Below are 115,343 nucleotides of genomic sequence, written 5' to 3' on the forward strand. Positions count from 1 at the left end.
CGCTGAAACACCGGGCCGAGCAGCGTGTTGTCGCAGGCGATGATCGGCGTGTGTCCCTGGGCCTTTCCGATGGAATCGGCAATGCGGCGGATCATGGCGACATCGACCAGGCCGTTGGTCGGATTGGCCGGGGTTTCGATCAGGATCATCGAAACGCGGCCCTTGCCCATGGCCTCCTCCGAGGCCTGCTTGACCGCGGCTTCGTCGATGCCATCGGCGAAGCCGACGGCGCCGATCGACAGGCGGGCCAGCGTGTTCGTCAGCAGCGTTTCCGTCCCGCCATAGAGCGGCTGGGAGTGCAGGATGACGTCGCCCGGGCGAACGAAAGCCAGGATCGTGGTGGCGATCGCCGCCATGCCGGACGAGAACAGCGCGCAGCTCTCGGTGCGCTCGTAGATCGAGAGCCTGTCCTCGACGATCTCGCTGTTGGGATGATTGAAGCGCGAATAGACCAAGCCCGCGCCCATGCCTTCCGGCGGCTCGCGCCGGCCGGCGACGAAATCGAAAAAGTCCTGCCCGTCATCGGCGGTCCTGAACACGAAGGTGGAGGTCAGGAAGACCGGCGGCTTGATGGCGCCTTCCGACAATTGCGGATCATAGCCATAGGTCAGCATCAAGGTTTCGGGATGCAGCATATGGTTGCCGATGTGGGTCTTCGACGGAAACGGTTTTGCCATGGCCTGTCTCGCTGTTCTGCTTGAAGCCGCGCCATGGAACTCCTGATGAGGCCGTCGGGAGCGAGATGCGCCAATTTCCAACAGCTCACGTCAATTCCGCGGCGACTGCAGCCAAGATAGCTGCTCTCACAGCGATCCGTCAGGCCTTGCGGACATAAATTCCTGCCGCGCTTCGCGCCGGCGCAAAAAAGCGGCTGCTTTCGCAACCGCCTTTTCGATTCCTTATCGGCGCCGTAGCCCGGATGGAGCGAGAATTGCGCCTCGCTACTTCAGCTTGACCCGATACGTCTCGTGGCAATCGCTGCAGCGGTCATTGATTGCGGTATAGGCCGCCTTCAGGCTGGCGACATCCTTGATCTTGCCCTTGACATCGGCGATCGCCTTCTGCACCGGCGGGATCTTGGAGTCGAAATCGGCCTTGTTCTGCCAGACCTTTTGCGAGGCGCCATAGGTCGCGTCGACGACATCCTGCTTGGGATTGACCTCGAAGGTCTTGGCGATCTTGGCAACATCGGCCTCGATGCTGGCGATGGCCTGATCGGCAGCTTTCTTGTCGAAGGGGATGTCGCCCTTGGTCATCTTCTGGATCACGCCATACTGGTTCTTGGCGATCGCGCGCATCAGATTGTCCTGCTGAACGGCGATCTCCTGCTGCGCCATCACGGCGCCCGCACCCAGCAGGATGGTCCCCGCGACAATCATCGTTCGTTTCATTGAAAATGTCTCCGGCTCGCAGAGGTGAGGATGGGCCCATTCAAGGATAGAAACCCCGCAGCGAGCGTTTATTCCCGCCGCGGAAGAATCGCCGCCTAGAGGCTGTGACGGCGATGGTGCTCGTTGATGGCGATCCAAACCCGCTCAGGCGTTGCCGGCATGTCGATATGGTCGATCTTGTATTCGCGCCAGAGCGCATCGACGATGGCATTAACGACGGCCGGACAGGAGCCGATCGCGCCGGCCTCGCCCGCGCCCTTCACCCCCAGCGGATTGGTCTTGCAGGGAACGTTGGCAGTCTCGAACACGAAGGCCGGCCCGTCCGCTGCGCGCGGCAGCGCGTAGTCCATGAAGGTCGCGGTAATGAGCTGGCCGTCGCCCGCGCCATAGACCACCTGCTCCATCAGCGCCTGGCCGATGCCCTGCATGGCGCCGCCATGCACCTGGCCGGCCAAAAGCAGCGGATTGAGCGTCTTGCCGAAATCATCGACGATCACGTAGTTGACGATCTTGATGATGCCGGTGGCCGGATCGATCTCGACCTCCGCCAGATGCGTGCCGTTGGGATAGGTGCCGTCGGCACTGGCGAAGGTCGCGCTGCCGTTCAGCTTCGACGGGTCGGCGCCGGGTCGCTTGGCGAGGTCGGCAAAGGAGATCGAGCGGTCGGTGCCGGCGATCCGGATCATGCCGTCGGTGATCTCGAGGTCGCCCGCGCTCGCTTCCAGCGCTTGCGCGGCGAACTCCTTCAGCTTCTTGCCGAGATCGCCCGCAGCACGCTGCACGCAGACGCCGCCGGTGGGAATCGAGGCCGAGCCGCCGGTGCCGAGGCCGGTCGCGATCTCCTCGGTGTCGCCCTGGCGGATATGCACGCGCTCCGGCGGCAGGCCGAATTGCTCGGCGACGATCTGCGCGTAGGCGGTCTGATGGCCCTGCCCGCTCGATTGCGTGCCGATCAGCACGGTGACGTCGCCACTCGGATCGAGGCGGACATTGGCCGTCTCCTCACCCATCACGCCGCAAATCTCGACATAGCTCGCAAGGCCGATGCCGCGGATCAGGCCCTCCTTCTTGGCCGCCTTGGCGCGCTTTGCAAACTCCTTCCATTCCCCGATCTCCATCGCGCGCTTGAGATGCGCGGCGAAATCGCCGGAATCATAGACCTTGCCCGTGGCCGTCTTGTACGGCAGCGCCTTCGGCGGGATGAAGTTCTTGCGGCGGATCGCGTCCGGCGTCGTGTCGAGTTTTCGTGCGCAGGCGTCCACGAGGCGCTCGATGACATAGGCAGCTTCAGGCCGCCCGGCGCCGCGATAGGCATCGACCGGCACGCTGTGCGTGAAGATGGTGCGCACCCGGCAGTGGAAGGCCTGGATGTCGTAGAGGCCCGGCAGCATGCCGGCGCCGCCATGCGGGATGTAGGGGCCGAAGGTCGACAGATACGCGCCCATGTCACCCATCAGGTCGCAGTCCATCGCGAGGAATTTGCCGTCCTCGGCCAGCGCCATCTTCGCGGTGGTGACGTTGTCGCGGCCCTGCGCATCGCCCAGGAAATGCTCGGAGCGGTCGGCCGCCCACTTCACCGCCTTCTTCAGCTTGCGCGCGGCAACCGCCATCAGGGCGTATTCCCGGTACGGAAACAGCTTCGTGCCGAAGCCGCCGCCGACGTCGGGGCAGATCACCCGCATCTTGTCAGTCGGGATGTTGAGCACGTTCTGGCACAGGATGTCGCGCAGGCGGTGGCTGCCCTGGCTGCCGACCGTCAGCGTCAGATGGTCGCGCTTGGAATCGTACTCGCAGACCGCCGCACGCGTCTCCAGGAAGCTCGCGACCACACGCGGGTTGACGATCGAGATTTCGGCGACTGCATGCGCCTTGGCAAAGGCAGCTTCCGTCGCGGCCTTGTCGCCGATCGAGACGTCGAACAGCACGTTGCCGGCCTTGTCGGGCCAGACCTGCGGCGCGCCCTTCTTCACGGCATTGACGACGCCGGTCACCGCCGGCAGGGGCGACCATTTGACGTCGATCGCCTCGATCGCGTCGCGCGCCTGGTCGATGGTCTCGGCGACGACGAAGGCGACGGCATCGCCGACATGGCGTACCTCGTCCTTGGCCAGGATCGGGTATGGCGGGCCGGTGAACGGATCGGTCTCGAGGTTGAACAGGCAGGGCAGATTGCCGAGATCCTTGACGTCGTCGGCGGTCAGGATCAGCGCGACGCCGGGCAGCCCGCGGGCGCGGCTCACATCGATGGTGTATTTGGCATGCGCGTGCGGCGAGCGCAGCATCAGGCAGCGCAGCGCAGCCTGCGGCGCGTAATCGTCGGTATAGCGGCCCTTGCCGCGGATGAGCGCGTCATCCTCCTTGCGCAGCACGCTTTGGCCAACGCCGAACTTGATGGGAGCCGCCATTTTATCTTCCCGTTCTCATGGTTGTTTTGCCGGCATATTGCCGTGGAAAAACTGGCAAGGCAAACGGGTTTAGGCGGGCCGTTCCCCCATTGAGGCCGATGATTCGAAGCCACCCCCGACGGTTCTGGCGCGACCAGGCCGGACAGCCATGCGGGACGACCTTAGCGGCTGAATTTCCTGACCATAAAGTACTTGTCGTAGGTGGCCTCTCCTATGCGGACGGCAGCGGGATCGGTACCGTAGATTTCAAAGCCGTTACGCTTGTAGGTGTTGATTTTGATTGCAGCGGTCGATTCGAGCAGGACGGCGAGATGCACCTGCTCGACGCGTGCCTCGGCATGGGCAAGAAGCTCCTTGATGAGCCGATCTCCGACCCCTTTACCTCGGCCCTCCTCCCTCACGTAAACCGTGAAGATGTTGCCCCTGTGCTGCGATCGCCGATCTGGCGATACATAGAAGCCCGCGACGCCCATCAAGCTCCCGCATCGAAATGCGCCGAGGATCATTCCATCCAGCCAACGGCGATAAGCCGCCATCATCGGCTCCCCGCCCTCGTCCTCTTCAGGAGACCCAAACGTTTGAGGGTGCATCTGAAGCGCCTCCGCGCGAATGTCGCGAAAAAGATCGAGATCATCGACATTCAATCGCCGGATTTCCACGTCCGCCTGAGCACCCGCAGCATGCGATATCATGTTCGCCTCCTCTCCTTGTCGCAGTGAAGAACGGCAGGAATTGTGTCCGTCACATCCCACCGCGGCCCCACAGAGTCATCGTGCTGTCTCTCAATCTCTCGATGGCGCGTTCAGGCGCAATGCAATCGATATCGCCGCGCGTCAGACCGATGTCCATCAGCTCCCTGTCACTGAGGTCCTGCAAGGTGACCCCTGCGCGCGGCCGCCACTCCTGAAACGCACGCCAGTAGCGCCTGAGCAGGCTCAGGACGATGGAAAGGTCGAGGCCACGCCTTGCGGCATCGACCTCAATTTCGGGTGAGATGTTCGTCTGTTGGGGTGGCATCGCACGCTCCTGCTGTTGAGCCGGCAGGGAGCGTGGCCAAACAAAAGGCCCCGTCCGATGCCGGCGGGGCCTGGTGGAAAAGATGTCGTCGTCGAATTCCTAGCGCACGACTCCTTCCACGGCCCAGCCGAAGCGGGTCATGTGGTTGCGGTTGACGGTGCGCGAGCATTTAATCATGCAGCGCGTGTAGCACGCCAATCGCGCAAAATCAAGAGATGTGCCGATGTCCGTTGCACCCTGGGGGCGAGCACCTGCTTGCCTAGCCGCGCACGAGCGAGACAAGCCAGCTGCGGCCGAACAGGATGAGATCGCGAGAGCATGGACAATCGTGCCGCGGACGGCGAGCAGGACGAGCGTCAACTCGTCATGGAAATGCATCGAGGCGAAAGCTGAACCGCCGAAGCGCGCGATAGCCAGAACGCTGCGGCTATGATCACGGTCAGCAGGAATTTGCCGAGCGACATCAGCCAGGCACGGTCCAGCACGAGAAAGCCGCGCCGCGCGGCAAAGAAGAGCACCAGCAGCAAAATGGTCCAGCTTCCCGGCGTACACTCAGACGCCGTGCTGAGGCGATTGTCATGGCGAGCTACGGTTCTTCCGAGTGTTTCAGCATGTTGCCACTTTTAGGAGGACTTGTCGCGTGGGTTCAGATCGGCAACACTGCTCGGATTTCCAGTAATCGCTTTCATGGGTGTCCTCATGCCCGAAACATTGGAAACCTTGTTGTGGTGTGCCGCGCTCGCGACGTGGCTGATGCTTTCCTTCAGGATAATAAGCGAGCGCCTGAAGCCGCTCTCGAATCTCGTCAGCCATCTGCTCGAGGTTGCTTTCAGGCACAAGGCGAAGTGACGCAGTAAACGGCCGCAAAGGCACGGCTTGGCAGCTGCCGAGCTGGCAGAGCTGCGCGTCGCGTTGATGGCGTCAGACGAACGGACCAAACGGCACATCGTGCGGCTGCAACCTGTCGCAACTCTGCCGGGGCCGACGATGCTCACTCGAATCAAGTTATCGGCTATCAGGCCGAAGAAGCGGCTGAAACGAACAACGCTGCTAGCCTGCCAGCCTCCGATCGAGGGAGAACCGGCCCCCTCCGGTGACCAGGATCAACAGAGCGCCTCCTGATATCGAGATGTTCTTCAGGAAATTGTTGTACTGCCCGAACTGTTGCGGACCGGCGGGATATTCCCAGTAACGATGTGCGATTGCAGTAGCCGACAATACAAATAGAAACATCAAAATTGCGCAGTAGCGCGTACCAACGCCGAGTATCAAACCAACCGATATCAGTATTTCCAGGATGACGGTGGTCGTCGTGAACAGCTGCGGCACTGGAAGGTTGAGCGACCGAAAATAGCCCACTGAGCCACTGAAGTTGCCAAGTGCTCCATACGCGCTTCCAACAAACACCCATGCAAGCAGGATGCGGCCGATCAGGATCAGCAGGTCGGCATTGCCGGTGGCGAACTGGTCGATCCGAGATGTGGACCAGGAAGAGCGAAATGACATGGTCACTGCCTCATCGCGTTGCTGCCTGAGGACGGCACCTGAATGTCGAGATCGTATCACGATTGGCGAACCGCATGAAGGCCGCCCGGCGGGCATGACGCGCTGTAGACCCCTGGTGCCTCCGAGGCCCAACAAACGGTCCATCCGCTCACGGCGTTGTCCGCGTTCAAAGCGATTCTTCGGCGCGGTGAAGGCGGGGTAGGCGTGTTGGCTTTCGGCACGCGCCTAGCCGCGCACCAGCGAAACCAGCCAGCTGCGGCCGAACAGGATGAGGATCGCAAGCGCGTAGACGATTGTACCCCCGATCGCGAGCAGAACCAGCGTCAACTCGTCGTGGAAGCGCATCGAGGCGAGAGCTGAAGCGCTGAAGTGCGCGATCAGCCAGAACGCTGCGGCGAGGATCAAGCCGGTCAGCAGGAATTTGGCCAGCGACATCAGCCAGGCGCGGTCCAGCACGAGAAAGCCGCGCCGCACGGCGAAGAACAGCACCAGCAACAGATTGGTCCAGACACCGACGGCGGTTGCGAGCGCAAGGCCGACCTGGGCCAGCGATCCCATCAAGGCGACCTTCAGCGCGACATTGACCGCAATGCCGGTCAGCGACGCGCGAACCGGCGTTGCGGTGTCCTTGCGCGCATAGAAGGTCGCAACCGCGCTGCGGATCAGCACGAAGGGGATCAGGCCGATGGCGTAGGCCGCGAGCGTGCCGCCCGCGGCGACAGCGTCGGCCTTGGAGAACGCGCCGCGCGCGAACAGCGCGCGCATGATCTCGTCCGGCACGGTGAGGAAGGCCGCGACGAACGGGATTGAGAACAGCAGCGTGAAGTCGAAGGCGCGGCGCTGCGCCTTCATCGCGCCGTCATGGTCGTTGGCCGTGATCCGGCGCGACATCTCCGGCAGCAGCACGGTGCCGATGGCGATGCCGATCACGCCGATCGGGAGCTGGTTGAGCCGGTCGGCATAATAAAGCGCCGACAGCGCGCCGGCAGGCAGGAAGGTCGCGATGATGGTATCGGCGAACAGCGCCACCTGCGTGCCCATCGATCCCAGCGTCGCAGGCCCGAGTGCCTTGAAGAAACCGCGGACGTCTTCGTCGAGCTTCAGCGGCGCAAAGCGCGGCAGGCCGCCATGGCGGGCGAGATCGCCGGCCAGCAGGAAATATTGCAGGAAACCGGAGATCAGGACGCCCCAGGCAGCCGCATGGCCCGCGCTCGGAAACCAGACGGCGACCGCCAGCGTCATCATCATCGAAACGTTCAGGAAGATCGAGGCGGCCGCGGCGCTGGCAAAGCGCTGCATCACGTTGAGCATGCCGCCATAGAGCGTCACCAGCGTGATCAGCAGCAGATAGGGAAAGGTGATCCGGGTCAGCTCGATCGCGAGCTTGCGCTGCTCGGCATCGTCACTGAAGCCCGGCGCCAGGATGCGCATGGCCTGCGGCATGAACAGCCAGGCGACGATGAGCAACACCACCTGCGAGGCCAACAGCAGCGTGAAGATGCGGTCGGCGAACAGCTTTGCCGCCCCCTCCCCCTTCTCGCCATGGACATGCGCATAGGCCGGCACCCAGGCGGCGTTGAAGGCGCCCTCGGCGAAGATCGCGCGGAAATGATTGGGCAGCCGCAGCGCCACGAAAAAGGCATCGGCCACGGGGCCGGCACCGAGGATCGCCGCGAGCATGATGTCGCGGGCAAACCCCGTCAGCCGCGAGAGCAGCGTGTAACCACCGACCGTGAAGATGCGTCCGAGCATGTGGACTGTTCTAGAGACTAATCAGTCTAACGATAAGGCTTTGAAGTTTGACGTGATGAAAAAAGACGGCCGCTCGGCCTGCGATGCGCATTGCTGTGCCCTCTCCCCTTGTGGGAGAGGGCAGCGCCGCAAGTAGATATAAACTCAATCGGGTGAGGGGTTTCTCTCCTTGCATTCAGTGCGGAGAGAGACCCCTCACCCGTCTCGCCGCTTCGCGACGAGCCACCCTCTCCCACAAGGGGAGAGGGAAGAAAAGCGCAAGATCACCCCCCCAGCGCGCCGCGGACGGCGGCGATGATCCGCTCCTGGTCGGCTTCGGTCAAATAGGCGTGCATCGGCAGGCTGATGACATCCTGCGACAGGCTTTCGCAACCGGGCAGGCCGCCCCCGGCCACCGGATATTGCTTGTAGGCGGTCTGCTGATGCATCGACTTGCCGTAATAGATCGCGGTCGGCACGCCCTGGGCTTTTAGCGCGGCAGCGAAGCCGTCGCGGTCGGTGCCCTCAGGCAGGCGGATGGTGTATTGCGCCCAGACCGAGGTATTGCCCGGGCTGAGACGCGGCACGGTGACCACGTTGGACAGCCCACGCGCGTAGCGCTCCGCGACCTTGTTGCGGGCTGCGATCTCGTCGTCGAAGATCTTCAGCTTCTCGATCAGGATCGCAGCCTGCATGGTGTCGAGCCGGCCGGTCAGGCCGAGGCGGACGTTGTCGTATTTGTCGACGCCCTGCCCGTGCACGCGGATGCTGCGCAAGGTGGCCGCGAGCTCGTCGTCATCGGTGAAGATCGCGCCGCCGTCGCCGAAGCAGCCGAGCGGCTTTGCCGGGAAGAAGCTGGTCGTGGTGGCGAGCCCGAAGGTGCCGAGCTTGCGGCCCTTATAGCTTGCACCGAACCCTTGCGCGGCGTCGTCGATCACGAACAGGCCTTCGGCCCTGGCGATCTCGGCGATCGCATCGTGATCGGCGGGCTGACCGAACAGATCGACCGGAATGACCGCAACCGGCCTCAGGCCCGCCTTGCGAGCGGTCGCGATGCCGCGCTTCAGGGACTCAGGGCTCATGTTGAAGGTCGTCTCGTCGACATCGACGTAGACAGGGGTCGCGCCCATCCGTGCGGCCGGCGACGCGGTCGCGATGAAGGTGAAGGACGGACACAGCACGGCATCGCCGGGCCCGACGTTCTTTGCCATCAGCACCATCAGAAGCGCGTCGGTGCCGCTGGCGCAGCCGATGACATGCTTGGCACCACTGTAGGCCGCGAGCTGCTTCTCGAGCTCGGCGACTTCAGGGCCATTGACGAACTGGCAATGGTCGAGAACGCGCTTGACCGCGGCATCCAGCGAAGCGCCGAGCCGGCGGCGCTGCGAGCCGACGTCGATGAAGGGAATGGGTTCGGAACGCAGATGCTGGTTCATGACCTGGCTCTTGGCGCCTTCTTGAATGGTCGACATGGATGACGGGTTTAGCCGGCGACGCGGCGCGGGCCCTTGAGGGCGGGCGATTTGGCCGCGGGCCGCGACGGCGTCTCCAGGCACTGCGTCGCGATCTCGAGGCTGGCGACACCTTCGTCGCCGGTGACCGCCGGCGTCTCGCCGTTGCGCACCGCCTTGAGGAACGCGATCAGCTCGGCGCGGAGCGGCTCGTCATGTCCGACCGGCAGATGCCGCATCGAATAGCTGCCGTCGGGCTTGAAGCCGAAGCACTCGGTGACCTGGCGCGTGAGCAGATCGCCCATCACGTATTTGCCGCGGGTCGCGACCGTGACGCTGCGCGCCTTGAACGGCGTCAGCCAGTTGGTGTTGATGTGCGCGAGCACGCCGTTGGCGGTGCGGAACTGCAGCAGCGCGATGTCCTCGCGCTCGGCGACGGCGCTCGACAATTGCGGCTGCACCTCGACGATGTCGGATTCGGTAAACCAGCGGATCAGGTCAATGTCGTGCACGGCGAGGTCGATGACGACGCCGACATTGGACATGCGCGGCGGGAACGGGCCGACGCGCGTGATCGCGATGGAAAGAATGTCTTCGCCCGCGATCGCCTGCTTGACGGCGGCAACCGCCGGATTGAAGCGCTCGACATGGCCGACCATCAGCGTGACGCCGGCCTTTTGCGCGGCAGCGACGATCTCGCGGCCCTCCTCCACCGTGGATGCGATCGGCTTCTCGACCAGAACATGAATGTTCTTGGCGATGCAGGCGAGCGCGACCTCGTGATGCAGGTGGGTGGGAGCTGCGATGGTGACGGCGTCGATGCCTTCGGCGAAGAGCTGGTCGAGCGTCTCGAAACTCGCGCAATTGGCAAGTTCCGTCGCGCGTGTGCGATGTGCCGGCGAAGGATCGACGACGCCGACGAGGCTGACGCCGGGAAGACCCGCAAGCACGCGCGCATGGTTGCTGCCCATCACGCCGGCGCCAATGACGCCAACGCGCAAGCCGGCCTTTGCCGGTGCAGATCCTTTGGAACTCATTTGAGCAAACCCCGATTCAACGCAAATCCCCGGCGCGCTTCTAGCACGGACGCCACATTTGTGGCGAATGCCGCCTTGGCGGCCCGGACACGATTTGATTCAAAAAGTTACACGTTCCCCGGGCCTTAAGCCGAAAAATATCGCCTCTTTGGCCCGGGTCGCGTGATTCGGAGTTTGCTGGTTACGACCTTTGATAGTCGTCTTCAATCCGGATGATGTCGTCTTCCCCGAGATAGCTTCCAGTCTGGACCTCGATCAGTTCCAGCATGATTTTACCGGGGTTCTCCATCCGGTGCACGGCGCCCATCGGGATGTAGATCGACTCGTTCTCGTGCACCGTCTTCACGGCCTCGTTGACGGTGACGCGGGCGGCGCCGCGGACCACGATCCAGTGCTCGGCGCGATGATGGTGCTTCTGCAGCGATAGTCGCCCGCCCGGCTTCACCACGATGCGCTTGACCTGGTGGCGCTCGCCATTGTCGACCGACTGATAGCTGCCCCAGGGCCGGTGCACCTTGAGATGCTCCTCGGTGACCTTCGGCGCGACCGACTTCAGCTTCGTGACGAGACGTTTCAGGCCGTTGGCATCCTTCTGGCGCGAGACCAGAACCGCATCAGCAGTCGCGACCACGACGAGATCGTCGACGCCTTCGAGCGCGACCAGCGCGGAATCGGTGGTGACGTTGCAGTTGCGGGAATCCTCGAACACCGCAGCGCCGTGCGACGCATTGCCTTGTGCGTCCTTGTCGGAGAGCTCCCACACCGCGTGCCAGGAGCCGACGTCGGACCAGCCGCACGACACCGGCACGACCGCGGCGCGCGAAGTCTTCTCCATCACGGCATAGTCGATCGAGATCGCCTTGGCCGCGCCGAACGCCTCGGGCTCCAGCGTGACGAAGCCGAGATCGCGGCCGGCATTGTTGACCGCGTTGGTGACGGCCTCGACGCTTCCTGCATCGACCCTGCGATATTCGTCGAGCAGCACGCTCGCCGGGAACATGAAATTGCCGCTGTTCCAGAGATAGCCCGAATTGACGTAGTCGGATGCCTTCACCGCGTCCGGCTTCTCGACGAAGCGCGCGACCGCATGCACCTCACCGGAGATCACCTCGCCCGGGTTGATGTAGCCGTATTCGGTCGCCGGCCGCTCCGGCTTGACGCCGAAGGTGACGATGCGCCCGGTGCTCGCGGCGTTACGGCCCTCGCGGCAGGCGGCAACGAAAGCGGAATTGTCCTGCACGACGTGGTCGGCGGCGAGCGCAAGCACGATGGCTTCACTGGCGCGGTTCTGCGCGAACACCGCGCCGGCCGCGATCGCAGGTCCGGAATCGCGACGCATCGGCTCGAGGATCACGTCGGCCTCGATGCCGATCTCGGCGAGCTGCTCCAGCACCATGAAGCGATAGGACGCATTGGTGATGACGATCGGCCGGTCGAACAGGGAGGGATCGGAAACGCGCAGCAGCGTGTCCTGGAAGGTCGAGCGGGTGCCGAACAGCGGCAGGAACTGTTTTGGCCGCACCTCGCGCGAAGCCGGCCACAGCCGCGTGCCGGCGCCGCCGCACATGATCAGGGGGATAATGCGTTTGTCCATCGTCATCTCAAACCTTGAAGTAGTCCCGATACCAGGTGACAAAATTATGGACCCCATGCTCGATCGGCGTTGACGGTGCAAAGCCGGTGTCGCGCATCAGGTCCTCGACATCCGCGAACGTTTCCAGCACATCTCCCGGCTGCATCGGCAGCAATTCTTTGATCGCCGTCCGGCCCAGCTCCCGCTCCAGAAGCCCGACGACGTGCATCAGTTCCTCCGGATGGTGATTGCCGACATTGTAGAGCTTAAACGGCGCATTTGCGGCAGCCGGATCGTCCGCAGGCACAAGATTGATCAGCTTGGATACTACACGTGTGACATCATCAACATAGGTGAAGTCGCGACGCATTCGGCCATGGTTAAACAGCCGGATCGGCTTGCCCGCCATGATGGCGTTTACGAACAGAAACATGGCCATGTCGGGCCGTCCCCATGGCCCGTAAATGGTAAAGAAGCGCAGTCCCGTGACCGGCAGGCGATAGAGATGGCTGTAGGACTGCGCCATCACCTCGTTCGCCTTCTTGGTCGCGGCGTAGAAGCTCACGGGATGGTCGGTGCGGTCCGCAACCGCAAATGGCAATTTTGTGTTGGCGCCGTAAACGGAGGATGACGAGGCGTAGACGAGATGACGACAACCGCTGTTGCGGCAACCCTCGAGGACGTTGAGAAAGCCCACCAGATTGGAATCGGCGTAGGCGTGCGGCTGCTCGATCGAGTAGCGCACGCCGGCCTGCGCCGCGAGATGCACGACCTCCGTAAAACGATGTTGCGCAAACAGCGCCGCCATCGTCTCGCGGTCGGCAAGATCGGCCTCGACGAAGGAGAAGCGGCGGTGGCTCTGCAACAGCGCCAGGCGCGCCCGCTTCAGCGCCGGATCGTAATAGCTGTTGAAATTGTCGAGCCCGACGACGGTGCGGCCTTCGCCCAGGAGCTGCCGGGCGACGTGAAAGCCGATAAAGCCGGCGGCCCCGGTGACCAAAATCGCCTGATCCGTCATCCTGTTCCCCGGGGATCCCTAGCCCGATCCTGTTTAGCCGTCACCTCAAGGTGATCGCAATAGGCCCGCCGCGGCTCATGCGCTCCATAATGCCCCTCCACGAGAGCCCACGAGAGCTATTGCAAGATCGGCGCCAAAACCATACCAAAGCGGCCGAATTCGGCGCTCGCGTCGGGTTGCCTCAAATCTTCGCAAACCCTGTTCATGCGGGCGAGATGCGCCGAATCCTGCTGTCGACGGCCAAAATCCTGATTTCCGCGGCGCTGCTCTATCTGGCGCTGCGCAAGGTCGATCTGTCCGAATTGTTTTCGCGCTTCACCGTGACCAGCCTGTTCTGGATCGGCGCCGCGATCACGGTCACCTTCCTGCAGATCTTCGTCGGCGTGCTGCGCTGGCGCGAGATCAGCGCCGTCTGCGGCGCGCCGCTCGAGCTCGGCCGCGCCATGCGCTACAACGTGATCGGCTCCTTCTTCAACCAGACCCTGCCGTCGGCGATCGGCGGCGACGCGGTCCGGCTCTGGCTGGTCGCGCGCGCCGGTGCCGGCTGGCGTGCGGCGACCTACTCGATCTTCGTCGACCGCGCGATCGGCTTGATCGCGCTCGCGATTCTGATCGTCGCGAGCCTGCCCTGGAGCTACACCCTCATCACCGATCCGCACGGGCGCTCGGCGCTGCTGCTCATCGATTTCCTGGCGCTCGCCGGCGGCCTCGGCTTCCTGGTTTTCGGCGCGCTGAAATGGCGCTGGCTGAAGACCTGGTGGGCAACGCATCACATTCACGCCTGTGCGGTGATCGCGAACCGCGTGATCTTCAGCCGCAGCCGCGGACCGATCATCGCAATCCTGTCGGTGCTCGTTCACGTGCTCGCCGTCGTCATCGCCTGGTGCGTCGTGCAGTCGATTGCGGCCCCGGTTCGCTTCAGCGACGTGTTCCTGCTGGTGCCACCCGTGATGCTGATCACGATGATGCCGATCTCGATCGCCGGCTGGGGCGTGCGTGAAGCCACGATGAGCCTGGCGTTCGGCTTCGCCGGCCTGGCCGCCAACGAGGGCGTCAACGTCTCCCTGCTGTTCGGCGCCGTGTCCTTCATCGTCGGCGCGTTCGGCGGCCTGGTCTGGATCCTCAGCGCGGAGAAAGCCGCGCAGGGGTCGGCGCCGATCGGAGTGCCGGAGTGACAACCCTCGTCGCGGGTCCGGACCATGCGGCCGGGCTGGTGCTGTTTGCGCTTGCGCCGGCCGTGCTGGCTGCACTGATCTCCGCCTGCATCATCTGGTGCAGCATGCCGCTGCTGCAGCGTTATGCACTGGCGCGTCCGAACGCACGCTCGTCGCACAAGATACCGACCCCGCAAGGTGCGGGCATCGCGGTTGTCGCGGCCACGCTGCTGGTGGCTGCGTCCTGGGCGGCCTGGACGTACGGCGCGATTCCCTTGCCTCTGATCGGCTCCGCCGTCGTGATCGCGATGGTCGGACTTGTCGATGACATCAGGCCCCTGCCCGTGCTGCTCCGCCTCGTGCTTCAGGCTGGAGCCGTGGCCGCCGTCGTATTCACGACACCGGAGACCGCGCGCATCGTGCCGGCGCTGCCGCTCGCGCTCGAGCGCGGCCTCATCCTGCTCGCCGGCATCTGGTTCGTGAACCTCGTCAATTTCATGGACGGGCTCGACCTCATGACCGTGGCGGAGGTGGTGCCTGTCACGGCCGCGCTCGGATTGCTCGGATGGTATGGCGACCTCTCGCCGTCCGCGGCGCTGCTCGCCACGGCGCTGTGCGGGGCCATGCTTGGCTTTGCGCCGTTCAACCGCCCAGCCGCAAAGGTCTTCCTGGGCGATGTCGGCAGCCTGCCGATCGGCCTCTTGCTCGGCTGGTGCCTGCTGGAGCTCGCCTGGCACGGACAGCCCGCTGCGGCACTGCTGCTGCCTGCCTATTATCTTGCGGATTCCACCATCACGCTGTTTCGCCGCATCATCAGGCGCGAACCATTCTGGTCGGCACACCGCACGCACTTCTATCAGCGCGCCACCGACAACGGCTTTAAGGTCAAGCAGGTGATCGGCGAGCTGTTCGCGCTCAATCTCGTGCTGGCACTGCTTGCCATCGTCAGCGTTCGCGCCGGCTCGATGCCGGTCGCGATCGTCACCCTGTTCGCGGGCGCGGTCGCGGTCGCCTTCGTGCTGCGGCGCTTCTCCCGCCCTCAGGCATCCTGAGCCGACAGCGCCAGCCGCAACCCCTCGTCGAGGGACACCTGCGGCTGCCAGCCGGTCGCGAGCGCCTTGGAGATGTTGAGCTCGAGCGAGCCGATCAGGCTGTCATGCGTATCCTGCCGGCCCATGACGCTGAGCAGCGTGCTGAGCAGGCCCGGCGGCATGCCGAACAGCCGCAGGCTCTTGCCGGACGCTTCGGCCAGACGGGTGATGAATTCGGGTGTCGAGACCTGCTCCCTATCGGCGACGAGGAATATCTCGAAATTGCTGGCGGGATCGGGATGGCCGAGCCGGCGCAGGATGAACGACGACAGGTTCTGCACGGCAAGGAAGGCGCGCTGGTTGCGGATCGCGGCAACGGGCAGCGGCAACCCGAGCTGGACCGCGCGCGTCAGCAGCGCAAAATTGCCCTTGGCGCCCGCGCCATAGACCAGCGGCGGCCGGATCACCGAGATCTTCATGTCGTTGTCGCGCGCCAGCGTCCTCAAGCCCGCTTCGGCCGCAGCCTTGGACATGCCGTAGAGGCCGCGCGGCGTCAGGATATCGCTCTCGCTGAATGGGGCGCGGCCCTCGTTACTGCGGCCGTGCACCAGCACGGTACTGATGAAGACGAACTGGCGCACGCCGGCCGTCGCCGCGCAGCGCGCCAGATGCAGCGTGCCGGCGATGTTGACGTTCCGGTAGAGCTGGACCGCATGCTCCTCGTGCTTGTGATGCACGCGCGCGGCGAGATGGACGACGGCGTCGACGCCTTCCAGCGCGGCTTGCCAATCGGTCTCGGGACCAATCGTCTCGATCACCACCTCGTCGTCGGCACCTTCCGCGCGACGGACCGCGCGGCGGACCGACCATCCCTCGCGCTGGAGCGCCGGCACGACATGACGGCCGACGAAGCCGCTCGCTCCCGTCACCAGCACGACTGGTTTCTTCTCGCTCATCGTTGCTCCGAAAGGTTCGCGGTGTGCAACAATTCGTCGATCACACGGGCATAGGCGTTCATCGCCGTCGTCCGGTCGAATCGCAATGCCGTCCTCACCGCGCGCTCCGTCATCGCATCGTCGTTGGAACGGGACGCCGCGCGGATCGCCGCGGCGAGCCGGTCCGGGCGGCCCGGCGTCACGACCCAGCCGAGCCCGTTCTCCACCACCGTCAAGGCAGCCTCGGACTCCGGCTCGGACACCAGCACCACGGGACGGCCGACCGCCAGCAGATTGTAGAACCGGCTCGGCACCGACACCCCCGCAACGTCCTTCCGGTACGGAATGATCCAGAGATCGGCGGACGCCAGGAATGCCTCGAGCTCGGCATCCTCGACCCGCCCGACAAAGGAGACATTGCGCAGGTTCGCCGCCGCCTGCAACTGCTTCAGCCGTTCGAAGCCAATGCCCCAGCCGGACAGCAGGAAGTGAATGTCGGCCTCGTCCTTCAGAAGCCGCGCCGCCTCGAACACGATCTCCGGATCGTGGGTGAAACCGAGATTGCCCGACAGGCCGACGATGAAGCGCGCGGAAAGCACCTTACGGAACGGGTTGTCCGAATCGACCGGCCGCGGCGCGGGCACGAGCGTTGCCCAGTTCGGGATGAAGCGGATCTTGTTCCGCGTCATTCCGGCATAGCTCAGCAGCGGCCGCTCCGCGTCGCGGCCGATGGTGATGACGGCATTGAGCGCGCGGAACATCAGGCCGTTGGCGGCGCGCATCGTCCGCGTCACGAACGAGCCCGGCTTCAGCAGGCCCGCCATCACCAGCACGTCGGGAAAGAGGTCGTGCATGATCAGCGCCGAGCGTGCGCCCTTGAGCCTGGCTGCCGCCGCCACCGCGTAAGGCAGCATGAACGGGGCGGTGACCGTGAGCACGACGTCGCCTGCCTTGAGCTCGTGCAGCAAGGCGAAGAACGTGCGCGCCGCGAACAGCAGCTCCGAGACCCCGCGCCGCACCAGCGCCGCCTTGCCCGCCATGCGGTTCTTGATTGCGATGACGCGCGGCTCGCCCGGACCGGTCTGCAAGTCCGGCAACGCGCCCGGCCAGCCCGAGAGCACGACCACCTCGTGCTCGGCGGCGAGACGGCATGCGATCTCGGCCATGATCGCCGCCGTCGTGCTCGTATCCGGCGGATAATGCTGGCTCGCGACGACGATCTTGCCCCGAGGCTGCATGGTCAGGCCGCGGTCGACCCGAATTCGGGCACCGCATCCTTCAGGATGGTCCTGATGGTGGCGCGATCGTCGCGCGCGATCGCCTGCTCCAGCGCCGCAATCCATTTGCGCAACGTCTGCATCGGCGGCTCGTTCGGCTGCGCGGCCATGATGCCGGCAACGCCGATCTCGCGGGTCGGCTCCTCGGTGGCGAACAGGATCTCGTGCAGACGCTCGCCCGGCCGCATACCCGTGAACACGATCTCGATATCGTAGCCCGGCTGCAGCCCGGAAAGGCGGATCATGCGCTCGGCGAGATCGACGATCTTCACCGGCTGGCCCATGTTGAGCACGTAGACCGAGACGTCGGGACGGTGCGTTCCGAGCGCATGCGTGGCCGCGGTGATGACGAGATCGCAGGCCTCGCGGATGGTCATGAAGTAGCGGACCATGTCGGGATGCGTCACCGTCACCGGGCCGCCGGCCTCGATCTGGGCCTTGAATTTCGGAACCACCGAGCCGTTCGAAGCCAGCACGTTGCCGAACCGGACCGAGATCAGCCGCATCGGCGGCTTGGCGCCGTGCGCCCCGGCTGCGAGGTCGTGATCCAGCGCCTGGCAGTACATCTCCGCAAAGCGCTTGGTCAGGCCGAGCATCGACACCGGCTCGATCGCCTTGTCGGTCGAGATCATCACCATGGCTTCGGCGCCGGCGGCAACGGCGGCATCCGCAACGTTGATCGAGCCGAAGATGTTGGTCTTGACGCCCTCGCTCCAGTCGCGTTCGAGGATGGGCACGTGCTTGAGCGCGGCGGCGTGGAACACGATGTCCGGCTTGAACCCCGCCATCAAGCGCACGATGCGCTCGCGGTCGCGGATGTCGGCGATCCGCCCTTCGATCTCGGCGGCCGCGCCTCGCGCGGCGAGCGCTTCCGTGATGGCATAAAGCGCGGGTTCGGAGTTTTCCACGATCAGGAGCCGCGCGGCGCCGAAGGCCACGACACGCTCGCAGATCTCCGACCCGATCGAGCCGCCGCCGCCGGTGACGATCACCGCCTTGCCGTTGATCAGCGCCTCCAGGCGCGCATAGTCGATCGTCTCGCTCGGCCGCAGCAGAAGGTCCTCGACCGCGACGGCCGTGAGCCGCGGCGTATCGCCGCTCTCGAGCGAAGGCATCCGGTTGACGATCACACCCAGCTTGCGCGCCCGCATCAGGATCGATTCCGGACGCGCTTCCGGCTCGAATGCCGAGGGCGTCATGACGAGGCGCGCGATCGGCTTGTTGCGCTTGGCGAAATCGGCGACGACGTCCTCGACGTCGTCGATGCCGCCCAGCACCGGCACGTTGCGGATGAACTGGCCCCGATCCGAGCTCGACGGCGACAGCACGCCGACCGGCCAGATGCGCTTGATCGCCCCGCTCTCGATGCCGCGCAGGAGCACCTCGGCATCCGCGGCGCGGCCGATCAGCAGCGTCGGCGCAGCCTCCTCGCCCCTGGCATGACGCCGTACCCGCGTATAGCGGAAGTAGCGGTAGGTCATGCGCAGCGCGCTGAGGAAGGAGATCTCGAGGAACCAGTAGAGGACGATCGTCACCTTGCCGAGGAAGAAGGCGCCGCGGACGTTGGGGGCGACGAAGATGTAGTCGAGCACGAGCAGGGCGACCGTCAGCACGGTCGCGACGCGGATGATGTTCAACGCGTCAGGCAGTGAGATGAAGCGCCATTTCGTCGTAGTCAGGTTGAAGATGAAGAACACGACCACGCTGAAGGCGAGGAAGTAGGGCAGGATCTGGAACAGCAGCGGCAGGCGGTCGAAGAAGCCGTCGCCACCCTCGAATCGCAGATAGAAGGCGGCAAAAAGCGCCGCCGCGGTCGCCAGCAGGTCGTGGAGCGCGATCAGGAAATTGCGCAAGGTGAGATGCGAAAGACGCGTCATCCGCCGACCGATGAAAACCCAGTTAGATGCAACCTGACCGCGCTGATAGCCCATCTGGACCAGACTTGCCAGCCGCGCGGGCTTTCAGGAACCGGCTTCCCCCGTCTTCGCCTCGGCCTGTTGCCCCCGGATCACCATGCCGCCGGCAACGCCGACGCCGATGACGTACATCCAGCCCTCGTGGAAGTCGAACAGATGGGAGTTGAACAGCGAGGTGAAGACGTTCTGCACCACCACCAGGAGCCCGATCCAGTTGGCAAGGCCGTCGCCGCGAAACAAGCGCAGATGCAATATCCAGATCGCATAGAGAACGGCGATGCCGATCACGCCCCATTGCACGGCAACGTTCAGCGTCTGGTTATGCGGGTTGCCGATCACCTCGGCGGACGCCTGGTACTGACCGGCGGGCGTCGCGACGCGTTCGAACAATCCGCGCGTCGAGCCGGTGCCGTGCCCCTTGATCGGCGCCTCGGCGAAGAAGCCGAGCGACTTCCGCCAGAATTCGAGCCGCAGACCCGCCGAGGTCGGCTCGCCCTTTTCCATGTAACGCGTGTAGTCGTCGGAAAACCTCTCGGCGGTATGGCGCAAATATGGCGAGGCCTGCCAGGCGAGAATAGCGGCGACGAGCAACGTGGCGGAGATGAGCGCGATGCTGCGCCATTTGAGGTGAAGCAGCGCGAACACGCCGAACATGATTGGAACGGTGACGAGCGCGGTGCGCGACACCACGACGAAGGTCATGTTGACGAAGAAGCTCAGTGCCAGCGCCGTCAGCAGCCCGGCGAACCAGTATCGCTTCTCACGCAGCAGCATCACGATCGGATAGGCGAGCGCGACCGCGCAAAGCGCGAATTCCTGGCTCTGGTCGATGTAATTCTTGACGAAGATGCCGCGCTCGGCCGGATCGGTCTTGAGCGCGAGGTTCGGGTAGAAGGCGACCAGCCAGGACATCACCGACAATAGGGCGCAGGACACCAGGAAGGCGATGAAGATCCAGCGGCCGCGCGGCGAGCGCTCGAAATGATAGAGCAGGACCGGCAGCACCAGCAGCTTGATGGTCGGATTGACCGCATAGAAGCGGGCGCCCCAGCTCGCGTCCGACCACAGTGTCCCCACCAGCGCGAGCAGGACCAGCGCGATCGGGGCCGCGCAGATCGGACGCTTCAAGGATTGCAGGAACGCGCGGACGTCGAGAAACGGCACCATGCAGAGCAGCATCAGCGCGTTGAAGATCCCCGCCAGCGAGGTCGACCACGGCAGCGAGGCCGCGGTCAGGACCGCAAATATATCGACGGTCTCGCGCCAGGCCGCCGGGCTGCGCAGGCGGCGAAGCAACATCCCGCCGGTCGTCTCGCGTGCCAGTGCCGTCACTTGCCCCCTCCCCGGGCGCGATGGACCAGCGCCGTCGTGCTGAAGCCCTGGAGGATGTCGACCAGCACGACGGTGCCGCCCGCTTCCTCGACGACCTCGTGGCCGATTACCTGCTCGCGGGTGTAGTCGCCGCCCTTCACCAGCACGCCGGGCTTGATCCGGGTGATCAGGTCGATCGGCGTGTCCTCATCGAAGATGACGACGAGATCGACGGCTTCGAGCGCCGCGAGCACCTCGGCACGCGCGCGCTCGTCCTGGACCGGCCGCTCGGCGCCCTTGAGCCGCCGCACCGAGGCGTCGCTGTTGAGCCCCACGATCAGGCGGTCGCAGGCGGCGCGCGCCGCGGTCAGCACCTTGACGTGGCCGGGATGCAGGATGTCGAAGCAGCCATTGGTGAAGCCGACGCGCTGGCCTTGCGTTCTCCATTCGGCGAGCTGCGCATCGAGTGCGGCCGGCTCGAGCACGATCTTCTCCTCGGCCGCCAGAGTGGCATGCGGCAGGATCTTTCGGCGCAGCTCGGCCGCGCTCACACTGGCGGTGCCTTGCTTGCCGACGGCGACGGCGGCAGCGGCATTGGCCATGCGCAGCGCCGTGTCCCAGTCCGCGCCTGTAGCAAGCGACACCGCGAGCGCGGCGGCGACGGTGTCACCGGCGCCCGAGACGTCGCGCACCTTCACCGGAAAAGCCGGAACGTGAACCGCCGCGCCATTGCGCGGCACCAGCGTCATGCCGTGCTCGCCCTGGGTGACCAGGATCGCCTCGCAATCGGCGAGCCGCATCACGTCCTCGCTGGCCTCGACGATGCTCTGCACCGTCTCGGCGCGGCTTCGGGTCGCTTCAGAGAACTCCTTGCGATTGGGCGTCAGCAGCGTGGCGCCGCGATAGATCGCCCAGTTCAGGCTCTTGGGATCGACGATCACGGGCTTGCCGAGCTTTCGCGCGGCGTCGATGGTGTGGCGGATGACGCGCGCCGTCAGCACGCCCTTGGCGTAGTCCGAGAGCAGCACGATGTCGGCGCGCGCGATCTGCGGCAGGATCGCCTCGATCAGCTTCGTCTCGATGTCATCGGAAGCAGGCGCCGCCTGCTCCCAGTCCGCGCGCAGCATGTGCGTGGAAAAATGCTCGGAGACGAAGCGGACTTTTCGCGTGGTCGGGCGCGAGGGATCGCACACCAGCACGCTTTCGATGCCGGCGTGCTCGTCCAGCGCCGCCTTGAGCCGTGCACCGGCATCGTCCTCGCCGACGAGGCCGACGAAGATGCAGCGCGCGCCCAGCGAGGCGACATTGCGCGCGACATTGCCGGCGCCGCCGATATGGATCTCGCTGCGCTGGGCCGCGATGACAGGCGCCGGCGCTTCCGGCGAGATCCGCGACACCTCACCATAGACGAACTCGTCCAACATGATATCGCCGATGCACAGCACCGTGCGGCCTGAGATGGCCTTCGCGAGGGCGTCGAAATCGAGAATGGGCGTCGGCATGCTCAAATGGCCTCAGCGGAAGCGGTCGGGCCGGTCGAGGTAATCCCCGACATAGGCCTTCACCGCATCCTCGAGCGTCGTGAAGCCGCCGTTATAGCCGGCGCGGTGCAGGCGATCGACCTCGCTCTGGGTGAAATACTGGTAAGCCCCGCGGATCTGCTCGGGCATGTCGATATATTCGATGTTGGGCCTGGTGCCGAGCGCCGCATAGGCCGCCAACATCAGATCCCTGAAGCTGCGCGCCTTGCCGGTTCCGACGTTGAAGAGGCCGGACACCGACGGCGTCGCCAGCAGCCACATCACGACGCGCACGACGTCGTCGACATAGATGAAATCGCGGCGCTGATCGCCGTCGGCGATGCCCTCGCGATGCGACTTGAACAGCTGCACCACGCGGCCGGCCTTGACGTCGTCGAAACGGCGCGCCAGCACGCTCATCATCGAGCCCTTGTGATATTCGTTAGGGCCGAACACGTTGAAGAATTTCAGGCCCGCCCATTGCGGCGGGAGCGGATCGCCGTTCGCGACCCGCCCGGCGACCGCGAGATCGAACATGTGCTTGCTCCAGCCGTAGAGATTCATCGGCCGCAGTTTCTTCAGTGCCGGCAGCGAGGCGTCGTCGTCAAATCCCGTCTCACCGTCGCCATAGGTCGCCGCCGAGGAGGCGTAGATGAACGGCACCGCGCCCGCCGTGCACCAGTCGAGCAGGCGCGTCGACAGGCGGAAATTGGTCTCGAACACGAGGTCGCCGTCGGTCGCAGTGGTCGCGGAAATCGCCCCGAGATGGATCACGGCATCGAGCTTGCGACCCTTCAGCCAGTCCATCAGTTCGGCCGGCGGGACGATATCCACAAGCTGGCGCTTGGCGAGGTTCCGCCACTTGCCCTCGTTACCCAGGAAATCGCAGACCACGACGTCGCTGCGGCCCGCGTCATTGAGCGCGGCCACGACATTCGACCCGATAAAACCGGCCCCGCCGGTCACCAGCAACATTTCCGAAATCCCTGCCCGATCTTTGCGGCCCGGTCCTGCCGTAGCGCATGAGCCGCCAAAGTGTAAGCGGTTTTGGGATTGAGCGGTCTGCCGGCTTTACCTGCCGGCCTGGAGCGGCTACCGAACCGCCACATTCAGATCGCCTCGGCCCCATTAACGAATGAACCAAGATTCGACACTTAGCGGAGATGCAGATCGGAGCGACACCCGCCCGATTCTGATCATTCCCTACATGTGGATCGGCGATTTCGTTCGGAATCACACCGTCGTCCGGGTTCTGAAGGAGCGCTGGCCCAACCGGCCGGTCGATCTCCTCACCACATCCCTGTGCGCCCCGCTGGTCGATTACATGCCCGGCGTGCGCCAGGGGATCGTCTGGGACCTGCCGCGCAGCCGCCTCGCCGTCGCCCGCCAGTTCGCCCTGGGGAAGCTCCTGCGCGAGCGGAACTACGGCACGGCCCTGGTGCTGCCCCGGACCTGGAAGGCGGCCATCGCGCCCGCCCTGGCCGGTATTCCTGAACGGGTCGGCTTCGTCGGCGAGTTCCGGTTCGGCCTGCTCAACCGCTGGCGCTGGGGCGAGAAGAAGCTGCCGCGCTTCATCGACAAGAATGCCGCCCTGGCCCAGCCCGACGGAGCCCCGCTGCCGGCAGAATGGCCGGTGCCGCAATTGCGGGTCCCGGCTGAGGACATCGTCCGCTGGCGGCAGGCCAACGGCCTCAGCGCGGGCGCCGCAGTGGCGCTCGCCCCTGGCTCGGTCGGCGTCTCAAAGCGCTGGACCTACTATCCGGAGGCCGCCCGGCTGCTGGTCGAGCGCGGCCTCGAGGTCTGGGTGGTCGGCGGCCCCGCGGAAAAGGGGCTGGCTCAGGAGATCGTCGCGGCCGGCGGCCCGGGGGTCAGGGACCTCACCGGCAACGATCTGCGCAACGGCGTGCTGGCCATGGCCGCGGCCGGCGTCGCCATCTCCAACGATTCCGGCCTGATGCACATCGCAGCCGCGCTGGGCACGCCCACCATGGGCATCTTCGGCCCGACCAGCCCCTATCTCTGGGCCCCCCTCAACGGCCTTGCGGCGACCGTGGTGCAGGACAAGGAAGATCTGTCCTGCCAGCCCTGCCAGAGCACGGTCTGCAAAATGAACGACCACCGTTGCATGCGCGATATCGCAGCGCGCGAGGTGGTGGCGATCGCGCAGCGGGTGCTGGGTGAGGCCGGGGCGCGGACGGAGACGTGAGCGTCGGCAACGCCTGCGCCGCCGATGATAAGCGCCGGTGTTTTGCCCGACGCGTCAAACGCGCTTCGTGAAATCCGCAACGTATCGCGTCAGCCGCCAAGCCGTTGATTTTGCTGGCCGCGGCTACTGTGCATGGGGTTGTTTTCGCGGTTTTTGTTTGCCGGCGCGACACCGGCCGCTCAAAGCAGTGGCCGATAGACCTCGCCGATCCGCGCCGCTTCCGCATCGAGGCTGAACTTTGCGAGCACCCGCGTTCGGCCCCTCTCACCCATCGCCGTCGCGACATCGACATCGCGCATCAGCGGCTCCAGTGCCGCAGCCAACGCATCGGCATCGCCGGTCGGGACCAGCACGCCGCTCACGCCGTCCTCGACCACCAGCTCGGCCGCGCCGGCGCGTGCCGCGACGAGCGCGCTGCCGGCCGCCATCGCCTCGATCAGCGTCAGCCCAAAACCCTCATTGCGCGAGGTGAAGGCGTAGATCGTCAGCCGCTGATACCAGCGCTGCACCGCTTCGATCGGCAGCTCGCCGGTGATGACGATGCGCGATTGCAGGCCGGCCGCTTCGATCTGCTTTTTCAGCTCGTTCGCAAAGGGCGTCTGCTCGGCCGTGACCTGTCCGACAATCACGGCGGTGAAATCGGGATAGCGCGGCAACAGGCGGCACATCGCGTCGACGAACAAATCGGTGCCCTTCTGCGCGCGCACACGGCCGAAGCAGCCGATGGCGTAACGGCCGGGCAGCGCGGCCTCCGCGAACGCCGCAGCTCGGTCCTGCGGCGGCGCATAGATGTCGGTGTCGACGCCGTGCGGGATCACGGTCGCCTGCACTTTCAGGAACGAGGCCGAGAGATCTGACGTCGCGATGATCGCGTCCATGCGCCGGATCAGCCAGCGCGTGATCCAACTATGGTGCCGCTGCGCCGCCGAGGTGAACACGAGTTTCAACGGCCAGCCGAACGCGCGTAGCGCGACGCCCGCGATCATCTCGTTGTTGCGCCGCGCGTGCCAGATCAGCGGTGCCTTGCGGCGCCATAGCTTCAGAAAATCGGCAACGCTCAGCCGCGCAATCCCAGCCGGCGCGTGCGAGCCGAACCAGGCGGAGCGGTACAGTTTCGCCAGCCGCGGCGCCACCATCCGGTTGGTCGCAGTGACCCCGGAATAGCGCCTGTGCAGATTTGGCACGATCACTTCGAGATCGCCGGGGGAATTGACCACGTCATGCTCCGTTTCGCAAAGTCCCTATACGCAACATTAAGCATAGTGACCAGTTCAGCCGCGCCGAAACCCCCTCTTCACCGCGCAAACGTTAACTTGGCGCGTTGATCGAAGACGGGTGAGATCATGACTGTGCTAGTCACCGGCGGCGCCGGCTATATCGGAAGTCACACGGTCCTCGCGCTGGCGGAAGCCGGCGAGGACGTCGTCGTGATCGACGATCTCTCGACCGGTTTCTCCGCCTATCTGCCTGAGGGCGTGCCGCTGTTCATCGGCGATGCCGGCGACGAGAACCTGCTCGAAGGCGTGATCGCGCAGCACAACATCGAGAGCATCATCCATTTCGCGGGCTCCGTCGTCGTGCCGGATTCGATGCGCGATCCGCTCGGCTACTACCGCAACAATTTCACGACCGCGCGCAACCTGCTCAATGTCGCCGTCAAGCGCGGCATCGGCCGCTTCATCTTTTCCTCGACCGCCGCCGTCTACGGCAATCCGGACCAGGTGCCGGTGCCCGAGCATGCACCGACGCGGCCGCTATCGCCCTATGGCTCGTCCAAGCTGATGACCGAGATCATGCTGCACGACGTCGCCGCCGCCTACGGCATGCAGTACGTCACCCTGCGCTATTTCAACGTCGCCGGCGCCGATCCGCAGGCGCGCATCGGGCTTGCCACCGTCGGCGCCACGCATCTGCTCAAGATCGCGGTCGAGGCCGCGACCGGCCAGCGCGCCAAGATCGACGTGTTCGGCACCGACTATCCGACCCCCGACGGCAGCTGCATTCGCGACTTCATCCACGTCACGGACCTCTCGCAGGCGCATCGCTCGGCGCTCGCGTACCTGCGCAATGGCGGCGCCTCGACGACGCTCAATTGCGGCTATGGCCGCGGCTATTCGGTGCTGGAGACGATCGACGCGGTGCGCCGGGTCTCGGGCCGCAGCTTCGCCGTGCAGTACGCCCCGCGCCGGCCGGGCGACATCATGACCATGGTCGCCGACACCAGCCGGATCCGCGGCCTGCTCGACTGGAAGCCGCAATACGACGACCTCGAGACCATCGCGGCCCACGCTTTGGCGTGGGAGGACAAGCTGTTCCACGAGCGCCATGGCGAGCTTCGCCACGCCGCCTCGGCCTAGATTCCATCTGAGCGCAAGCCCTTAATTGGGCTTGAAAAACCCCGCTTGAGCGGGCACAGAGGCCCCTCGATCCCTGACGTGCGGGCAGGCGTTGTCCTGCGCCGTCAATGGACACCGGATGGCCCAGTTTCCAAAGAAAATCACCGACGATCCCTATGCGGCAGCGGTCCTGATTCGCCGCCTGGTCACGGAACAGGGCGTCGTCTATTGGCGGCGCTACCTCGTCGCCTTCGCGCTGATGGCGGTTGCCGCAGGCGCGACGGCAGGCGCGACCTATGTTCTCGGCCAGGTCATCAACCAGGCCTATGTCGACAAGAACATCCCGGGCATCGCGATGTTTTCCGGGATCACGGTGATCCTGCTGTTCATCAAGGGCGTGGCGACCTACGGCCACATGGTGATCCTGACCAAGATCAGTAACGCCATCCTCGCCACCAACCAGCGCCAGCTGTTCGCAAAACTGATGCGCGAAAGCGTCGGCTTCTTCTCCGAGCGGCATTCGTCAGAATTCCTGGCGCGGCTGACGGCCGGCGCCAAGTCGATCACCGACGTGCTCAACATGCTGGTCAACGCCGTCGGGCGCGACCTGTTGATGCTGCTCGCCATGATCGGCGTGATGGTGTGGCAGGACCCCGTGATGTCGTTCATCGGCCTCGTCGTGGTGCCGCCCGCGATGCTGGTGCTGCGCAAGCTGGTCAAGCGTATCAAGGGCCTCGCCTACAACCAGTTCACCGGCACCGCCGACATCATGGAGACCATGCAGGAATCGCTGCAAGGCATCCGCACGGTGAAGGCGTTCACGCTCGAAGACACGATGCAGAGCCGCATCGACCAGAACATCGCCATCGTCGAGCGCAACGCCAACAAGATGGCGCGCGTCGCCAACCGCTCCAACCCGCTGATGGAAATGCTCGGCGGCTTCGCGGTCGCCGGCTGCCTGCTCTATGGCGGCTACAGCGTGGTCGCGCTCAACGCCACGCCCGGCGCGTTCTTCTCCTTCATGACTGCGTTCCTGATGGCGACCGAACCGGCCAAGCGGCTGGCGCGGCTCAACATCGACTTGAACAGCCAGCTCGTCGGCGCGCGCATGCTGCTCGAAGTGGTCGACAGCCCGGCGAGCGAGCACTCCGACGACGACAAGCCGGCGCTGAAGCTCTCCGACGCCCGGATCGAGCTGCGCGATGTCAGCTTCTCCTATCGCGCCAATGAGACCGTGCTCAACCGCATGAGCTTCGTGGCCGAGCCCGGCAAGGTCACGGCGCTGGTCGGGCCCTCCGGCGGCGGCAAGTCGACCGTGCTGGCGCTGCTGCTGCGCTTCTATGAGGTGACACAAGGCGACATCGTGATCGACGGCCAGTCGATCGGCGCAATCTCTCGCAAATCGCTGCGGGCGCAGACTGCCTATGTCGGGCAGGACGTCTATCTGTTCCGCGACACCATCCGCAACAACATCGCTTTCGGCCGGCCCGGCGCGAGCGAGGACGAGATCACCGAGGCAGCGAAAGCGGCTTGCGCGCATGATTTCATCATGGGCTTCCCGCTTGGCTACGACACACCGGTCGGCGAGCACGGCACGCAGCTTTCGGGCGGCCAGCGTCAGCGCATCGCCGTGGCGCGCGCGCTGATCAAGAACGCATCGATCATCCTGCTGGACGAAGCCACCGCCGCGCTCGATTCCGAATCCGAGCGGCAGGTGCAGGAGGCGATCGAGCATCTCTGCCAGAACCGCACCACCATCGTGATCGCGCATCGCCTGCACACCATCATGCATGCCGACGCGATCCTGGTGATCGAGGGCGGCGAGATCGTCGAGCAGGGGCGGCATGACGAGTTGCTCCGCCGCGGCGGCCGCTATGCCTCGTTCTTCCGCCTGCAACACTACGATGCCGGCGCTCTGGCGCCGATCAGCGCAACCGCATAGAGTTCCACTTTACCTCAAGAGCAGCGAGACCCGCATGAACGCCGCCTCCTACGTCATCCCGCTTCCGCCCCAGGCTTCGCTTCCCGTCGTCGGCGAAAGCGGCCGTTATCCGGTGCGCCGCATCTGGTGCGTCGGCCGCAACTATCTCGAGCACATCCGCGAGATGGGCAATGACGAGCGCGCCCCGCCGTTCTTCTTCGCCAAGCACGCCGACATGCTGGTGCCCGACGGCGCCACCATTCCTTATCCGCCGCTGACCAAGGATTTGCATCACGAGGTCGAGCTGATCGTCGCGATGAAGAGCGGCGGCCTGAACATTCCCGCCGACAAGGCGCTGGATCACGTCTATGGTTACGCCGTCGGCATCGATCTCACCCGCCGCGACCTCCAGATCGCCTCGCGCAAGAAGGAGCGCCCCTGGGAGATCGGCAAGTCGTTCGACGGCTCCGCGCCGTGCTCCGCCATTCAGCCGGCCTCCAAGATCGGCCATCCCGCCAAGGGCAAGATCTGGCTGACGGTCAACGGCAAGGAGGCTCAGAAGGGCGACCTGACCGAGCTGATCTGGAACGTGCCCGAGATCATCTGGCAGCTCTCGCAGCAGGTGAAGCTCGCCGCCGGCGACATCATCATGACGGGCACCCCCGCCGGCGTGTCGCAGCTCCAGCCCGGCGACAAGCTCGAATGCGGCGTCGACGGCGTCGGCACGCTGAAGGTGAGCATCGGCCAGCCGGAATAGGCCCGATGCGTAGGACGGATTAGCGAAAGCGTAATCCGTCACCTTCGCGCGGCCATCACCAGTTGATTGCTGTTATTGCTGAACGGCGGATTACGCTTCGCTAATGCGCCCTAGGTATCCAAAATCAAGGCCCCGGTCGCATCCGGGGCCTTTCGCGTTTTCTACCAGGCCTTCACCGGCCGATTGGCGTGGCTCACCTGCGGGACACCGCGATTGAGCGACATGTGCGAATGCACGCACAGCCACCCGTCACCGTTCCACGTGAACACCATCGTCGCCCGGCCGGGGCGCGCAAACGCGCTGCCGTCGGGATGATATCCCGTGCTCGTCCACGGCGCGATCACCGTCGCCATCGTGCCGTCGCGGGATGCCAGGACCGAGGTCTGATCGAGCACGAAACGAAAGTCGGTCGTCTTCGGCCAGACGTTGTCCCATTGCGTCGTGACCCACTGATCGAGGCCGGGGATGACGTCGTTATGCGTGCCGAAGGCAAGCACATCTGGATGGAAGAGCGGCCGCGCCGCGGCGTAGTCGACCTCGCGGACGTAGCCCGCGAAGGTGTCCAGCCACGCCAGGAAGAACTGCTTCGTCGCGCTGTCGGCGGTCGGCAAGAGGGCCATCACCTGCTCCATCTTCGGCTACCTCGATCACGGCAAGCTTTGTTGCCATGGGACAGACCTTCCAGCAAGATATGGACTTCGAGAGCACCCCGGCGGAGATCGACCGGCCGGCCTGATTTCATGGAGCCAGACTCATGAGACGCCTTCTCCTGCTTGCGGCCACGCTTGTCGTCACCTGCAACGCTGCCAGCGCGCAGTCCAGCAAGCCCTATGCCGGCCTCGAGCAGCGTCCCATCAAGGCGCTGTCGCACCAGCAGGTCGACGATCTCCAGAGCGGACGCGGTATGGGTCTGGCGCTTGCCGCTGAACTGAATGGATATCCCGGCCCCAGTCACGTTCTCGAGCTCGGGGATCGGCTCGAGCTGACCGGCGATCAGCGCGCCGAAATTCAGCACCTCTTCGATTCGATGAAGCAAGAGACGGTCCCGCTGGGCAACAAGCTCGTGGAGCAAGAGAGGGAATTGGACAACCTGTTCTCTGCCCGTGCCGTGACGCCGGAGTCGCTTAAGGCGACCATCGTCGCCATTTCGGAAACGCAGGGCCGGCTCCGCGAGAGCCACCTCAAATATCACCTGTCGACCGCGGCCTTGCTCAATCAGAGCCAAATGCAAAGATACGCCGAGCTGCGAGGCTATCAGCATCCTGATAGCTCCGCAGGGCGCAAACACCATCACTAGACGCGCTCGGGATTACCGCAGAAGTCGTAGGGCGGATTAGCGTAGCGTAATCCGCCAACGCATCGTGCCACACTTGACGTAGTACCGAAAACACGATGAGGCCGAGGATCAGCGCCGCTACGCCGAAACCAGCCGGCTACGCCCGCGTCAGCGCCTGCAGACCCTTGAAGGTCAGGCGTTTGGGGTCGGTCACCCCGGCGAGATAGAGCTGGCGGATGAAGGCTACGACAGCGTTGCGGTCGCAATTGGTCAGCGCGACGACGGCGTCGACCGCGATCTTCTGGGCTTCCATTAGGCTCACCTCGGCCTTGCGAGTAACCCCGGCCGAGACAGGCTAGGAGTCCGCGGTTAATCCGGCGTTAACCGTTTGGACAGAGTGGCCGATTCACGCCGACGACCGAATACGCAAAACAACGCATTGGCGGCAGCGATGCTCAGGGTGCATCGACGCTCTTCTTGAGCTGCGCAAAGTGCTTTTTCAGCCGCGGCACGGCAAAGTCGGTGAAGGCCCGCACCTTCGGCACCGAGAGCCGGCCCTGCGGGCAGATCAGGTGCGCAGGCATCTCCGGATCCTTCTCGGCGGCCAGCACGATCTCGAGCTCGCCGCGCGCAACCTGCTCGGCCACCTGGTACGAATACATCCGCGCGACGCCGCGGCCGGCAACGGCGGAGGCTACGGCCGCGTAAGTGCTGTTGACGATGAAACGCGGCGTGAACTGGACCGTACGCGGCACCGACCCACCGGCCTGCGACGCGAAGGTCCAGGAATTGGGCAGATGGGCCATCGCCACGATCTGATACTTGGCGAGATCGCCGGGCTCGGTGATGCGGGGATGCTGCTTCAGATAGCGCGGGGCTGCCACGACCACGCGGCTGATCTCGCCGACCCGCATTGCCACCATCGCCGAATCCGCGAGGGGGCCGATGCGAAGCGCGATGTCGATGCCCTCCTCGATCAGATTGACCGCGCGATCGAACAGCAGCAGCTTGGCCGACACCGTCGGACAGGCATCGAGAAACGCGTCCAGGATCGGCCGCAGCACCATCTCGCCCGACACCACGGGAGCGGTGATCGTGAGCAGGCCGCGCGGCGCCGACCGCGGTCCGGCCGCGATGTCGTCGGCCTCCTCCAGCTCGGTGAGCACGCGGCGGCAGATCGCGACATAGCGCTCGCCCTCCTCACTGAGCTTGATCGAGCGCGTCGTCCGATGCAGCAGCTCGGCGCCGACCCGTTCCTCGAGAAAGGCGATGGCGCGGCTCACCGCCGCCGGCGAGCGGCCGAGCTTGCGGCCGGCGGCAGCCAGGCTGCCTTCGTCCACCGCAAGGACGAACACTTTCATCGCATCCAGACGATCCATGCCTTCCCCGCCGCCCCTCAGATTCCGGCCGCAGGCTAGGCGTTCCCCTCCGCGGCGACAACCGTCGGCAGGCGCCGACCCGGCATTCGTTCGCGCCGCGAAAGAGTGTCTGCCGGACGACGTGTATTCGCAGCCGGGCTGCCCCGGCGTAACTCACCACCCAAGCCAGCCGAGTGCTGGCGCAGGTTCTCAAGGCCAACAACAGGAGCCCGTTATGGGTATCGAGCAGAAAGTCGCCATCATCACCGGTGCTTCGCAGGGCATCGGCGCCGCCCTGGTCCAGGGTTTTCGGGACCGCAACTACCGCGTCGTCGCAACCGCACGCTCCATCAAGCCGTCAGGCGACGACGACGTCCTCGCCGTGGCCGGCGACATCGCCGACCGGAGCACCGCCGAGCGTGTGGTTTCGCAGGCCGTCGCCCGCTTCGGGCGCGTCGACACGCTGGTCAATAATGCCGGCATCTTCGTCGCAAAGCCGTTCACGCAGTACACGGCCGAGGATTACGCGGCGGTGATGGGCACCAACGTCGCGGGCTTCTTCCACATCACGCAGCTCGCCATCGCCGAGATGGAGAAGCAGGGTTCGGGTCACGTCGTCCAGATCACGACCACGCTGACCGATCAGGCCAATTCGAACGTCCCCTCGGTGCTGGCCTCGCTGAGCAAGGGCGGCCTCAACGCCGCGACCAAGTCGCTCGCGATCGAATATGCCAGGCGCGGCATTCGCGTGAACGCTGTCTCGCCAGGGATCATCAAGTCGCCGATGCACCCGGCCGCGACCCATGCCCAGCTCAGCGCGCTGCACCCGGTCGGTCACATGGGCGAGATGTCCGACATCGTCGGTGCCGTCCTTTACCTCGAGGGCGCCTCCTTCGTCACGGGCGAGATCCTGCATGTCGACGGCGGCCAGAGCGCCGGCCACTGAGCGTGGGAGGAGATCCACAATGCCCATCGTCACCATTCAAGTGACCCGCGAAGGAACGACGCCAGGGGCGGCGTCGCTCACCGCGGAGGAGAAAGCCGCACTGATCAAGGGGTCGAGCCAGCTGCTGCTCGACGTGCTCGGCAAGCCGTTCGATTCCACCTTCGTCGTGATCGAGGAAGTCGACACCGACAATTGGGGCTGGGGCGGCCTGCCCGTGCCGGAGTTCCGGCGGCGCCGCGCCGCCCAGACAGGATGATCCGCGCGCGATCGCGCGCGCACGAGGGTGACATGACCAACGCAGATCTGAAACCACACGCCGGGGCTCGGCCACATCCGAGGCCAGTATCGGCCTCACGAGAGACCTCGTCAAAGCAGCACTCTTCGCAGCGGACCTGGCGATATGCGGCGGCGGGATTGTCCGCTTCGCTGGTCGGACTCGGCCTCGCCCGCTTTTCCTACACGCCGCTGATCCCGGCCCTGATCGCGGCAAAATGGTTCAGCGCATCGGATGTCGTCTATCTCGGCGCTGCGAACCTCGCCGGTTATCTCGCGGGCGCGCTCGCGGCACGGAGTGTCGCCAGCCGCATCGGCGCGGTTCGCGCGTTGCGGGCGATGATGCTGCTTGCCACCCTCTCCTTTTTCGCCAGCTCATCGCCGGTGTCGTTCACGTGGTTCTTCGCCTGGCGCTTCCTCTCCGGCCTCACCGGCGGAATCATCATGGTGCTGGCGGCCTCCGTCATTCTGCCGCACACCTTAGCCGCAAGGCGTGGCATCGTCGGCGGCGTGATCTTTGCCGGCGTCGGCCTCGGCGTCGCCGCATCGGGCACGCTGGTGCCGCTGCTGCTGCAACAGGGCCTGCAGCAGAGCTGGTATGGGCTCGGCGTGCTCTCCGCCCTGCTCACGCTCGCGAGCTGGTGGAACTGGCCCGCCGAAGCGAAGAGCGACACTCCGCTTTCTCAAACCAAGCCCCGTCAAACCTCGGCCATCGCCGGCACGCTGCTGATCCAGTACGGCCTCAACGCGGTGGCGTTGGTACCGCACATGGTCTTCATCGTCGATTTCGTGGCGCGCGGCCTCGGCCAGGGCATTGCCGCGGGATCGCGCTATTGGGTGCTGTACGGTCTCGGCGCCATCGTCGGCCCGCTCGTCACCGGCCATCTCGGTGACCGCGCCGGGTTCGGTCCGGCGTTGCGCGCGGCCTTTCTGATCGAGGCGGCCGCGGTGCTGCTGCCGACCGTCAGCACCGCACCTCTTTCCCTGATCGTATCGAGCCTCGTGGTCGGCGGCTTCACGCCCGGCATCGTGCCACTGGTACTCGGACGTATCCATGAACTCGTGCCGCACTCTGCCGAGCAGCAGCGCGCGACCTGGAGCCATGCCACCACCAGCTTTGCACTGTTCCAGGCCGCGGCCGCTTACGGCTTCTCCTGGATCTACGCGCAGACCGGCGGCGATTATCTGGTGCTGTTCGCACTCGGCGGCGGCGCGGTGGGGCTGGCGCTCGCGATCGACCTTGCACTGGCACTTGCCACACGCAAGGCATAACTCCAGGCGGCGATGCGTTCAGGAATATCGCATCACGCCGTCGTCGATCCGGCCGAAGCGCAGGGAGACGATGTCGAGCGCGTAGTTCTGGTACAGCCGCCACGGCTGCTTCGAGCCCTGCTTCGGCATCTTGGCGACCGAGCGCTGCACATATCCCGAGGTGAAGTCCAGCGACGGCTGCGCGGTGATTTCGGGATCGTCGTTATGCGGCATGCACTGGCGGAAATTGTGCCGGTCCATGTAATTGATGAGACGGCAGACATATTCGCAGGTGAGATCGCATTTCAGCGTCCAGGACGCATTGGTGTAGCCGAAGGCCGAGGCCATGTTGGGCACGTCGGCATACATCATGCCCTTGTAGGTCAGCGTATTGGCGAAATCCACGGCACGGCCGTCGACACTGACGTCGAGACCGCCGACGACCTGGAGCACCAGCCCGGTCGCCGTCACGATGATGTCGGCGGCAAGCTCGCTGCCATCCTTCAGGCGAATCCCGTCCCGCGTGAACGTGTCGATCTCGCTGGTGACGACGGAGGCGCGCTGCTCGCGGATCGCCTTGAACAGGTCGCCGTCAGGCACCAGGCAGAGCCGCTGGTCCCAGGGATTGTAGCGCGGCGTGAAATGGGTGGCGACGTCGTAGTCCGGGCCAAGCGCCATCTGCACGCCCTTGAGGACGAGCTCCTTGACCTTCGCAGGCCGCCGCCGGCTGAGCTGGAAGAAGAACATCCCCCACATCACGTTGCGCCAGCGGATGACATGATAGGCAAGCCGCGTCGGCAGATTACGGCGGATCTTGTTGGCGACGGGATCCTGCGCAGGGCGCGACACCACGTAGGTCGGCGAGCGCTGCAGCATGGTGACCTGCGCCGCCTTCTTGGCGAGCTCCGGCACCAGCGTCACCGCGGTCGCGCCCGAGCCGATCACCACGACGCGCTTGCCCGCGTAGTCGATGTCCTCGGTCCATTTCTGCGGATGGACGATCCGGCCGGCGAAATCAGCGGCGCCCTTGAACTCCGGCGTGTAGCCCGCCTCGTATTTGTAATAGCCCGAGCACAGAAATAAGAAATTGCAGGTGAAGCACACCAGCTCGGTCGCGCCGTCGCCCGAGATGCGCTCGGCCTCAATGGTCCAGCGTGCGTCCGGCGTCGACCACGAAGCCCGTTTGACGCGATGGCGGAAGCGGATGTGCTTCTCGATGCCGTTCTCGGCCGCGGTCTCGCGCACATAGTTCAGGATCTGCGGCCCATCCGCGATCGCCTTCGGATCGGTCCACGGCTTGAACGAATAGCCGAGCGTGAACATGTCGCTGTCGGAGCGGATGCCGGGATAGCGGAACAGATCCCAGGTGCCGCCGATGCAGTCGCGCCCCTCCAGGATGAGGTAGCTCTTGGTGGGACACTTGGTCTGAAGATGATAGCCCGCGCCGATGCCTGACAGGCCGGCACCGACGATGATGACGTCGAGATGTTCTGCGGCTTCGGCCATGGCGCTCTCCCTGGGCACAGCATGGGCAGCGCCGCGCCGAATTGCAACCGTCAGGAGATGGTCACACTGTAGACCCAGGTGGTGTCGAAATCCTCGTGGAATTCACCGCCTTCCCGTCCTGAAAGCGCCAGAAATCGAACTTCGGCGTCTTCGCGACCTTTTTGGTCTTCTTGTTGGTCTACGCGCATTCCCAGCGCGCGCCAACGACGTCGCCCCGCGCACGGCTCCAAGGCATTGGCTCGCTCGGAACCGGCTCCAACCGCGGAGCGGCTGGAACGTGTATCCACGGCAAACGACAGACTAATCCGGCGATCGAGTCGGCCTTTTGCTAGTAGAACTACTTTATATTCCCTTCCATTGCGGGTAGTACTTCGACCGCTTGAACGACCTGCGCTGGGAGCACCGTGAAATGTCGGTCCAGGCCTATTCGCCGTTTCGCGCTAATCTGATCACGCCGTCAGACCTCAGACGGCTCAACGAGATAAGACCGTGGGTTCCCGTCTTGGCGACGGTGGTCCACTGGACATTGATCGTAGCGGCCTGGACGATGGTCGCGCTGTGGCCGAACTTTGCCACAGCCGTCCTCGCCTTCTTCGTCGTCGGTGTGAATTTCTATGGCCTCTACATCATTATGCATGATGGGCTCCATCGCAGACTCTTTCGATCGGTTACCCTCAATGATCTCTGGAATGACCTGACGATGACCGCCTCGATCGGCGCAATCACGCGGATCAATCGTCGCAACCACATGACGCACCATCATTCAACGTGCCTCGCGGACGACCCCGATCGTTTCAAATATGTGCACGAGGGCAAGGATGTGGTCATCCCCTTCATGGCATTCCTAAGTGGCGTCAGCCCGCTTGTGACGGCCGTCAGGAATGTGTTTTTCAAGCGATCGCCCCACTCCGTCGCTAGTCCCGTCGAACCCTCCGAGCCCTATCGGCTCCGAGACATCCTTCTTCTGGCCGCCTGGCAACTCGCTCTGATTGGTGGCCTGAGCTATTCGATCGGAGCCTGGGCTTATCCGTGCCTCTGGCTTGCGCCAACCTACGCCCTTGCCTACCGCGCCGATCTCGTGCGCGTATTCTGCGAGCATTCGATGATGATCGCCGATGAAGACGCAGACAGCTCGATGCGATTGATCACCTACGAGAGCAATTGGTTCGAGAAGCTGTTCTTCGCCCCTCACAACATGAACTATCATATGGCTCACCATCTTTGGCCGAGCATCCCGTACTACAACCTGCCCGAGGCTGATCGTCTGATACGCACCTCGGAGATCGCAAGGAAAGGCGACACGCGGCTTGTGTGGCGAAAATCGTATGTCGGCTACCTGATCTCGTATGCCAATTGGCGGCGGAGCAACGCCGCAATTGTCATGCCCGAGCAATCCCATGCTTGAGCGAGGCATTGGTCTTCCGCCGAACTACGATACGAACGCACCACTGATCGAGACGGTGCGCGTCAGTCATTGTCCCGTTTGCGGGTCCGATCATCGGCGCGAATATGCGCACGGATTCGATTATGAAATCGAGACGTGCCGCAATCTTTGGACCTTTTTCCAGTGCACCGAGTGTGAAGCGGTCTGGATCGATCCGCGACCGGCAAACGGTGAGCTGTCCACGATCTATCCGCCAACCTACTATGCCTACGATATGTCGGAAAAGCTGCCGGCCGTCATTCTCAAAGGCAAGGCGATGCTCGATCGCATCAAGCTTGCCGGGATCACCAAGCGGATGGAGAAAAAACCGACCAGCTATCTGGACGTCGGCTGCGGCGATGGCCGCTATCTCTACCAGTTCGCGGAACGGGGGATGTCGCGGGACCGCATCTATGGCATGGACTTGCCCTCGCCGGCGCTGCCCAAACTTCAGAGTGACGGGTTCAGGGTTTGGGCGGGACGCGTCGAGGACTGCACCGAGATCGAACCGGGCACGATCGATCTCATCACGATGTTTCACGTGATCGAACATGTGGAAGATCCGATCGCCGTGATGCGCAAGTTAACGGAGTGGCTATCTCCTGGCGGAGTCCTTGCGCTCGAGACTCCGAACACCGACTCGATCGATCGCCGGCTCTTCTCCAATGGCTGGTGGGGCGGACTTCATATTCCCCGGCATTGGACCCTCTTTAACAGCAAGAGCATCGGGCGGGCGGTCGAGAAGGCCGGACTGGAGCCAGCGGGCATTTTCTACCAGACCGGACATTCCTTCTGGCTTCACTCGTTCCGCCATGGCTTGCGCTACAACACGGTCCTGCCGATGCCGAAGCTTGCGGAATGGTTCAATCCGATGAAGTCACGCCTCCCGTTGATGGCGATCACAGGCTTTGAGTTGCTTCGTCGCACGCTTGGCGCAAGGACTTCGGCCATGCTGGTCCTTGCGCGCAAGCCTGGAGGTCCGCCGGTCGCGTGACCGACAACAGCGTGAGGCCGAAAAAAAGCCCCGGATTGCTCCGGGGCTTCGTGCGTTCTTGACGCGCGCTGCGCCTCAGTAGCGGTAGTGGTCCGACTTGTACGGGCCTTCCTGCTTCACGCCGATATAGTCGGCCTGGTCCTTGCGCAGCTCGGTGAGCTTGACGCCGATCTTGGCGAGGTGCAGGCGCGCGACCTTCTCGTCGAGCGACTTCGGCAGCACGTAGACTTCCTTCTTGTACTTGCCGTCCTTGTTATTGGCGAACAGCTCGATCTGCGCCAGGGTCTGGTTGGTGAAGGAGGCCGACATCACGAAGGACGGATGGCCCATCGCGTTGCCGAGGTTCACGAGGCGGCCTTCCGACAGCATGATGATGCGGTGCTTGTCCGGAAATTCGATCTCGTCGACCTGCGGCTTGATGTTGGTCCACTTCAGGTTACGCAGACCCGCGATCTGGATCTCGTTGTCGAAGTGACCGATGTTGCAGACGATGGCGCGATCCTTCATCGCGCGCATGTGTTCGATGGTGATGATGTCCTTGTTGCCGGTCGCGGTGACAAAGATGTCGGCGCGGGGAGCTGCGTCTTCCATGGTCACGACTTCGTAGCCTTCCATCGCGGCCTGCAGCGCGCAGATCGGATCGACTTCCGACACCATCACGCGGCAGCCGGCCTGGCGCAGCGAGGCGGCCGAACCCTTGCCGACGTCGCCGAAGCCGGCGACCATCGCAACCTTACCCGACATCATCACGTCGGTGCCGCGGCGGATGCCGTCGACCAGCGATTCACGGCAGCCATAGAGATTGTCGAACTTCGACTTGGTGACGCTGTCGTTGACGTTGATGGCGGGCCACAGCAGCGTGCCGGCCTTCTGCATGTCATAGAGACGATGCACGCCCGTGGTGGTCTCTTCGGACACGCCCTTGATGCTCTTGGCGATCTCGGCGAAGTAGCCCTTGGGCTTTTCCTTGAGCTGCTTCTTCAGCAGCGCGAAGAAGACTTCCTCTTCTTCCGAACCCGGCTTGTCCAGGAACGCAGCGTCGCCGTTCTCGGCGCGCAGACCGAGATGGACGTACATGGTGGCGTCACCACCGTCGTCGAGGATCATGTTCGGGTGACCGCCGCCGTGCCAGTCGAACAGTTTTGCGGTGTAGTCCCAGTACTCGGTCAGCGTCTCGCCCTTGACGGCGAAGACGGGAATGCCGGCGGCCGCGATCGCGGCCGCAGCGTGGTCCTGCGTCGAATAGATATTGCAGGAGACCCAGCGAATGTCGGCGCCGAGGGCGGCCAGCGTCTCGATCAGCACGCCGGTCTGGATCGTCATGTGCAAGGAGCCGGCGATGCGCGCGCCCTTCAGCGGCTGCTTCGGGCCGTACTCTTCGCGGGTGGCCATCAGACCGGGCATCTCGGTCTCGGCGAGCGAGAGCTCCTTGCGGCCGAAATCGGCGAGCGAAATGTCCTTGACGATGTAATCGGTGAAGCCGGGCTTCGCGTTCATTGGAGGTTCCTGTTTGTTTGGCTCGTCATTCCGGACCCGCTCGCGAAACGAGCGAACCCGGAATCAGGCAGTTCGAGATTCCGGGTTCGCCGCTATTGCGGCGCTCCGGAATGACGCAAATGAATCAGAGCGCGCGCTTGAGCTGCTCGACGAGGTCGGTCTTCTCCCAGGAGAAGCCGCCCTCGTTGTCGGGCGTGCGGCCGAAATGGCCGTAGGCCGAGGTGCGCGCGTAGATCGGGCGGTTGAGGTCGAGATGGCTGCGGATGCCGCGGGGCGTCAGATCCATCGCCTGCGCCGCCGCCTTCTCGAGTTGCTCCTCCGGCACCTTACCGGTGCCGTGGGTGTCGATGTAGATCGACAGCGGCCGCGCCACGCCGATGGCGTAGGCGAGCTGGAGCGTGCAGCGGTCGGCAAGGCCGGCGGCAACGATGTTCTTGGCGACGTAGCGCGCAGCATAAGCCGCCGAGCGGTCGACCTTGGTCGGATCCTTGCCGGAGAACGCGCCGCCGCCATGCGGGGCCGCGCCACCATAGGTGTCGACGATGATCTTACGGCCAGTCAGGCCGGAGTCACCATCGGGACCGCCGATGAAGAACTTGCCGGTCGGGTTGATGTGCCAGATCGTCTTCGGCGTGATCCAGTCCTTCGGCAGCGCCTCGCGCACATAGGGCTCGACGATGTCGCGAATCTGCTTGGACGAGATGTCCTCGACCAGGTGCTGATGCGAAACCACGATCTCGCGCACGCCGACCGGCTTGCCGTTCTCGTACTGCACGGTGACCTGGCTCTTGGAGTCCGGACCGAGCACCTTCTCCTTGCCGGAGTGACGGGCTTCGGAGATCAGGCGAAGGATCTTGTGGGCGTAGAAGATCGGCGCCGGCATCAGATCTGGCGTCTCGTTGGTGGCGTAACCGAACATGATGCCCTGGTCGCCCGCGCCCTCTTCCTTGACCTCGCCCGGCTGCAGCGCATCAACGCCCTGGGCGATGTCGGCCGACTGCGGATGCAGGAGGATCTCGATGTCGCAGGTCTTCCAGTGGAAGCCTTCCTGCTCGTAGCCGATGTCCTTGATCGCACCGCGGACGACGCCCTCGATCTGCTCGTTGGTCACCGACTTCGGACCGCGGGTCTCACCGGCGATCACCACCTTGTTGGTGGTCGCCAGGGTCTCGCAGGCGGCGCGGATCTGCCAGGGGTCGATGCCGGCCTTCGGCCCTTCGCGGTAGAACAGATCGACGATCTCGTCGGAGATCCGGTCGCACACCTTGTCCGGATGGCCCTCGGACACGGACTCGCTGGTGAAGAGATAGGACGCGCGCATCAGTAACCCCTTGTTCCGCCGCTAAACCGGCGGGCGTTTGCGATGTTTACCTGTGGATGATGTCAATCACGCCGGCGCGAGATGACGTAGGATTCGTCGAGAAACCAGAGCCCATTGTACTTCCGCAGAACGTCCCTGGCGGCATCCAGAGTGCGGCCGTTTTGAGTCATTTCTGTCAACCGGTCGTCCTCAATCTGAGCGACATACACCGCCGCATTCCACGCTGCAAAGGCTGTCGAGGTTCCGATGGTGCCGGTTACCTCGTTGGGCAGCGCTTCCATATCATACCTGAAGATCGAGCGGTTATCCGCATATGCATTAAAATTTAAGTCGCGGCCCAACGAGCCAAGTTCATACTTAACGGCGCGCAATAGCTCATGACGGCTCACGGCGAAAGGATTTTCTCCTGGCCAGATCGCCTGGATCATTTCCATGCCCGGATCCTGGCCGTGGGAGTGGATTCCGATCAGCCGGCCTCCCGGCCGAAGTGCCCGGGCCAGGGGCGCGATGATCCGCTTTGCCCGGAAATTGACCGAGGACAGGGCGCGGTAGGGCTGGGATGCGATGACGAGGTCGAAATTGGCCTCGGTCTGGCCCGGCCGCGGAATGGTCGAATCCAGCAAGAACCTGTGGTCCTCGCGATACAGCACCAGGACGACCGGCCGTTCGTACAGCGGCATGGCCGTGCGTGGGCTGATCGCGGCGCGCCAGTTCTGCTCCAGGAACGGTCTCAGCTCCGCGATCTGCTGCTCGAACTCACCTGAAGAGGCGCCCCGCAGCGGGACCTCGTGCCAGACGGTCGCAGCCGCCGCCGCCGGCGATGCCGGCGTCAGCCAGGGCGCCTCCGAGTAGAACATGTTGGTGAAGACGAAAACCGACGCGGGATGCTCGAAAATGCGGTCCGGCACCTTCTCCAGCGTCAGGCGCAGGTCTTCCAGGCTGAGCTCCTTGCCGGCGACGTAGAACGGCATGTGCGGGTAGCGCTGATGCGTCGCGCGCAGCACCCGCGCCAACACCGTGCCGTCGCCCACGCCGGCGTCGAACACGCGCAAGGCCGGTGGGCGCGGATGGATGGAGGAAAGCTCCAGTGCGACCCTGTCGGCGACCACCCGCTTCTCGCTGCAGGTGTGGACGAACAGCAGGTACTTCTGGCGATTCTCGAAGAAACGGAAATTGCCGCGTGGATCGCGCTTTTCGGGCGGCACCTGAAGCCCGCGCGGCGGCGGCACGCCGCCGGCCATCGATGCCGCCATATAGGCCTGGATCCGGTCCAGCGTATCGATGGTGATGCGCTTGCCCTCGCGCAGGCGATGCACCAGCTTCCCATCGTTCACCGCCCGCCGGCCGAACGTCGATTCCGCCATGTCCGCCTTGCGGCAGAACTCCGTGATCTGGCTCAGGATTTCGTCGTTTTTCATGGGTGGGACGCGGTGGGCAGAAAAGTTGGGCTTCGCCTCCTAGCAAAATCTGCCCACTAAGGGAATAGAGGATCAAGGCGTCTCCCCACCGTTCGCGCCGCCGCTAGCGTGAACCCATGCACCCCGCCGGGCAACAAACAGGCGCTTCTCTCCGATGGGGCCATCGCCATGCGCCGCCTGCTCGTCGCGCTCAGCCTGCTCGCCGTAACCCTGTGGTCCGCGCCCGCTGTCGCGCAGGCGCGCAGCCAGCTTGGGCCGCTCTGCACCACCGACACGACGCCAGCGGACAAGATGATCGACGCCTGCAACAAGATCATCGCCTTGAAGGTGTTTCGAGGCGAGCAGCTTGCGACGATCCATTTCTGGCGCGCGGTGGGCTGGAACAAGAAGGGCGACTACGCAAAAGTCATCACCGACGCCACCGAAGCGATCCGGCTCCAGCCGAGCCAGGCGGCCTATAATCTCAGGGGCTCGGCCTATTACGATAAGGGCGACTACGACATCGCGATCGCCGATTTCGACGACGCGCTGAAACTCGGACCGCCCAGCGGCATCATCTTCCACAATCGCGGCAACGCCTGGCGCGGCAAGCACGACTATGCCAAGGCCATTGCCGATTACGACATGTCGATCAAGGCCGATCCGAAATCGGCGTTCTCGTTCCAGAACCGCGGCATCTCGAAACAGGCGCTCGGCGATCTCGACGACGCTCTCGCCGACATCAACCAGGCGATCCGGTTAGACCCCTCGCTGCCGCAGCCGCTGTTCAACCGCACCGCGATCTGGCGCGCCAAGGGCGATCTCGATCGCGCCATCGCCGACGGCAGCGAGGCGATCCGGCTCGCCAGGGACAAACCGCCGGCCAACATCATGACGCCGCCGAACAGCGTGCTGATCTCCGGCTACACCCATCGCGCGCTGGCCTATGAAGCGAAGGGTGACTACGCAAGCGCGCGCGAGGACTACAAGGCGGCGCTCGCGGTCGTGGCGTCGGACGCCGGCAGCAAGGCCAATCAGGCCACCGCAAAGGTGCGGCTCTCGCTCGTCACCGAAGCGCCCGCACCGGTCCCGCGCGACGCGCCGATGTCGATCGCGCAGCAGCCCAGCACGCCGTCACAGCAGCAGGCGACCGCGACGCCGGCGCCCTCGCCATCTCCGCTCGCGAGCGGCCGCGGCAAGCGCATGGCGCTGATTATCGGCAACGGCGCCTATCAACACGTCAAGGCACTACCCAACCCGTCCAGCGATGCCCGTGCGGTCGCAAAGAGCCTGCGCGACATCGGCTTCACCGTGTCGGAGGGCGTCGATCTCGACCGTGCCGCGATGCAGAAGATGACGCGCGACTTCCTGCGCGAGGCCGCCCGGGCGCAGGTGGCGGTGGTCTATTATGCCGGCCATGGCGTCCAGGTCGACGGCCGCAACTACCTCATTCCCGTCGACGTCGAACTCAAGCCGGGCACGGGCATGACAGAAGCGATGATCGACATGGACACGATCATGGCCGGCCTCAACGACCAGGTTCGCACCAACATCCTGATCTTCGATGCCTGCCGCAACAATCCCATGGCGCAGCAGGTCGCATCCGCCGGCAGCAGTCGCGGCATCGAGGGCGCTTCGGGTCTCGCTGCACCGACGAGCCTCGGCAGCGGCGCGACGTTAGGGGCCGGCACGCTGATCGCATTCGCGACCGCGCCGGGCCAGGTCGCGCTCGACGGCGAAGGCGCGAATTCGCCGTTCTCCGCCGCGTTGTCTCGCCATCTCGGCACCCCGGGGTTGGAGGTGCAGCAGATGCTGACGCGGGTGCGGGCAGAGGTGGTTTCGAGCACCAAGAACAAGCAGGTGCCGTGGTCGAACTCGTCGCTGCTGGGCGAGGTCTATCTGGCGGAGAAGTGAGATGGTCTCGTGCCCCGGACGCAGCGCAGCGCTTTCCTGGCGATGCGTAGCATCGTCCAGTTCAGCGGTGCGCTGCAGAACCGGGGCCCATTTTCCCGCGGGGGCAGCTCGTTGCTTTCTGGGTCCCGGCTCTGCACCGCAACGCTAAGCGCGTTGCAGCGCGTCCGGGACAGGAGCGAGGCGAGCGCTGCCCGTCAGTTGCCCCACACTTCCTTCGCGATCTCGACCGCAAGGCTCAGCTTCGCCCACTGCTCTTCCTCGGAGAGGACGTTGCCCTCTTCCGTCGAGGCAAAGCCGCATTGCGGCGACAGCGCGAGTTGCTCCAGCGGGGCGAACTTGGCGGCTTCTTCCAGACGGCGCTTGATGTCGTCCTTCTTCTCGAGCTCTCCGAACTTCGAGGTGATGACGCCGACCACGACGACCTTGTTGCCCTTGGGCAGGAAGCGCAGCGGCTCGAAGCCGCCGGCGCGGTCGCTGTCATATTCGAGGAAATAGCCGTCGTAATTGGTGCCGGCGAGCATGGTCTCGGCAACCGGCTCATAGCCGCCCGAAGAAATCCAGGTCGAACGGAAATTGCCACGGCAGACATGCGTCGTCACGACCATGTCGGCGGGCTTCTCGGCCAGCGCGTAGTTGATGATGCGGGCATAGATCTGCTGGAGACCGTCCGGATTGTCGCCGCGCTCGCGCGCCTTCTGCAGTTCATCCTGCGAGCAGAGATAGGCCCACACGGTGTCGTCGAACTGGAGATAGCGGCAGCCGGCATCGTAGAACGCTTTGACGGCTTTCCGGTAGGTCTTGCCGAGGTCTTCGTAGAAGGCCTCAAGATCGGGATAGACGTCCTTGGAAATCGACTTGCGGCCGCCGCGGAAGTGCAGCACTGCCGGCGAAGGTATCGTCATCTTGGCGGTGACGTGGGCCTGGTCGGCGACCTTCTTCAGGAAGCGGAAGTGGTCCAGCATCGGGTGGTCGTCGGGAAAGTCGAGCTTGTCGATCACCCGCACCGCGTCGTGCCGGGTCTGCACGCCTGCGAACTGGATGCCGGTGTCGGGATGAAACAGCTCGCAGCCGGTGAGCTTGGCCAGGAAGTCGAAATGCCACCATGAGCGGCGGAACTCGCCGTCGGTCGCGAGCTTGAGCCCGATCGAGGCCTGCTTGTGCACGACCTTCTCGATCTCCATGTCCTCGATCTTGCGCAGATCGTCGGCCGAGATCTCGCCCTTCTCGAGCCGGCTACGGGCTTCCTTGATCTTGGTCGGACGCAGGAGGCTGCCGACCTCGTCGGCGCGGAAGGGGGCTTTGGTTCGCTGCATGTCTTACTCCCTGGACATTTTAGTTTAGTGAGCCGCCGCCCCGGCGACGCCGAGATGGCGTTCCAGGACCGAGGGGTCGGTTTTCAGCGCGGCGCTCGGAGCATCGTGGACGATCGTCCCGCGCTCCAATATCACAACGCGGTCGGCCAGCCCCAGAATCTTTTGGGCATTCTGTTCGACGATGATCGAGCAGATGCCGCCTGCCCGCGTGATGCTGCCAATCGCCTTCAAGAGCTCCTCGACAATGATGGGGGCAAGGCCCTCTGTCGGCTCGTCCAGCAACAGCACTTTCGGATTGAGGGTGAGCGCGCGGCCGATCGCCAGCATCTGCTGCTCGCCGCCGGAGAGCTGGTTGCCGAAATTGCTCCGCCGCTCCTTCAGCCGCGGGAACATCTCGTAGACCTTCTCGACCGACCAGGGACCGGGCTGCGCCACCGCGGTCATGTTCTCTTCCACAGTGAGCGAGCGAAAGATGTTGCGCTCCTGCGGCACCCAGCCGATGCCGGCGCGCGCCCGCTGGTCAGGCCGGAGCGAAGTGACATCGGTGCCGGCGAGCGCCACGCTGCCTGAGAAGCGGCGGGTGACGCCGACGATCGAATTGATCAGCGTGGTCTTGCCGGTGCCGTTGCGGCCCAGCAGCGCCAGCACCTGGCCCTCGGCGAGGCGCAGGGACATGTTGGGCAGCACCACCGCCTCGCCATAACCGGCGCGCAACGAATCGATCGCGAGCAGGTCAGACATTGACCGCCTCCTCGCCGAGATAGACGGCCTTGACCTGCGGATCGCGCGCGACCTGCTCGGGCGGGCCCTCGGTGAGCAGCGCGCCCGAAACCAGCACGGAGATGCGGTCGGCGAAGGAGAACACGAGGTCCATGTCGTGCTCGATCAACAGCACGGTGACGTCGCGCGGCAGGCTGCCGACGACCGCGAGAATGTCGTGGCGCTCGCTCTCGGGCACGCCGGCGGCGGGCTCATCGAGCAGCAGCACACGCGGCTTGGCGGCGATCGCGACCGCGATCTCGAGCAGGCGCTGCTTGCCGTAGGGCAGCGTCACGGTCTGTTCGTTCATGACGTCGAGCAGGTGGAAGCGCGTGAGCAGATCGGCGATCTCGCCGTTGACGTCGCTGCGCGTGCCCATCCGCCGCCACCAGTCGCCGCCATGCCCGAGCCGCTCGGAAACGGCAAGGCCAATGGTCTCGAGCGGCGTCAGGTCAGGATAGAGCTGGTTGATCTGGAAGGTGCGCGACAGGCCGCGCAGCACACGCTTGTGCACGGGAAGATCGGTGATGTCCTGGCCTTCGAGCAGGATGCGGCCCGAATTCGGCTTGAGCACGCCGGTGAGCTGGTTGATGACCGTGGTCTTGCCGGCGCCGTTCGGGCCAATCAGCGCGTGGCGAGCGCCCTGCTCGATCTTCAAGGACAGGTCGCGGGTGACGCGCAGGCCGCCGAATTGCTTTTCGAGATTTTGGGTTTCGAGCACGATGGTCATGCGTCGCTCTCCGGCACGGCGACGACGGCCTTGCGTCCCGCAATCTGCCTGATGACCAGATTGGGTACGTACAGCACCCAGCGGTGCAGGCGCTGACGGCCGACCAGCACGATCACGACCAGCACGAGACCGATCCAGAATTGCCAGTACTGCGGGGTGATGGTGGAGAACACTTCCTGGAGCATGCGGAAGATCACCGCGCCAACCAGTCCGCCGTAGAGGTAACCGGTGCCGCCGATGACGAGCACCAGCATCAGATCGGCGGAGCGTTCGAAGGCAAACACGTCGAGCGAGGCGATCGCCGTGGTCTGGGTGAACAGCGCGCCCGCGACGCCGGCATAGAACGCCGCGAGCGTGTAGATCGCGATCAGGCGGCGGTTGACGGGAATGCCGATCGCGGCGGCGCGCAGCGGATTGTTCTTGATCGCGCGCAGCGACAGGCCGAACGGCGAATGCACCACGCGGCGGGCGAACAGGAAGAGCAGGAACAGGACAGCCAGCGAATAGAAGAAACCGGCCTTGCCGAACATATCGAAGGGAATCTGGCCGAAGATCGGCTGCATCTCGATGCCCTGCAGGCCGTCGGTACCGCCGGTGATGTTGGAGAAGCGCTCGGCGAGCGCTTCCAGCAGCAGCGCGATGCCGAGTGTCACCATCAGGCGCGTCAGATCGACGCCGCGGATCACCAGGAAACTGGTGGCAAAGCCGAGCACCATCGCGGCCAGGCCAGCGACGATCAGCGCCAACACGGGCTCGTTCACGATACCATGAAGCGCGAGAAGCCCCGCGGCATAAGCGCCGACGCCGAAGAAGGCAGCATGCCCGAGCGAGACGATGCCGGCATAGCCGAGGATGAGATCCAGCGACATCGCAAACAGCGCCAGCCGCAGGATGTCGGTCATGATCAGATAGCGCGTGGGAAATGCAAAGCCGCAGGCCAGCACGATCAGCCAGAAGGCGACTTCGCCGTAGTGCCAGCGCGCCTGGCGCTGGGCGTGATGACCGACGTCGGAGGAAGCACTCATCGGCGAACTCAACGCGCGGCCGTGCGGCCGAACAGGCCGTTCGGACGCCAGATCAGGATCACGATCATCATGGTGTAGATCACGAAGGGGCCCATCTTCGGCACGTAATATTTGCCGGCGACGTCGCCGATACCGAGCAGGAGCGAGGCGAGGAACGGGCCGGTGATCGAGGACGAGCCGCCGACGGTGACCACGATCAGGAAGTAGATCATGAACTTCAGCGGGAAATACGGATCGAGGCCAAGGATCTCAGCGCTCAGTGCGCCGCCGAGGCCGGCAAGCCCGCAGCCAAAGGCAAAGGTGAAGGCGAACACCTGCGGCACGTTGATGCCGAGGCCGCTTGCGGCGCGCGGGTCATCGACGGCGGCGCGCAGGCGGCTGCCGAAGCGGGTCTTGGCCAGCACCATCTGCAGCGCGATGGTGAGCAGGCCGCAGATCACGATGATCATCAGCCGGTAGCGGCCGATGCCGACGCCGAACAGGTCGAACTGCCCCTGAAGTGCCGCCGGCAGGTTGATGAAGACGCGCGAGGAGCCCTGGATATAGTCGACGGCAGCAACCGACATGAAGGTCAGGCCGATGGTGAACAGCACCTGATCGAGATGGCTGCGCGTATAGAGGTGGCGGTACAGCGTCCGTTCGAGCGCGATGCCGATCGCGGCAGAGGAGACGAAAGCGAGCGGGAGCGCTGCGAAGAACGGCCAGCCCATCCGGTTGACCAGCACCATGCAGACATAGCCGCCGGCCATGGCGAAGGCGCCATGGGCGAGATTGACGAAGTTCATCAATCCAAGCGTGACCGCAAGCCCGCACGCGAGCACAAACAGCAGCATGCCGTAGGCAACGCCATCGAACAGGTTGGTGAGGATAGAGGTCATCGTCTCAGCTTAGAGTTATCGTCATGGCCGGGCTTGTCCCGGCCATCCACGTTCTTGTCCGGACTTTGTTTTCCTGGCTTCGCGTGGATGCCCGGGGCAAGCCCGGCCATGACGCGGAGCAAGGGGCATGATATCCCGGGTTCGCGCTAATGCGCGCCCCGGGATGCCCCGCTTTCGCGGGTCACTTCTTGGTCTTGCCGAGATCCTTGACGGCCTCGAAAGTCGCGAACTCGACGTTGTAGAGCTCGCCGTCGACCTTCTCGACCTTGCGGATGTAGATGTTCTGGACGATGTCGCGGGTCTCGGGGTCGATCGAGATCGGGCCGCGCGGGCTCTCCCACTTCTGGCCCTTCATGGCCTCGACCAGCTTGGTGCCGTCGGTGTCGCCATTCGTCTTCTTGAGCGCCTCATAAATCAGGTGGATGCCGTCATACCCGCTCACCGCCATGAAGCCCGGACGATTGCCGAACGCCTTCTTGTAGGCTGCCACGAAATCCTTGTTCATCTGCGAGGGGTGCGCCGCGGAGTAGAGATGCGCGGTGACCGTGCCGAGCACGGCGTCGCCCATGTTGTTGAGCAGGTCGTCGTCGGTGACGTCGCCCGGCCCGATCACCTTGATGCCGGCCTTGTCGAGGCCGCGCTCGGCATACTGCTTCATGAAGTTGCCACCCTGGCCGGCCGGCACGAACACGAAGATCGCGTCCGGCTTGGCGTCCTTCATGCGCTGCAGAAACGGCGCGAAGTCCGGGTTTTGCAGCGGCGTCTTGACTTCTTCGACCACCTCGCCGCCGCCTGCGGTGAAATTCTGCTTGAAGAAGTTGAGCGCGTCATTGCCCGGCGCGTAGTCGGAGGTGAGCGTCGCCACCTTCTTGATGCCGTTCTTCACCGCCCAGTCGCCGATGATGGTCGAGGACTGCGCCAGCGTGAAGCTGGTGCGCACGATATAGGGTGAGCGCTCGGTGATGATGGAGGTGCCGGCCGCCATCACGATTTCCGGGATCTTGGCTTGCGTCGCCAGCGGCGCGGCCGCCAGCGCGGCCGGCGTCACGCCGAAGCCGGCGATGAAGTTGACCTTGTCGTTGACGATCAGCTCCTGCGCGGCGGTCTTGGTCTTGTCCGGGATCGCGGCGTCGTCCTTGAGGATGATCTCGATCTTCTTGCCGGCGACGGTGTCGCCCTTCTGCTGCATGTAGAGCTTGATCGCGTTCTCGATCTGCTTGCCGGTCGAAGCCTGGCCGCCGGTCATCGGCAGGATCAGGCCGACCTTGACGGTGTCCTCGGCCTTGGCAGACGCAAGGCCTGCAACGCCCGCGATGGCGGCTGCTGCTACGGTGCGTGAAAAAATTCTGCGTTCGAACATCAGATGTCCCTCCCCTTCATTCCTGACCTGTTGTGCGCCAGACCGAGTACCCGGTCCTTGCCGCGCTCTAACCTACGGACAAGCCATGCCGCGCGGCCACATGGCGTCCTCTGCAACCCCGTTGTCAATCGGACGTTGGGCGACCATTCGGCGCAAGCCGCGCGATCGGATCGACGGCGGAGGAGATATTTGTACGATTGTACAAATAAAATGGCCCTGTCAACAAGAAAGCCTTTCGCTGTGCGAGCCGGGTCCCTCCGGGTCGATACTGCACGGTAAGAGCGCCCGGCGGCGACGTGGCTGGAGAAATCCGCCTCCGCTTTGCAGAATTCGAACATTCGCCGGACGACGAGATCGAAATTCCCAACTCCGATTGCCCCCGCCGAAAATACGGACTGTATACCGTACCACCTAAAGAGACCCAATCAACGCCTAAAATTGCGTATTATTTTACCATTATGTATACAAACAAATCCGTCGTCGAATAGGCCAATTTTACTTGTTGAGGACTAGAGTGCGCCGCTGGCGCCCATCGGGCGCCGGTCATCCGCGCCCGGTCCAGTTCGACCCAGAAGATGCTCATGCGTATCCGTTTGCCTTCAATCGCTGCCGTCGTTGCCTTGCTGGCTTCCAACCTTGCCGGCTGCGGCACCGTCAACGAAAGACTCTCCGCCGGCATGGGCGACTCAATCCCGCAATGGGCCGGCGGGCTGCCGGCCGATGCCCCGCCGCGAGCGGGCACGCCGCAATACGACGCCTACATGAAGGAGCGCGAACGCAAGCGGCTGCTGCCGGCGGCGGATCGCGAGAAGGAAGAGCAGGCGCAGAAGGGCGCGACCGGGACCGCGCCGGCTGGCGCGGTGCGCTAAGGGAGCGAATGGCGAATAGGGAGTGGCGAACATGGCCACCCCTTCTATTCGCTACTCGCCACTCACTATTCGCTAATCCACAAACACCACGGTCTTGCGGCCGTTGAGAATGACGCGGTCGTCGAGGTGGTAGCGGATCGCGCGGGCCAGCACGCGACGCTCGATATCGCGGCCCTTGCGAACGAGATCCTCAGGCGTGTCGCGATGGCTGATGCGCTCGACGTCCTGGTCGATGATCGGACCTTCGTCGAGATCGCGCGTGACGTAATGCGCGGTGGCGCCGATCAGCTTGACGCCGCGCTCATGGGCCTGGTGATAGGGCTTTGCGCCCTTGAAGCCCGGCAGGAACGAGTGATGGATGTTGATGCAGCGCCCCGAAAGCTGCGCCGACAGATCGTCCGACAGGATCTGCATGTAGCGGGCGAGCACGACCAGATCGGTCCTGGTCTTGGCGACGAGGTCGAGGATCTGTGCCTCCTGCTCGCGCTTGGTCTCCTTGGTCACCGGCAGATGGTGGAACGGAATGCCGCCGAAATCGAGCCCGCCATAGACCTCGCGCGGATGGTTGGAGACGATGGCGGCAAGCGTCATCGGCAGTTCGCCGGTGCGCCAGCGATAGAGGATGTCGACCAGGCAGTGGTCCGACTTCGACACCAGCAGCATCACCTTGCGATGCGCGGCCCGATCGCGCATCTGCCAGTCCATGCCGAAACGCTCGGCGATCGCGGCAAAGCCGGTCTGCAGCGCCGACAGTTCCACGGCGAGATCGGCCGCGGTGAACACCACGCGCATGAAGAACTGCTTGGTCTCGATGTCGTCGAACTGCTGAGCATCGAGAATGTTCTGTCCGTTGTGGGCGAGAAACGTCGACACCGCCGAGACGATGCCGGGACGATCCGGACAGGACAGGGTCAGGACATATTGATGATCGGGCATGTTGATGAACAGGCTTGGCTCTTGATGAAGGTTTGGGCAAATGATGCGGAACGACCCGCGATTTGCGCCCTGCTCTATCACCGACGTCCCCTTGCGCCAATCCCAAGACTTGCTTCGACCTGAAGCGCGGAGTCAGGATGAACGGACGACTGCTTTAACTGCCCGGAGTACGCCCATGGCCGAACGCTTGAACGGCTACCGCATCCTGATCCTGGAAACGCGCGAGGAGGCGCAGTTCTCGAAGCTTCTGGGCGAGCAAGGCGCCGAGGTCGTGCAATGCCCGATGTTTACCATCCAGGATGCACCGGACCCTGCTCCGGTCGAGGCCTGGATCCGCCGCGCCACCGACAAGCCCCTTGACGACCTTGTGCTGATGACCGGCGAAGGCCTTCGGCGGATCATGAAGCTCGCGCGGGCGCGTGGGCTCGACGGCGCGTTTGTCGCAGCCCTCGCCGGATCGCGAAAATTCACCCGCGGCCCGAAGCCCGGCAAGGCGCTGCGCGAGGTCGGCCTCGAAGCGCAGCAGACCACGGGCAAGCCGACCACCGAGGGCGTGATGGAGATGCTGGGCAAGCTCGACCTGAAGGGCCGGCGCCTTGGCCTTCAGCTCTATCCCGACAAGGACCATGGCGCGCTGATCGGCGCCCTTGCCGCGCAAGGCGCCGAGGTCGATGCCGTGCTGCCCTATGCCTACGATTCCAAGGCAGCGGATGCCAACATCGTCACCGCCATCGACGACATGGCCGCGGGGCGGATCGATGCCGTCGCGCTCACCAATCTCGGCCAGGTCCGCCGCCTGATCGAGGCCGCCAAGGCGCATGGCAGCGAGGCGAAGCTGCGCGCCGGCTTCGACCGGACGCTGATTGCGTCGGTGGGCCCGGCGGTTTCGGGTGAGCTTGCTGCCCATGGACTGCGCACGGACGTCTCGCCGGCCGATGAAGCCTATTTCATGCGGCCTCTGATCTCGGCGATGGCAGCCGCGCTCGCGGAGAAGCTGCCCCGGCAAGGAAGGTAAGGGTCCTACCCGGGCACGACACGATACACGCTGGCATTTCCTTCAACGCCGCGAAGAGGAGCTTCAAACACCGCGATTGCATGCCCGGAAAGGAGATCGCTCACTCCCGGCGCCGAATACAGCGCCTCCGAGATACAAATCTCGCCCGCATCCGCCAGCGACTGGACACGCGCGGCAACATTTACGGTCTGGCCGAAATAATCCAGATTGTCGTTCAGGGTCACGGCGATGGAGGGGCCGCAATGGGCTCCAATCTTCAGGATGATGCTCGGATCGCCGTGGTCGGAATTGTAGCGTTCGATTTCCCCCAATATGTGGAGCGCCGCCGAGATCGCGTCTGTCGGGCGAGAGAAGACCGCCATGACTGCATCGCCGATCGTCTTGACGATGGCACCGGAATGTTCCTGAACGGTCGCACCGAGCAAAGCAAAATGTTCGCGGACCAGCGCATAGGCATTGAGATCGCCGAGCCGTTCGTACATGGCGGTCGAACCTTTGAGATCCGTGAACAGCAGGGTCACCTGCCGGATTCCCAGGCCCTCCCTTTCGTCCACGCGTTCTGACCGGAACAGGCGGCGAAACGTCTGTCTCGCGAGCAACATCCCGCCGGACATGTAGGGCTCGAAATCAAGCGGCGGCTTGATCGCTTGAGCCAAAACCTCAGGCGGCCAGTTGATCAGGAGCAGGGAGCCTCGCGTGGATCCGCGGTTCTCCGCCTCGACAATGACGGGGCCGGGCGGCACGGCGGCCAGCGAGGGGGAAAAGCGCTGCCCATCGTATCCAACTCGCAAGATTGTCGGCGAGGTTGTCGGCTCGCCGGCCACCGCAACGGCGAACGCAGCCTGGGTTTGAATATTGACCCCCGCCAGAGCGCCGGGACCGAGTTCGCAACGAATGGTCGTGGCGGAGCCTGGCGGCAAGAACGAAAGGCCGCGAACGAACGCATGCAAATAGTCGAGAAATCGGATTTGTTGGCCAGGTATCCGCGCGTCATTCAGAAATCGAAGCTTCCAATGGAAATCCTCGACCGAGAGGGAGGCAGGATCGTGAAACGGAAGCCGCCGAAGCTGGGGCGACACCGTAAACGTGACCTCTATGAAGTCGTCGAGATCGGTTTCGCCAGTGACGTCGCACAAACCACAAACATAGTGGGTCTTGAGCGTGCGCAAGGCGCCGAAGCTATCGAGCACCATCCCGGATTGGGGACAAACAACATCCCAGCTCATCTCGAATAGCCCGCTTCTCGTCGCATAGAGAAACAGGTCAATGCTTTCCGGCTCTGCAATGGCGCGGTCGCGCGCGAATGCCAGCGGATTGACGCGGTAGAGCGATAGATCGTCACCGCTCCTGATGAGCGTTTCGAATTTGGAGATCACGCGGGGGCTCCAGGATCGGGCCCGCTCGATCTCGGTCATCTTGCTTTCGAGGAGCCTTTCCTGAATGTCGGTCATTGTGCGCTCGGATTAAGTGCGCTCGGATTAATCGTTCGTCACGCGCAGGCGTGGGCGCGAAAACGGCGGCACCACCTCGAGCGCACCGGCTCGTGCCTGCTGCGGTCGAGAGCACCACGCCAACCGCGCGACGATGTCTAGCCCGCCACCTGCGAAGCCGCCGACATCAACTCACCCGGGCTCGGCATCCCGAACATGCGCTGGCCGCCTTCCGGAACTTCTGTAAAGGCCCAGCGCACGACCCCTTCCCGATCGAGCAGGAACTGGCCGAATAGCTGGCCCTGGCCGGTTGCAGCCATGCGCTGATCGGCCTCCATCATCTCGTAGCCATCCTTGTTGTTGAGCTGCTCGGCGGCTGCCAAACGATTCATCGGCCCGGGCAATTCTCCGGGAATGTCAACTTGCATGCCCATGACCACATCCATGCCCACCTTGCGCGGCCACTCGGTTTCCTTCTCGGTGAACTCGAGATTGGGCAGGCCGAACGCGCGGTGCGAGACCCGCTCGGGATCGGACGCGGCAAGCAGATTGGGCAACGGGTGATAACGGAAGTAGAGCCGAGCGCGCTCGATCGGCGTATTGACGACCGTCAGACTTTCAACGCCCTTGTCGCGCAGGGCCGCGTCAAGCTGCGCCTGGGCCGCGATATGGCGGCGGCAGAACGGGCAGTGCAGGCCTCGAAACAGGCCGACCAATATCGGACTTTGCCCGCGAAAATCATCGAGCGCGATCTTCCCTTCGCGGGTGATGGCATCCAGCACGATGTTCGGTGCGCGATCACCCGGTTGCAGCGGTCCATCGACATGACGTTCTGGCATGGTTGAACTCCTTCACATGACCTAGTCAAGAAATGGCAGTACAATCAGTCCGGCGGGATCAAGCCCGTGCCTGGTGCAGACGTCATCGGCCAGCGCGAAATACCGCTCGGCCTCGGGCATGTCGCCGCGATCAAGGTTCAGCGTCGCGAGACCATCATAGCACGGAAAAAGCTGCTGCGGCTCGCCGGTTTCGCTCGCGACCTTGATCGCCTCATTGTAGCAGCGGGCGGCCTGATCGGGCCGGAAATGGCATTGATGGATTTGCCCGAGCACGATCAGGGGCACGGGGAGATGCTCGCGCTGATCGAGCGCACGGTCGATCTCGATTGCCTTTTCGGCAGCCGGCACCCCTTCCTCGGTGCATTTGTCCGTGAAGGTGCAACAGGCAACGGCGAAATTGGCGAGAAGACGCGCCTGGAACCCGAGATCGCCAATACGATGCGCGACATCCAGTCCGCGCCGACATACATCAATGGCTTGCGCCGGGTCGACAATCGTGTAGAGCACGCTGAGATTGGTGTAGCCGCGGCAGGCCACATTGAGAAGGCCGGCGGCCTCGGCCGCCGCGACACTTTGCTCCACTTCGCGCACCGCATCCTGGTGTCGTCCAAGCCGCGCCAGTGCAACCGCCTTGGTATTGAGAGCCTCGGCAATGGCGCGCGCCGCCTCGAGTCCGGCCTGCTCGTCCGCGTCCGCCGGGACGGATCGGGCGTAGCCAAGCGCCTCGTCCGCCCATGTCGCGGCGGCCACGTGATCGCCCATGCGAAACGCGAGACGGCCGCGCTCCTGCAAGAGGTGCGCCCGTTCGATCGGCGCATCGGTCCCTCCAAGCAGGTCAGCCGCCTCGGCGTAATGCCTCTCTGCGTTGATCCGCTTGCCGGCGTCCCACAACAACCTGCCAAGCTTGCGAAGGATTCGCGCTTCGCCAATGCGGTCCTTTGTGGCGCGATGCCCCTCCAGCGCGCTCTGGTAGTGCTCCTCGGCCGTGTTGCGGCGGCCCGCCGCGGCGCAGAGGTCCGCGATCCGCTCGTACAGAAGCAGGCGCTCCGGCACGCATTCGCCGCCGGTCAACAACATGGCGAGGGCCTGCTGATAGAGACGGATGGCATCGTCATTGGCATAGGTCGCGCGTGCGCGATCGCCGGCCGCGCGCAGATGGCGGGCGCCTTTCGACTTGTGCGCACTCAGGCTGAAATGATGGCCCAGCAGGATGAGGTCCTCGAGCCGTTCGGGCTCGCTGCCATAGAGCCGCTCCAGCGCGGCACCAATCCGTCCATGGAGCTCGATCCGCCGCTGCAAGAGCAGGTTTTGATAGATCACGTCCTGCAGCATGGTCTGCGTGAAACGGTAGGATCGCAGCGAGATCGAGTTTGCGCCCGCAACCTCCTCGACAATCTCGGCGTCGCACAGAAGTTCGAGGCCCACTTCGACCTTCGCCGGCCCGGTTGCCGTCGCACCGAGCAGAGCCGCGTCGAAGCGCGGGCCGATCACCGCGGCCTCCTGGGCCAGCCGGCGCACCTCATGCGGCAGCCGGTCCAGCCGCGCCAGCAATAGCGCCTGAATGCTTGCCGGGATGTCGGCGGCGGCCTCATCCGACTTTATCCGCCACTGCGGGCCGTCACGCTCCAAGGCGCCGGCCTCGATGAGACCGCGGATGATTTCCTCGAGGAAAAGCGGATTGCCGCTCGCGCGCTCCAGGATTCGACTGAACAGATTTCCCGGCGGCTCGCGCCAACCGTGACTGAAATAAGCCGCCAGCAGGTTCTGTCCGTCGGCGTCACCGAGCGGAAGCAATCGAAGGGTCGTGTGGCTGATCCGGCCCGAACCGAACTGATCCAGCTCCAGCATTGGCCGATGCGTAAACAACAGCATCAACCGCGTGCGCTCCAGCCGGTCCATCAGGAACCGCAGCGCCTCGAGGGAGACGGCATCGGCCCAGTGCAGATCCTCGACGATGATCAGAAGCGGTGACAAGGCCAGGCGCCGTTCGAAGACGGTCCGGATCGCAAAGAATATCTGCCGCCGGAGCTGTTCGGGCTCGACGTGCTGCAATGCGGCGTCCGGGCCGCCGAGGCCAAGGACATGGACATAGAGCGGCATCAGCCGCTCTGCCTCTTCGGCCGGAAGGCCAAGCTCCGACAGGGCCTCAGCCAGCCTGGCCTCAGCCGCCGCGGCGCTGGCCTTCTGCGCGATGCCATAGGCGCTGCGCAGCACCGCGGCGAGCGTGCCGTAGGATTGTTCGCCGAGGGGCGAGCAGGCGGCCTGCCGGATCGCCACACCTGCGAAGCGCTCCTCATCGCGGATGCGGGCGACGAATTCGTTCACCAGGCGCGTTTTGCCGATGCCCGCTTCGCCGACCAGCCGCACCAGTTGCGCCGCACCGCCGCACGCGCGATCGAGACTGCCGATCATGCGGGCAAGCTCGACGTCGCGGCCGATCAGCGGCGCACTGAGGCCCAGCGTGTCGAGGCCTCGCGCCGCACGCGGCGTGTCGAGCGGTCCCTTGAGACGATGGACCAGGACACTGCCCATCTTGCCCTTGAGCGAGACCTCGCCGAGCGATTCATACGAGAACGCATGCCGGGTCAGGCGGTAGGTCAAGGGCCCGACCAGCACTTCGTCCGGCGGCGCCATCGACTGCAATCGCTGCGCGGTATTCACCGTGTCGCCGGTTACCGAATAGGACTTGGCAACGCCCACACCCAGTCCGCCCGCAACCACGTGCCCGGTATTGATGCCGATGTGGAGCAGCAGCGGTGCGCCGGCATAGACCTTCGCGCGCTCGCTGAGCTGCTCCGTCCGCTTGATCATGTCGAGTGCAGCACGGACCGCCCGCTCCGGATCGTCCTCGTGCGCTGCTGGCGCGCCGAACAGCGCCAGCAGCGCATCGCCAATGAATTTGTCCACGAAGCCGCCAAAGCCTTGCACCGCTTCCGTCAGCTCCTCGAACAATTCGTTCTGAAGGGCCTGCATGACCTCGGGGTCGAGGCGCTCGCTCATCGCGGTGAAGCCGCTGAGATCGGCAAACAGCACGGTAATGGTGCGGCGGTTGGCTTCGTTGTCCATCCTGTCTGGCTGCGGTCGAAAAGCCTGGTGAGGGTCGACCGCCGGCGCCAGCGGCGGTGACGACGCTCTGACCGGCGCTGTCGACCGGCCCGGCTGCGCCTGTCCCCCGGCTTTGGGGGGTTCACTGACGAGGGCGCCGCATTTCGGGCAATACGTGAAATCCGGAGCGCATGCATAGCCGCAGCCGGGGCACGCGTTCGGCTGCTTCGTGCCGCACTTCGGGCAGAAGGCAAAGCCGCTCTGAACCTCGGAACCGCAGCAAGAGCAGTTCATGGGTCAAGACCCCGCGGAAGCCGCGATGACGCGGTCTACTGGACCTGTCGGATGGGCCCAGCGACCTGACAAGCATGGGCTCGTCGTGCAGGAAGAGCAAGCGGTGGTTGATTAACGGCCGCGAGCGCCGCTTCACTCATCCCCGCAAACAGCCGGTTCAGCGCGCGGCGGCGCGCTGAACCGCTAGATGGCGCCGCCCCCCACCAGCACGAAGGGCGCCCAAGTTGCGGGCTGCGCGCTCTCGCCGCCCTTGGTGATCAGTGCCGAGATCGAGCGACGCAGCGCCTCTGCTCGGCCGATATCGGGATGCGTCTTCATGGCGTCGATCGTGCCGGTGGTGATGGCGACCGCGGCGTCGGAGTTCACCGCCCAGTGCGACACCAGCAGCGCGCGCGTGCCGGCATAGAAGAAGGCCCGCGCAAGACCGGAGAAGGCCTCCGAATTGGCGGCCTGCCCGCCAGCAGTGTTGCAGGCCGACAGGATCACCCAATCGGCATCGAGCTTGAGACCGGATACCTCCGACGACGAGAGATAGCCGTCATCGGTGGACGTCGGCGCCGCTGGCGGGCTGAGGATAAGTCCTGGCTCGATCGAGCCGCGCACCTGCCCCGCAAGCGCGCCATGCGTCGCAAAATGCAGGATGCGATACTTCGCGAGATCGCCGCTTTGGCCGAGCGTCTTCATCCTGGTCTCGGAGGCGTCGCCAGCGAGGACGACGTCGCCTTTGACGGGCGCGAAGGTGCTGGCCACCGCGCACAGTTCGAGCGCAGTTTCCGGCAGCGGCATCTGCCGCCTGAGCTGCACGATGTCCGCGGTGCCGCCCGACAGCGCGTCCACGGCGCGCAAGCTCCGTTGTGCGACCTGGGTCGCCTGCGTCGGGAGGACGGCGCAGGTCTGAATCTGGCGCGCCAGCTTGGCACGCGCCATCGCGACATCGCTGCGGCCATCGCCGTCGAGCACGGGATTGCCGATGCCGAGAAACGGTTTCGACGCCGCGCTCTTGCGTGCGACCTGCCGCAATGCCTTGAGGCTGGAGACTGAAGGCAGCACTGTGGTGGCAAATCGCTGGACCAACCAGGGCGCCTTCGCGAGGTCCTGGCCGGCAGCCGGCTTCTCGGTCAGCAAGACCTGAAAGGGCAGCGTCGCCAGCGGCCCCGACGACACCAGGATCAGCTCCTTGCCATCGATGTCGCGAGCGACAGGCCCGAGCAGCGCCTGGTAGAGCGCAAAGGCGCGCTCCTGGTTGAACGGCAATGGCTCGTCCGCCCCAAGCGGGGCCTTGCGGCCGAGCTTCTGCGGACATGTGGTCGCCTTGTCCAGCCATGCATCCGTATCCAGACCGCAGCGCAAGGCACCGACGGCCTCAGCGAGTTGCTTTTCGCCGAGATCCGCCGAATGCCAGCGCACGTCCGAGCGCGTCACGGTCCAGACGAAGGTGGCGCGTGACGTCGTCGTGAACAGCAACATCGCCTCGTTGGGACGAAGCTGCTTCTGGGCATCCTCGATCGCAATCGGCGCCTTCGTTACGAGCGCTGCATAGTCCGGAAACTGCGCAGCGATTGAGCGATCCAGTTCCCGGATTTGACCTGAGATGGCCGAGGCTCGGGCACGAAGCGCCTGCTCCGCCGCCGGGTTGCGCGCAGCATCCGCCTGCGAGATCGCCGCCACGAGCATCTTGTCGGTCGCGACAGCTTGCGCGCCGAGATCCTGCCGCTCGCGGACGCGCGCGGCGAGATCCCCGCTGCCATCGGCGATGCGGGCCGACATGCCGGCAATCGCCCGCGCAGCCTGCTCGTCACCGATCCATTGCGCCGCTTCGAACGCCTGCGATCGCAAGGCGCCGGCCTGCCCCGCATTGGCGCTCGCGAGGTTATAGGCGGCTACGATCAGTCCGGGATAGGGATTGGTCTCTTCATGGACCTTCACATCGCCGCGGCTCTCCTGCTCGGCGGCGCGGCGGCCGTTCTGGATCGCGACCGCGCGCGCGAACGCGTCGCGGGCCTGCTGCCAATCCTTCAAATCGATATGATGGGCGCCGAGATTGGCGAAGCTGTTGGCAACATCCGGATGCTGCTCGCCGAGAGCGCGCAGGCGGATATCCAGCGCGCGCTTCAGCAGCGGCTCGGCCTCCTGCGGCCGGCCGGTGCTGTCCAGAATGACGGCCAGATTGTTGAGACTGTTGGCGATCAGCGGGTGAGACCCCCCGAGCGCGGCCTCGCGTATCGCAAGCGACCGGCGCGCGAACGGTTCGGCCTCGGCGTAACGATCGGCCTCGCTCATCAGCGTCACCAGATTGTCAAGCGCGATCGCGACATCCAGATGTGCCGGCCCGAGCGCCTTCTCACGGATCGCCAGCGACTTGCGGAACAGCTGCTCCGCCTCCTGCTTGCGATCGAGATGGGCCCAGGCCTCCGCAAGGTTGTTCAATGCCGTCGCCACGTTCGGATGCGCTTTCCCGACGGCCTTCTCCTGAATGGCGAGTGCGCGGGTCAGCAGCCCCTCGGCCTCGGCGTCCCGGCCCTCGCGCGAGAACACCAGGGCCAGATTGTTGAGGCTGGCGGCGACATCGGGATGATCAGGTCCGAGCGCCTTCTCCCTGATAGCCAAAGTCCGTCGGGCCAATTGCTCGGCCTCCGGAAGCCGTCCCTGCGCACGGCGGAGCTCGCCGAGATTGTTGAGGGTCGCTGTCAGATAGATGCTGTCCGGGCCATGCTGCTTCTCCTGAAGCACAAGCGCTTCGGCAAAACTCGCCTCGGCCTGCTGTAACCGGCCTTGCGCCCGATTGACCTCCGCGATGTTGTTCAAGGTCACCGGGATCATGATGTCGGCCTGTCCCGGAGACTTCCTGAACACCACGAGCGCACGGTTGAACAGATCGAGCGCCTCCGTCTCCTTCATCTGGCGGTGACGGAGATTGCCGAGCTGCATCCGCGCCAGCGCCGTGGTGAGATGGTCAGGGCCCAGCACGCTCTCGTCGATGGCGATCGCGCGCGACAAGTCGCGTTCGGCATCGCCGAGCCTGTTCTGGCCGAGCTCGATCTGGCCCAGCGTGGCGAGCACGGCGGCGACATCGGGATGATTGGGACCGAGGCTCTTCTCGCGAATGACGAGGGCCCGCCTCAGCACGCTTTCGGCCTCGGTGGTCTCGCCTTTCGTCTGGAGCGCCTGCCCCAGCACGACCAGCGTGGTCGCGGTCAGGGGCGATTGTCGCCCCGTGCTTTTCTCGGCCTCAACGACGAGCTTCCTCGCCAAGCCGACCGCCTCGCCGTAGCGGCCCTCCTTCGCCAGCGCCGTAATGCGCTGCATCAGCGCCAACATGTCTTGCGACCCCGCCTGCCCCGGCGAGACCATGACGCTTACGAGAAGTACAAAACAAAAAGACTGCGCGGCAAACCTCGGCCACCGTACCCACATGCTGCGATCGCTCCGATTCCCCGCGCCCGCGACCTGTTGGGCCACAGCAAGATGAAGACACTATGACCGCGTCCTGCGTCCATGGACGAACCGATCGCAGAAACCAGGGGAAGACATTCGCACGGACCGGTCACGCGCCTGCAGCGGACGTGCTGATGCAGCCATGCATGGCAGCATGCGGCCGGTCCGATTGACACGCGCGTCGCCAACGCTACGTTGCTGATCGGAAAGAAGAAACAACAAGGCAAGGGATTCGCCGTGACACGCGTCATCGCGTCTTGAGCGCAGCCGCGCGGCCGTCGGCGCTCGCGCCATTCCGCATCCGCAACTATCGCTTCCAGTGGCCGTCCGACCTGCTCACATCCTGGGCGTTCGAGATCGAGACGCTGGTGCTGGGCTGGTACATCCTGGTCGAGACCGGCTCGGTGCTGCTGCTCACCGTGCTTGCCTCGCTCCAATTCGTCGGGACCTTGGTCGCGCCGGTGTTCGGCATGATCGGCGACCGCATGGGTCATCGCGATCTTCTGGTCGCGATGCGTCTTGCCTATACTGTGCTCTCGTCAACCATCATGGTTCTGGCGCTGACCGGTCATCTGTCGCCGCTGAGCGTCATGATCATCGTCGCGGTCATGGGCCTGATTCGCCCCTCGGATCTCGGCGTCCGCGGCGCGCTGCTCGCCGAGATCATGCCGGCCGAGCAGCTGGTGGGCGCCATCAGCGTTGCGCGCACGACCCAGGACAGCGCGCGCATCGCCGGAGCGTTGACGGGCGCCGGGCTGTTCGCCGTCCTCGGCATTGGCCTCGTTTACGTGGCGATTGCCTGTCTCTACTTCGTGGCCGCGCTTCTCATGCTGTGCCTGACCCGGCCCAAGAGGACCGTCATCACGAGCGATCTTCCAGCGAATAGCCATGCCGTCTCGCGGCTGCTCGGCGATCTGAAGGAAGGGATCGTTTACGCCTGGAGTGGCCCGGGAATGCGTGCGGCGCTGTGCGTCGCCTTCCTGGCCAATCTCACCGCATTTCCCTTCACTGGCGGATTGCTGCCCTACATCGCCCGGGAGATCTTTCATACCGACCAGACCGGCCTCGGTTACCTCTCGGCGAGCTTCGCGGTCGGCTCGCTGATCGGCTCCATCACGCTCAGCCTGGTCGGCGGACTGCGCATTGCGCGGCTTCTGATCGGCGCGACGCTGGCCTGGTACGCGATGCTGCTGGTATTCGTCGAGGTCAGGACCATGCCGGTGGCGATGGCCTGCCTCATGCTCGCCGGCATCGCCCAGAGCATGTCGATGATCTCGGCGGCCGTGATCCTGATGCGCACCGCGAGCGCACACCTTCGCGGCCGGGTGATGGGCGTGCGCATGATGGTGATCTACGGCCTGCCGATCGGATTGCTCGCCGCCGGCAGCCTGATCGACATCATTGGTTATTCCGCGACGGGCTCGCTCTATGCCGCCGCCGGCTTCATCGCGATGCTGGCGATCGCCATCCGCTGGCGCGCCGACCTCTGGCCGGTCCATGCACCCGCCAATGCGCGATGACCGCGCCTACTCCCCATACCCGCGCAGCCGCTCGATATCGAGGATGGTGACGCCCCCATATTCGAGCCGCAGCAGTCCCTCCTTCTCCAGCCGGTTCAGCGCGCGGTTGGCGTTCTGGCGGGACATGCCGGAGAGCGCACCGATCTCCTCCTGGGTGATCTCCAGATGAGCGGTCGATTCCGGATAGAGGATCGGATTGAACAGTGAGGCGATGCTGCGGGCGAGGCGCGCGGTGGCATCCAGCGTGCGGTTGACCTCGAGCATGCCGATGAACTGGCCGAGCCGTTCGTTGAGCTGGCGCACCAGAAAGCGGTTGAAGCCGACGCTGTTCTCGAACAGCCACATGAAGGCGCTGCGTTCCATCAGCGCGACGCGGCTGTCGCGCAGCGCGACCACGTCATAGCGGCGCGGCTCGTTCTTGAGCACACTGCCCTCGCCGAACCAGGCCCCCGCCGTCAGCCCGGCGAGGCTGGTCTCCTTGCCGTCCCTGGAGACCCCGCCCATGCGGGCAAGGCCGCCCACCATGCCGGCCCAATAGGCAAAAATATCACCGCGCATGAACACGGTCTCGCCGGTGCCGTAGGACCGCTCCGTGATTCCGGCGCGCGCGACCTCGATCTCCGCTTGCGTGAGCTCGCGCGACCAGGCGGCGACGCGCTTCAGTTGATCTTCTGAAATCATGATCTCGCGGCCAGCCGCACCGTTTCGTCACTCCATCTTCTGCTGCATTGCAGCATGATGATTCCAACCGCCATCCGACGAAAGATGAAGGCCGCCGCCGCCCGGCAAACTTTGTCGCAGAATTGTCAGCCGCGAGACATTTCAAAATAGCGCTTTCCCCTATTGAGGACCACCTCGGACGATGCGGCTTTTGATCCCTGACGGGAACGAGAGTGGCGCGGCTCCGGTCGAGACCATCTGCTGCATGGCCTCACCGGCACCACCGTACTAGGATCGCTGGGCAGGAACGGACGAAGAGCGCCACTAAAAAGCGCCATCACCGGGAGGGTTTCGTTTGGTGGCTACCAGTCTTGAAGTGCGCGACGTGTCCTTGCGATTCGGCGGCGTCCGGGCGCTGACCGACGTCGGCTTCTCCATTAGGGAGGGCGAGCTGTTCTCGATCATCGGCCCCAACGGCGCCGGCAAGACCTCGATCGTGAACTGTATTTCCGGCCGCTACAAGCCGACCGAAGGCCAGCTGTTCTACCAGGGCCGCGACATCACGGCCCTGACGCCGAACGCCCGCGCCTCGCTCGGCATCGGCCGCACCTTCCAGAACCTGGCGCTGTTCCACCACATGAGCGTGCTCGACAACATCATGGTCGGGCGCCATCACCTCCTGAAGAACAATTTCCTCACAGGCTCGCTGTACTGGCTCACCGGCGCGCGCAAGGAGGAGCTCGAGCACCGCCGCAAGGTCGAGGAGATCATAGACTTCCTCGACCTGCAGTCGGTGCGGAAGGCGCAAGCCGGCACCCTCTCCTACGGCCTGCGCAAGCGCGTGGAGCTCGCCCGTGCCATGGCGCTGGAGCCGCGTCTCATTCTCCTCGACGAGCCGATGGCCGGCATGAACTTCGAGGAGAAGGAGGACATGGCCCGCTACATCGTCGATCTCAACGAGGAATTCGGGATGACGGTGGTGATGATCGAGCACGACATGGGCGTGGTGATGGACATCTCCCACCGCGTCATGGTGCTGGATTTCGGCAAGAAGATCGCCGAAGGCGATCCGGCGACGGTGCTCGCCGATCCCCACGTCAGGCGGGCCTATCTTGGTGAAGAAGACGAGGTGCTGGTCGATCCGGATGACGCTGCACCCGCGCAGGAGAGCGCGGCATGATGGATTACGCAGGCCGCGTCGCACAGGCCGACACCTATCCGAAGATGCTCCGGCTCAATGCGAAGGAGCATGGCAACGAGATCGCATTGCGCGAGAAGGATCTCGGGCTCTGGCGGCTGTTCACCTGGAGCGACTACCAGACCCGCGTGCGCGACTTTGCGCTCGGTCTTCTCGAAATGGGCCTTGGCCGCGGCGACGTCATCGGCATCATCGGCGACAACCGGCCGGACTGGGTGGCGGCGGAAGTGGCGACGCACGCCATCGGCGGCCTCAGCCTCGGACTTTATCGCGACGTGCTGGACGAGGAGGCTTCCTATCTCCTCAACTATGGCGAGGCGCAGCTCGTCTTCGCCGAGGACGAGGAGCAGGTCGACAAGCTGCTCACCCTCGCCGACCGCGCGCCGAAGCTGAAGCACATCATCTATTCCGATCCGCGCGGGATGCGGAAATACGACGATCCCAGGCTGATGTCGGCGGAGAGCTTTGCCGAGCTCGGCCGGGCCCGTGCCGCGCGGGAGCCGGAGCTCTACGACAGGCTGGTCGATGCCACCAAGGGCGAGGACGTCGCGATCCTCTGCACGACGTCTGGCACCACGTCCCATCCCAAGCTCGCCATGCTCGCCGCCGGACGCGTGCTTGGCCATTGTGCAACTTATCTCGCCTTCGACCCCAAGGGCCCGGACGACGAATACGTCTCGGTGCTGCCGCTGCCGTGGATCATGGAGCAGGTCTACGTGCTCGGCAAAGGCCTGCTCTGCCGGATGAAGATCAACTTCGTCGAAGAGCCCGACACGATGATGAACGATCTGCGCGAGATCGCGCCGACATTCGTGCTCTTTGCCCCAAGGGTTTGGGAATCCATCGCCGCCGACGTCCGCGCCAAGGTGATGGACGCGACGCCTCTCAAGCAGCGCCTGTTCGACGTCGGCATGAAGAGCGGCCTCGCCGCGCTCGAACACGGCAAGCGCTCGGGCCTTGCCGACGCCATCCTGTTCCGCGCGCTGCGCGATCGCCTCGGTTTCACCCGGCTGCGCTCGGCCGCGACCGGCGGCGCGGCGCTCGGGCCCGAGACCTTCAAGTTCTTCCAGGCCATGGGCGTGCCGCTGCGCACCCTGTACGGCCAGACCGAGCTGCTGGGGGCCTATACGCTGCATCCCGAGGGCAAGGTCGATCCCGACACCACGGGCGTGCCGATGTCCGACGAAGTCGAGATCCGCATCGACAATGCCGACGTCCATGGCGTCGGCGAGATCGTGGTGCGGCATCCCAACATGTTCCTCGGCTACTACAAGAATCCCGAGGCGAGCGTCGCCGACATCAAGGACGGCTGGATGTTGTCGGGCGACGCCGGCTATTTCAACGCGAACCAGCAGCTCGTCGTCATCGACCGCATCAAGGATCTCGCCGAGACCTCGCGCGGCGAACGCTTTTCGCCGCAGTTCATCGAGAACAAGCTGAAGTTCTCGCCCTATATCGCCGAAGCCGTGGTGCTCGGGGCCGGCCGTGATGCGCTCGCGGCGATGATCTGCATCCGCTACTCCATCATCTCGAAATGGGCGGAGAAGAACCGGCTCTCGTTCACGACCTACAGCGACCTCGCCTCGCGCCCCGAGGTCTATGCGCTGCTCCGCAAGGAAGTCGAGACCGTCAACGCCACGCTGCCGCCGGCGCAGCGCATCTCGCGCTTCCTGCTGCTCTACAAGGAGCTCGACGCCGACGACGGCGAGCTCACCCGCACGCGAAAGGTGCGGCGCAGCGTCATCAACGAGAAATACGAAGGCATCATCGATGCCATCTACCGCGGCGATGCCGACATCCCCGTCGACACCGTGATCCGCTTCCAGGACGGCACCACGCAGCGGGTGCGGACGACGCTGCGTGTGGTGGATCTCGGCGGACCCGGGCACATGGCGGAGGCGGCGGAGTGACACGGTCTACCGTCGCGAGCGGTGCTGCCCTTCGCCTCTCCCCGCTTGCGGGGAGAGGCCGGAGCGCGTCAGCGATCCGGGTGAGGGGGAGCCTCCGCGAGGGCAGTGACAATTGTTTCGAGAACGCTGACCAAATTGCTCGAAACGTCCTTGTTCCAGAACCGCAAAATTCGATAGTTTCGGTCGATCAGCCATTTGTCCCGCACTGCGTCCTGCGCACTGTCGGCGTGTTGGCCACCGTCAACTTCAATGATCAGCCGGACCTCGCGGCAAATGAAGTCGACAGTGTATGGGCCAATCGGCTCCTGCCGAACGAATTTGTAACCGTTGAGCCGGCGTGCACGGAGGCGATACCAGAACGTCCCCTCCGCATCAGTCAATGCGGCACGCAAATGCCTGGCGCGCTCCGTCTTGCCCTCATCAGCACCTCGCATGCGGAAGCTCCCCCTCACCCGCCGCGCTTTGCGCGTCGGCCTCTCCCCGCGCGCGGGGAGAGGCGAAAGGTCCACCATCCATGAACACCGCCTTCCTCATCCAGCTCCTGGTCAACGGCCTCGTGGTCGGCACGCTCTATGGCGTGGTCGCGATGTCGTTCGTGCTGATCTACAAGGCGACCCAGGTCGTCAACTTCGCGCAAGGTGAATTGCTGCTGGTCGGCGCCTGGGTGTGCTGGGCGCTGCTTGCCAAATATCAGGTGCCGTTCTGGATCGGCATGCCGATGACGCTCGTGTTCATGTTCGTGTTCGGCATCGCGGTCCAGGTCCTGATCCTGCGGCCGATGATCGGCGAGCCCATCATTTCCGTGATCATGGTGACGATCGGCCTCTCCACCGTGCTCCAGGCAACGCTGAAATGGATGTTCGGCGTCAATCCGCAGCCGTTCCCGCGCGTGTTCGAGAGCCAGTCGGTCAGCTTGCTGGGCTTACAGATCCAGACCGTCTATGTCATGAGCCTGGTGGTCTCCGTCGCCATGATGATCGGCATGGCCTGGTTCTTCCGTGCCTCCAAATACGGCCTTGCGATGCGCGCCACCGCATTCAACCAGCAGGTCGCGCAATCGCTCGGCATTTCCGTGAAGAGCGTGTTCGCGATGGCCTGGGCGATCTCGGCGACGGTGTCGGCGGTCGCGGGCGTCGTCGTTGCGGTCGTGAACGGCGTGTCTTCGGGCCTTGCCGCCTACGGCATCAAGGTGTTTCCGGCGGCGATCCTCGGCGGGCTCGATTCCGTCGGCGGCGCCGTGCTCGGCGGCATCATCATCGGCCTGCTCGAGAACGTCGCACAATATGTCGACAGCGAGTACCTGCACTGGGGCAATCTCTACGAGATCGCGCCGTTCTACGTCCTCATCATCGTGCTGATGATCAAGCCCTACGGGCTGTTCGGCACCCACGACATCGAGCGGATCTGACCCATGGCCGGCCCTGCCCTCATTCCTGCTGGTGATTTCCGCACCTCTTATGCGGCCGACACCACGATCTTCCCGACCACGACCAGCCGCAACTTCGCCATCGCAGGCGTGCTGTTGCTATGCCTCGCGCCGCAATTCTTCAGCGGATACTGGCTCAGCATCCTGATCCAGATCGGCATCTTCTCGATCGCGGCGCTCGGGCTGAACATCCTGGTCGGCTTCACCGGCCAGATCTCGATCGGGCATGCCGCCTTCTTCCTGCTCGGCGCCTTCACCTCGGCCTACATCTCCAACAGCGCGCCGATCCCGGTGTTCTTCGCGATCCCGCTCGCCGGCGTCGTCACCGCGCTGGTCGGCCTGATCTTCGGCATCCCTGCGGCGCGGCTGAAGGGGCTCTATCTCGTCATCGCGACGCTGGCCGCGCAGTATATCCTGCTCGACTTCTTCTCCCGCGCCGAATGGTTCACCGGCGGCTCGGTGCCGGCGAGCGCCAACCCGTTCTCGATCTTCGGCTACACCCTGCGCGGCGACAAACAGTATTTCTACGTCGTGCTGGCCTATGTGCTGCTCAGCTACATCCTCGTCACCAACCTGATGCGCACCCGCGACGGCCGTGCGCTGGTGGCGATCCGCGACCATTATCTCTCTGCCGAGATCATGGGCATCAACCTCACCAAATACCGTACGCTATCGTTCGGGCTCGCCGCCTTCTTCGCAGGCATCGCCGGCGCGCTCTACGCGCACTACCAGCTCGTGGTGTCGCAGGAAGGCTTCGGCATCGAGCGCTCGATCCTGTTCCTGGCCATGATCATCATCGGCGGTACCGGCTCGATCATGGGCACGCTGATGGGCACCGCCTTCGTGGTGCTGCTGCCCGAAGGGATGGAGTTCATCAGCCATTATTTGAAGGGCGGCGCGATCGACAAGGCGCTGTCACTCAACACCAACATCACCTTCCTGCGCGAAATCGCGATCGGGGTGATCATCATCGCCTTCCTGATGTTCGAACCCGACGGGCTCGCGCATCGCTGGCGGCAGATCAAGGCGTATTGGAAACTCTACCCGTTCTCGCATTGAGCGCGGGCAACTTCACTTAAACAATAAACAGGAGGAACCGACCCATGACGATGAAATCCCTTTTGAGCACCGCCTCGCTCGCCGTCGCGATCGCCGCATTCTCGGCCGGCGCACAGGCGCAGATCGCGATCGGGCACCTCGCCGACTATTCCGGCGGCACCTCCGACGTCGGCACGCCCTATGGCCAGGCCGTCGCCGACACCTTCGCCTGGGTCAACAAGAACGGCGGCGTCGGCGGCAAGCAGCTCAACGTCGACACCAACGACTATGGCTACCAGGTGCCGCGCGCGATCGCGCTCTACAAGAAGTGGTCGGCGCCGGACAGCAAGGTCGCCGCGATCATGGGTTGGGGCACCGCCGACACCGAGGCGCTGACCGGCTTCCTCGCTCAGGACAAGATCCCCGACATGTCCGGCTCCTATGCTGCCGCCCTCACCGATCCCGAAGGCGTCAGCGGCAAGGCCAAGCCCGCTCCTTACAATTTCTTCTACGGCCCGAGCTATTCGGACTCGCTGCGCGCGATGCTGATGTGGGCGGCCGAGGACTGGAAGGCCAAAGGCAAGTCCGGCAAGCCGAAATTCGTGCACATGGGCGCCAACCATCCCTATCCGAACGCGCCGAAGGCCGCCGGTGAAGCGATGGCGCAGGAGCTCGGCTTCGAGGTGCTGCCGCCGCTGGTGTTCGCGCTCGCGCCGGGCGACTACAGCGCCCAGTGCCTGAGCCTGAAATCCTCGGGCGCCAACTACGCCTATCTCGGCAACACCGCGGCGTCCAACATCTCGGTGATGAAGGCCTGCAAGACCGCCGGCGTCGAGATCCAGTTCATGGGGAATGTCTGGGGCATGGACGAGAACGCCGCCAAGACGGCCGGAGATGCCGCTAACGGCGTGATCTTCCCCTTGCGCACCGCGGTGAGCTGGGGCGGCGACGCGCCCGGCATGAAGACGCTGATGGAGATCTCGAAGATGTCCGACGCCAGCGGCAAGGTCTACCGTCCCGTGCACTACGTCGCGGCGGTCTGCTCTGCGCTGTACATGAAGGAGGCGATCGACTGGGCTGCCAAGAACGGCGGCGCTACCGGAGACAACGTCGCCAAGGGCTTCTACCAGAAGAAGGATTGGGTGCCGGCCGGCATGGAAGGCGTCTGCAATCCCTCGACCTGGACCGACAAGGACCATCGCGGCACGCTGAAGGTCGATCTCTATCGCACCAAGGTTTCTGGCGCGACCGACGGCGACCTCAACGACCTCATGGCCAAGGGCACGATCAAGCTCGAGAAGGTCAAGACCGTCGAGCTGCCGCGCAAGCCGGAATTGCTGGGCTGGTGAGCGCCTGATCTGACCGTCGTTCCGGGGCGCCTCGAAGAGGCGAACTATGGTGCGCAATTGCGCACCTGAGAACCTCGAGATTCCGGGTTCGGTCCTGCGGACCGCCCCGGAATGACGGAAGAAGCTCTGACGACAGCGGAGAATGAAGACGCATGACCGACACCCTCGAAGCATCCCGCAGCAAGCCGACCGCCGTGCCGCCCGCCGCCCTGCTCGCAGTGCGCAACATCGAAGTGGTCTATGACGACGTCATCCTGGTGCTGCGCGGCCTCAGCCTCGACGTACCCAAGGGTGCGATCGTGGCGCTGCTGGGCGCCAACGGCGCCGGCAAATCGACGACGCTGAAGGCGATCTCGGGGCTGCTCAAGACCGAGGACGGCGAGGTCACACGCGGCGAAATCGTGTTCGATAATGAGCGGATCAACGGCATCGACCCCGACAAGATCGTCCGCCGCGGCATCTTCCAGGTGATGGAGGGTCGGCGCATCGTCGCCGACATGACCTCGCTGGAGAACCTCAAGCTCGGCGCCTTCACCCGCAGGGACCGCGAGGTCGATGCCGATCTCGACATGGTCTTCAACTATTTCCCGCGCCTGAAGGAACGCACCGGCCTTGCCGGCTATCTCTCCGGCGGCGAGCAGCAGATGCTCGCGATCGGCCGCGCGCTGATGGCGCGCCCGAAGATGATCCTGATGGACGAGCCGTCGATGGGCCTGTCGCCGCTGCTGGTGAAAGAGGTGTTCTCCATCATCCAGAAGATCAACCGCGACCTCGGCGTCACCATCCTCCTCGTCGAGCAGAACGCCCGCGCCGCGCTGTCGGTGGCGAGCCACGGCTACATCATGGAGCAGGGCAAGGTCGTGCTCGACGGCACCGCCGACGAATTGCGCGACAACGAGGACGTCAAGGAATTCTACCTCGGCGGGGCCGGCGACCAGCGCAAGAGCTTCAAGAACCTCAAGAGCTTCAAGCGGCGCAAGCGCTGGCTCTGAACTTTTAGGGTTCGAGCACCTGCTCCGCTTCCGTGACCGCGCAGAGAACATGATAGAACGACGACGCAGGAATGGTGTCGATCAGCGATTTGCCGTCGCGATCGAACTGGTCGTACCAGCCGCCCCTCACGGGATGGCTGAGATAATGCCGTTCGAGCCGCACCAGCGCCGCGCGCGCCTCGTCCGCCGCGCCCGCCTCGCCGGATTCGGCCTGCGCGATCCACGCCTTCGCGATCTCGGTCTGCGGCCACAGCCGGCGCGCGCTGCGGCGGATATTGCCGATGTCGTCGCCTTCGTCGACCAGGCAGCCCGTGGCCTCGTCGCGATAGCGCATCGAGGTCGCAAGCAACTCGGCACGCCGCTGTCCAGTCGGGCATCCCGTGATGCGCTCGAACCCCTTCAGCAGCCAGACCCATTCCGCCTGGTGGCCGGGCTCGACGCTGACCGGCTCGATCTTCGACCAGTCTTCCTCGAAATACTCGGTCAGGATGCGCTTCTGCTTGTCGTAGAGATTGGCCAGGAACAGCGCGAAGAACTCGCCCGCACGGTTCTGGAACGACAGGTCGTGGGTCGCGTCGAAACACGCGATCATCGCCTCGAACAGATGCATGTGCGGGTTCTGCCGGCGCGGCAGCGACACCGGAAGGCCTTCGTGCACGCCTCCATGCGGCGAGCGGAGATGGCTGTCGAGGAAAGCGAGCAGCGCGTCGATCTCGGCACGAACCTGCGCGTCCTGGTCGAGCGTGTAGACGGTCGCGAGCGCAAACAGGATGAAAGCGTGGTCGTAGGCATCGCGCCGGCCGTCCAGCACCGCACCTTCCGGCGTCAGCCGGTGCACATAGCCCGGCCGGCCGTCGGGCGCTTTGGCTTTGCTGAGCAGATGCTCCAGCCCCTTCAGCGCGATGGCGCGGCCCTCAGGGTACCAGCCCATTTGCGCGGCCTTCGCGTAGCAATAGATCTGCCGGGCCTGCACGAACACGCGCCGTGGCGCGGCCGCATCCGCGGCTCCGTCGCGGTGCAGCCGGTCGATGAAGCCGCCTGCGGCAGGATCCCAGCCGACGGTCGACCACAGCGGCAGCGCCTCCTCGATCATGCGGCGCTTCAGGCGCGCGACGACGTCCGTCGCCTCCTCCGCCGCAATGATTCCTTCGTCCGCCATCGCGTCCTCTCCAGGCCTCGCCGATCGCCGTCTGATACCCACGCCAGCGGCGGCGCGCAACGGATGCCAACACGGAAAGAACAGCCATGACCGCCCACTACGATGCCCGCGAGACGCGCGAACAAGCCGCCCGCGAGGCCGATCTGTTCTCCCGCCTGCCGGAGGTGCTGCGAGCCGCGATGGCCGCCCCGGCCTATGCCGAGCGGCTGAGAGGTCTCGATCCCGCCGCCGTGACCTCCCGGGAGGCGCTGGCGGGCCTGCCGGTATTGCGCAAGTCGGAACTGCCCGCCCTGCACAAGGCCTCGGCGCCCTTCGGAGGCTTCGTGGCGTCGGCGCCGGGGTCGTTTGCCCGCCTCTTCACCTCCCCAGGGCCCATTTTCGAACCGGAGGGGCGGCAGGCCGATCCCTGGCGCGGCGCAAGGGCGTTGTTCGCGGCCGGGTTCCGACCCGATGACATCGTCCTCAACACCTTCAGCTACCATCTCACCCCCGGCGGCTTCATTTTCGATGCCTCAGCGCGCGCGCTCGGCTGCGCCGTGATCCCGGCAGGGCCCGGCAACACCGAACAGCAATTCGAGCTGATCGAGGCCTACCGCCCGGTCGGTTACAGCGGCACGCCGGACTTCCTGAAGATATTGCTCGATGCCGCAGCGAGTTCGGGACGGGACGTCTCCTCGATCAAGCGCGCACTGGTTTCCGGGGCGGCGTTCCCGCCCTCGCTGCAGGCCGAGATCAAGGCGCGCGGCATCGATGCCTACCAGGCCTTCGGCACCGCCGATCTCGGCCTCATCGCGTTCGAGACCGAGGCGCGCGAGGGCATGGTCGTGAACGAGGATCTGATCATGGAGATCGTCAAGCCCGGCACCGGCGATCCCGTTGCGCCGGGCGACGTCGGCGAGATCGTGGTAACGTCGCTCGATCCGCACCATCCCTGGATCCGGCTCGCCCTCGGCGACCTCACCGCAGCGCTGCCGGGCCCAAGCAAGTGCGGCCGCACCAACATGCGCATCAAGGGTTGGATGGGCCGCGCCGACCAGACCACCAAGGTCAAGGGCATGTTCATCCGTCCAGAGCAGATCGCCGAGATCGGCAAGCGTCATTCTGCGCTCGGAAGACTGCGCCTCGTCGTCACACGGCAGGGCGAGACCGACGCAATGACGCTGAAGGCGGAAACGGCGGCCACGAGTGACGCCCTGCGCGAGGAAATTGCGACCAGCTTGCGCGCCGTGACGAAACTCGGCGGAAGCGTCGAGTTCGTCAATCCCGGCGCGCTGCCGAACGACGGCAAGGTGATTGCGGACGAACGCTAGTCTCAGCTCGACTTCGAGAGCCGATAGTTACCGAGATACAAGACGTCCAGCCCCGAGCAGAAATAGGTGTGCAGCGCCTCCAGCGGTGCGTTCACCGTCGGCTGCTCGTTGATGTTGAGGCTGGTGTTGATCAGAACCGGCAACGAGGTCGCCTTCGCGAACTCGCCGATCAGGTGGCTATAGAGCGGGTTGCTGTCCGCATGGACGCTCTGGATGCGCGCGGTGTTGTCGACGTGGACCACCGCGGGCATGGTCTCGGCAACCTTCTGATTGACCGGGAACGTCACCACCATGAAGGGCGCGTCGAACGTGTCCTCGAAATACTCGGCCTGACTTTCGTACAGCACGGACGGACAGAACGGGCGGAATTCCTCGCGATATTTGATGGTGAGGTTGATGCGGTCCTTCATGCCCGCATGCCTGGGATCGGCCAGGATCGAGCGGTTGCCGAGCGCGCGCGGGCCATACTCCATCCGCCCCTGGAACCAGCCGACCGTCTTCTGCTCGGTCAAATCGGTGACGCAGCGCGACACGGGATCGTCGAGCAGCTCGAACCGCGCGCCGATCTTGTCCAGCATCTCCCGGATCGTGTCGTTGGAATATTCCGGTCCCCAATAGGCGTGCGTCAGCGGTGCGATGGCGTGGCCCGCCTCCGCGCATTTCATCATCGCGGCGCCGAGCGCCACGCCGGCATCATGCGGCACCGGCGGAACGTAGAGACGCTTGACGGACGGCTCGGCCGCAATCTCCATGTTCATCTTGCAGTTCAGCCCGACGCCGCCGGCGATGCAGACATCACCGGAGCCGGTCTCGGCAATCGCTGTGCGGATCACCTCGGTGGTGACGATCTCGAGCTGCTTCTGGCCGCTTGCGGCGATGTTGGTCAACCGCCGATCGAGCGGCTGACCGCGCAACCGCCGCGGGCCCAGAATCTCCTCCATCTTCTCGGTGAAGATGCGCTCCTGCCGCGTCGAGAAATCACTGGTGAAGATCTCGGCGTCGCGCCTGCGCTTGTCGAGCTCGGGATCGAGCTCGTAGTTGATGCCGTTCGGACGCAGCAGCTTGGCGAACTTGTCAAGATAGTCCGGGCTGCCATAGGACGACAGGCCCATGACCTTGTACTCGTCATTGGTCATCTGATAGCCGAGATACTGCGTCAGCATCCCGTAATAGAGCCCGAGACTGTTGTTGCGGCCGAACCGCGTCAGCACGCGGAAGTCGTTGCCGCGCGCATGGGCGACGAGACCGGAGCTGGAATCGCCCGAGAAATCGAAGCAGGCTACGGTCGCCTCCGAGAAACCGGAGCCGTAGAACGAGCTCGCGGCATGACAGAGGTGATGGTCGTAGAGCTCGATCTTCGGGCTGTGGCCGAACTGATACTTGAAATACTCGGTGAGACGCTGCGTGTAGTTGGTGTAGGTCTTCAGCGGCGAGCAGATCCAGTCGACGTCGCGCATGGTGATGCCGGCCTGCTTCAGGCAGAAGCCGATCGCCCCGCGCGGCAGCTCGCCGCGCGCATGTTTGGCCAGCGTGAAGCGCTCCTCCTCGGCAGCAGCGATCAGCTCCCCGTCGCGCAGCAAAACCGCTGCACCGTCGTGATGCCCGTGCTTGATCCCCGAGCTGATTCCGATCACATACATGTCGCGTGGACCCCTCGGGAGCCTTCTATAGAAACCGCGGCCAATGTAAATCGGCCCCGGCCCGACCGAAGCGCTCGACGCCGGCCATTTTGGCCCGATGCCGCCGGGCGCAGGAACCTTGCATCGCCCCTGCCGCTCCCGTATTACCAACCCTGCTGCGATATGGCCTGGAATTGGCCCTTCCTGGACCCCGAAACGTGCTTGAACGAACTCTCGTCACCATCGCCGAGACCGAGACCATTGAGGAAGCCTTCCGGCGCCTGAATGCGAACATGCTCGGCATCCTGTTTGCCCAGGACTCAAGCGGACGAATCGTCGGCGCCGTGACCGACGGCGACATCCGCAGGCGCATGCTGACCGGCACCACGATCCAGGACCGGGTTGCGACCTGCATCAATCGCAACTTCGTCTCGGCGAGGGCCGGCGGTCCGCGCGAGCAGATCCTCAAATTGCTCGATCAGCGCGTGCACGTGGTGCCGATCCTCGATGGTGAAGGCCGGCTCGTCGACGTGTTCAGCCGCGAGCTGTTCAATTTGTCCGAAGAGAGCGAGGTGTTCGCTCGCGCCCGCTCGCCGGTGCGGATCAGCTTCTCCGGCGGCGGCACCGACCTGACGCACTATTTCGTCGAAAATGACGGCGGCGCGGTCATCAACGCCACGATCAAGATGTACGCTCATGCGACGCTGCGGCGCCGGAGCGATTCCAGCATCCGGATCTATTCGCACGATTTCCGCAGCACGATCGAGGCCGACAATCTCGCAGAGCTCGGAACCGACGGGAATCTTGCACTGATCAAGTCCGTCGTGCGCCTGATCAAGCCGACTTACGGGTTCGAGCTCGAGGTCTCCGCCGACTTCCCGGTCGGCTCCGGCCTCGGCGGCTCGGCCGTGGTCACATCCGCCATCATCGGCTGCTTCAACGAATTCCGCGGCGACCAGTGGGACCGCCACGAGATCGCGGAGATGGCGTTCCAGGCCGAGCGGCTGATGCTCAACATCCCCGGCGGCTGGCAGGACCAGTACGCCACCGTGTTCGGCGGCTTCAATCACATGGAGTTCTTCTCCGACCAAAACACCATCGTGCCGCTGCGTCTCGACCCCAACATCATCGCCGAGCTCGAGGAGAGCCTGGTGCTCTGCTACACCGGCTCGGGCCGAGATTCCGGCGCCATCCACCGCGATCAGAAGGCACAGCACGAGACCAGCGACGCTGTCGCTGCGGCCGCCAAGCAGAAGGAAGTGACGCGCGACATCCGGCGGCATCTCCTGCGCGGCCAGCTCCTGGAATGCGGCCGGCTGATCGACGACGCCTGGCACGCCAAACGGAAGCTGAGCTCGAAGATCTCGTCGGACGCGATCGATGCGATCTACGATTTCGCCAAGCAGCATGGCGCGGTCGGCGGCAAGCTGCTGGGCGCCGGCGGCGGCGGTTACTTCATGTTCTTCGTACGTCCGTTCGAGCGCTACCAGCTCATCGCCGCGCTGGAACAACAGGGACATAGCTGTTCGCGCATCATGTTCGAAGAGAACGGGCTGCGAACGTGGAAGTCGCGCTTTCCCGCGCGATTTGCCTGACGGATATGAGACGAGAATGTTGATGACATCGCCCAAACAGCCTGCTCCGGTCCGCATCGGCAACCGTCTTCTGGCCGATGGCGAGCCCTGCTACGTCATTGCCGAGATCGGCAACAACCACAATGGCGACTTCGACCGCGCCATTGCGCTGGTCGATGCCGCGGTCGCAGCCGGTGCCGATTGCGCCAAGTTCCAGATGCGCAAGCTCGACGAGGTCTATCGTGCGTCGAGTCTGTCCGGAAAGGACGACGACCTCGCAGTCGAATACACGCTCGATCTGTTGCGCCGCTTCGAGCTTCCGACGGCGCAGCAGAAGAAGATCGCCGAATATTGCGCGGCCAAGGGCATCCAGTATCTCTGTACGCCCTGGGACGCGAGTAGTGTCGCCGTGCTCGAAGGTTTCGGCGTGCAGGCCTACAAGGTCGCCTCGGCGGACCTCACCAACCTGCCGCTGCTCGCGCGCCTCGCCGCCACTGGCAAGGCGCTGATCGTCTCGACCGGCATGAGCACCTCGGACGAGATCAAGGCCGCGGCGAAATTCCTCGACGAGCGCAACGCCGGCTACGTGCTCCTGCATTGCCAGAGCACCTATCCGGCCGCGCTCCACAACATCCATCTGCGTTTCATGGAAACGCTGCGCGAGATTCATCCGGTCGTCGGCTATTCCGGCCACGAGCGTGGCATTGCCGTCTCGACCGCCGCGGTGGCGCTCGGCGCCGTCGTGATCGAACGCCACATCACCCTCGACCGGGAAATGGAAGGTCCGGACCATGCTGCAAGCCTGGAGCCGGAGGAATTCAAGGCTCTCGTCTCGGGCATCCGCGAGGTGGAGGCGGCGCGCGGCGAAAAGCGGGTCGAGCGCGCGTTGAGCCAGGGCGAATTGATCAACCGCGAAAACCTGGCCAAGAGCCTGGTGGCCGCGCGCGACCTTTCGGCCGGCACCGTGATCTCCGAAGCCGACATCGCGGTGAAGAGCCCGGGACAGGGCCTGTCGCCGCTGAAGATGCCGGCGCTGCTCGGCCGCAAGCTGACGCGGACGATGGCGGCCGACGACTATTTCTTCCAAAGCGACCTCGACGAAGGCGCCGCAAAAGCACGGCGCTACCGCTTCGACCGTCCGTGGGGCGTGCCGGTGCGCTATCACGACGCCGAGCGCTTCCTGGAGATCTGCCAGCCCGACATCATCGAATTCCATCTCAGCTACACCGACATGGAGCGCGATCCCGCGGCGTATCTGTCCGGCACCTACGATCTCGGCTTCGTCGTGCATGCACCGGAGCTGTTTGCCGGCTCCAAGCTGATGGACCTGGCGACGCCCGACGAGGCGCTGCGGCGCTATTCGCTGGAGCAGACCCAGGCGGTGATCGACATTACCCGCGGCTTGAAGAAGTACTTCCCCAAGACCAAGCGCCCGCCCATCGTCGCCAATATCGGCGGCTTCACCATGGACGAGCCGCTGCCGCCGGAGGAGAAGGCCGAGCGCTACCGCATCTTCGCGCAGAGCTTGACCGAGCTCGACATGGAGGGCGTCGAGCTGACGCCGCAAACCATGGCGCCGTTCCCCTGGCATTTCGGCGGCCAGCGCCACCAGAATATCTTCATCTTCCCGGACGAGTCCGCCGCATTCTGCGCCAAGCATAACTTGCGCATGTGCGTCGACATCTCGCACACGAAACTCGCCGCCAATCATTTCGGCTTCGACTTTGCGCAAGGCCTCGCCCAGCTCGGGCCGCACACCGCGCATCTGCATTTCGGCGACGCCAAGGGGCTCGACGGCGAGGGTCTTCAGATCGGCGAAGGCGAGATCGATTTCGACGACATCGGACAGGTGCTGCGCAAGCACGCGCCGGGCGCTTCCTTCATTCCGGAGATCTGGCAAGGCCACAAGAACATGGGCGAAGGTTTCTGGACCGCGCTCGAGCGTCTCGAGGGACACATCTGATGGCGCGCCAGACGCTGGCCGTGATCGCCGCGCGCGGCGGCTCGAAGGGCATCCCGCACAAGAACCTGCTCGATCTCTGCGGCAAGCCGCTGATCGCCTGGACGGTCGAACAGGCACGCGCCGCACGCGGCGTCGATGTGGTAGCCGTGTCTTCGGACAGCGACCAGATCCTCGCCGCGGCTGAAGCCGCCGGCGCGGTCGGCGTGCGGCGCCCCGACGACATTTCCGGCGACCTCGCCTCCTCCGAATCTGCCTGGCTGCATGCGCTCGATGCGACCGATGCGCGGATGGGACGGTTCGAACGGATCGTCGCGCTCCAGGCGACATCGCCGATCCGCGAACCGGGCGACATCGAGAACGCGCTTGCGACCTTCGATCGCGATCATCTCGACAGCCTGCTCTCGGTTTGCGAGGTCGAGGATTATTTCAACTGGCATATCGGCGCGAACGGACCGGAGCCGATCAACTACGATTATCGCAACCGCCGCATGCGGCAGCAGATCGAGAAGCGCTATTTGGAGAACGGCTCGTTCTACGTCCTGATCCCATCCCTCCTGCGCGAGCAGAATAACCGTCTCGGCGGCAAGATCGGCTTTCACGTGATGGAACGTCACAAGATGTTCCAGATCGACCGTCCCGAGGACGTCAAGCTTTGTGCCGCCATCATGCGCAGTTACGGCTATGCCTGATCTCAGCGCCTTCTCGCTCAAGGACAAGATCGCGGTGGTGACCGGCGCCTCGCGCGGCATTGGCGCGGCGATTGCGACCGGCCTGCAGGAGGCCGGCGCAACGGTGTTCGGCCTCAGCCGTTCCGGGACCGCGCCGCAAGGTGTGGCCGCGCTTGCCTGCGATCTCTCCGACGACAAGGCGATCGAAAGCGCGTTCCGCACGATCGCGGCGCAAGGCGGCCGCATCGATGCACTCGTCAATGCCGCCGGCATCAGCCTTTCCCCACAGAGCGCCGAAAGCGAGCTCGCTCGCTTCCGCGCCACGGTCGCGACCGACCTCACCGGCGTCTACGCCACCATCCTCGCCGCCTATCCGCTCTTGAAGAAGGCGGGCTCGGCCGCGATCGTCAACGTCACCAGCATCAACTCGATTCGCGGCTTTCCCGGCAATCCGGGCTACGTGGCGGCGAAGGCGGGTCTTGCCGGGCTGACGCGCGCGCTCGCCGCCGACTATGCGCCCGACGGCATCCGCGTCAACGCGCTTGCGCCGGGCTATGTCGCGACCGAGATGACTGCAAAGAGCTTTGCCGACCCAGTCATGCACGAAGAGAGGCGCCGTCACACCATGCTCGGCCGCTGGGGACAGCCCGCCGACATGGTGGGAGCCGCCGTCTTCCTGGCGTCGGAAGCCTCCGCCTATGTGACCGGCCAGGAGATCTTCATCGACGGCGGCTGGATCGCCAAGGGCCTCGCCATCAGTTCGGATAGCAAATCGTGACCGCAACGCTGCAACGCATCGGCTTCATGCAAGGACGGCTGTCGGCTCTGGTCGACGGCAAGATCCAGGCGTTCCCCTGGGACGAGTGGCGGGACGAGTTTCCCCGCGCGAAGGAGCTCGGCCTGACGCGGATGGAATGGACCATCGACCAGGAACGGCTGCGCGAGAACCCGCTGACGACCGAGCCGGGGCAGCAGGAGATTCTGGCGCTGTCGCACGAGAACGGCGTGCGCATCCCGAGCCTGACCGGCGACTGCTTCATGCAGGCACCGTTCTGGAAGGTCGATGCCGTCGTGCGCGACGCACTCGTCGCCGACCTCGATCTCCTGGTCGCCGCCTGCAGCCGCATCGGCATCGAATTCGTCGTGATCCCGCTGGTCGACAACGGCAAGATCGAGCGCGAGAGCGAGCGCGATACGTTGATGCGTGTGCTGCTCGCACGCTCCGAACAGTTGAAAAGAAGAAGCGTCAAGATCGTCTTCGAATCCGATCTGCCGCCGGACGAGCTTGCCCGGTTCATGGAGGCATTTCCGGCCGAAATTTTCGGCATCAACTACGACAGCGGCAACAGCGCTTCGCTCGGCTATGACAGCGACGAGGAGATCGACGCCTACGCGCCGCGCATTCTCAACGTGCACGTCAAGGACCGCATTCGCGGCGGCACCACCGTGCCGCTCGGCACCGGCAACGCCGACCTTGCCAAGACGATCCGGCTGATCGAGCGCTCCGGCTACAAGGGCCAGTACATCCTGCAAACCGCACGCGCGGCCGACGGCGACCATGCGGGCGCACTGGCGAAATATCGCGACATGACGGTCGGCTGGATCGAGGACGCGGTGCGATGAAGCTCGATCTGACCGATCGTGTCGCGCTCGTCACCGGCGCCAGCCGCGGGATCGGGCTTGCGATCGCGACGACGCTCGCCGCTGAAGGCGCAAAAGTCGCGCTCGCGGCACGTGGTGCCGAGGCGCTGAACACCGCGCGCACGAGCGTTGGGGGCATCTCGTCCGTCCACGTCGCCGACGTCACTGACCCCGCCGCTGCGAAAGCACTGGTCGAGGACGTGGAGAAGCAATGGGGCCGGCTCGATATCCTCGTCAGCAATGTCGGCAGCGGCGCCTCCGTGCCGCCCGGCAAGGAAACCGCAGCGGAATGGTCGCGGGTGATGGACCTCAATCTGTTCGCCGCGACCAACATGATCGAGGCCGCCCGGCCGCTGATGGCGCGCGGCAGCGGCGACCGCGCCATCGCCTGCATCTCCTCGATCGCAGGCATGGCGGCGCTTGGCGCGCCCGTCACTTACCATGCGGCGAAAGCCGCGCTGAACGCGACCGTGCGCGGCCTGGCGCGGCCTCTGGCGCTCGAAGGCATTCGCATCAATGCGGTTGCGCCGGGCAACATCCTGTCGGCGGACGGCACCTGGGCGCGCAAGCTTGCGGAAAACAGTGCCGCGGTCGAGGAAATGCTCGTGCGCGACGTGGCGCTGCGCCGCCTGGGCAAGCCGGAAGAGATAGCCGACCTCGTCGCTTTTCTCGTCTCGCCCCGCGCGGCATTCATCACCGGCAGCATCATGGTCGCCGACGGCGGCCAGTTGCGGTAGCTGAACAGGAGCCTTCGAATGGCAAGCCCGTCTTCGCGCTATGACCTGACCGGCCGCACCGCGCTCGTGACCGGCGCAGGCGGCCTGCTCGGGCGGCAGCATGTCGCCGCCCTTACAGAGGCAGGTGCACGCGTCGTCGTCACCGACGTCGAGCTTCCTCAAGCCGAAGCCGCTGTCGCCGCACTCAAGCAGACCGCGCCGTCCTCAGATCTGATCGCGCTCGAGATCAACGTCACCTCGCTCAACTCGGTTCGCGCCGCCAATGAGCAGCTGGCAGGCCGCGGCCTTACCGTCGACATCCTCGTCAACAACGCCGCGATCGATCCGAAGGTGACGTCGAGCCCGGGCGTCATGCACTCCTCGCGCTTCGAGGCGTTTCCGGTGCCGCAATGGCAAACCGAAATTGCCGTCGGCCTGACCGGCGCGATGCTGTGCGCGCAGGTGTTCGGCGGCGAGATGGCCAGACGGGGCCGTGGCGTGGTCCTCAACATCGCCTCCGATCTCGGCGTGATCGCGCCGGACCAGCGGCTCTACCGCCAGCCGCAGGTGACGCGCGAAGAAGAACAGCCGGTGAAGCCCGTGACCTATTCGGTGATCAAGCACGGCTTGATCGGGCTGACGAAATATCTGGCAACCTACTGGGCCGATCACGGCGTGCGCGTCAACGCGATCTCGCCGGGGGGCGTCTTCAACAACCAGGACCCGGCCTTCGTCGAACGACTGACGCGCTTGATCCCGATGGGGCGGATGGCCGATGTCGACGAATATCGCGCGGCAGTGCAGTTCCTCTGCTCGGACGCCTCGAGCTACATGACCGGGCAGAATCTCGTCATGGATGGCGGGCGGAGCGTCTGGTAGCCACGCGGAGCATGAGGATGGCGAGACCGCACTCGCCGCCCCTTCAGCGGTGATCCAGGGCAGCACCGGCCTCAGCCGCTACCGGCTTGCGCCTCGCTCTTGCCTTCCAGCAATTTCCCAAGCCCTTCACTAGCCACGAAGACGAGCCCCGCGAGCCCAGGTATGATGAGCCGGGTCTCGGAGAAATCCGCTATGAAAAAGACGAGCCCCACATGGATCAAGCAAGCCGAACCGACTACGGCGATCGTCCGGGTCAAGGCAAATGTCCTCACGATCGCGATCACGAGCACGGGACTGGCGATCGCCACCACGAGCTTCATGGCTAGAAGATTGCCGACGAGCTTGCTGAAGTCGCCATTGGTGACCAGGAATGACCTGTAATCCGTTCCTGGATGCATCCAGATCAGCGTCTTTGGCACGGCCAGCGAGATGCCGACCAGCAAAGCGAACACGACCCACTCCTTCAGTGTCGGCCATCGCCGCTCGAAAGCCGCGAGGGCCAGCAGCGAGAACGCCGAAGCGAACACGACATCGGTCCGCCCGAAACTGATGATCAGTCCGGAAATGATCGCGGCGGGATATCGCCGCGACGTCAGCAGAAAGAGCTGCCAGAACAAGCCGCCAGCAATGAAGACGGGACCCATGCGTCCCGGGTAGATCGCGATCTGGGTGTAGAACGCAAAAGTCAGCAGACAGAGCCACGTCGCAGTCGGCGAAAGAAGCAGCGTCGCCAGCGCAAAGACGGCGAGAAACGACAGAGAATCGAACAAATAGTTGGCGATGATGTGGGTGTGGAACGTCGAGCCGCCGTGGGTGCGATCGTCGCCGAATATCTGGACGTAGGCCTCGGTAATCTTGGCGAGCAACGGCCGCATGACGCCTTCGACGGCGTCCATATGGGCAAACTCGCGCTCGTGATCGAGGCTGAACTGCAGTTGCTCACGCAGCAGGTTGGCTTCGTGCGCAGTGATGGACAACGCAAGGCAGCAACTGACGAGCAGTCCCAGTGCGACTGGATTGAAGAAGCTCCGTCTCACCTTGAACAGGAGCAGCAGCGGAACGAGCGCGACGGCCACGTAGAAGGCTATTCCGGCGTACCGCAGCAGGCCCGGGAGATAGCGGTCGGATACATTCACCCAATACCAGGTGATGACCAGAACGTTCGAGATGACCCAGAACCCCAGCACCAGGCCGAGGGATGGAGTCTTCATGTGATCGTCAAACTTCAGCAACCGGCCAAGACCGCCGGACCATGACAGCATTGCCCCGTGCTCCGACAATCGATTTCCTTGATCAATGCTGGAGAATGCCGGCGAGGTTCATGTGCGCGGGCCGCGAGTGCTCGATGCCCAGCAACGTCCGCCGATTGTCGTTCGTGCGCTGCAAGTGCAGGCTCGCGAGCGTCATTCCGGTGCAAGTGGTAACTGTGGTCCCGCGGCCGCCGAACGGCTTGAGAAAGTCGAACACGCGACTGCCGAACATGTCGACGACCGACACCTCTCGCGCACCGAGCGGCGGGATCTCGCCGAAATCGCCCTCGATCTGCTCGCCGTCCTCGCGGATCAGCTTCGACGTCGGCCGCGCCGCATGAGCATACTCTGGGTCGGAGGAGTGATTGATCAGCATCACGCTGCTGACGATCTCGCTGGTCGCAATGATCTTCGGATTGATCCCGGTGAACCCGACATGCGCCTTGAGCCTGCCTTCGTTCAAGGGCCGGGCAAACGCGCCGGTGCGGTAGATCGCGACGTTGTCCTGATCGACATAGGTCATCGAATAGCTGGCAGGCGAGGAACGGAAGCCGTCCATCCGCCCGCGCGACATCACGGCGATGACCAGATAATCGTGCTGCGGGAGCTTGAGCGAGGCGAAAAGGCGCGACAGCTCGATCTCGACGGAGGCGCCCGGCGCGTAGTCTTCCGGAAACTCGTAGGTCGCCCGGTAGTCGCCGTCGCGCGACAGGATGTGCAGCTTGAACCTGAGCTTTTTGCTGAAGCCCGAGGCGACCAGGCTGGCGAGCTCGGGAACGAGATCCTTGACCGTTTCGCGAAAATTCTTGCGCAGGCTGCCGGCGACGAGACTGCGGAGATACTTGATGTCGACCGGACGATACCAGGCAGGGATCGAAAAACCCATGCGCGACTCGACACCCGCGAAAGTCGGGAACATGAATCTGGGCTCGTAGGGCTTCCAGGGGCTGGACGAGAAACGTGTCACGGGCGCGCCCCTAAAAATGATGCAGGCTGAACTTGCCGTTGGCAAATTCATAATAGCTGAACGGACTTGCGATGTTGGTGCCCTTGAATTCCAGGGCGAAACCTTCGGCCGCACCGATCAGCCGTTCAGCCTCGGGGAAAAGGTCCAGCGTGCTGATGCGGATGGCGCCCATCGGCGCGATCTCCGGTATCTCGCGCTGACCCAATGCCGTGCCGTCCAAGGCCATGAGCCGTGCCGTCCCGACCGAGACGCCTTCGGACGCCATGCAGGAGTTCACGAGCACCACGCCGGACTCCTTCAGGAAGCGCGTGAGATAGGATTGCATCCAGGCGGAGGTCGGGAACGGCGCTGCCGCGACCGGTTCGCGCTCGTGCGACAACGTTATCGCACCGTGCTGCGAGAAATATTGTGCGTAATAGCCGGTCGTTACCTTGCGTCCGGGACGAAGCTTGGTCTCGTGCTTCGGGACCAGCGCCATCGCGACCGTTCCCGAAACGCGCGGACACAGCTCCGAAGTCTGCAATTGCAATTGTCCGTTGACGCCAAGTTCCCTGTGGAAATATCCAGCCGGCCTGCCCGCTCCGTCGAAGAGCCAGACGTGAGCATCCACCTCCGGATGATCCTTCATGAAGACCGAGAAGTAGTTGAATGCGCAGACTTCCGTCGTGACGGTCTCGTCATTGCGCAGATAGAGCACGGCGGGCGGATAGCCCCTTGCGACGGCCTCGCCAATCAGCAATTCACCGGGCATTCGACAAAACTCGGCGGGAGGGCAAGGGATCGGCACAGACCGAACCGGCCGGCGGCTTTGGACAAATCATACGCGATGTTCTTGCCCGCATGCTAAAACGTCGACGCGATTTCAGGGCCTGTTTACGCTGAGCCGACAGGAGAATCAACCGGGAACGGCGTCGCATCGAGCGGCTCCAAAGAGACGGCGCGAGCACCGTCGTCACGCTCGAGATCAGCCAGTCTTTGCGGCCGCGTGGCAGCGGACAAGGCGTGGCAGCCAGACAAGATGACGCTCCGCTTCCGGTACAGGTCCCCGCGATCCTGCCAGCCCTGGAATCCTTGCATTGCCGCTGCGCCTCCCGTATGACCGAATCCGGCTACGTGACCTGGTACCCGCCTGAAAACAGGCCGGAACATCGGCCTTTCCTGGATCCACACCGTGCTTCAGCGACTGCTCCTCAGCATCACTCCAATCACGGCGTCCATTCCGCCGGGGAAACGCTGACGTGCGCTGGCAAACAAAGGCGCGGGCGTTCTCGGTGCTGTCGAATATCCCCTGGGGCGAAGGCCTGCACTACGCCCTGCAGCGCTACGTCACACGCCGGCTGCCGCGCCCCGAAAAGCAGGTCAGATCCATCTACACCCTGGCGCAGCGGCTACTGGCCGTTCACGAGCAGTACAGTTTGCGGCCACTGCAGGATTCGACCTGCTTCGAGTTCGGCGCCGGACGCGATCTGATCGTTCCGCTGGCTTTCAGCGCTCACGGGGCCCGGCGCTTCATCACCGTCGACATCGAGCGCCTGGCCAAGCTGGAGCTGATCCGCTCCAACGCCGCCATCGTTTCTCGATTGAGCGGCACTGACCACGCCGACATAAATTCCCTGGAGGACCTCGAACCTTCGTGGAGGATCGACTATCGCGCACCGGCCGATGCCCGGACGACGGGTCTGCCCGCCGCCTCGATCGACTGCGCTGTCTCCGTCGAAACGCTCGAGCACATTCCCAAGCGCGACATCGCGGCAATCTTGAAGGAGCTGCGGCGCATCATGCGTCCTGACGGACTGGTCCTCATGCAAATCGACTATGGCGACCATTTCAAAGGCTTCGATCCGTCCATCAGTTCATTCAACTTCCTGACATATTCCGATGCGGATTGGGCGCCCTTCCAGTCGCGCTTCCAATACGTCAATCGCCTGCGCCACAGCGAATATCTGCAGCTGTTCAGGGAGGCGGGGTTTCAACTGCTCAGCGACCAACCTGACCGCCGGCCGCCGGAGCGGCATATCCTGGAACGACTGGCGCCATGCTTCAAAGACTTCTCCGAAGAGGATCTTTTTACGCTCGGCTCGCTGATCGTTGGCCGCCCGGCCGACCTATCGATAGGAAACTGAAGATCGCCATTTCCCGGTTGCTTTGCCGAAGCCCATTGTAGAGACCTCGCGATGTGGACGACCACATTTGTCCTGACGCTTCTGTTCTTCCTGATGCAGCTCGGGACCGGATTTTCGATCCTGACCATTGCGTCAACGAAATTCATCGAGGTGTGCCGGCTCACGAAGGCTCAGTTCGTCGTTCTCGGATTTACGGTTGGCGCCTCCACAACGGGCATCCTGCTCGGACTGCTCTCGCTATTCGTAAACGATATGTGGCTTCAGTTCGCCGCGATGCTTGCCGTCTCCGGCTTCGGCCTTGCCTGGTCATGGCCGAACTGGCGTCCGAACTCCGGCGAGATACGCGCCGCCGCTACTTGGTGCATGCTGGCGCTGCCGATTGCGCTCCTGACATGGTGGTGGTCCTTCGGCGCATTTTCCAGCTTTCCCTACGGGGACATCGGCGCGGATGTTCACTGGATGAAGACCGCGCAAGAGTACGCCGACAGTGGCGTCATCAATCCCTACGCGGCCCAATCCTATGTCGATCTTCGTTCAGCACTGGCAGGCTCCCTCGCCGGAACGCTGGGCCTGGATCTTCTGAGATTCAGCTGGACCTATCGCTTCTTCTCGATCCTGTTCTTCCTGTTGGCGTCCTATGCCTTCGTGCAGGGCATCTATTCCACGTCTCCGCGAAAATGGATCGCCTTCTTCTTCGCCGCGACCGGCAACGCAGTCGTGTTGATGACAAACGGCAGCCTGGCTGTCGCCAGCAGCGTCGTGTTTCTCGGCGTGCTGATGAGCAATTCGAAGCGGACCGCAACCGAACTGTCGACGCGATCCGTTTTGCCGCTGGCGGTTATCGCCGGCGCGACGCTTTTGCTCGCGTTCGCATTCAACAACAACACGCTTGTACTTGCGTTGCTTATGGCCGGGCTACTCGTGGTCAGGATCCTGAGCAACACCGAAAAATATGCAGGGCTTGTCCTTCTTGGCTGGATCTGGCCGGCAACGCTGCTGCTTGCACATCGCGGCTCCTTCCTGTTCGTTCCAACCGTCCTGGCCAGTTGGCTTCTGTATCTTGCCATCGTGCGGATGATCTCCGCCTGGCCGTCCGCCAGCATCGCGACCCTGCGATTTTTGTCCTTCGCGCTGCCCCTGATCATTGGCGGAATTGTCGTCTGCGTTGCGGGAATGCGCTTCGGCTACATTCCGCAGATGAGCGCCAACGACACGTTCTCCTCGATTACGGGCCTGATCCTGGGCAGACGGATCGAGGGTGGCGAAGAGCTGTTCTTGGGCTCCGGACCACAGGTCGCCACGATCGAGCTTGGCCGGGCGATGGGGCCGCTTTTCACCATCTGCATCACACTGGGCGTTGCATGGTGGTCGATGACCCGGCCTGTCTTCCGCGGTCCCTCGGGGACGATCGGACCTCAAAGCGAAGGCTTCGCGACACTCGTGTGGTCCTGGATTGCCGGCTGCGGCCTGATGCTCGCCGTACTCTCGGGCTTCCCCTTCCTGTACCGCATCAGCACGATCATAATGTCGCTGTTCACGATCACGGCCGCTGAGACTTTTTGTCAGCTGCTGATCGATTTCAGACCTTCCCGATATCGACGGGTGCTGATTGCGGCAACCATTACGCTGTTTGCGACTGCTCTTGTGGTTCTGATCTACGCCTTTGCCTGGCGTGCCGACCTTCCTTTTGCCGGCTACCAGGCGTTCCTGCGACCGACGGAAATCGCAGGCATCGTGCTGCTCACGATACTCGCGCTGTCGACTCTCGCCCGGTCGAGACGGATCTACGTTTACGGTCTGGTGGGGGTCGTGGGATTGGGCGTGGCGGTCGACAGGATTGGTCTGTCCGGCATTGTCAGGAGCTACAGTTACGGCGCGCTTCCCGACCGCACTGCAGTCGTTTCACACTACAACGCCGACGATCTTGAAGTCGCTCGCTGGCTCCGCGACAATCTACGAAAGGGAATCATTCTTTCGGACCCATATACGATGGGCATCGTTCAGGCGGTCACGGGCGCTCCGGCCGCCTATCTGTTCTCCAATCTGGACACTGTGAATGAAGCGGTCGCGAAGCGGACAAAATCGGTGGTGCGCACGATGCTGCAGCCTGCCGAAGGACGTCAACGGCTTGAAGACGCTTGCAGCTTGATCGCACCGCTGGTGGGAGCAATCAATTCGGAGACCTTCTTCCAGATGCGAAGGGCCGATGCTTTGGGCGGGATGATGCGATCCGTCCGCACCGTAACGGCACCGCTTCCGGAGACGGCGCAACCGTCTGCCGACGCAGGCGCCTCGGTGATCCCGGAACTCTCGGGTGAGGAAGCCAAGTCCACGATCCAGAATATCCTGGAAGCGGGTGATAACGCCTGGAACCTGGTCGCGATCATCACGCCCCGCACGATCGCCTGGACACATCTCGCAGCCGACCAGCGCCTCAGCTATTTTCCTCCCGTCGAGCCGCTCGAGCCTGCGGTCATCGATGCGTTGCGCACCGGCCCGTTTCCAGTTCTGTTTGCCAACAGGCAGGCTGCGGTCGTTCGCATTCCCTGCTCGCGCTGATATGAAGTGGACCGGACATTTGATCCTCGCATGGTCGCAGATTGGCGCTATGGCCCGCCAAACATGCTGTGAAAAGGGCACCTCATGTTGAGACAGGCCGCGATCCTCGTCGGTGGGCTGGGTACCCGGCTGGGTGAGCGCACGAAGCTGGTTCCCAAGCCGATGCTCGACGTCGGCGGACGGCCGTTTCTCGACACGCTGATCGACGAGCTGGTGCGCTATGGCGTGTTCGATGAGATTCTCCTGCTCGCGGGCCACAAGGCGGAGATGGTCGAGACGCACTACGCCGCGGCCGTCCGGGGGCGGACGCGAATCGTCGTGTCGCGCGAGACCGAGCCGCTCGGCACCGGCGGCGCGCTCGTGCATGCGCGCGATCTGCTGCACGATCGTTTCCTGCTGCTCAATGGCGATTCCCTGTTCGACTTCAACCTGCTCGATCTGATCGCCCGCGCGCATGACGGGCGCGTGCGCATGGCATTGCGTGACGGCGTCGTCGGGGATCGCTACGGGCGCGTCGCGCTCGATGGTGACATGGTGCGCGACTTCATCGCCCCGGGTGCGGGTGCGACGGGACCGGTCAATGCCGGCATCTACGTCATCGACAAGTCCGTTCTCGACGACATCGCGACGCTTCCCGCTTCGCTCGAGCAGGAGATATTCCCCGGACTTGCCAAGTCCGGCGAGCTGCGTGGCACGGCCTATCGCGGTTACTTCATCGACATCGGCATTCCCGATGATTTCGCGCGTGCCGATCGCGAACTACGCCAGCAGCTGCGGCGGCCGGCCGTGTTCTTCGATCGCGACGGCGTGCTCAATCACGATTCCGGATACACGTTCGAGACGCACAAGCTTGAATGGATCGAGGGGGCACGCGAGGCCGTGAAAGCCGTCAACGATGCCGGCTATTTTGCCTTCGTGATTACCAATCAATCCGGCGTCGCACGCGGCTATTACGAGGAGAATCACGTGGTCACGCTGCACCGGTGGATGGCGGACCAGATGGCGGAGGTCGGCGCACATATCGATGCATTCGAATACTGCCCTGATCACCCCGACGGAACCGTCGCGCGCTATTGCCGCATGAGCGACCGCCGCAAGCCAGCGCCGGGCATGATCACCGACCTCGTCAGGCGCTTCCCCGTCGACATGACACGCAGCATGGTGATCGGGGACAAGGAAAGCGACATGGAAGCCGCACAGGCGGCGGGCGTTGCGGGGCACCTGTTTGAAGGCGGGAATCTGGAGACGTTCGTAAAGCAGCGCCTGAGTCCGGTGGGCGAGGCTTAGGCACGCCACGAAAACTGCTGCATCCCCGGGCATTTGGCAGCCCCCAAGCGCTGCTCTGTTGCGCGCAACCGCCAGTGTGCTATAGCGCCATCTTGTTGCGAATACTGGCTTAATCGCCTTTTGGGGTCCGGCATGGCAGATCTGAGGGACGCCCGCGTCCTCGTTACCGGCAGCGACGGCTTCATCGGCTCGCACGTCGTCGAGGAGTTGGTCAAGGCCGGCGCCCGCGTCAAGGCGATCGTGTATTACAACTCCTTCAACTCCTGGGGCTGGCTCGACACGATACCGGCCGACGTCATCAAGTCCGTCGAGGTGGTCGCCGGCGACATCCGCGATCCCCATTTCATGATCGCGGCCGCGAGCGGCTGCACCGACGTGCTGCACCTGGCGGCGCTGATCGCCATCCCCTTCTCGTATGTCGCGCCCGACTCCTATGTCGAGACCAACGTGCGCGGCACCGTGAACGTGCTGCAGGCCGCGCGCATGGCCGGGGTGCGGCGCTTCGTTCAGACCTCGACCAGCGAGGTCTACGGCACCGCGCAGACGGTTCCGATCAAGGAGAGCCACCCGCTGGTCGGGCAGTCCCCCTACTCAGCCTCGAAAATCGCCTCCGACCAGATGGCGCTGTCATTCCAGGCTTCGTTCGACATGCCCGTCGTGGTGATCCGCCCGTTCAACACCTTTGGTCCGCGGCAATCGGCGCGCGCAGTGATCCCGACCGTTATCAGCCAGATCGCGACCGGCAAGCGCAAGATCCGCCTCGGCGCCGTCAGCCCGACGCGCGATTTCTCGTTCGTCACCGATACCGCGCGCGGCCTGATCGCGGGTCTCACGGCACCTGCGGAGCAAGTCGTCGGCCAGACCATCAATCTCGGCAGCGGCTTCGAGATTTCGGTCGGCGCGACCGCGCAGATGATCGCAGACGTCATGGGGACTGCGATCGAAATCGAGACCGACGAAGCGCGGCTGCGTCCCGCCAATAGCGAGGTCGAACGGCTCTGGGCCGACAATTCCAAGGCACGCCAGCAGCTCGGCTGGAGTCCGGAATTCGGCGGCATCGAGGGTATGCGCCGGGGCATGGTCAAGACGGTGAACTGGTTCACCAATCCTGCAAATCTGAGCCGCTACAAGGCTGACGTGTACAATGTCTGAGGCGATGGTGGACGGTCACGTGACGAGGACAGGCTTCGACCAAAAGACGATCGTCGATGCCGTGCGGCGCGCGGTGGGAACGCCGAACGGCATCCTCGGCCTGCACGAACCGGTGTTCGCCGGCAACGAGATCGTCTATCTCGAAGAGTGCATCAAGAGCACCTTCGTCTCCTCGGTCGGCCCCTTCGTCGACCGGTTCGAGCGCATGCTCGAAGAGGTCACCGGCGCCAAGCGCGCGGTCGCCGTCGTCAATGGCACAGCCGCGCTACATGCCTGCTTCATCCTCGCCGGTGTCGAGCCCGGCGACGAGGTCATTTCGCCGGCGCTGACCTTCATCGCGACGACGAACGCGATCGCCTATTGCGGCGCGACGCCGCATTTCGTCGACAGCTCGCTGGAGACGCTCGGCATGGACGCGCGCGCTCTCGCGGTGCGACTGGATGCGATCGCACAGAAGACTGCGACCGGCACCATCAACCGCCAGACCGGCCGCCGCATCGCGGCGATCGCCCCGATGCACACTTTCGGCCACCCGGTCGAGCTCGACGAGATTGCCGCGATCGCCCGCGACTGGGGCATCGCGCTGGTCGAAGATGCCGCGGAATCGCTGGGATCGACCTACAAAGGCCACGCGGTCGGATCGCAGGCGCGCCTTGCAGCACTCAGCTTCAACGGCAACAAGATCGTCACCACCGGCGGCGGCGGCGCCATCCTGACCAATGACGAGGAGCTGGGCCGCCGCGCCAAGCACCTGACGACGACGGCCAAGCTGCCGCACAAATGGGCCTTCATCCACGACGAGATCGGCTTCAACTACCGCCTGCCGAACTTGAACGCGGCGCTCGGCTGCGCCCAGCTCGAGCAGCTCGACGGCTTCCTGGCGAGCAAGCGCAAGTTAGCCACGGCCTATCAGCGCGCCTTTGCGGATGTTGCCGGCGTCCGCTTCTCGCGCGAGCCAAAGGACACCACGAGCAATTACTGGCTGAATGCGATCCTGCTCGACGAGGAAAATGCCGGCCGCCGCGACGACGTCCTCGCCGCGCTCAACGACGCCGGCTTCGGCGCGCGCCCGGCCTGGACCTTGATGCACAAGCTGCCGATGTTCGCGCAAAACCCCCGCGGCGATCTTTCCACCGCCGAATCCATCGAACGCCGGCTGATCAACCTGCCCAGCAGCGCCAGCATCAGGTCTCCCGATGAATAGTGGCGCGCGAAAGATCTGCTTCGTCACCGGCAGCCGCGCCGATTTTGGCCTGCTGGTCTGGCCGATGCGCGCGATCCGGGAAACTCCCGGCCTGACACTTCAACTCGTCGCCACTGGCATGCATTTTGCGCCGGAGTTCGGCTACACCTTCAATGCAATCCGCGACGAGGGGTTTGAGGTCGACGAGCGCGTCGAAACGCTGCTGAGCAGCGACACCGGCGCCGGCACCGCGAAATCGGTCGGCCTCGGCGTCATCGGCTTTGCCGATACCTTCACGAGGCTACAGCCGGATCTCGTCGTCGTGCTCGGCGACCGCTTCGAGATGTTCGCAGCCGCGCAGGCCGCGATGTTCATGCGGCTGCCGATGGCGCATCTGTTCGGCGGAGACGTCACCGAAGGCGCGGTCGACGAGTCCATTCGCCACGCCATCAGCAAGATGTCGCACCTGCATTTCACCAGCAATCAGGGCTCGACGCAGCGGTTGATGCAGCTTGGCGAGCACCCCTCGCGTATCCATACCATCGGCTCGGTCGGCATCGACGCCATCAAGCTTCTCGATCTGATGAATCGCGACGACATCGGCGGCGCGATCGGGATGCCGCTCGGCGAACGCAATGCGCTCGTCACGTTTCATCCCGTCACGGTCGAAGCCGGGCGCTCGGTCGCTGAACTGGATGAATTGTTCGCGGCCCTGTCGACGCTCGATCCCGCCTTTCGCTTCGTGTTCACGCTCGCCAACGCCGACGCCGAGGGTCGCGCCCTGAACGCCCGGATCGAGGCCTTCGCGGCCGGCCGGCCGAACACGATCGCGGTCGCCTCGCTCGGGCAGCTTCGCTATCTCAGCCTGATGAGCCAGGTAGATTTGGTGATCGGTAATTCCTCGAGCGGCGTGCTCGAAGCGCCCTCCTTCGGCGTTCCCACCGTCGATATCGGCGACCGTCAGAAGGGACGCGAGCGCGCGGCCTCGGTATTTCACGCAGCGCCCGATCGCGGCGCCATTGCCGCCGCGATCGCAGCGGGGCTCGAGCGCGGCCGTCAGGCCACCGTCAACCCTTACGGCGACGGCGAATCCAGCCGGCGATTTGCCGAGATCATCGCCGGCATCCCGGATTTCAGGCAGCTTCTGGTCAAGGGCTTTTACGAGCCACCGCCAGGTGGGGCGCAGGCATGACAACGCACACGCTGATCATCGCAGAAGCCGGCGTCAATCACGACGGAAGCCTGGAGACGGCGCTGGCGCTGGTTGATGCCGCCGCGGATGCCGGCGCCGACATCGTCAAGTTCCAGACCTTCAATGCGAAGGCGCTGGCGGGCAGCGCGGCAAAGAAGGCCGACTATCAGCAGCGCACGACGGCTGCTGACGAAAGTCAGCTTGCCATGCTGGAGCGGCTCGAGTTGCCGCGTGCCGCGCATCACACGTTGATCGAACGCGCCAGGGAACGCGGCATCGAATTCCTGTCGACGCCGTTCGACGACGCTTCACTCGCCTTCCTGCTGTCGCTGAAACTGCCGCGCATCAAGATCGGATCGGGCGACCTCACCAACGCGCCGCTGCTGCATGCGGCCGCGAAGGCCGGCGCGACGCTGATCCTGTCGACCGGCATGGCAACGCTCGGGGAGATCGAGGAGGCGCTGGGCGTGCTCGCCCATGGCTACGGCCCATCCGATGCCCCACCCGGCATCGCCGCCTTCCGCGCGGCGTGGCGCGATCCGGCGGCGCGCACGGCGCTCGCACAGCACGTGAGCCTGCTCCATTGCACGACCGAATATCCCTGCCCCATCGGCGACGTGAACCTCGCTGCGATGGCGACGATGCGGTCCGCTTTCCAGCTTCCGGTCGGCTACTCCGATCATACCGACGGTTTCGAGGTTTCGGTGGCCGCCGTCGCGCTCGGCGCGACGGTCATCGAAAAGCACCTGACGCTCGACCGCAAGGCGCAAGGCCCCGATCACGCTGCCTCACTGGAGCCTGACGATTTCAAGCGCATGGTCATGGCCATCCGCAACGTCGAGCGCGCGGTTGGCGACGGCGTGAAGACGCCAAAGGACTCCGAGATCAGGAACGTCCCTGTGGCGCGCAAGAGCATCGTTGCGGCGCGCGCGCTGAAGGCCGGCGAGACCATCGGCCCCGCCGACATCACCGCCAAGCGACCGGGCGCCGGCCGGCCACCGATCGACTATTGGTCGCTGGTCGGAACGGCCGCGCCCCGCGCGCTCGAGCCTGACGATCCGCTTTAACCTTGCAGCTTTGCCGGAACGCCGCGAAGGACGGACCCTGGCGGGCATGGACCCGTGACCACCGATCCCATCGCGACCAGCGTGTCGTTGCCGATCGCGATGTGGTCCCTGACCCGGCTGCCGAGACCAACGAAGCAATTCTCTCCGATCATCGCGCCTCCGCCGACCACGGTTCCCGGCGACAGATGCGTGCAATCGCCGATCCGCACGTCATGCTCGACGACGACAGCGGAATTGATGATGCAGTGATCGCCGATCCGGCTTCGCGCATTGACGATCGCGCCCGGCATGATGACCGTGCCTGCGCCGATCGTGGCTGACGGCGAGACGATCGCGCGCGGATGGATCACGGACGCCCAGCGCTTGACCTGCATGCGGCCGATCATCTGCCGGCGTGCGGGCCCCGCCTGCATCGATCCGATTCCCAACACGAAGGCGGCATCCGGATACTCTGGCGCGGCCTCGTCGGTTCCGAGATAGCTGACGTCGGCGAGCGTGGCGGGCTGGCGATCGAGGAAGCCGACGACCTTGAACTGGCCGGACAGCAGCGCCGCCTCGTAGACCATGACAGCATGCTCGCCGCCGCCGATGATGATGAGATCGTCCATCCCGATTCCCTTGCGCGGGGCCAATCTTACCGGGGGTACCCCGGGTCTTCAAACTGTTGATTCGGGCCGCGAAAAGCTTGGGTTAACAGGGCGGTTCAGGGGATGTCGTTGGGGTTGACGCCGCCTCTCGCAGCCGCGATATAGCAGGCTCAGCCGTGGGCCGCCCCCCAATATCTGGCGTATACGAGGCAGATTGCCATGAAATCCTGGCGTAAGGCCGTCGTTGGAACACAGGCGAGTGTGGGCGAGGCCATTGCTGCCATCGAGAGCGGAAGCATTCAGATTGCGCTCGTGCTCGACGACCAGAACCGCCTGCTTGGCGTGGTCACCGACGGTGACGTGAGGCGCGGCCTGCTGCGCGGCATCCCGCTCACCGGGCTTGCGACCGACATCATGAACCGCGCGCCGGTGTCGGCTCCAGCGACGCTGCCGCGCGAGGATCGCCTGCAGCTGATGCGGCAGAAGTCGATCAAGCAGCTTCCGCTTGTCGACGAGGGCGGCCATCTGGTCGTGGTCGAGACGCTCGATGAGCTGCTCGAACCGGCTCACTATCCGAACCCTGTCCTGATCATGGCGGGCGGCCTCGGCGAACGCCTGGGCGCGCTGACGCGCGACCTGCCGAAGCCGATGCTCAATGTCGGCGGCCGGCCGCTGCTCGAGACGATCGTGCGCAACGTCGTGCAGCAGGGCTTTGGCAACATCTTCATTTCGGTCAACTACAAGGCCCAGACGATCAAGGACTATTTTGGCGATGGCGCCGCCTTCGGCGCCACGATCCAGTACGTCCACGAAACGGAACGCCTGGGGACTGCAGGCGCGCTCGGCCTCTTCAAGACGCCGCCGGCTCTGCCCATGATCGTCACCAACGGCGACATCCTCACCACGATCAACTACGGGGCCCTTCTCGACTTCCACAACGCAACGCCGGCGGAAGCGACGATGGCCGTGCGCGAGCACAAGGTGCACGTACCTTATGGCGTGGTTTCCACGTCGGACGGTTTTCTCGATGCCATCCGCGAGAAGCCGACTGAGAGTTGGTTCGTCAGTGCCGGCATCTATGTGATCGGCCAGTCCGTGTTCAGCCATGTCACGCCCGGCATCAGCATCGACATGCCGACCGTGCTGGAGCGCGTGATCGCGGGCAAGGGACGGGTCGCGGTCTATCCCATTCGCGAATACTGGCTCGATATCGGCCGCCTGGAGGATTTCGAGCAGGCCCATGCGGAGTTTCACGAGGTCTTCCCGTGACCCCCACAAAAGCCGTCGTGGTTGGCCTCGGCTCGATCGGCACAAGGCATGCGCGCATCCTGCGCGAGCTTGGCCTAGGGGTCGCGACCGTCAGCCGCCGCGAAGGCGGCGACTACGGATCGATCGCGCAGGCCGTCGCGGGCGCGCATCCGGACTACGTGGTGATCGCCACCGAGACCGCGCGCCATGCGGACAATCTGAATGAGCTCGCGCAGGCCGGCTTCCACGGCAACGTGCTTGTCGAAAAGCCGCTCTTCGCAACACCGGCAGCGCCCCCGAAATATCCGTTTGCCCGTGTCAGTGTTGGATACAATCTGCGCTTCCACCCGGTCATGACGGCGCTTGCCGAGACATTAAGCGGCCGCGACGTGATCACGGTCGCCGCCTATGTCGGCCAGGACATCAGGGACTGGCGGCCCGGCCGCGATCACCGTGCGACCGCATCCGCCACGGCCGACGCCGGAGGCGGCGTGTTGCGGGATCTCAGCCACGAACTGGACTATCTCTTGTGGCTGTTCGGCCCGTGGCATCGCGTCGCAGCGCTTGGTGGCGCGTCAGGCGCGCGCGACATCGACGTCGACGACCACCTCGACCTGCTGCTCGATATGCAGCGGGCGCCATCGGTCCACGTCCACATGGACTATCTCGATCGGCAGGGCATCCGCCGCATTCGCGTCAATGTCGACGACGACACCATCGAAGCCGACCTCGTCGGCAGCCGCCTTGCTATCAACGGCAAGGCAACGGAGATCGCAAGCGATCGCGACCAGAGCTATCGCGACATGCATGTCGCGGCGATGCGTGGCGCGAGCCCGGCTTGCTCGCTGCCCGAGGCGCTCGGGGTCGTGCATCTGATCGACGCCAGCGAGCGTGCTCTGCGCACCAAGACCTGGATATCGCCATGAGCGCCCTCTGCACCATCTGCGCGCGGGGCGGCTCGAAAGGGGTCGTCGGCAAGAATGCGCGCGATCTCCTGGGCAGGCCCGTGCTCGCCTGGAGCATCGCGCAGGCGCGCGAGACCGGCCTGTTCGATGCGATCGCCTTCAGCAGCGATTCGGACGCGCTACTCGAGGCTGCCCTGAAGGCCGGCGCCGACATCGCGGTCAAACGTCCGGACGAGATGGCGACCGATACCGCACCGAAGCTGCCGGCGATCCGCCACTGTCTCGAGCAGGCCATCGCGCAAACGGGCCGGACGCCGGAGATCTTCGTCGATCTCGACGTCACCTCGCCGCTCAGGCTGGCCTCCGACATCACCGGTGCAGTCGCGCTGCTGCGCGAGAGCGGCACACGCAATGTCATTACCGGCGCACCGGCGCGACGCTCGCCCTATTTCAACCTGGTCGAGCAGCGCACCGATGGCAGCGTCGGCCTCTCCAAGACCGCCGATCCTCCGATCACGCGCCGGCAGGATGCGCCGCGCTGCTTCGACATGAACGCATCGATCTATGTCTGGCGCGTCGCGTCGTTCCTGGAGCACCCTGCGGTGTTCTATCCGGATACCCGCCTGTTCGAAATGCCGGAGGAACGCTCGATCGACATCGATTCCGATCTCGATTTTGTCCTGGTGGAGCTGCTACTGCGCCAACGACGGCCGGCCTGAGGAGCCTCAAGCGATGACCACGAGCTTCAAGGCTCTGTTCGATCTGACCGGCCGAACCGCCGTCGTCACCGGGGGATGCGGCATCCTTGGACGTCGCTTCGCCGAGGGCCTTGCCGAGTTTGGCGCCAACGTCGCGATCGTCGATCTCGATCAGGCCGCGACCGATGCTGCGGCAGCCGACGTCGCCTCGCGCCATGCCGTGGGCGCCAAAGGTTATGGCTGCGACATTACCGAGCCAAGTTCCGTCCGCAACACGGCCGAGGCGATCGAAGCGGAGCTCGGGCCGGTCTCGATCCTGCTCAACAACGCCGCGAGCAAGACCCGCGACGTCGATGCCTTCTTTGCACCCGTCGAGAAGTTTTCGCTGGACACCTGGCGGGAGATCATGGCGGTCAATCTCGACGGCATGTTCAACATCGCGCAAGTGTTCGGCGGCCGAATGGCCGAGCGTGGCTACGGCGCCATCGTGCAGACCGCCTCGATCTACGGCCTGATGGCGCCCGACCAGCGCATCTACGAAGGCTCCGAATATCTCGGCCGCGCCATCAACACGCCCGCGGTCTACACCGCGTCCAAGGCCGGCGTCATCGGCCTGACCAAGCACCTGGCGACCTACTGGGCGGCGAAGGGCGTTCGCGTCAACACCCTTACCCCGGGCGGGGTGGAGAGCGGGCAGAACGACACCTTCAAGGCGCGCTATGGGGCCCGCATCCCGCTCGGCCGCATGGCTCGCGCGGACGAGATGGTGGGGACGATGCTGTTCCTGGTGTCGGATGCTGCGTCCTACGTGACTGGCCAGAACATCGCCGTCGACGGCGGTCTGAGCGCCTGGTAGCGAAACATCGATGATCAAGCGCCTGGTCCAGAATACGGTGATTTCGGCGCTTGCCTTCGGCGTGGCCGCCTTGCTGGGCCTTGCGGTCATTCCACTGATCATCGGGACCTGGGGGGTGACCGAGTTCGGCCTCATCGTCATCTCGCGGCTGCTGCTTCCCAGCGGCATGATGGCGGTGCTCGACCTCGGCCTGTCCGAGGTCGCCACCCAGGTCGTCGCGCGCGCGAGAGAGCACCGCAATTGGACGCAGGCCAGCCGCCAGATCGCGTTCTTGGGGGTGGTCTCCATCGCTCTCACCTTGATCCTGAGCGCCGCCATTTGGTTCGCGACGCCGCTGTTCGTCATGGTGATGAAGGTTGACGCCGTCCATGTGGAGACGTTCACCCGGATCATGCACTACACGGCCCTCGCGAATCTGATCTTCGTTCCGGCACTGGTGTGGGAAGGGACCGTCAAAGGCTTCGAGCGCTACAATCTGCTCCGCGTTGCGGAGGTCACGTCAACGGCGGCCTATGTCGGCCTGACATTCGCAGCCTCGTGGGCGGCGGCAGGCTTTGAAGTGGTTGCCTACATCTATCTCGCCACGCTGGTGGCCCGCGCCGTCGTCATTGGAATTGCCGCCTTCGTCGCCCTGCGGCACAAGCACGTGCGATTGCTGCCATGGACCCCGGACATCCGGCAGGATATTCTGCACCGCTGTCTGCTGCTGCTGCAGGGCAAACTGATGGGCGGCATTTCCGGACCGCTTCAGCCGTTCCTGATCGGATTGCTGTTTGGGCCCAAGGCGGTCGGCACCTACGACGCGTTGGTGCGATTGTCGCGGGTTTCCAAAGTCGTCGTCAGCCTTCTGACATCCGCCTTGCTTCCCGTTGCCAGCCGCCTCGACGAGCGCGGCAGCGCGACGTCGTTCCAGCGCCTCGGCGACCTCGGCCTCGTCATGATGCCGATGTTCGTGGTGCCTCCGCTTGCCGCGACCGCGATCCTCTCGCCGGAGATCATGAATATCTGGATCGGTCCCCTCCTTGCGCCTTACGCGTTCTGGATGGGCCTGAGCTTCCTGGTTCCGATCTGTAGCCAATATGTGGCGATCGGCAGCCTGATCTTCCTGACGCGGCCGGAGGTGCAGTCCAGGCTCAACAGGCTGATAGCCGTTCAGCTTCTGATCTGGGCGGCGGTCTCCGCCGCGACGTTGCACCTGTTCGCGGAACGCGCCCTGATACTCGGCCAGGTCATCGGCAGTATCCTCATCCTGCCCTTGCAGCTGGGAGAGTTGCGCGGTGCACTCGAACTCGATCGCAATCGCTTCGCGAAGGTCATCGGAACCCAGTTCGCAATCCTTGTCCTGGCAAGCATTTTTCTAGCAACAATTGCAGGTTACATTCGGTTCGACAGCGTGCTAAAGCTCGCGCTCGGTTCCATGGTTTTCTGTCTGATTACCTGGACGCTCCAATACTTCCTCGTGCTTGAAAAGCGGCACCGGACTGTATTTCCAGCCGTCGGACAGCTGATGGGACTGACATCCAAAAGCAGTTGAATGAACATCCACGCGACAGACACGAAAGCCGCCATCTCAGGTTTCGCTCCGGCCTCGTTGTCGGACAAGGCGACGACTTATGCGCTGGATGCGGCAAGGAGCATCGGGCGTTTCGCGATGCGCCGCGTCAAACGCACGGCCGACGTCGTTGATTCCGAGTACAATCTATCGCATTGGCAGCGAACGCTGTCGGAAAAAGCCTGGACGAAGGCCGCAGGCATCGGCGAATTCCTGATCCCGAAGAATCCCGCGCAGGGTCTTCGCAAGGTCGACAACCAGATCTGCAGGGTCGCGGCCGACGACTATTATCGCTATCGCGCCAGGGCCCTCGGCGAGCTGCTCGCGCGGCACACGGGCGGCGCCACGGAGATCGTCGAGCTCGGCGCGGGCTGCGGCATCAACCTGCTGTCGCTTCACCTCAATCATCCCGACTGGAGGCTGCGCGGGTTCGACATCGCGCCGAACGGCATCGCCGCGGGCCGCGAGATCGCGGCGCATTATGGCCTGTCGGACCGGATATCGCTCGACAGGATCGACCTGACCGACGGCAACGACCCGAACTACGCGGCGATCAGAGACCAGGTCGTTTTCACCTATTTCTGCATCGAGCAAATTCCCTATGACGTGCGGAAGGTGGTGGACAACATCATTGCCGCACGGCCGAAACGCGTCATCAACATCGAGCCGACGACGGAGCTGCTGAACCTCGCAAGCCCGCGAGATATCGTCAGCTTCCTGTACATCCGCTCGGTCGACTACCAAACGCAGCTGTTCTCGACGCTCGACGATTACGAGCGACAGGGCCGCGTCCGCATCTTGGCGCGCGAACGCATGCCGTTCGCGCCGACGATCCACAATGATGGTTTTTTGTATTGCTGGGAGCCCACATGACAACCGTCGACACGACGGCTGATCGGCCTGCCCCGAAGAAGGCGAAGATCAGCCAGTTCCGCCGCCTGCTGTGGCACGTCAACCGCACCGATCTCGGATGGGTGCTGAAGGCGGCTCTGACCAGCCTGCAATTGCCGGCCCGCGCCAAACGTGTCGCGCTGCTGAAGCAGCTTCCGACGAAGCCCGAATGGGCCGAAGCGAGCCGCAAGCTCGACGAGGACGGCTACGTCGACGTGTCCGCGATCGTCGATCGCGGCCTCGCGGAAGCCGTCGCGTCGTTCGCCGACGGCAAGGTGAACCGCCTCCAGGAGCTGGTCGGCCGGCAGAAGGAAGGGCACAAATCGTTCTGGGTCAGCCTGCTCGACGAGGATCTCGTCAACGGCGCCTTTGCCACCGACCATCCGTTCGTGCGCTACGCCCTGCAGCCGGCTGCTCTGCGCATCATCGGCGACTTCATGCACGACCTGCCGCAATTGTCGGACGTGGTGCTGACGTTGTCGCAGCCGACACCGAACCAGGCGTTGAGCTTCTCCCAGCTGTGGCATCTCGACCACGACGACAAACGCGTCTGCAAACTCTTCATCTACCTGACCGATGTGCAAAACACCGCCGACGGTCCGTTCACCTTCATTCCGGCCGGGCCGTCGAAGGCGTTCCGCAACTCGCTCAAGAGCCACATGAGCGATGCGCAGGTGTTCGCCAAGACCGGTCCCGACGCGGTCAAGGAAATGATCGCGCCCCGCCTGTCGTCCTTCATCGTCAACACGGCACGCTGCCTGCACATGGGAAGCCGGATCCAGTCGGATCACAGCCGCCTGCTGTACACGGCGACCTACATCCAGCAGCCGCGCATCTTTCCCGAACCGCCGGCGCGTTTCCGCGCGGTCGGTGCCCTGACGGACCTCGAGCGCACCGTGATGCGGCTCTGACACGGACCTGCCGGGAGCTCACATCTTGCGCATAGGCCTGGTGGTCGATCACCCCAAGCGTGACCTGCCGGGGGCAGTCATGCTTGGTTATCAACTCGCGCGGCGCGGCGTCTCTGTCGCGCTGGTGCCGATGTACGAGCAGGCCGTCGATGTCCCACGGCTCGGGCTGGACGCACTCGTCGTCAACTACGCCCGTCCCGTCAATCTCGATTTGATGCGCAGCTTCGCTGGAGCGGGCCTCGCCCTGTACGTGCTCGATACCGAAGGGGGCGTGCTCGCAGAAAAGGGCGGCAACTCGCCGCCCGCAATGGCCGCCCACATCAAGGGCAGCGGCTACGCCGACATCCTGGCGGGTTATTTCTTCTGGGGCAATCGGCTGCACGACGCCTTCCTGGCCGCCGGAACCATGAAGCCGGAGCAGCTTCACCTCACCGGATGTCCGCGCTTCGACTTTGCAGCCCCACGTTGGCGCGCGTTGCTCGACGGCGAGCCGCGCGGCTATCTGCTCGTCAACGCCAACTTTCCCCTGGTCAATTCGCGCTTCGCAGGCAAGCCGGGTGGTGAGCGCGAGGCGATGGTGCGGGCCGGTTGGGATGGCGCCTATGTCGATCGCTTCATCGCGGACCTGAAGCAGGTCTTCGCTAAATATCTCGTCGAGATCGACCGGCTCGCCGCGGCGCGGCCCGACCGCAACATTCTCGTGCGGCCGCACCCCTTCGAGAGCGAGGACGTCTATCGCAACGCCCTCTCGCGCCACGACAACGTCCTGATCGACGGCACCGGCAGCGTCCTCGACCGCATCCGCAACGCCGCCGCAGTGATCCATCTCAATTGCGGAACGGCCGTCGAATCGGTGTTGCTCGGAAAGCTGCCGCTCCAGCTCGAATATCTGAACACGCCGGTCACCGCCGGCCATGCCGCACTGCCCGCGCGCGTGAGTCGCCCGGTCGCTTCGTTCGACGAGTTGCTTGGCGCGATCGATCACATCGAGCGCGAGACCGAGACTTTCGACTTCGCCCGCGTTCACGCCGCCGATATCGAGGCCTTCTTCCATCTCAATGACGGAAAAGCCGCCGAACGTGTCGCCGAAGTCCTGACCAGCGTAGCGGGCTCGCGCCGGCCTTACGTCTCGCTGCTCGCGACCGTGAAGGGGACGCGTGCCAAGCCGAGCCTTGGCCAGATCGTCAAAGGGGCCGCCAGCGCCGCGCTCGGCTCTGCCGTCACGGAGCGGCTGCGCAGCCAGTTCAATCCCGCCCGGCGCGACAAGCGAATCGCACCGCCCTTCGTCCAGACCCTGCTCCAGCGCATCGCCGCTCACGATCAGGCGAGCCCGTCTCAATTTACGGCAAGACGCGCACAATGCGCGACGACGGGCTTGCCGCTCGCAAGTATTGCGATCGAACACGCCCAATAGAGCCATGGCCACACCTGCAAAGACCATTCTCATCACCACGCTTGCCGAATACCAGACCCGGTTCTGGATTCCGGTCGCGCAGCGGTTGCGCGCGGCAGGCCATGATGTCGAGTTGCTCGCCTTCGACGATCGCAGCGCGGAGATGTCGACGACTGAAGGCGTTCCGGTCACGAACATGTATCGTGAGGGCCTCAAGGCCGGCCCCGCGCCCGACGATCGCAAAGCGTTCGACGCGCGCGTTGCGGCCTACGGGCTCAACGGGACCAACTTCCTGTTCAGCCATGAGCGTTTCACTTTCGGCATCCGCGACACCGCGGCACTGCGCCGGCGCTTCATGATCTACGCCAATGCGATGGAGACAGTGCTCGACCGGCTCGAGAAGCAAGGCAAGCGCGTCGAACTGGTGCAGGAGCTCGGCGGTTTCCTTTCGGTGATCGCGAGCTTCTACGCCGCCAGGCGCCGCGACATCCGCAACTGGTTCATCGAGCCCTCGTTCTTTCGTGGCCGGATGTACTTCACGCCCGACACACTCGGTGCACCCGACGTGATGCCGACGCCGACGGACGCTGTCTCATCAGAAGTGCGCGCCTATCTGGACGATACGCTGACGCAACGCGCGATCGTCATCCCCAAGAAGGATCAGCACCATTATTCGGCGGCCTTCAAGAAGGTCGTCAATTTGCGTAACGCGCGCCGCCTCACCGAGAAGCTGTGGGACCAGTTCGCGCTCGGCAAGCACCAGGAGTTCGGGCACAATCTGCGACATGCCCGGGTGCACGCCGCGATGGCGCTCAACGCGACGCGGCTGCGCAAGCTCTATAAGCCGATCCCCGCGGCGCCCTTCGTCTACTATCCCTTCCACGTTCCCGCCGACATGGCGCTGACGCTGCGCTCGCCGGACTATCTCGACCAGGTCGCGACCGTCGACTTCCTGCTGCGCACCATCCCGGATTCGCATGTGCTCGTGGTGAAGGAGCATCCCGCCCAGATCGGCGCGATCTCGGCCGATCGCCTGTTCGAACTGGCGCGCAGGTTCGACAATTTCGTGCTGCTGCCACCGCAGACCAACAATTACACCGTGCTCAACCGCGCCGATGCCGTCATCTCGGTCAACAGCAAATCGGGCGCCGAGGCGCTGCTGCTCGGCAAGCCGGTCGTGGTGATGGGCGATGCGTTCTACCGCTCCTGCCCGCTGGTCTATGCGGTCGATCGTCTGGCCGATGTGCCCGCACGCCTGCGCGAGGCACTCTCCACCGGGCCGTTCGATCCGGCCAAAGGCGCCCCCTATTTCGAGTCCGCCTGGCGCCGGTCTTATCCGGGCGAGCTCTATATCAGCGATCCCAAGTTGCTCGACATTTTTGCGGCCTCCTTGCGCGCGGCCATCGCCGAGCCGGCCGGTGCGAACTGAACGGACCCATCATGCCGCTCGTCTCGATCATCACACCGTCCTGGAATGTCGAAGGCCTGATCAAGGAGACGATCCGCTCGGTGCAGAGCCAGACCTTCGCCGATTGGGAACTCCTGATCGCGGACGACTGCTCGACCGACAGCACGCCGGCGATCATCGCCGGCATCAGCGAGCGTGACCCGCGCGTCAAGCTGATCCGGATGCCGAAGAACGGCGGCCCGGCGCTTGCGCGCCAGGCGTCGATCGACGCCGCGCAGGGCCGCTATCTCGCCTTCCTCGACAGCGACGATCTGTGGCTGCCCGAGAAGCTCGAGCGGCAGCTCGCCTTCGCGAAGGCGAAGCAGGCTGCTCTCAGCTACACCGCCTTCCGCCGCATCAACGAGACCAACACCGTCACCGGGCGGCTGATCGAGGTGCCGGCCTCGCTCACCTATGGCCAGCTCCTGGAGAACACCGCGATCGCGACCCTGACCGCGATGGTCGACCGCGAGATCGCCGGTCCCATCGCAATGAAGAACGAGGGCTATGACGATTTCTGTCTGTGGCTCTCGATCCTCAAGCGCGGCCACACCGCCTACGGCCTCAACGAGGACCTTGCACGCTACCGCGTCAGGGGCTCATCGGTCTCCAGCCGACCGGCACGCTCGGCCAAATGGGTCTGGCAGATCTACCGCAACGTCGAGCACCTCTCGCTGCTCAGGTCGGCCTGGTGCTTTGCCCATTGGGGTACGCGGGCCTGGCTCAAACGGCGGGAGTTCTAGCGCCGCCGGCGGCTTAGCACGCAGCCACTTGCAACAGCCGGAATTGAACATTGCGACCTCGACGGGTTGCCTCTAATCTGCCCCGGATCGGAGGGGGCTTTGCGTGTACAATCAAGGTGTTATTCCACTGGCAGCGCGTCCCCACGCCGATCGCCGGGCCTGGATTGGCTGGACGCTCTGCAGCCTGTTTCCTGCAATTTTTCTGCTGCTTCTGTTCGCGCTCACGTCGCTTAGCGCGCCCGAGCATGACGACTTCTGCTTCGCGGATCTGTACGCGCGTCACGGGTTCATCGAGACCGTATCGCTCTTCTATCATTCGCAATCGGGCCGGGTGCTGGCCCTGTGGTTGACCCAGGTTCCGCCGGCGATCTCTGCCGCGGCAAATGTCAGCTTGCTGTCGGCCTATTCACTGATGATGGCTGTGAGCGCGGCGCTGTTCCTGGCCGGCACTGCCCTCGCCATGGTCCGGGCCTGGCCCCGCACCGCCGCTCTCCAGCTGGTTTTCCTCACGCTCGCATTCGCGAGCGCCGTGGTCAGCGCGGCGCCCAGCGTGCGGGATCTGCTCTATTGGCTCTCGGCCGTGACCTGTTACGTCCCGCCCGCGTTGATCACCATCCTGATCCTCGGGGAGTGCGTTCGGGCGCTTGACGGGGAAGCCGGCTTCTCGTGGACGCTCAGCCTCGCGATGGCCCTGGGCGGTTTCGTCGCTGCACTGGGCAATGAGTTTACCGGAACATGGCTGCTGCTGATCGTCTCGGCGTCACTGGGCGCGCGGTATCTCTTCGGCCAGCAGCGTCAGATCGTGCATCACATCCTGATCGCGACCACCATCGCGATCGGATGGATCATCGTCGTCTCCGCCAGCGGCAACAGCACGCGCATGGAGCAGCTCCCGAACGGCGGGCATGTGACATGGTCGCTTCTTCTAGCGCTGATCGATTCGCTCGCCGGTCTCGGCCGCTTCCTTCGAGAACCCGCCGTGGTCGTCTGGCTCGCCGCTGTCGGCCTCATTGCGTTGGCCGAGCCGCAAGCCACGCAACCAGCGCCGCAAAAGGGCAAGATGCTGGCTCTCGGCACGATCGCGATCTGCCTGGCATGCTGTTACTTCGAATATTTCGCTCATCGATATGCGACGGGGATGCGACTCATCGAGCGGGCGCAGAATCAGGCGCTCATCCTGCTGCTGTTCGGATCGACGCTGGGCGTCAGGCTGCTCGTCGGCGCCTACAGCCAGCAATTGCGCGAACGGCTTGCGGCGGGCGCGTTTCGTGGCCTGCTCGGTCCGGTCGGGTTGCCTGCGAGCCTGGCGTTGCTCACGATCGTCTCGCTCAGCCTGAGCTCAACGGCGTTTCAGCTGCGCGCCCAATGGCAGGGCCTGTATCCGTACTGGCAGGAGAGCGCCGATCGGCATGCCCTGTTGACCACGAGGCCCGAGCCGGTTGTCGTGGTTCCTCGGCACAAATGGACGCCATCCCTGCTGATGACCGCCGATGTGACGGCGGACGCCGACAGATTGCCGAACGACTGCATCGCCAGATACTACCACAAATCCGCCGTCTACGGCGCCGACACGCCGCGATGACCATTTGCCCTGCTTCAGAGATGCGAACGTGAAAACAATCAGCGTCATCACGCCCTGTTACAATGAAGAGCTCAACGTCAGGGATTGCTACGAGGCAATCCGGAAAATCTTCGACGGCGAGCTCCACGGCTACCAGCGCGAGCACATTTTCTGCGACAACGCCTCCGACGATCGCACCATGGAGATCCTCCGCGAGATCGCAGCACAGGACCCCGCGGTAAAGATCATCGTCAACGCACGCAACTTCGGACCGCTGCGCAACACCTTCAACGGCGTGATGGCCTCGCGCGGCGATGCCGTCCTGCTGTTCATGCCGGCGGACCTTCAGGATCCCCCGGAATTGCTTCCCGAGTTCGTCAAGCTGTGGGAAGCCGGCTACGAGATCGTCTATGGGATCCGCGCGGTGCGCGAGGAAAGCCGTCTGATGCGCGGGCTCCGCAACGCCTATTACCGCGTGCTGACCAGATTCTCCGAGCTCAAGGTGCCCCCGGGAGTCGGTGATTTCCAACTTGTCGACAGGCGCGTTGTCGAAGCCATGCGTCACGTCCGTGACGCCTATCCATTCATGCGAATGATGACGTTCGAATGTGGCGGTCGCATGGTCGGGGTGCCCTACACCTGGCGCGAGCGCAAGAAGGGGTTTTCGAAGAACCGCGCCGGCGCGCTGATCGACCAGGGCCTCAACGGGCTGGTGTCCTTCACCACGGCGCCGGTCCGGTTCGGGCTTCTCGCGGGCTTTCTGATCTCGGCCGTGAGCATCGCCTACGCGATCGTCAACTTCATCATCGGCCTCGTGCTTTATCAGAAGCTCGCCGAACCAGGCATCCTCACGTTGATCGTCGCCATGTTCTTCTTCGGCGGCGTACAGCTGTTCTTCATGGGCATGATCGGCGAGTACGTTCTCGCGATCTACGGACAGGTGCGCGAGAAGCCGGTGGTGTTCGAGCGCGAGCGCGTCAATTTCGATCCCTCGCCGCCGCCCGGCGCGTGAGGCGCAGGAGGCATCAGCGCTTCGCCAGCGATTGCTCGACCCGCGCGACGATCGCCTGAGCCGAGAGGCCCGCGGCATCGAGCAGCGCCTCGCGCGATCCCGCCTGCGAGGTCTTGCCACCCTGCTCGGGAATACCCATGCCCGTAATCGGCGGCCGGACCGCGTCTCCGGAAAACGCACCCGCCACCAGGCTGAACAGGCCGCCGCGCAGGATGTGCTCTTCCAGCGTCACGATGAGTGAGGCGTCGCGCGCGGCGTCGCGGATCGCGGCCTCGTCGAGCGGCTTCAGGCAGGAGACGCTGACCACGCCGACGTCCCTGCCGCGCCTCGTAAGCTCGTCGGCGGCCTCCAGCGCGCGCGAGGCAATCGGTCCCGATGCGAGGATGACGACATCCCGACCGTCACGCAAAACCCTGGGCTTGCGCAGGTCGGGCACGGCGGCGCCGAGATTCGGCTCCCCCTGACGGCTGAGCCGCAGATAAGAGGGCTTGCCGCTTCCTGCGATCAGACGCGTCGCGGCCCGCACCTCCATGGGATCGCAGGGCACGAACACCTCGATGCCCGGCAGCATCGACATGATCCCCGCATCCTCGAGCGCGTGGTGGGTGTAGCCCTGGCTGCCATAGGCATAGCCGGCACCCACCGCCACGACCTTGACGTCGGCACCGTGATAGCAGACGTCGTTGCGGAGTTGCTCGAGGCAGCGCAGCGTCGGGAAATTGCCGATCGAGTAGATGAAGACGGTCTTGCCCGATAGCGCGATTCCGGCGGCGATCCCCGCCATGTTCTGCTCGGCCACACCGACATTGAGATAACGATCGGGAAACTGCGCCGCGAACGGCTCCAGCACGGAGTAGCCGAGATCGCCGCAGAGCAGCCAGATATCGGGGTTTTCGCTTGCCGCCTGCGACAGGCTCTCGATGAACGTCGTTCTCATGCGCCGACCTCGGCCAGCGCTTGCGCGAGCAGCTCATCCGAAGGCGAGCGGTAGTGCCATTCGAGCTTGTTCTCCATGAAGCTCACGCCTTTGCCCTTCACGGTGTGGGCGATCACGACGGTCGGCCGGCCCGATGCCGCCGGCACGCCGCTCAGCGCACGCTCGAGCGCGGTGAGGTCGTGGCCGTCGATCTCCTCGACCTGCCAGCCGAACGCCTTCCATTTCTCGGCAAACGGATCCAGGTTCAACACCTCGGCGACCAAGCCGAAACTCTGGATCTTGTTGAAATCGACGATGACGCAGAGATTGTCGAGCTTGTGATGGGGCGCGAACAGGATGCCCTCCCAGTTCGAGCCCTCGTCGCATTCGCCGTCGCTGAGCAGGCAGAACACGCGGCTGCCGGCGCCCGCATTTCTTGCGGCCAGCGCCATGCCGATCGCAATCGGCAGGCCATGGCCGAGCGAGCCGGTCGAAACCTCGACGCCGGGCACGGCGTGGCTGACATGCCCGGTGAAGATCGAACCGTCGCGGCAATAGCTGTCGAGCTCGGCCAGAGAAAAGAAACCGCATTCGGCGAGCGTTGCGTACATGATCGCCGTGGCGTGGCCCTTGCTGAGCACGAAGCGATCGCGGTTCGGGCTTTGCGGCTCGGCGGGATCGACGCGCAGGATCCGCGTGTAGAGCACCGCCAGGATGTCCGCCATCGAGAGGCAGCCGCCGATATGGGAGGCCTTCGCGGCATGCACCATGCGCAACGCGTGCGCACGAATCCGTCGCGCGAATTCTTTCGGCTCAGGAAGATTTGGTCGCGTCATGCCACTCTACCGTCTCGCGTAGTCCCTGATCCAACGGCACTTCGGGCTTCCAGCCCAAGGCAAGCATGCGCGAAACGTCCGCAGCCAGGACCATAACCTGATCGGGCCGATACGCCAACTCGCCGAAGCCGAGAGCGGCGCCGGGGGCGACGAGATCGCGCAGCCGCGTCACCGTTTCGCGCAGCGGCGGGGCGTCCGCGCTGCCGACGTTGAAGACGCCGCTCGCCACTTCATGGGTGATTGCCAGCCGGAAGGCGCTCGCGGCGTCGCGCGCGTGCAGAAATCCCCAGCGCTGCTCGCAGGCCGTCAGCGCCATACGATGTCCCGAGCGCAAGTTCCGAATCATGCTCGGAATCAGCCAGTGATCGGCATCCTTCGGGCCGTAGGTCGAGAAAATCCTGAGCCAGGCGGCACGCAGGCCGCGCTCCTCGCACAGGCGCATCGCCATCGATCCGGCCGCGAGCTTGGCCATGCCGTACAATGTCGTCGGCCGTGGCGCGTCGTCCTCCCGGATCGGACGATCATAGGGTCCGTACTCCGCCTGCGATCCGGCTCCGACGAAGATCCTGGCGCCAACCTCGGCCGCGATCTCGGCGAGGCCCACCGTGTCAGCCACGTTGACGGCCTGAACCGGGCTGTTGCGATCGCTGCCTGCGACGCCGCGCCAGGCCATGTGCACGACCGCGTCCGGCGCGAACGCCCCCAGCGCTCCGCGCAGCCCGTCCGGATGCTCCAGACTGCCCGGGATCACGTGCAGCCGGTCATGAAGCGGCCCGAGGCGCCAACAGGAACTTGCCGGCCGCAACAGGACGGCCACCTCGTGCCCCCGCGCCATGAGGTCCGCAACGAGATAGGAGCCCAGAAAACCGCTCGCACCGGTGGCAAAAACACGCATAAGCCCCGGGTAGATCAGCTACCCCGGCCCCGTCAATGTCCCGCTTCGGCAAGCCCCCTGCCCGGGCCACGTTCCCGGCACGGCCGAAGGGCGATCCGAACTTGATTATCCGGCCCATGCGGCTAAACGGAGGGCCAGATCGAGGTTCGACGACGTTAGGGGTAGACGCATGAATGACTTCAGGCTGGCCATGGTTTCCGCAGGCTTCGAGCACGGCGGAAACGTCACCCATCGTCACTTCGACGGTCATCCCGACCTGCTCGTCTATCCCTTCGAATCGCAGCTCGGCAATCGCAACTTCAACGACTTCCTGGCCTCGGTCGAGCGCGTCCAGTACCGCTATCCCGAATTCCCGGAGGGGCTGACGGCCACCGAGCTCTATGAGCAGATGATCGACGAGGAACTGAAGACCTTCCTGCGCAAGCGCAACGGCTCCAAGTTCCGCGATGCGGACTGCGTGATGGACGAGAAGAAGCGGGTCGCCGAGTTCGCCCGCATCGTCGGCGAGCCGCCGATCTTCCGCCGCCAGGTGGTCGAGGCCTACTTCCGGTCGACTTTCGCGGCGTGGGAGAACTACTACACCAAGCCGCGCCCGGGCATGGTCCACGTCGGCTACTCGCCCGCCATCGGGATCGATGCCGATCGCATGGTGCGCGACTTTCCCAACGTCCGCATCCTGCACATCGTGCGCAATCCGTTCTCGGCCTACCGCGACACCAAGCGCCGCCCGTTCCCGCAGCCGCTGACCAAATACCTGATCACCTGGAACATCTACCACTCGACGGTCGAGATGTTCGCCAAAATGTATCCGCAGAACGTGCGGATCTTCCGTTACGAGGACCTCGTCGACGACAAGCGCAAGTTCATGACCGAGGCGGCCGGATTCATCGGCGTGCCCTTCGCCGACTCCATGCTCTATCCGAGCTGGAACGGCGTCGAGATCAAGGACTCCATCGCGCCCTGGGGAACCGTGCTCAAGAGCACCAAGGACTACAACCAGGCCGTGATCCAGGAGCTCTCGGACGAGGAGCGCAAACAGATCGCACAGGGCACCGCGGCACTCGCCCGTCATTTCGGCTACGACCGGATCGACTATCTGAGCCCGCTCTATCGTGCTGAGTAAGATCGCGTTCTTCGAAACCGACGACCGCCCCGACATCGCCGCCGATCGCGCGCACCTCCTGCCCGCGCTGCTACAGCATCTGCAATCCCTCGGCCGTAACGTCACCGTTGCGGCGGCCCCCGGCGGCACGCTTGGTGCCTGCTTTGAGGCGGATATCGCCGGCGAAAAGCGGTTTCTGAAGACGCATCTGCCGGGCCCGCGCGCGCGCGCCAGCCTCGCCAAGGAAGCCGACATCCTCGAGCAGCTCTACGGCAACACGATCGTGCTCGACCGGTTCGAGATCCCGCTCGCGGACGGAGCGGCGCGACTCTGCCTCATGATGCCCGCGCTGGTGCCGCAGGCCGCCCCGATGCCGCCCGCTGATGCCGCCGCAATGGCCTGCGCGTGCAGTGAGCGGCTCAAGGACTGGCAGCCGGACGGCCTTGCCTCTTTCGATCACTATCTGGCGTCCGCCGCAGAGGCACTGAAGACGCTTTCGAGCCGCGGCCTGCTGGAGCGGGCCGGCGCGATCGAGGTGGGCAGGCTGATCGCGCTGCTCGGGGATCGTCTGGCGGATTTGCCCGAGGCGCTCTGTCACGGCGATTTCGGGCCGAAGAACATCATGCTCCAGGGCGCCGCGCGGCGCGTCATCGACTGGGAAGATGCATTCCGCGGCATCGCCGGCTACGACTACCTGTACTGGCTGACCTTCATGGAGAACCGGCCGTTCCTGCAAGAGGCCGCCTTCGGCCGAACCGGCCTTTCGCCCGAGGTCGAGCGCGCCATCCTCGTGCTCGTCGTCCTGCTCAAA

General features: G+C 64.4%; 100 protein-coding genes (2 of these 100 running past the window's edge). 52 read left to right on the plus strand and 48 right to left on the minus strand.

What is annotated here, in order from left to right; translation table 11 throughout:
• The 6 genes from XH81_RS00470 to XH81_RS00495 form a co-directional block, all read right to left on the minus strand.
• A protein-coding gene (locus tag XH81_RS00470; RefSeq protein WP_028143312.1) for a cystathionine gamma-synthase family protein crosses the window boundary here: on the minus strand, positions 1-677 show its 5' portion. Its footprint begins 607 nt before the window's first position; the window shows 677 of its 1,284 coding nt (coding positions 1-677); it begins with the start codon at positions 675-677; the stop codon falls past the left edge of the window.
• Between the two features lie 264 nt (positions 678-941).
• Positions 942-1,391 carry a cytochrome c gene (locus tag XH81_RS00475; protein ID WP_028143313.1) on the minus strand — a complete coding sequence of 150 codons (450 nt, stop codon included), beginning with the start codon at positions 1,389-1,391 and terminating at the stop codon, positions 942-944.
• 95 nt (positions 1,392-1,486) lie between these two features.
• Positions 1,487-3,796, minus strand: a complete 2,310-nt coding sequence (locus tag XH81_RS00480) for a xanthine dehydrogenase family protein molybdopterin-binding subunit (RefSeq protein ID WP_028143314.1) — start codon at positions 3,794-3,796, stop codon at positions 1,487-1,489.
• Between the two features lie 161 nt (positions 3,797-3,957).
• Positions 3,958-4,488, minus strand: coding sequence for a GNAT family N-acetyltransferase (locus XH81_RS00485; protein ID WP_063615330.1), 531 nt, complete (start codon positions 4,486-4,488; stop codon positions 3,958-3,960).
• 49 nt (positions 4,489-4,537) lie between these two features.
• Complete coding sequence (locus tag XH81_RS00490; RefSeq protein ID WP_028143316.1) at positions 4,538-4,813, minus strand: DUF1127 domain-containing protein; 276 nt, start codon at positions 4,811-4,813, stop codon at positions 4,538-4,540.
• 356 nt (positions 4,814-5,169) lie between these two features.
• Positions 5,170-5,340, minus strand: coding sequence for a hypothetical protein (locus XH81_RS00495; RefSeq protein WP_240536405.1), 171 nt, complete (start codon positions 5,338-5,340; stop codon positions 5,170-5,172).
• Between the two features lie 160 nt (positions 5,341-5,500).
• On the opposite strand from XH81_RS00495, the gene XH81_RS00500 reads away from it, so the two are divergent.
• Positions 5,501-5,662: a hypothetical protein gene (locus tag XH81_RS00500; RefSeq protein WP_173019841.1), complete on the plus strand. Its 162-nt coding sequence runs from the start codon at positions 5,501-5,503 to the stop codon at positions 5,660-5,662.
• Positions 5,663-5,863: 201 nt separating this feature from the next.
• Here the strand turns inward: XH81_RS00500 and XH81_RS00505 are convergent, their stop codons facing one another.
• The 6 genes from XH81_RS00505 to XH81_RS00530 all read right to left on the minus strand — a co-directional run bounded on the left by XH81_RS00505 (position 5,864) and on the right by XH81_RS00530 (position 13,129).
• Positions 5,864-6,319, minus strand: a complete 456-nt coding sequence (locus XH81_RS00505) for a DoxX family protein (RefSeq protein WP_049801770.1) — start codon at positions 6,317-6,319, stop codon at positions 5,864-5,866.
• 225 nt (positions 6,320-6,544) lie between these two features.
• Entirely contained in the window at positions 6,545-8,071 is a 1,527-nt protein-coding gene (gene murJ, locus XH81_RS00510; RefSeq protein WP_028143318.1) for a murein biosynthesis integral membrane protein MurJ, read from the minus strand.
• A 263-nt stretch (positions 8,072-8,334) separates the two neighbouring features.
• Positions 8,335-9,522, minus strand: coding sequence for a DegT/DnrJ/EryC1/StrS family aminotransferase (locus XH81_RS00515; protein ID WP_028143319.1), 1,188 nt, complete (start codon positions 9,520-9,522; stop codon positions 8,335-8,337).
• 11 nt (positions 9,523-9,533) lie between these two features.
• Positions 9,534-10,538 carry a Gfo/Idh/MocA family protein gene (locus XH81_RS00520; protein ID WP_028143320.1) on the minus strand — a complete coding sequence of 335 codons (1,005 nt, stop codon included), beginning with the start codon at positions 10,536-10,538 and terminating at the stop codon, positions 9,534-9,536.
• 181 nt (positions 10,539-10,719) lie between these two features.
• Complete coding sequence (locus XH81_RS00525; protein WP_028143321.1) at positions 10,720-12,132, minus strand: mannose-1-phosphate guanylyltransferase/mannose-6-phosphate isomerase; 1,413 nt, start codon at positions 12,130-12,132, stop codon at positions 10,720-10,722.
• A gap of 7 nt (positions 12,133-12,139) precedes the next feature.
• On the minus strand, positions 12,140-13,129 hold the full coding sequence (locus XH81_RS00530; RefSeq protein WP_028143322.1) for an NAD-dependent epimerase: 990 nt from the start codon (positions 13,127-13,129) through the stop codon (positions 12,140-12,142).
• Positions 13,130-13,344: 215 nt separating this feature from the next.
• Here XH81_RS00530 and XH81_RS00535 point away from each other — a divergent pair, with 215 nt between their 5' ends.
• A complete protein-coding gene (locus XH81_RS00535) occupies positions 13,345-14,304 on the plus strand; it encodes a lysylphosphatidylglycerol synthase transmembrane domain-containing protein (RefSeq protein WP_028143323.1) in 960 nt (319 codons plus the stop codon).
• A gap of 35 nt (positions 14,305-14,339) precedes the next feature.
• Positions 14,340-15,335 (plus strand): MraY family glycosyltransferase, encoded by a 996-nt coding sequence (locus XH81_RS00540; protein WP_028143324.1) that lies wholly within the window; start codon positions 14,340-14,342, stop codon positions 15,333-15,335.
• On the opposite strand, the gene XH81_RS00545 is transcribed toward XH81_RS00540, so the two are convergent.
• From XH81_RS00545 to rfaD, 6 genes are all read right to left on the minus strand, one after another.
• Positions 15,323-16,270 carry an NAD-dependent epimerase/dehydratase family protein gene (locus XH81_RS00545; protein WP_028143325.1) on the minus strand — a complete coding sequence of 316 codons (948 nt, stop codon included), beginning with the start codon at positions 16,268-16,270 and terminating at the stop codon, positions 15,323-15,325. The genes XH81_RS00540 and XH81_RS00545 overlap by 13 nt on opposite strands.
• Positions 16,267-17,487, minus strand: a complete 1,221-nt coding sequence (locus tag XH81_RS00550; protein WP_028143326.1) for a glycosyltransferase family 4 protein — start codon at positions 17,485-17,487, stop codon at positions 16,267-16,269. The genes XH81_RS00545 and XH81_RS00550 overlap by 4 nt, the downstream gene beginning before the upstream one ends.
• Positions 17,488-17,489: 2 nt before the next feature.
• Positions 17,490-19,403 carry an SDR family NAD(P)-dependent oxidoreductase gene (locus XH81_RS00555; protein ID WP_028143327.1) on the minus strand — a complete coding sequence of 638 codons (1,914 nt, stop codon included), beginning with the start codon at positions 19,401-19,403 and terminating at the stop codon, positions 17,490-17,492.
• An 84-nt stretch (positions 19,404-19,487) separates the two neighbouring features.
• Positions 19,488-20,774, minus strand: a complete 1,287-nt coding sequence (locus XH81_RS00560) for an O-antigen ligase family protein (protein WP_028143328.1) — start codon at positions 20,772-20,774, stop codon at positions 19,488-19,490.
• Positions 20,771-22,255: a D-glycero-beta-D-manno-heptose-7-phosphate kinase gene (gene rfaE1, locus XH81_RS00565; RefSeq protein WP_028143329.1), complete on the minus strand. Its 1,485-nt coding sequence runs from the start codon at positions 22,253-22,255 to the stop codon at positions 20,771-20,773. Before rfaE1 ends, XH81_RS00560 begins: the two co-directional genes overlap by 4 nt.
• Positions 22,256-22,267: 12 nt before the next feature.
• Complete coding sequence (gene rfaD / locus XH81_RS00570) at positions 22,268-23,248, minus strand: ADP-glyceromanno-heptose 6-epimerase (RefSeq protein ID WP_028143330.1); 981 nt, start codon at positions 23,246-23,248, stop codon at positions 22,268-22,270.
• A 160-nt stretch (positions 23,249-23,408) separates the two neighbouring features.
• On the opposite strand from rfaD, the gene waaF reads away from it, so the two are divergent.
• Positions 23,409-24,479, plus strand: a complete 1,071-nt coding sequence (gene waaF, locus XH81_RS00575; protein WP_028143331.1) for a lipopolysaccharide heptosyltransferase II — start codon at positions 23,409-23,411, stop codon at positions 24,477-24,479.
• 179 nt (positions 24,480-24,658) lie between these two features.
• On the opposite strand, the gene XH81_RS00580 is transcribed toward waaF, so the two are convergent.
• The gene (locus tag XH81_RS00580) at positions 24,659-25,696 is read right to left on the minus strand and encodes a glycosyltransferase family 4 protein (protein WP_028143332.1); all 1,038 of its coding nucleotides are present in this window, start codon (positions 25,694-25,696) and stop codon (positions 24,659-24,661) included.
• A 126-nt stretch (positions 25,697-25,822) separates the two neighbouring features.
• Here XH81_RS00580 and galE point away from each other — a divergent pair, with 126 nt between their 5' ends.
• From galE to XH81_RS00595, 3 genes are all read left to right on the plus strand, one after another.
• On the plus strand, positions 25,823-26,836 hold the full coding sequence (galE, locus tag XH81_RS00585; protein WP_028143333.1) for a UDP-glucose 4-epimerase GalE: 1,014 nt from the start codon (positions 25,823-25,825) through the stop codon (positions 26,834-26,836).
• Positions 26,837-26,954: 118 nt separating this feature from the next.
• Complete coding sequence (locus XH81_RS00590; protein WP_028143334.1) at positions 26,955-28,757, plus strand: ABC transporter ATP-binding protein; 1,803 nt, start codon at positions 26,955-26,957, stop codon at positions 28,755-28,757.
• Between the two features lie 34 nt (positions 28,758-28,791).
• Entirely contained in the window at positions 28,792-29,493 is a 702-nt protein-coding gene (locus XH81_RS00595) for a fumarylacetoacetate hydrolase family protein (RefSeq protein ID WP_028137558.1), read from the plus strand.
• A 161-nt stretch (positions 29,494-29,654) separates the two neighbouring features.
• On the opposite strand, the gene XH81_RS00600 is transcribed toward XH81_RS00595, so the two are convergent.
• Positions 29,655-30,113, minus strand: coding sequence for a YybH family protein (locus XH81_RS00600; protein WP_028143335.1), 459 nt, complete (start codon positions 30,111-30,113; stop codon positions 29,655-29,657).
• Between the two features lie 134 nt (positions 30,114-30,247).
• Here XH81_RS00600 and XH81_RS00605 point away from each other — a divergent pair, with 134 nt between their 5' ends.
• Positions 30,248-30,790, plus strand: coding sequence for a Spy/CpxP family protein refolding chaperone (locus XH81_RS00605; protein WP_028143336.1), 543 nt, complete (start codon positions 30,248-30,250; stop codon positions 30,788-30,790).
• A gap of 136 nt (positions 30,791-30,926) precedes the next feature.
• Here the strand turns inward: XH81_RS00605 and XH81_RS00610 are convergent, their stop codons facing one another.
• Together XH81_RS00610 and XH81_RS00615 are read right to left on the minus strand one after the other, a co-directional pair.
• Positions 30,927-31,082: a hypothetical protein gene (locus tag XH81_RS00610; RefSeq protein ID WP_162832253.1), complete on the minus strand. Its 156-nt coding sequence runs from the start codon at positions 31,080-31,082 to the stop codon at positions 30,927-30,929.
• Positions 31,083-31,224: 142 nt separating this feature from the next.
• A complete protein-coding gene (locus XH81_RS00615) occupies positions 31,225-32,148 on the minus strand; it encodes a LysR family transcriptional regulator (protein WP_271595631.1) in 924 nt (307 codons plus the stop codon).
• A gap of 214 nt (positions 32,149-32,362) precedes the next feature.
• Here XH81_RS00615 and XH81_RS00620 point away from each other — a divergent pair, with 214 nt between their 5' ends.
• Genes XH81_RS00620 through XH81_RS00630 form a run of 3 tightly spaced genes read left to right on the plus strand, consistent with a single transcriptional unit; the run spans position 32,363 to position 34,618 of the window.
• Positions 32,363-33,073: an SDR family NAD(P)-dependent oxidoreductase gene (locus XH81_RS00620; RefSeq protein WP_028143338.1), complete on the plus strand. Its 711-nt coding sequence runs from the start codon at positions 32,363-32,365 to the stop codon at positions 33,071-33,073.
• Between the two features lie 19 nt (positions 33,074-33,092).
• Positions 33,093-33,329, plus strand: a complete 237-nt coding sequence (locus XH81_RS00625) for a tautomerase family protein (RefSeq protein ID WP_028143339.1) — start codon at positions 33,093-33,095, stop codon at positions 33,327-33,329.
• A gap of 32 nt (positions 33,330-33,361) precedes the next feature.
• On the plus strand, positions 33,362-34,618 hold the full coding sequence (locus tag XH81_RS00630; RefSeq protein WP_028143340.1) for a YbfB/YjiJ family MFS transporter: 1,257 nt from the start codon (positions 33,362-33,364) through the stop codon (positions 34,616-34,618).
• Between the two features lie 18 nt (positions 34,619-34,636).
• Here the strand turns inward: XH81_RS00630 and XH81_RS00635 are convergent, their stop codons facing one another.
• The gene (locus XH81_RS00635) at positions 34,637-36,103 is read right to left on the minus strand and encodes a flavin-containing monooxygenase (protein ID WP_097668503.1); all 1,467 of its coding nucleotides are present in this window, start codon (positions 36,101-36,103) and stop codon (positions 34,637-34,639) included.
• A 409-nt stretch (positions 36,104-36,512) separates the two neighbouring features.
• Here XH81_RS00635 and XH81_RS00640 point away from each other — a divergent pair, with 409 nt between their 5' ends.
• On the plus strand, positions 36,513-37,508 hold the full coding sequence (locus tag XH81_RS00640) for a fatty acid desaturase (protein ID WP_080670205.1): 996 nt from the start codon (positions 36,513-36,515) through the stop codon (positions 37,506-37,508).
• Positions 37,501-38,520, plus strand: a complete 1,020-nt coding sequence (locus XH81_RS00645) for a class I SAM-dependent methyltransferase (protein WP_028143343.1) — start codon at positions 37,501-37,503, stop codon at positions 38,518-38,520. Before XH81_RS00640 ends, XH81_RS00645 begins: the two co-directional genes overlap by 8 nt.
• Before the next feature lie 75 nt (positions 38,521-38,595).
• Here XH81_RS00645 and ahcY read toward each other — a convergent pair whose 3' ends face one another.
• The 3 genes from ahcY to XH81_RS00660 all read right to left on the minus strand — a co-directional run bounded on the left by ahcY (position 38,596) and on the right by XH81_RS00660 (position 42,756).
• Positions 38,596-40,017, minus strand: a complete 1,422-nt coding sequence (gene ahcY, locus XH81_RS00650) for an adenosylhomocysteinase (protein ID WP_028143344.1) — start codon at positions 40,015-40,017, stop codon at positions 38,596-38,598.
• Positions 40,018-40,141: 124 nt separating this feature from the next.
• Positions 40,142-41,338, minus strand: a complete 1,197-nt coding sequence (metK, locus tag XH81_RS00655; RefSeq protein ID WP_028143345.1) for a methionine adenosyltransferase — start codon at positions 41,336-41,338, stop codon at positions 40,142-40,144.
• A gap of 62 nt (positions 41,339-41,400) precedes the next feature.
• Positions 41,401-42,756, minus strand: coding sequence for a hypothetical protein (locus XH81_RS00660; protein WP_028143346.1), 1,356 nt, complete (start codon positions 42,754-42,756; stop codon positions 41,401-41,403).
• A gap of 168 nt (positions 42,757-42,924) precedes the next feature.
• Between XH81_RS00660 and XH81_RS00665 the strand changes: the two genes are divergently transcribed.
• The gene (locus XH81_RS00665; protein WP_028143347.1) at positions 42,925-44,649 is read left to right on the plus strand and encodes a caspase family protein; all 1,725 of its coding nucleotides are present in this window, start codon (positions 42,925-42,927) and stop codon (positions 44,647-44,649) included.
• A 194-nt stretch (positions 44,650-44,843) separates the two neighbouring features.
• On the opposite strand, the gene XH81_RS00670 is transcribed toward XH81_RS00665, so the two are convergent.
• The 6 genes from XH81_RS00670 to XH81_RS00695 form a co-directional block, all read right to left on the minus strand.
• Positions 44,844-45,962, minus strand: coding sequence for a cobalamin-independent methionine synthase II family protein (locus tag XH81_RS00670; RefSeq protein WP_028143348.1), 1,119 nt, complete (start codon positions 45,960-45,962; stop codon positions 44,844-44,846).
• 24 nt (positions 45,963-45,986) lie between these two features.
• Complete coding sequence (locus XH81_RS00675) at positions 45,987-46,703, minus strand: ABC transporter ATP-binding protein (RefSeq protein WP_028143349.1); 717 nt, start codon at positions 46,701-46,703, stop codon at positions 45,987-45,989.
• Positions 46,696-47,451, minus strand: coding sequence for an ABC transporter ATP-binding protein (locus XH81_RS00680; protein ID WP_028143350.1), 756 nt, complete (start codon positions 47,449-47,451; stop codon positions 46,696-46,698). Before XH81_RS00680 ends, XH81_RS00675 begins: the two co-directional genes overlap by 8 nt.
• Positions 47,448-48,476 (minus strand): branched-chain amino acid ABC transporter permease, encoded by a 1,029-nt coding sequence (locus XH81_RS00685; RefSeq protein WP_028143351.1) that lies wholly within the window; start codon positions 48,474-48,476, stop codon positions 47,448-47,450. Before XH81_RS00685 ends, XH81_RS00680 begins: the two co-directional genes overlap by 4 nt.
• Positions 48,477-48,484: 8 nt before the next feature.
• Positions 48,485-49,354, minus strand: a complete 870-nt coding sequence (locus tag XH81_RS00690) for a branched-chain amino acid ABC transporter permease (RefSeq protein ID WP_028143352.1) — start codon at positions 49,352-49,354, stop codon at positions 48,485-48,487.
• A 181-nt stretch (positions 49,355-49,535) separates the two neighbouring features.
• Positions 49,536-50,714, minus strand: coding sequence for an ABC transporter substrate-binding protein (locus XH81_RS00695; RefSeq protein WP_028143353.1), 1,179 nt, complete (start codon positions 50,712-50,714; stop codon positions 49,536-49,538).
• Positions 50,715-51,289: 575 nt separating this feature from the next.
• Between XH81_RS00695 and XH81_RS00700 the strand changes: the two genes are divergently transcribed.
• Entirely contained in the window at positions 51,290-51,583 is a 294-nt protein-coding gene (locus XH81_RS00700) for a hypothetical protein (RefSeq protein ID WP_028143354.1), read from the plus strand.
• Between the two features lie 72 nt (positions 51,584-51,655).
• Here the strand turns inward: XH81_RS00700 and purU are convergent, their stop codons facing one another.
• Positions 51,656-52,519: a formyltetrahydrofolate deformylase gene (purU, locus tag XH81_RS00705; RefSeq protein ID WP_028143355.1), complete on the minus strand. Its 864-nt coding sequence runs from the start codon at positions 52,517-52,519 to the stop codon at positions 51,656-51,658.
• A gap of 175 nt (positions 52,520-52,694) precedes the next feature.
• On the opposite strand from purU, the gene XH81_RS00710 reads away from it, so the two are divergent.
• Complete coding sequence (locus XH81_RS00710; RefSeq protein ID WP_028143356.1) at positions 52,695-53,534, plus strand: uroporphyrinogen-III synthase; 840 nt, start codon at positions 52,695-52,697, stop codon at positions 53,532-53,534.
• A 5-nt stretch (positions 53,535-53,539) separates the two neighbouring features.
• Here the strand turns inward: XH81_RS00710 and XH81_RS00715 are convergent, their stop codons facing one another.
• From XH81_RS00715 to XH81_RS00730, 4 genes are all read right to left on the minus strand, one after another.
• On the minus strand, positions 53,540-54,985 hold the full coding sequence (locus XH81_RS00715) for an adenylate/guanylate cyclase domain-containing protein (protein ID WP_028143357.1): 1,446 nt from the start codon (positions 54,983-54,985) through the stop codon (positions 53,540-53,542).
• Positions 54,986-55,122: 137 nt separating this feature from the next.
• Positions 55,123-55,803 (minus strand): redoxin domain-containing protein, encoded by a 681-nt coding sequence (locus tag XH81_RS00720; protein ID WP_028143358.1) that lies wholly within the window; start codon positions 55,801-55,803, stop codon positions 55,123-55,125.
• A 21-nt stretch (positions 55,804-55,824) separates the two neighbouring features.
• Entirely contained in the window at positions 55,825-59,142 is a 3,318-nt protein-coding gene (locus tag XH81_RS00725) for an adenylate/guanylate cyclase domain-containing protein (RefSeq protein WP_028143359.1), read from the minus strand.
• A gap of 183 nt (positions 59,143-59,325) precedes the next feature.
• Entirely contained in the window at positions 59,326-62,460 is a 3,135-nt protein-coding gene (locus XH81_RS00730; RefSeq protein ID WP_271595632.1) for a CHAT domain-containing tetratricopeptide repeat protein, read from the minus strand.
• A gap of 374 nt (positions 62,461-62,834) precedes the next feature.
• Between XH81_RS00730 and XH81_RS00735 the strand changes: the two genes are divergently transcribed.
• The gene (locus XH81_RS00735) at positions 62,835-64,097 is read left to right on the plus strand and encodes an MFS transporter (RefSeq protein ID WP_028143360.1); all 1,263 of its coding nucleotides are present in this window, start codon (positions 62,835-62,837) and stop codon (positions 64,095-64,097) included.
• 6 nt (positions 64,098-64,103) lie between these two features.
• Here the strand turns inward: XH81_RS00735 and XH81_RS00740 are convergent, their stop codons facing one another.
• The gene (locus XH81_RS00740) at positions 64,104-64,778 is read right to left on the minus strand and encodes a Crp/Fnr family transcriptional regulator (RefSeq protein ID WP_028143361.1); all 675 of its coding nucleotides are present in this window, start codon (positions 64,776-64,778) and stop codon (positions 64,104-64,106) included.
• Between the two features lie 337 nt (positions 64,779-65,115).
• On the opposite strand from XH81_RS00740, the gene XH81_RS00745 reads away from it, so the two are divergent.
• Both XH81_RS00745 and XH81_RS00750 read left to right on the plus strand, forming a co-directional pair.
• Positions 65,116-65,937, plus strand: a complete 822-nt coding sequence (locus XH81_RS00745) for an ABC transporter ATP-binding protein (RefSeq protein ID WP_028143362.1) — start codon at positions 65,116-65,118, stop codon at positions 65,935-65,937.
• Positions 65,934-67,865, plus strand: a complete 1,932-nt coding sequence (locus XH81_RS00750; protein WP_028143363.1) for a long-chain fatty acid--CoA ligase — start codon at positions 65,934-65,936, stop codon at positions 67,863-67,865. Before XH81_RS00745 ends, XH81_RS00750 begins: the two co-directional genes overlap by 4 nt.
• Positions 67,866-67,933: 68 nt before the next feature.
• Here the strand turns inward: XH81_RS00750 and XH81_RS00755 are convergent, their stop codons facing one another.
• Positions 67,934-68,299, minus strand: coding sequence for an endonuclease domain-containing protein (locus tag XH81_RS00755; protein WP_271595633.1), 366 nt, complete (start codon positions 68,297-68,299; stop codon positions 67,934-67,936).
• An 80-nt stretch (positions 68,300-68,379) separates the two neighbouring features.
• Here XH81_RS00755 and XH81_RS00760 point away from each other — a divergent pair, with 80 nt between their 5' ends.
• The 4 genes from XH81_RS00760 to XH81_RS00775 all read left to right on the plus strand — a co-directional run bounded on the left by XH81_RS00760 (position 68,380) and on the right by XH81_RS00775 (position 72,670).
• On the plus strand, positions 68,380-69,273 hold the full coding sequence (locus XH81_RS00760) for a branched-chain amino acid ABC transporter permease (protein ID WP_018317428.1): 894 nt from the start codon (positions 68,380-68,382) through the stop codon (positions 69,271-69,273).
• Between the two features lie 3 nt (positions 69,274-69,276).
• Positions 69,277-70,350 carry a branched-chain amino acid ABC transporter permease gene (locus XH81_RS00765; RefSeq protein ID WP_028143365.1) on the plus strand — a complete coding sequence of 358 codons (1,074 nt, stop codon included), beginning with the start codon at positions 69,277-69,279 and terminating at the stop codon, positions 70,348-70,350.
• Positions 70,351-70,394: 44 nt separating this feature from the next.
• Complete coding sequence (locus tag XH81_RS00770) at positions 70,395-71,678, plus strand: ABC transporter substrate-binding protein (protein WP_028143366.1); 1,284 nt, start codon at positions 70,395-70,397, stop codon at positions 71,676-71,678.
• A 152-nt stretch (positions 71,679-71,830) separates the two neighbouring features.
• Complete coding sequence (locus XH81_RS00775) at positions 71,831-72,670, plus strand: ABC transporter ATP-binding protein (RefSeq protein WP_028143367.1); 840 nt, start codon at positions 71,831-71,833, stop codon at positions 72,668-72,670.
• Between the two features lie 4 nt (positions 72,671-72,674).
• Here XH81_RS00775 and XH81_RS00780 read toward each other — a convergent pair whose 3' ends face one another.
• A complete protein-coding gene (locus XH81_RS00780; protein WP_161966401.1) occupies positions 72,675-73,829 on the minus strand; it encodes an AGE family epimerase/isomerase in 1,155 nt (384 codons plus the stop codon).
• Positions 73,830-73,915: 86 nt separating this feature from the next.
• Between XH81_RS00780 and XH81_RS00785 the strand changes: the two genes are divergently transcribed.
• The gene (locus tag XH81_RS00785; RefSeq protein WP_028143369.1) at positions 73,916-75,139 is read left to right on the plus strand and encodes a phenylacetate--CoA ligase family protein; all 1,224 of its coding nucleotides are present in this window, start codon (positions 73,916-73,918) and stop codon (positions 75,137-75,139) included.
• Positions 75,140-75,141: 2 nt separating this feature from the next.
• On the opposite strand, the gene XH81_RS00790 is transcribed toward XH81_RS00785, so the two are convergent.
• On the minus strand, positions 75,142-76,779 hold the full coding sequence (locus XH81_RS00790) for a carbamoyltransferase family protein (protein WP_271595634.1): 1,638 nt from the start codon (positions 76,777-76,779) through the stop codon (positions 75,142-75,144).
• A gap of 197 nt (positions 76,780-76,976) precedes the next feature.
• Between XH81_RS00790 and XH81_RS00795 the strand changes: the two genes are divergently transcribed.
• Genes XH81_RS00795 through XH81_RS00825 form a run of 7 tightly spaced genes read left to right on the plus strand, consistent with a single transcriptional unit; the run spans position 76,977 to position 84,199 of the window.
• Entirely contained in the window at positions 76,977-78,353 is a 1,377-nt protein-coding gene (locus XH81_RS00795; protein ID WP_097668500.1) for a GHMP family kinase ATP-binding protein, read from the plus strand.
• A 22-nt stretch (positions 78,354-78,375) separates the two neighbouring features.
• Positions 78,376-80,295: an N-acetylneuraminate synthase family protein gene (locus XH81_RS00800; protein WP_245448747.1), complete on the plus strand. Its 1,920-nt coding sequence runs from the start codon at positions 78,376-78,378 to the stop codon at positions 80,293-80,295.
• Positions 80,295-80,984: an acylneuraminate cytidylyltransferase family protein gene (locus tag XH81_RS00805; RefSeq protein WP_271595635.1), complete on the plus strand. Its 690-nt coding sequence runs from the start codon at positions 80,295-80,297 to the stop codon at positions 80,982-80,984. Before XH81_RS00800 ends, XH81_RS00805 begins: the two co-directional genes overlap by 1 nt.
• On the plus strand, positions 80,977-81,741 hold the full coding sequence (locus XH81_RS00810; protein WP_271595636.1) for an SDR family oxidoreductase: 765 nt from the start codon (positions 80,977-80,979) through the stop codon (positions 81,739-81,741). The genes XH81_RS00805 and XH81_RS00810 overlap by 8 nt, the downstream gene beginning before the upstream one ends.
• Entirely contained in the window at positions 81,738-82,586 is an 849-nt protein-coding gene (locus XH81_RS00815; RefSeq protein ID WP_271595637.1) for a sugar phosphate isomerase/epimerase family protein, read from the plus strand. Before XH81_RS00810 ends, XH81_RS00815 begins: the two co-directional genes overlap by 4 nt.
• Positions 82,583-83,341, plus strand: a complete 759-nt coding sequence (locus XH81_RS00820; RefSeq protein ID WP_095425628.1) for an SDR family NAD(P)-dependent oxidoreductase — start codon at positions 82,583-82,585, stop codon at positions 83,339-83,341. Before XH81_RS00815 ends, XH81_RS00820 begins: the two co-directional genes overlap by 4 nt.
• An 18-nt stretch (positions 83,342-83,359) precedes the next feature.
• Complete coding sequence (locus tag XH81_RS00825; protein WP_097668495.1) at positions 83,360-84,199, plus strand: SDR family oxidoreductase; 840 nt, start codon at positions 83,360-83,362, stop codon at positions 84,197-84,199.
• A 71-nt stretch (positions 84,200-84,270) separates the two neighbouring features.
• Here the strand turns inward: XH81_RS00825 and XH81_RS00830 are convergent, their stop codons facing one another.
• The 3 genes from XH81_RS00830 to XH81_RS00840 form a co-directional block, all read right to left on the minus strand.
• Positions 84,271-85,410 (minus strand): hypothetical protein, encoded by a 1,140-nt coding sequence (locus XH81_RS00830; RefSeq protein ID WP_179879899.1) that lies wholly within the window; start codon positions 85,408-85,410, stop codon positions 84,271-84,273.
• An 82-nt stretch (positions 85,411-85,492) separates the two neighbouring features.
• A complete protein-coding gene (locus XH81_RS00835; protein WP_271595638.1) occupies positions 85,493-86,335 on the minus strand; it encodes a hypothetical protein in 843 nt (280 codons plus the stop codon).
• Positions 86,336-86,426: 91 nt separating this feature from the next.
• Entirely contained in the window at positions 86,427-87,167 is a 741-nt protein-coding gene (locus tag XH81_RS00840) for a hypothetical protein (RefSeq protein ID WP_161966398.1), read from the minus strand.
• Between the two features lie 487 nt (positions 87,168-87,654).
• Between XH81_RS00840 and XH81_RS00845 the strand changes: the two genes are divergently transcribed.
• The 7 genes from XH81_RS00845 to neuB all read left to right on the plus strand — a co-directional run bounded on the left by XH81_RS00845 (position 87,655) and on the right by neuB (position 96,979).
• On the plus strand, positions 87,655-88,539 hold the full coding sequence (locus XH81_RS00845) for a class I SAM-dependent methyltransferase (protein ID WP_161966397.1): 885 nt from the start codon (positions 87,655-87,657) through the stop codon (positions 88,537-88,539).
• A 51-nt stretch (positions 88,540-88,590) separates the two neighbouring features.
• Complete coding sequence (locus XH81_RS00850) at positions 88,591-91,098, plus strand: hypothetical protein (protein WP_097668492.1); 2,508 nt, start codon at positions 88,591-88,593, stop codon at positions 91,096-91,098.
• An 84-nt stretch (positions 91,099-91,182) separates the two neighbouring features.
• Positions 91,183-92,385 carry an HAD-IIIA family hydrolase gene (locus tag XH81_RS00855; protein WP_271595639.1) on the plus strand — a complete coding sequence of 401 codons (1,203 nt, stop codon included), beginning with the start codon at positions 91,183-91,185 and terminating at the stop codon, positions 92,383-92,385.
• 132 nt (positions 92,386-92,517) lie between these two features.
• The gene (locus XH81_RS00860; RefSeq protein ID WP_097668490.1) at positions 92,518-93,537 is read left to right on the plus strand and encodes an NAD-dependent 4,6-dehydratase LegB; all 1,020 of its coding nucleotides are present in this window, start codon (positions 92,518-92,520) and stop codon (positions 93,535-93,537) included.
• 19 nt (positions 93,538-93,556) lie between these two features.
• Positions 93,557-94,741, plus strand: a complete 1,185-nt coding sequence (locus XH81_RS00865; RefSeq protein ID WP_245448745.1) for a LegC family aminotransferase — start codon at positions 93,557-93,559, stop codon at positions 94,739-94,741.
• Positions 94,734-95,912 (plus strand): UDP-N-acetylglucosamine 2-epimerase, encoded by a 1,179-nt coding sequence (gene neuC, locus XH81_RS00870; protein WP_097668488.1) that lies wholly within the window; start codon positions 94,734-94,736, stop codon positions 95,910-95,912. Before XH81_RS00865 ends, neuC begins: the two co-directional genes overlap by 8 nt.
• A complete protein-coding gene (gene neuB, locus XH81_RS00875) occupies positions 95,909-96,979 on the plus strand; it encodes an N-acetylneuraminate synthase (RefSeq protein WP_097668487.1) in 1,071 nt (356 codons plus the stop codon). Before neuC ends, neuB begins: the two co-directional genes overlap by 4 nt.
• Here neuB and XH81_RS00880 read toward each other — a convergent pair.
• Positions 96,976-97,587 carry an acetyltransferase gene (locus XH81_RS00880; RefSeq protein ID WP_097668486.1) on the minus strand — a complete coding sequence of 204 codons (612 nt, stop codon included), beginning with the start codon at positions 97,585-97,587 and terminating at the stop codon, positions 96,976-96,978. The genes neuB and XH81_RS00880 overlap by 4 nt on opposite strands.
• A gap of 198 nt (positions 97,588-97,785) precedes the next feature.
• On the opposite strand from XH81_RS00880, the gene XH81_RS00885 reads away from it, so the two are divergent.
• From XH81_RS00885 to XH81_RS00940, 12 genes are all read left to right on the plus strand, one after another.
• Positions 97,786-98,835 carry a nucleotidyltransferase family protein gene (locus XH81_RS00885; protein ID WP_097668485.1) on the plus strand — a complete coding sequence of 350 codons (1,050 nt, stop codon included), beginning with the start codon at positions 97,786-97,788 and terminating at the stop codon, positions 98,833-98,835.
• Positions 98,832-99,740, plus strand: a complete 909-nt coding sequence (locus tag XH81_RS00890; protein ID WP_095425641.1) for a Gfo/Idh/MocA family protein — start codon at positions 98,832-98,834, stop codon at positions 99,738-99,740. Before XH81_RS00885 ends, XH81_RS00890 begins: the two co-directional genes overlap by 4 nt.
• Positions 99,737-100,438, plus strand: a complete 702-nt coding sequence (locus XH81_RS00895; RefSeq protein ID WP_095425642.1) for an acylneuraminate cytidylyltransferase family protein — start codon at positions 99,737-99,739, stop codon at positions 100,436-100,438. Before XH81_RS00890 ends, XH81_RS00895 begins: the two co-directional genes overlap by 4 nt.
• Positions 100,439-100,451: 13 nt before the next feature.
• Positions 100,452-101,273, plus strand: a complete 822-nt coding sequence (locus tag XH81_RS00900) for an SDR family oxidoreductase (RefSeq protein ID WP_097668484.1) — start codon at positions 100,452-100,454, stop codon at positions 101,271-101,273.
• 10 nt (positions 101,274-101,283) lie between these two features.
• Positions 101,284-102,807, plus strand: coding sequence for a hypothetical protein (locus XH81_RS00905; protein ID WP_095425644.1), 1,524 nt, complete (start codon positions 101,284-101,286; stop codon positions 102,805-102,807).
• Entirely contained in the window at positions 102,808-103,698 is an 891-nt protein-coding gene (locus XH81_RS00910) for a class I SAM-dependent methyltransferase (RefSeq protein WP_095425645.1), read from the plus strand.
• Positions 103,695-104,627, plus strand: a complete 933-nt coding sequence (locus XH81_RS00915) for a hypothetical protein (RefSeq protein WP_095425646.1) — start codon at positions 103,695-103,697, stop codon at positions 104,625-104,627. Before XH81_RS00910 ends, XH81_RS00915 begins: the two co-directional genes overlap by 4 nt.
• A gap of 25 nt (positions 104,628-104,652) precedes the next feature.
• A complete protein-coding gene (locus XH81_RS00920; RefSeq protein ID WP_179879898.1) occupies positions 104,653-106,041 on the plus strand; it encodes a surface carbohydrate biosynthesis protein in 1,389 nt (462 codons plus the stop codon).
• A 4-nt stretch (positions 106,042-106,045) separates the two neighbouring features.
• On the plus strand, positions 106,046-107,449 hold the full coding sequence (locus tag XH81_RS00925) for a capsular polysaccharide export protein, LipB/KpsS family (protein WP_097668482.1): 1,404 nt from the start codon (positions 106,046-106,048) through the stop codon (positions 107,447-107,449).
• 11 nt (positions 107,450-107,460) lie between these two features.
• Positions 107,461-108,210, plus strand: coding sequence for a glycosyltransferase family 2 protein (locus tag XH81_RS00930; protein WP_271595640.1), 750 nt, complete (start codon positions 107,461-107,463; stop codon positions 108,208-108,210).
• A gap of 103 nt (positions 108,211-108,313) precedes the next feature.
• Positions 108,314-109,792: a DUF6056 family protein gene (locus XH81_RS00935; protein WP_097668480.1), complete on the plus strand. Its 1,479-nt coding sequence runs from the start codon at positions 108,314-108,316 to the stop codon at positions 109,790-109,792.
• Between the two features lie 28 nt (positions 109,793-109,820).
• Positions 109,821-110,783 carry a glycosyltransferase family 2 protein gene (locus XH81_RS00940; RefSeq protein WP_095425651.1) on the plus strand — a complete coding sequence of 321 codons (963 nt, stop codon included), beginning with the start codon at positions 109,821-109,823 and terminating at the stop codon, positions 110,781-110,783.
• Between the two features lie 13 nt (positions 110,784-110,796).
• Here XH81_RS00940 and XH81_RS00945 read toward each other — a convergent pair whose 3' ends face one another.
• The 3 genes from XH81_RS00945 to XH81_RS00955 are packed head-to-tail and all read right to left on the minus strand — an operon-like array spanning position 110,797 to position 113,430.
• The gene (locus XH81_RS00945) at positions 110,797-111,720 is read right to left on the minus strand and encodes a transketolase family protein (protein WP_095425652.1); all 924 of its coding nucleotides are present in this window, start codon (positions 111,718-111,720) and stop codon (positions 110,797-110,799) included.
• Entirely contained in the window at positions 111,717-112,535 is an 819-nt protein-coding gene (locus XH81_RS00950; protein ID WP_097668479.1) for a transketolase, read from the minus strand. The genes XH81_RS00945 and XH81_RS00950 overlap by 4 nt, the downstream gene beginning before the upstream one ends.
• Positions 112,513-113,430: an NAD-dependent epimerase/dehydratase family protein gene (locus XH81_RS00955; protein WP_097668478.1), complete on the minus strand. Its 918-nt coding sequence runs from the start codon at positions 113,428-113,430 to the stop codon at positions 112,513-112,515. The genes XH81_RS00950 and XH81_RS00955 overlap by 23 nt, the downstream gene beginning before the upstream one ends.
• A gap of 169 nt (positions 113,431-113,599) precedes the next feature.
• Between XH81_RS00955 and XH81_RS00960 the strand changes: the two genes are divergently transcribed.
• Both XH81_RS00960 and XH81_RS00965 read left to right on the plus strand, forming a co-directional pair.
• A complete protein-coding gene (locus XH81_RS00960; RefSeq protein WP_097668477.1) occupies positions 113,600-114,553 on the plus strand; it encodes a sulfotransferase family protein in 954 nt (317 codons plus the stop codon).
• Positions 114,543-115,343, plus strand: partial view of a phosphotransferase gene (locus XH81_RS00965; RefSeq protein WP_095425738.1) — the 5' portion only. Its footprint extends 90 nt past the window's final position; only the first 801 of its 891 coding nucleotides appear in the window; it begins with the start codon at positions 114,543-114,545; its stop codon lies beyond the right edge, outside the window. The genes XH81_RS00960 and XH81_RS00965 overlap by 11 nt, the downstream gene beginning before the upstream one ends.

This window comes from Bradyrhizobium sp. CCBAU 25360 (assembly GCF_028128695.1).
GTDB classification, from domain to species: Bacteria; Pseudomonadota; Alphaproteobacteria; order Rhizobiales; family Xanthobacteraceae; genus Bradyrhizobium; species Bradyrhizobium ottawaense.

Coding starts and splice junctions, on each gene's coding strand:
- XH81_RS00475 (WP_028143313.1), bottom strand. CDS start 1,391: ATGAAACGAACGATGATTGTCGCGGGGACCATCCTGCTGGGTGCGGGC.
- XH81_RS00480 (WP_028143314.1), bottom strand. CDS start 3,796: ATGGCGGCTCCCATCAAGTTCGGCGTTGGCCAAAGCGTGCTGCGCAAG.
- XH81_RS00485 (WP_063615330.1), bottom strand. CDS start 4,488: ATGATATCGCATGCTGCGGGTGCTCAGGCGGACGTGGAAATCCGGCGA.
- XH81_RS00490 (WP_028143316.1), bottom strand. CDS start 4,813: ATGCCACCCCAACAGACGAACATCTCACCCGAAATTGAGGTCGATGCC.
- XH81_RS00500 (WP_173019841.1), top strand. CDS start 5,501: ATGGGTGTCCTCATGCCCGAAACATTGGAAACCTTGTTGTGGTGTGCC.
- XH81_RS00505 (WP_049801770.1), bottom strand. CDS start 6,319: ATGTCATTTCGCTCTTCCTGGTCCACATCTCGGATCGACCAGTTCGCC.
- murJ (WP_028143318.1), bottom strand. CDS start 8,071: ATGCTCGGACGCATCTTCACGGTCGGTGGTTACACGCTGCTCTCGCGG.
- XH81_RS00515 (WP_028143319.1), bottom strand. CDS start 9,522: ATGTCGACCATTCAAGAAGGCGCCAAGAGCCAGGTCATGAACCAGCAT.
- XH81_RS00520 (WP_028143320.1), bottom strand. CDS start 10,538: ATGAGTTCCAAAGGATCTGCACCGGCAAAGGCCGGCTTGCGCGTTGGC.
- XH81_RS00525 (WP_028143321.1), bottom strand. CDS start 12,132: ATGGACAAACGCATTATCCCCCTGATCATGTGCGGCGGCGCCGGCACG.
- XH81_RS00530 (WP_028143322.1), bottom strand. CDS start 13,129: ATGACGGATCAGGCGATTTTGGTCACCGGGGCCGCCGGCTTTATCGGC.
- XH81_RS00535 (WP_028143323.1), top strand. CDS start 13,345: ATGCGCCGAATCCTGCTGTCGACGGCCAAAATCCTGATTTCCGCGGCG.
- XH81_RS00545 (WP_028143325.1), bottom strand. CDS start 16,270: ATGAGCGAGAAGAAACCAGTCGTGCTGGTGACGGGAGCGAGCGGCTTC.
- XH81_RS00550 (WP_028143326.1), bottom strand. CDS start 17,487: ATGCAGCCTCGGGGCAAGATCGTCGTCGCGAGCCAGCATTATCCGCCG.
- XH81_RS00555 (WP_028143327.1), bottom strand. CDS start 19,403: ATGACGCGTCTTTCGCATCTCACCTTGCGCAATTTCCTGATCGCGCTC.
- rfaE1 (WP_028143329.1), bottom strand. CDS start 22,255: ATGCCGACGCCCATTCTCGATTTCGACGCCCTCGCGAAGGCCATCTCA.
- rfaD (WP_028143330.1), bottom strand. CDS start 23,248: ATGTTGCTGGTGACCGGCGGGGCCGGTTTTATCGGGTCGAATGTCGTG.
- waaF (WP_028143331.1), top strand. CDS start 23,409: ATGAACCAAGATTCGACACTTAGCGGAGATGCAGATCGGAGCGACACC.
- galE (WP_028143333.1), top strand. CDS start 25,823: ATGACTGTGCTAGTCACCGGCGGCGCCGGCTATATCGGAAGTCACACG.
- XH81_RS00590 (WP_028143334.1), top strand. CDS start 26,955: ATGGCCCAGTTTCCAAAGAAAATCACCGACGATCCCTATGCGGCAGCG.
- XH81_RS00595 (WP_028137558.1), top strand. CDS start 28,792: ATGAACGCCGCCTCCTACGTCATCCCGCTTCCGCCCCAGGCTTCGCTT.
- XH81_RS00600 (WP_028143335.1), bottom strand. CDS start 30,113: ATGGCCCTCTTGCCGACCGCCGACAGCGCGACGAAGCAGTTCTTCCTG.
- XH81_RS00605 (WP_028143336.1), top strand. CDS start 30,248: ATGAGACGCCTTCTCCTGCTTGCGGCCACGCTTGTCGTCACCTGCAAC.
- XH81_RS00610 (WP_162832253.1), bottom strand. CDS start 31,082: ATGGAAGCCCAGAAGATCGCGGTCGACGCCGTCGTCGCGCTGACCAAT.
- XH81_RS00615 (WP_271595631.1), bottom strand. CDS start 32,148: ATGGATCGTCTGGATGCGATGAAAGTGTTCGTCCTTGCGGTGGACGAA.
- XH81_RS00620 (WP_028143338.1), top strand. CDS start 32,363: ATGGGTATCGAGCAGAAAGTCGCCATCATCACCGGTGCTTCGCAGGGC.
- XH81_RS00625 (WP_028143339.1), top strand. CDS start 33,093: ATGCCCATCGTCACCATTCAAGTGACCCGCGAAGGAACGACGCCAGGG.
- XH81_RS00630 (WP_028143340.1), top strand. CDS start 33,362: ATGACCAACGCAGATCTGAAACCACACGCCGGGGCTCGGCCACATCCG.
- XH81_RS00635 (WP_097668503.1), bottom strand. CDS start 36,103: ATGGCCGAAGCCGCAGAACATCTCGACGTCATCATCGTCGGTGCCGGC.
- XH81_RS00640 (WP_080670205.1), top strand. CDS start 36,513: ATGTCGGTCCAGGCCTATTCGCCGTTTCGCGCTAATCTGATCACGCCG.
- XH81_RS00645 (WP_028143343.1), top strand. CDS start 37,501: ATGCTTGAGCGAGGCATTGGTCTTCCGCCGAACTACGATACGAACGCA.
- ahcY (WP_028143344.1), bottom strand. CDS start 40,017: ATGAACGCGAAGCCCGGCTTCACCGATTACATCGTCAAGGACATTTCG.
- metK (WP_028143345.1), bottom strand. CDS start 41,338: ATGCGCGCGTCCTATCTCTTCACCAGCGAGTCCGTGTCCGAGGGCCAT.
- XH81_RS00660 (WP_028143346.1), bottom strand. CDS start 42,756: ATGAAAAACGACGAAATCCTGAGCCAGATCACGGAGTTCTGCCGCAAG.
- XH81_RS00665 (WP_028143347.1), top strand. CDS start 42,925: ATGCGCCGCCTGCTCGTCGCGCTCAGCCTGCTCGCCGTAACCCTGTGG.
- XH81_RS00670 (WP_028143348.1), bottom strand. CDS start 45,962: ATGCAGCGAACCAAAGCCCCCTTCCGCGCCGACGAGGTCGGCAGCCTC.
- XH81_RS00675 (WP_028143349.1), bottom strand. CDS start 46,703: ATGTCTGACCTGCTCGCGATCGATTCGTTGCGCGCCGGTTATGGCGAG.
- XH81_RS00680 (WP_028143350.1), bottom strand. CDS start 47,451: ATGACCATCGTGCTCGAAACCCAAAATCTCGAAAAGCAATTCGGCGGC.
- XH81_RS00685 (WP_028143351.1), bottom strand. CDS start 48,476: ATGAGTGCTTCCTCCGACGTCGGTCATCACGCCCAGCGCCAGGCGCGC.
- XH81_RS00690 (WP_028143352.1), bottom strand. CDS start 49,354: ATGACCTCTATCCTCACCAACCTGTTCGATGGCGTTGCCTACGGCATG.
- XH81_RS00695 (WP_028143353.1), bottom strand. CDS start 50,714: ATGTTCGAACGCAGAATTTTTTCACGCACCGTAGCAGCAGCCGCCATC.
- XH81_RS00700 (WP_028143354.1), top strand. CDS start 51,290: ATGCTCATGCGTATCCGTTTGCCTTCAATCGCTGCCGTCGTTGCCTTG.
- purU (WP_028143355.1), bottom strand. CDS start 52,519: ATGCCCGATCATCAATATGTCCTGACCCTGTCCTGTCCGGATCGTCCC.
- XH81_RS00710 (WP_028143356.1), top strand. CDS start 52,695: ATGGCCGAACGCTTGAACGGCTACCGCATCCTGATCCTGGAAACGCGC.
- XH81_RS00715 (WP_028143357.1), bottom strand. CDS start 54,985: ATGACCGACATTCAGGAAAGGCTCCTCGAAAGCAAGATGACCGAGATC.
- XH81_RS00720 (WP_028143358.1), bottom strand. CDS start 55,803: ATGCCAGAACGTCATGTCGATGGACCGCTGCAACCGGGTGATCGCGCA.
- XH81_RS00725 (WP_028143359.1), bottom strand. CDS start 59,142: ATGAACTGCTCTTGCTGCGGTTCCGAGGTTCAGAGCGGCTTTGCCTTC.
- XH81_RS00730 (WP_271595632.1), bottom strand. CDS start 62,460: ATGTTGGCGCTGATGCAGCGCATTACGGCGCTGGCGAAGGAGGGCCGC.
- XH81_RS00740 (WP_028143361.1), bottom strand. CDS start 64,778: ATGATTTCAGAAGATCAACTGAAGCGCGTCGCCGCCTGGTCGCGCGAG.
- XH81_RS00750 (WP_028143363.1), top strand. CDS start 65,934: ATGATGGATTACGCAGGCCGCGTCGCACAGGCCGACACCTATCCGAAG.
- XH81_RS00755 (WP_271595633.1), bottom strand. CDS start 68,299: ATGCGAGGTGCTGATGAGGGCAAGACGGAGCGCGCCAGGCATTTGCGT.
- XH81_RS00760 (WP_018317428.1), top strand. CDS start 68,380: ATGAACACCGCCTTCCTCATCCAGCTCCTGGTCAACGGCCTCGTGGTC.
- XH81_RS00765 (WP_028143365.1), top strand. CDS start 69,277: ATGGCCGGCCCTGCCCTCATTCCTGCTGGTGATTTCCGCACCTCTTAT.
- XH81_RS00770 (WP_028143366.1), top strand. CDS start 70,395: ATGACGATGAAATCCCTTTTGAGCACCGCCTCGCTCGCCGTCGCGATC.
- XH81_RS00775 (WP_028143367.1), top strand. CDS start 71,831: ATGACCGACACCCTCGAAGCATCCCGCAGCAAGCCGACCGCCGTGCCG.
- XH81_RS00780 (WP_161966401.1), bottom strand. CDS start 73,829: ATGGCGGACGAAGGAATCATTGCGGCGGAGGAGGCGACGGACGTCGTC.
- XH81_RS00785 (WP_028143369.1), top strand. CDS start 73,916: ATGACCGCCCACTACGATGCCCGCGAGACGCGCGAACAAGCCGCCCGC.
- XH81_RS00790 (WP_271595634.1), bottom strand. CDS start 76,779: ATGTATGTGATCGGAATCAGCTCGGGGATCAAGCACGGGCATCACGAC.
- XH81_RS00800 (WP_245448747.1), top strand. CDS start 78,376: ATGACATCGCCCAAACAGCCTGCTCCGGTCCGCATCGGCAACCGTCTT.
- XH81_RS00805 (WP_271595635.1), top strand. CDS start 80,295: ATGGCGCGCCAGACGCTGGCCGTGATCGCCGCGCGCGGCGGCTCGAAG.
- XH81_RS00810 (WP_271595636.1), top strand. CDS start 80,977: ATGCCTGATCTCAGCGCCTTCTCGCTCAAGGACAAGATCGCGGTGGTG.
- XH81_RS00820 (WP_095425628.1), top strand. CDS start 82,583: ATGAAGCTCGATCTGACCGATCGTGTCGCGCTCGTCACCGGCGCCAGC.
- XH81_RS00825 (WP_097668495.1), top strand. CDS start 83,360: ATGGCAAGCCCGTCTTCGCGCTATGACCTGACCGGCCGCACCGCGCTC.
- XH81_RS00830 (WP_179879899.1), bottom strand. CDS start 85,410: ATGAAGACTCCATCCCTCGGCCTGGTGCTGGGGTTCTGGGTCATCTCG.
- XH81_RS00835 (WP_271595638.1), bottom strand. CDS start 86,335: ATGGGTTTTTCGATCCCTGCCTGGTATCGTCCGGTCGACATCAAGTAT.
- XH81_RS00840 (WP_161966398.1), bottom strand. CDS start 87,167: ATGCCCGGTGAATTGCTGATTGGCGAGGCCGTCGCAAGGGGCTATCCG.
- XH81_RS00850 (WP_097668492.1), top strand. CDS start 88,591: ATGTGGACGACCACATTTGTCCTGACGCTTCTGTTCTTCCTGATGCAG.
- XH81_RS00855 (WP_271595639.1), top strand. CDS start 91,183: ATGTTGAGACAGGCCGCGATCCTCGTCGGTGGGCTGGGTACCCGGCTG.
- XH81_RS00860 (WP_097668490.1), top strand. CDS start 92,518: ATGGCAGATCTGAGGGACGCCCGCGTCCTCGTTACCGGCAGCGACGGC.
- neuC (WP_097668488.1), top strand. CDS start 94,734: ATGAATAGTGGCGCGCGAAAGATCTGCTTCGTCACCGGCAGCCGCGCC.
- neuB (WP_097668487.1), top strand. CDS start 95,909: ATGACAACGCACACGCTGATCATCGCAGAAGCCGGCGTCAATCACGAC.
- XH81_RS00880 (WP_097668486.1), bottom strand. CDS start 97,587: ATGGACGATCTCATCATCATCGGCGGCGGCGAGCATGCTGTCATGGTC.
- XH81_RS00885 (WP_097668485.1), top strand. CDS start 97,786: ATGAAATCCTGGCGTAAGGCCGTCGTTGGAACACAGGCGAGTGTGGGC.
- XH81_RS00895 (WP_095425642.1), top strand. CDS start 99,737: ATGAGCGCCCTCTGCACCATCTGCGCGCGGGGCGGCTCGAAAGGGGTC.
- XH81_RS00900 (WP_097668484.1), top strand. CDS start 100,452: ATGACCACGAGCTTCAAGGCTCTGTTCGATCTGACCGGCCGAACCGCC.
- XH81_RS00905 (WP_095425644.1), top strand. CDS start 101,284: ATGATCAAGCGCCTGGTCCAGAATACGGTGATTTCGGCGCTTGCCTTC.
- XH81_RS00910 (WP_095425645.1), top strand. CDS start 102,808: ATGAACATCCACGCGACAGACACGAAAGCCGCCATCTCAGGTTTCGCT.
- XH81_RS00915 (WP_095425646.1), top strand. CDS start 103,695: ATGACAACCGTCGACACGACGGCTGATCGGCCTGCCCCGAAGAAGGCG.
- XH81_RS00925 (WP_097668482.1), top strand. CDS start 106,046: ATGGCCACACCTGCAAAGACCATTCTCATCACCACGCTTGCCGAATAC.
- XH81_RS00930 (WP_271595640.1), top strand. CDS start 107,461: ATGCCGCTCGTCTCGATCATCACACCGTCCTGGAATGTCGAAGGCCTG.
- XH81_RS00945 (WP_095425652.1), bottom strand. CDS start 111,720: ATGAGAACGACGTTCATCGAGAGCCTGTCGCAGGCGGCAAGCGAAAAC.
- XH81_RS00950 (WP_097668479.1), bottom strand. CDS start 112,535: ATGACGCGACCAAATCTTCCTGAGCCGAAAGAATTCGCGCGACGGATT.
- XH81_RS00955 (WP_097668478.1), bottom strand. CDS start 113,430: ATGCGTGTTTTTGCCACCGGTGCGAGCGGTTTTCTGGGCTCCTATCTC.
- XH81_RS00960 (WP_097668477.1), top strand. CDS start 113,600: ATGAATGACTTCAGGCTGGCCATGGTTTCCGCAGGCTTCGAGCACGGC.